General features: G+C 34.3%; 88 protein-coding genes and 2 tRNA genes (1 of these 90 only partly in view). 44 read left to right on the top strand and 46 right to left on the bottom strand.

The features are described 5' to 3' along the window. Window positions 1–38: 38 nt before the first annotated feature. The 12 genes from HNP99_RS13120 (at window position 39) to HNP99_RS13065 (ending at window position 16,420) form a co-directional block, all read left to right on the top strand. Window positions 39–845 (top strand): glycogen/starch synthase, encoded by an 807-nt coding sequence (locus HNP99_RS13120; RefSeq protein WP_173853835.1) that lies wholly within the window; start codon window positions 39–41, stop codon window positions 843–845. Between the two features lie 21 nt (window positions 846–866). Continuing rightward, window positions 867–2,477 (top strand): DUF4270 domain-containing protein, encoded by a 1,611-nt coding sequence (locus HNP99_RS13115; RefSeq protein WP_173853834.1) that lies wholly within the window; start codon window positions 867–869, stop codon window positions 2,475–2,477. Between the two features lie 6 nt (window positions 2,478–2,483). Then, window positions 2,484–4,334 carry a glutamine--fructose-6-phosphate transaminase (isomerizing) gene (glmS, locus tag HNP99_RS13110; protein ID WP_173853833.1) on the top strand — a complete coding sequence of 617 codons (1,851 nt, stop codon included), beginning with the start codon at window positions 2,484–2,486 and terminating at the stop codon, window positions 4,332–4,334. A 291-nt stretch (window positions 4,335–4,625) separates the two neighbouring features. Continuing rightward, a complete protein-coding gene (locus HNP99_RS13105) occupies window positions 4,626–7,487 on the top strand; it encodes a TonB-dependent receptor domain-containing protein (RefSeq protein ID WP_173853832.1) in 2,862 nt (953 codons plus the stop codon). Between the two features lie 37 nt (window positions 7,488–7,524). Continuing rightward, window positions 7,525–9,090 (top strand): SGNH/GDSL hydrolase family protein, encoded by a 1,566-nt coding sequence (locus HNP99_RS13100; RefSeq protein ID WP_173853831.1) that lies wholly within the window; start codon window positions 7,525–7,527, stop codon window positions 9,088–9,090. 258 nt (window positions 9,091–9,348) lie between these two features. After that, window positions 9,349–10,860, top strand: coding sequence for a F0F1 ATP synthase subunit beta (gene atpD / locus HNP99_RS13095; protein WP_173838900.1), 1,512 nt, complete (start codon window positions 9,349–9,351; stop codon window positions 10,858–10,860). A 78-nt stretch (window positions 10,861–10,938) separates the two neighbouring features. Continuing rightward, entirely contained in the window at window positions 10,939–11,220 is a 282-nt protein-coding gene (locus HNP99_RS13090; protein ID WP_173838899.1) for a FoF1 ATP synthase subunit delta/epsilon, read from the top strand. Window positions 11,221–11,405: 185 nt separating this feature from the next. Continuing rightward, window positions 11,406–12,554: an aminotransferase class I/II-fold pyridoxal phosphate-dependent enzyme gene (locus HNP99_RS13085; RefSeq protein ID WP_173853830.1), complete on the top strand. Its 1,149-nt coding sequence runs from the start codon at window positions 11,406–11,408 to the stop codon at window positions 12,552–12,554. A 30-nt stretch (window positions 12,555–12,584) separates the two neighbouring features. Continuing rightward, entirely contained in the window at window positions 12,585–12,986 is a 402-nt protein-coding gene (locus HNP99_RS13080; RefSeq protein WP_173853829.1) for a GxxExxY protein, read from the top strand. A gap of 38 nt (window positions 12,987–13,024) precedes the next feature. Beyond that, window positions 13,025–13,642 (top strand): dethiobiotin synthase, encoded by a 618-nt coding sequence (bioD, locus tag HNP99_RS13075; protein ID WP_173853828.1) that lies wholly within the window; start codon window positions 13,025–13,027, stop codon window positions 13,640–13,642. A 2-nt stretch (window positions 13,643–13,644) separates the two neighbouring features. Further along, window positions 13,645–14,949 carry an adenosylmethionine--8-amino-7-oxononanoate transaminase gene (gene bioA / locus HNP99_RS13070; protein ID WP_173853827.1) on the top strand — a complete coding sequence of 435 codons (1,305 nt, stop codon included), beginning with the start codon at window positions 13,645–13,647 and terminating at the stop codon, window positions 14,947–14,949. 316 nt (window positions 14,950–15,265) lie between these two features. Further along, the gene (locus HNP99_RS13065; RefSeq protein ID WP_173853826.1) at window positions 15,266–16,420 is read left to right on the top strand and encodes a beta-ketoacyl synthase N-terminal-like domain-containing protein; all 1,155 of its coding nucleotides are present in this window, start codon (window positions 15,266–15,268) and stop codon (window positions 16,418–16,420) included. Between the two features lie 1,056 nt (window positions 16,421–17,476). On the opposite strand, the gene HNP99_RS13060 is transcribed toward HNP99_RS13065, so the two are convergent. Further along, entirely contained in the window at window positions 17,477–17,950 is a 474-nt protein-coding gene (locus tag HNP99_RS13060) for a regulatory protein RecX (protein ID WP_173853825.1), read from the bottom strand. A gap of 305 nt (window positions 17,951–18,255) precedes the next feature. On the opposite strand from HNP99_RS13060, the gene HNP99_RS13055 reads away from it, so the two are divergent. From HNP99_RS13055 to HNP99_RS13035, 4 genes are all read left to right on the top strand, one after another. Continuing rightward, window positions 18,256–22,821 carry a LamG-like jellyroll fold domain-containing protein gene (locus HNP99_RS13055; RefSeq protein WP_173853824.1) on the top strand — a complete coding sequence of 1,522 codons (4,566 nt, stop codon included), beginning with the start codon at window positions 18,256–18,258 and terminating at the stop codon, window positions 22,819–22,821. A 799-nt stretch (window positions 22,822–23,620) separates the two neighbouring features. Further along, entirely contained in the window at window positions 23,621–26,818 is a 3,198-nt protein-coding gene (locus HNP99_RS13045) for a DUF7507 domain-containing protein (RefSeq protein ID WP_254596861.1), read from the top strand. Window positions 26,819–27,497: 679 nt separating this feature from the next. Beyond that, window positions 27,498–29,684 (top strand): T9SS sorting signal type C domain-containing protein, encoded by a 2,187-nt coding sequence (locus HNP99_RS13040; RefSeq protein ID WP_173853823.1) that lies wholly within the window; start codon window positions 27,498–27,500, stop codon window positions 29,682–29,684. Window positions 29,685–29,969: 285 nt separating this feature from the next. After that, window positions 29,970–33,803 (top strand): T9SS sorting signal type C domain-containing protein, encoded by a 3,834-nt coding sequence (locus HNP99_RS13035; protein ID WP_254596860.1) that lies wholly within the window; start codon window positions 29,970–29,972, stop codon window positions 33,801–33,803. Window positions 33,804–33,874: 71 nt separating this feature from the next. Here the strand turns inward: HNP99_RS13035 and bioB are convergent, their stop codons facing one another. The 3 genes from bioB to HNP99_RS13020 form a co-directional block, all read right to left on the bottom strand. After that, on the bottom strand, window positions 33,875–34,960 hold the full coding sequence (gene bioB / locus HNP99_RS13030) for a biotin synthase BioB (protein ID WP_173853821.1): 1,086 nt from the start codon (window positions 34,958–34,960) through the stop codon (window positions 33,875–33,877). Between the two features lie 160 nt (window positions 34,961–35,120). Then, window positions 35,121–35,558, bottom strand: coding sequence for a hypothetical protein (locus HNP99_RS13025; protein ID WP_173853820.1), 438 nt, complete (start codon window positions 35,556–35,558; stop codon window positions 35,121–35,123). Between the two features lie 102 nt (window positions 35,559–35,660). After that, on the bottom strand, window positions 35,661–36,590 hold the full coding sequence (locus HNP99_RS13020) for a bifunctional riboflavin kinase/FAD synthetase (protein WP_173853819.1): 930 nt from the start codon (window positions 36,588–36,590) through the stop codon (window positions 35,661–35,663). Between the two features lie 205 nt (window positions 36,591–36,795). Between HNP99_RS13020 and HNP99_RS13015 the strand changes: the two genes are divergently transcribed. Then, window positions 36,796–39,468, top strand: coding sequence for a reprolysin-like metallopeptidase (locus HNP99_RS13015; RefSeq protein ID WP_173853818.1), 2,673 nt, complete (start codon window positions 36,796–36,798; stop codon window positions 39,466–39,468). Window positions 39,469–39,660: 192 nt separating this feature from the next. Here the strand turns inward: HNP99_RS13015 and pth are convergent, their stop codons facing one another. The 3 genes from pth to HNP99_RS13000 form a co-directional block, all read right to left on the bottom strand. Beyond that, window positions 39,661–40,287, bottom strand: a complete 627-nt coding sequence (pth, locus tag HNP99_RS13010; protein WP_173853817.1) for an aminoacyl-tRNA hydrolase — start codon at window positions 40,285–40,287, stop codon at window positions 39,661–39,663. 417 nt (window positions 40,288–40,704) lie between these two features. After that, entirely contained in the window at window positions 40,705–41,319 is a 615-nt protein-coding gene (locus HNP99_RS13005; protein WP_173853816.1) for a 50S ribosomal protein L25/general stress protein Ctc, read from the bottom strand. A 36-nt stretch (window positions 41,320–41,355) separates the two neighbouring features. Then, window positions 41,356–42,297: a ribose-phosphate pyrophosphokinase gene (locus HNP99_RS13000; RefSeq protein WP_173853815.1), complete on the bottom strand. Its 942-nt coding sequence runs from the start codon at window positions 42,295–42,297 to the stop codon at window positions 41,356–41,358. Window positions 42,298–42,587: 290 nt separating this feature from the next. Here HNP99_RS13000 and HNP99_RS12995 point away from each other — a divergent pair. Continuing rightward, window positions 42,588–42,667: transfer RNA gene (locus HNP99_RS12995), tRNA-Leu, on the top strand. A gap of 217 nt (window positions 42,668–42,884) precedes the next feature. On the opposite strand, the gene HNP99_RS12990 is transcribed toward HNP99_RS12995, so the two are convergent. From HNP99_RS12990 to HNP99_RS12965, 6 genes are all read right to left on the bottom strand, one after another. Then, the gene (locus HNP99_RS12990; RefSeq protein WP_173853814.1) at window positions 42,885–43,772 is read right to left on the bottom strand and encodes a hypothetical protein; all 888 of its coding nucleotides are present in this window, start codon (window positions 43,770–43,772) and stop codon (window positions 42,885–42,887) included. After that, entirely contained in the window at window positions 43,769–44,611 is an 843-nt protein-coding gene (locus HNP99_RS12985; RefSeq protein WP_173853813.1) for a HipA family kinase, read from the bottom strand. The genes HNP99_RS12990 and HNP99_RS12985 overlap by 4 nt, the downstream gene beginning before the upstream one ends. A gap of 123 nt (window positions 44,612–44,734) precedes the next feature. Beyond that, the gene (gene rhuM, locus HNP99_RS17850; RefSeq protein ID WP_173853852.1) at window positions 44,735–44,893 is read right to left on the bottom strand and encodes a RhuM family protein; all 159 of its coding nucleotides are present in this window, start codon (window positions 44,891–44,893) and stop codon (window positions 44,735–44,737) included. A gap of 417 nt (window positions 44,894–45,310) precedes the next feature. Further along, window positions 45,311–45,742, bottom strand: coding sequence for a LexA family protein (locus HNP99_RS12975; protein ID WP_173853812.1), 432 nt, complete (start codon window positions 45,740–45,742; stop codon window positions 45,311–45,313). After that, on the bottom strand, window positions 45,742–47,016 hold the full coding sequence (locus tag HNP99_RS12970) for a Y-family DNA polymerase (RefSeq protein ID WP_173853811.1): 1,275 nt from the start codon (window positions 47,014–47,016) through the stop codon (window positions 45,742–45,744). The genes HNP99_RS12975 and HNP99_RS12970 overlap by 1 nt, the downstream gene beginning before the upstream one ends. 135 nt (window positions 47,017–47,151) lie before the next feature. Then, complete coding sequence (locus HNP99_RS12965) at window positions 47,152–48,024, bottom strand: AraC family transcriptional regulator (RefSeq protein WP_173853810.1); 873 nt, start codon at window positions 48,022–48,024, stop codon at window positions 47,152–47,154. Between the two features lie 186 nt (window positions 48,025–48,210). Between HNP99_RS12965 and HNP99_RS12960 the strand changes: the two genes are divergently transcribed. Beyond that, the gene (locus HNP99_RS12960; protein WP_173853809.1) at window positions 48,211–48,807 is read left to right on the top strand and encodes a hypothetical protein; all 597 of its coding nucleotides are present in this window, start codon (window positions 48,211–48,213) and stop codon (window positions 48,805–48,807) included. Between the two features lie 82 nt (window positions 48,808–48,889). Here HNP99_RS12960 and HNP99_RS12955 read toward each other — a convergent pair whose 3' ends face one another. The 20 genes from HNP99_RS12955 to aspS all read right to left on the bottom strand — a co-directional run bounded on the left by HNP99_RS12955 (window position 48,890) and on the right by aspS (window position 67,487). Continuing rightward, window positions 48,890–49,606, bottom strand: coding sequence for a DsbA family oxidoreductase (locus HNP99_RS12955; protein WP_173853808.1), 717 nt, complete (start codon window positions 49,604–49,606; stop codon window positions 48,890–48,892). 120 nt (window positions 49,607–49,726) lie between these two features. Continuing rightward, entirely contained in the window at window positions 49,727–50,101 is a 375-nt protein-coding gene (locus tag HNP99_RS12950; protein ID WP_173853807.1) for a hypothetical protein, read from the bottom strand. Between the two features lie 178 nt (window positions 50,102–50,279). Further along, window positions 50,280–51,650, bottom strand: a complete 1,371-nt coding sequence (locus tag HNP99_RS12945) for an NADH-quinone oxidoreductase subunit N (protein WP_173853806.1) — start codon at window positions 51,648–51,650, stop codon at window positions 50,280–50,282. A 13-nt stretch (window positions 51,651–51,663) separates the two neighbouring features. Next, the gene (locus HNP99_RS12940) at window positions 51,664–53,106 is read right to left on the bottom strand and encodes a complex I subunit 4 family protein (protein WP_173853805.1); all 1,443 of its coding nucleotides are present in this window, start codon (window positions 53,104–53,106) and stop codon (window positions 51,664–51,666) included. Between the two features lie 9 nt (window positions 53,107–53,115). After that, window positions 53,116–54,999 (bottom strand): NADH-quinone oxidoreductase subunit L, encoded by a 1,884-nt coding sequence (gene nuoL / locus HNP99_RS12935; RefSeq protein WP_173853804.1) that lies wholly within the window; start codon window positions 54,997–54,999, stop codon window positions 53,116–53,118. Window positions 55,000–55,005: 6 nt separating this feature from the next. Beyond that, window positions 55,006–55,326, bottom strand: a complete 321-nt coding sequence (gene nuoK, locus HNP99_RS12930) for an NADH-quinone oxidoreductase subunit NuoK (RefSeq protein WP_173853803.1) — start codon at window positions 55,324–55,326, stop codon at window positions 55,006–55,008. Window position 55,327: 1 nt separating this feature from the next. After that, on the bottom strand, window positions 55,328–55,840 hold the full coding sequence (locus HNP99_RS12925; protein ID WP_173853802.1) for an NADH-quinone oxidoreductase subunit J family protein: 513 nt from the start codon (window positions 55,838–55,840) through the stop codon (window positions 55,328–55,330). Then, entirely contained in the window at window positions 55,840–56,385 is a 546-nt protein-coding gene (locus HNP99_RS12920) for a NuoI/complex I 23 kDa subunit family protein (protein ID WP_173853801.1), read from the bottom strand. The genes HNP99_RS12925 and HNP99_RS12920 overlap by 1 nt, the downstream gene beginning before the upstream one ends. Window positions 56,386–56,520: 135 nt before the next feature. Further along, on the bottom strand, window positions 56,521–57,573 hold the full coding sequence (nuoH, locus tag HNP99_RS12915) for an NADH-quinone oxidoreductase subunit NuoH (protein WP_173853800.1): 1,053 nt from the start codon (window positions 57,571–57,573) through the stop codon (window positions 56,521–56,523). Between the two features lie 3 nt (window positions 57,574–57,576). Continuing rightward, window positions 57,577–58,626, bottom strand: coding sequence for an NADH-quinone oxidoreductase subunit G (locus HNP99_RS12910; protein ID WP_173853799.1), 1,050 nt, complete (start codon window positions 58,624–58,626; stop codon window positions 57,577–57,579). 87 nt (window positions 58,627–58,713) lie between these two features. Beyond that, entirely contained in the window at window positions 58,714–60,081 is a 1,368-nt protein-coding gene (nuoF, locus tag HNP99_RS12905) for an NADH-quinone oxidoreductase subunit NuoF (protein WP_173853798.1), read from the bottom strand. 1 nt (window position 60,082) lies between these two features. Then, entirely contained in the window at window positions 60,083–60,700 is a 618-nt protein-coding gene (locus HNP99_RS12900) for a DUF3226 domain-containing protein (protein ID WP_173853797.1), read from the bottom strand. Further along, on the bottom strand, window positions 60,700–61,869 hold the full coding sequence (locus HNP99_RS12895; RefSeq protein ID WP_173853796.1) for an AAA family ATPase: 1,170 nt from the start codon (window positions 61,867–61,869) through the stop codon (window positions 60,700–60,702). Before HNP99_RS12895 ends, HNP99_RS12900 begins: the two co-directional genes overlap by 1 nt. Before the next feature lie 2 nt (window positions 61,870–61,871). After that, window positions 61,872–62,402, bottom strand: a complete 531-nt coding sequence (locus HNP99_RS12890; protein WP_173853795.1) for an NADH-quinone oxidoreductase subunit NuoE family protein — start codon at window positions 62,400–62,402, stop codon at window positions 61,872–61,874. A 5-nt stretch (window positions 62,403–62,407) separates the two neighbouring features. Continuing rightward, window positions 62,408–63,646: an NADH-quinone oxidoreductase subunit D gene (locus HNP99_RS12885; RefSeq protein ID WP_173853794.1), complete on the bottom strand. Its 1,239-nt coding sequence runs from the start codon at window positions 63,644–63,646 to the stop codon at window positions 62,408–62,410. A 32-nt stretch (window positions 63,647–63,678) separates the two neighbouring features. Then, window positions 63,679–64,200 carry an NADH-quinone oxidoreductase subunit C gene (locus HNP99_RS12880; RefSeq protein ID WP_173853793.1) on the bottom strand — a complete coding sequence of 174 codons (522 nt, stop codon included), beginning with the start codon at window positions 64,198–64,200 and terminating at the stop codon, window positions 63,679–63,681. Window positions 64,201–64,205: 5 nt separating this feature from the next. Beyond that, window positions 64,206–64,754, bottom strand: coding sequence for an NADH-quinone oxidoreductase subunit B (locus HNP99_RS12875; RefSeq protein ID WP_173853792.1), 549 nt, complete (start codon window positions 64,752–64,754; stop codon window positions 64,206–64,208). 75 nt (window positions 64,755–64,829) lie between these two features. Beyond that, a complete protein-coding gene (locus HNP99_RS12870; protein ID WP_173853791.1) occupies window positions 64,830–65,195 on the bottom strand; it encodes an NADH-quinone oxidoreductase subunit A in 366 nt (121 codons plus the stop codon). Window positions 65,196–65,429: 234 nt separating this feature from the next. Then, window positions 65,430–65,624: a cold-shock protein gene (locus HNP99_RS12865; protein WP_007137066.1), complete on the bottom strand. Its 195-nt coding sequence runs from the start codon at window positions 65,622–65,624 to the stop codon at window positions 65,430–65,432. A gap of 108 nt (window positions 65,625–65,732) precedes the next feature. After that, window positions 65,733–67,487, bottom strand: a complete 1,755-nt coding sequence (aspS, locus tag HNP99_RS12860; protein WP_173853790.1) for an aspartate--tRNA ligase — start codon at window positions 67,485–67,487, stop codon at window positions 65,733–65,735. 234 nt (window positions 67,488–67,721) lie between these two features. Here aspS and HNP99_RS12855 point away from each other — a divergent pair, with 234 nt between their 5' ends. After that, a complete protein-coding gene (locus HNP99_RS12855) occupies window positions 67,722–68,072 on the top strand; it encodes a toxin-antitoxin system YwqK family antitoxin (RefSeq protein WP_173853789.1) in 351 nt (116 codons plus the stop codon). A 392-nt stretch (window positions 68,073–68,464) separates the two neighbouring features. Here HNP99_RS12855 and HNP99_RS12850 read toward each other — a convergent pair whose 3' ends face one another. The 5 genes from HNP99_RS12850 to HNP99_RS12830 form a co-directional block, all read right to left on the bottom strand. Beyond that, on the bottom strand, window positions 68,465–71,638 hold the full coding sequence (locus HNP99_RS12850; protein ID WP_173853788.1) for an efflux RND transporter permease subunit: 3,174 nt from the start codon (window positions 71,636–71,638) through the stop codon (window positions 68,465–68,467). Window positions 71,639–71,702: 64 nt separating this feature from the next. Beyond that, window positions 71,703–72,767, bottom strand: coding sequence for an efflux RND transporter periplasmic adaptor subunit (locus HNP99_RS12845; protein ID WP_173853787.1), 1,065 nt, complete (start codon window positions 72,765–72,767; stop codon window positions 71,703–71,705). A 1-nt stretch (window position 72,768) separates the two neighbouring features. Continuing rightward, window positions 72,769–74,109: a TolC family protein gene (locus tag HNP99_RS12840; RefSeq protein ID WP_173853786.1), complete on the bottom strand. Its 1,341-nt coding sequence runs from the start codon at window positions 74,107–74,109 to the stop codon at window positions 72,769–72,771. Beyond that, window positions 74,109–74,708: a TetR/AcrR family transcriptional regulator gene (locus HNP99_RS12835; protein WP_173853785.1), complete on the bottom strand. Its 600-nt coding sequence runs from the start codon at window positions 74,706–74,708 to the stop codon at window positions 74,109–74,111. The genes HNP99_RS12840 and HNP99_RS12835 overlap by 1 nt, the downstream gene beginning before the upstream one ends. A gap of 189 nt (window positions 74,709–74,897) precedes the next feature. After that, window positions 74,898–75,440, bottom strand: a complete 543-nt coding sequence (locus HNP99_RS12830; RefSeq protein WP_173853784.1) for a YceI family protein — start codon at window positions 75,438–75,440, stop codon at window positions 74,898–74,900. 160 nt (window positions 75,441–75,600) lie between these two features. Between HNP99_RS12830 and HNP99_RS12825 the strand changes: the two genes are divergently transcribed. Both HNP99_RS12825 and HNP99_RS12820 read left to right on the top strand, forming a co-directional pair. Next, entirely contained in the window at window positions 75,601–76,575 is a 975-nt protein-coding gene (locus tag HNP99_RS12825) for a polyprenyl synthetase family protein (RefSeq protein ID WP_173853783.1), read from the top strand. A gap of 79 nt (window positions 76,576–76,654) precedes the next feature. After that, on the top strand, window positions 76,655–77,008 hold the full coding sequence (locus tag HNP99_RS12820) for a hypothetical protein (protein WP_173853782.1): 354 nt from the start codon (window positions 76,655–76,657) through the stop codon (window positions 77,006–77,008). A gap of 76 nt (window positions 77,009–77,084) precedes the next feature. On the opposite strand, the gene HNP99_RS12815 is transcribed toward HNP99_RS12820, so the two are convergent. Then, entirely contained in the window at window positions 77,085–77,630 is a 546-nt protein-coding gene (locus HNP99_RS12815) for a hypothetical protein (RefSeq protein WP_173853781.1), read from the bottom strand. 117 nt (window positions 77,631–77,747) lie between these two features. Between HNP99_RS12815 and HNP99_RS12810 the strand changes: the two genes are divergently transcribed. Further along, window positions 77,748–80,525: a 2-oxoglutarate dehydrogenase E1 component gene (locus HNP99_RS12810; protein ID WP_173853780.1), complete on the top strand. Its 2,778-nt coding sequence runs from the start codon at window positions 77,748–77,750 to the stop codon at window positions 80,523–80,525. Window positions 80,526–80,632: 107 nt separating this feature from the next. Continuing rightward, window positions 80,633–81,850 (top strand): 2-oxoglutarate dehydrogenase complex dihydrolipoyllysine-residue succinyltransferase, encoded by a 1,218-nt coding sequence (gene odhB, locus HNP99_RS12805; RefSeq protein ID WP_173853779.1) that lies wholly within the window; start codon window positions 80,633–80,635, stop codon window positions 81,848–81,850. Between the two features lie 114 nt (window positions 81,851–81,964). Here odhB and HNP99_RS12800 read toward each other — a convergent pair whose 3' ends face one another. From HNP99_RS12800 to HNP99_RS12785, 4 genes are all read right to left on the bottom strand, one after another. Next, window positions 81,965–82,402, bottom strand: a complete 438-nt coding sequence (locus HNP99_RS12800; RefSeq protein WP_173853778.1) for a retropepsin-like aspartic protease — start codon at window positions 82,400–82,402, stop codon at window positions 81,965–81,967. Continuing rightward, window positions 82,399–85,008 carry a CHAT domain-containing protein gene (locus tag HNP99_RS12795; protein ID WP_173853777.1) on the bottom strand — a complete coding sequence of 870 codons (2,610 nt, stop codon included), beginning with the start codon at window positions 85,006–85,008 and terminating at the stop codon, window positions 82,399–82,401. Before HNP99_RS12795 ends, HNP99_RS12800 begins: the two co-directional genes overlap by 4 nt. Window positions 85,009–85,088: 80 nt before the next feature. After that, window positions 85,089–87,044, bottom strand: coding sequence for a PKD domain-containing protein (locus tag HNP99_RS12790; RefSeq protein ID WP_173853776.1), 1,956 nt, complete (start codon window positions 87,042–87,044; stop codon window positions 85,089–85,091). An 87-nt stretch (window positions 87,045–87,131) separates the two neighbouring features. Further along, a complete protein-coding gene (locus HNP99_RS12785; protein ID WP_173853775.1) occupies window positions 87,132–89,006 on the bottom strand; it encodes an OmpA family protein in 1,875 nt (624 codons plus the stop codon). Between the two features lie 279 nt (window positions 89,007–89,285). Here HNP99_RS12785 and HNP99_RS12780 point away from each other — a divergent pair, with 279 nt between their 5' ends. The 5 genes from HNP99_RS12780 (at window position 89,286) to HNP99_RS12760 (ending at window position 93,762) form a co-directional block, all read left to right on the top strand. Then, a complete protein-coding gene (locus HNP99_RS12780) occupies window positions 89,286–89,870 on the top strand; it encodes an RNA polymerase sigma factor (RefSeq protein ID WP_173853774.1) in 585 nt (194 codons plus the stop codon). A gap of 2 nt (window positions 89,871–89,872) precedes the next feature. Continuing rightward, entirely contained in the window at window positions 89,873–90,598 is a 726-nt protein-coding gene (locus tag HNP99_RS12775) for a tetratricopeptide repeat protein (protein WP_173853773.1), read from the top strand. A gap of 178 nt (window positions 90,599–90,776) precedes the next feature. Further along, window positions 90,777–91,544, top strand: coding sequence for a TatD family hydrolase (locus HNP99_RS12770; RefSeq protein ID WP_173853772.1), 768 nt, complete (start codon window positions 90,777–90,779; stop codon window positions 91,542–91,544). Between the two features lie 60 nt (window positions 91,545–91,604). Then, window positions 91,605–92,747 (top strand): 1-acyl-sn-glycerol-3-phosphate acyltransferase, encoded by a 1,143-nt coding sequence (locus HNP99_RS12765; RefSeq protein ID WP_173853771.1) that lies wholly within the window; start codon window positions 91,605–91,607, stop codon window positions 92,745–92,747. Beyond that, window positions 92,731–93,762 (top strand): asparaginase, encoded by a 1,032-nt coding sequence (locus tag HNP99_RS12760; RefSeq protein WP_173853770.1) that lies wholly within the window; start codon window positions 92,731–92,733, stop codon window positions 93,760–93,762. Before HNP99_RS12765 ends, HNP99_RS12760 begins: the two co-directional genes overlap by 17 nt. A 29-nt stretch (window positions 93,763–93,791) precedes the next feature. Here HNP99_RS12760 and HNP99_RS12755 read toward each other — a convergent pair whose 3' ends face one another. Beyond that, complete coding sequence (locus HNP99_RS12755; RefSeq protein WP_173853769.1) at window positions 93,792–95,018, bottom strand: MFS transporter; 1,227 nt, start codon at window positions 95,016–95,018, stop codon at window positions 93,792–93,794. 90 nt (window positions 95,019–95,108) lie between these two features. Between HNP99_RS12755 and HNP99_RS12750 the strand changes: the two genes are divergently transcribed. From HNP99_RS12750 to HNP99_RS12740, 3 genes are all read left to right on the top strand, one after another. Next, on the top strand, window positions 95,109–95,981 hold the full coding sequence (locus HNP99_RS12750) for a LysR substrate-binding domain-containing protein (RefSeq protein WP_173853768.1): 873 nt from the start codon (window positions 95,109–95,111) through the stop codon (window positions 95,979–95,981). A gap of 96 nt (window positions 95,982–96,077) precedes the next feature. Continuing rightward, window positions 96,078–96,164: transfer RNA gene (locus HNP99_RS12745), tRNA-Ser, on the top strand. Between the two features lie 120 nt (window positions 96,165–96,284). Beyond that, window positions 96,285–97,010: a porin family protein gene (locus HNP99_RS12740; protein ID WP_173853767.1), complete on the top strand. Its 726-nt coding sequence runs from the start codon at window positions 96,285–96,287 to the stop codon at window positions 97,008–97,010. Here the strand turns inward: HNP99_RS12740 and HNP99_RS12735 are convergent. Next, on the bottom strand, window positions 97,005–97,610 hold the full coding sequence (locus HNP99_RS12735; RefSeq protein WP_173853766.1) for a hypothetical protein: 606 nt from the start codon (window positions 97,608–97,610) through the stop codon (window positions 97,005–97,007). The two genes, HNP99_RS12740 and HNP99_RS12735, sit on opposite strands and share 6 nt — an antisense overlap. 235 nt (window positions 97,611–97,845) lie before the next feature. On the opposite strand from HNP99_RS12735, the gene HNP99_RS12730 reads away from it, so the two are divergent. The 12 genes from HNP99_RS12730 (at window position 97,846) to HNP99_RS12675 (ending at window position 114,010) form a co-directional block, all read left to right on the top strand. Further along, window positions 97,846–100,290, top strand: a complete 2,445-nt coding sequence (locus HNP99_RS12730; RefSeq protein ID WP_173853765.1) for a bifunctional UDP-N-acetylmuramoyl-tripeptide:D-alanyl-D-alanine ligase/alanine racemase — start codon at window positions 97,846–97,848, stop codon at window positions 100,288–100,290. A gap of 95 nt (window positions 100,291–100,385) precedes the next feature. After that, complete coding sequence (gene mscL, locus HNP99_RS12725) at window positions 100,386–100,802, top strand: large conductance mechanosensitive channel protein MscL (protein ID WP_173853764.1); 417 nt, start codon at window positions 100,386–100,388, stop codon at window positions 100,800–100,802. Window positions 100,803–100,962: 160 nt separating this feature from the next. Then, window positions 100,963–101,958, top strand: a complete 996-nt coding sequence (locus tag HNP99_RS12720; protein ID WP_173853763.1) for an aspartate-semialdehyde dehydrogenase — start codon at window positions 100,963–100,965, stop codon at window positions 101,956–101,958. Window positions 101,959–102,058: 100 nt separating this feature from the next. Next, the gene (locus HNP99_RS12715; RefSeq protein WP_173853762.1) at window positions 102,059–102,409 is read left to right on the top strand and encodes a hypothetical protein; all 351 of its coding nucleotides are present in this window, start codon (window positions 102,059–102,061) and stop codon (window positions 102,407–102,409) included. A gap of 205 nt (window positions 102,410–102,614) precedes the next feature. Next, window positions 102,615–104,825, top strand: coding sequence for a TonB-dependent receptor (locus tag HNP99_RS12710; RefSeq protein ID WP_173853761.1), 2,211 nt, complete (start codon window positions 102,615–102,617; stop codon window positions 104,823–104,825). Between the two features lie 501 nt (window positions 104,826–105,326). Continuing rightward, window positions 105,327–106,817 (top strand): cryptochrome/deoxyribodipyrimidine photo-lyase family protein, encoded by a 1,491-nt coding sequence (locus HNP99_RS12705; RefSeq protein WP_173853760.1) that lies wholly within the window; start codon window positions 105,327–105,329, stop codon window positions 106,815–106,817. Further along, on the top strand, window positions 106,817–107,551 hold the full coding sequence (locus HNP99_RS12700) for a YqjF family protein (RefSeq protein ID WP_173853759.1): 735 nt from the start codon (window positions 106,817–106,819) through the stop codon (window positions 107,549–107,551). Before HNP99_RS12705 ends, HNP99_RS12700 begins: the two co-directional genes overlap by 1 nt. Beyond that, a complete protein-coding gene (locus HNP99_RS12695; RefSeq protein ID WP_173853758.1) occupies window positions 107,538–107,675 on the top strand; it encodes a DUF2256 domain-containing protein in 138 nt (45 codons plus the stop codon). The genes HNP99_RS12700 and HNP99_RS12695 overlap by 14 nt, the downstream gene beginning before the upstream one ends. Before the next feature lies 1 nt (window position 107,676). Beyond that, on the top strand, window positions 107,677–109,212 hold the full coding sequence (locus HNP99_RS12690; RefSeq protein ID WP_173853757.1) for a cryptochrome/photolyase family protein: 1,536 nt from the start codon (window positions 107,677–107,679) through the stop codon (window positions 109,210–109,212). Then, on the top strand, window positions 109,212–110,498 hold the full coding sequence (locus tag HNP99_RS12685) for a DASH family cryptochrome (RefSeq protein ID WP_173853756.1): 1,287 nt from the start codon (window positions 109,212–109,214) through the stop codon (window positions 110,496–110,498). Before HNP99_RS12690 ends, HNP99_RS12685 begins: the two co-directional genes overlap by 1 nt. A 787-nt stretch (window positions 110,499–111,285) precedes the next feature. Next, window positions 111,286–113,382 carry a prolyl oligopeptidase family serine peptidase gene (locus HNP99_RS12680; protein ID WP_371810472.1) on the top strand — a complete coding sequence of 699 codons (2,097 nt, stop codon included), beginning with the start codon at window positions 111,286–111,288 and terminating at the stop codon, window positions 113,380–113,382. A gap of 313 nt (window positions 113,383–113,695) precedes the next feature. Next, window positions 113,696–114,010 (top strand): HPF/RaiA family ribosome-associated protein, encoded by a 315-nt coding sequence (locus HNP99_RS12675; RefSeq protein ID WP_173853754.1) that lies wholly within the window; start codon window positions 113,696–113,698, stop codon window positions 114,008–114,010. Between the two features lie 240 nt (window positions 114,011–114,250). Here HNP99_RS12675 and HNP99_RS12670 read toward each other — a convergent pair whose 3' ends face one another. Continuing rightward, window positions 114,251–115,343 carry the 3' portion of a L,D-transpeptidase family protein gene (locus HNP99_RS12670; RefSeq protein WP_173853753.1) on the bottom strand. Its footprint extends 494 nt past the window's final position, so only the last 1,093 of its 1,587 coding nucleotides appear in the window; its start codon lies off the right edge, out of view; its stop codon occupies window positions 114,251–114,253.

Raw genomic sequence — 115,343 nt, 5'->3', positions numbered from 1 at the left:
CGTGGTTTTTATTACCAATAAACTAAGCAAATTACAATATGAAAGATAAGAGGATATTATACGTATCATCTGAAGTGGTGCCTTATTTAGCTGAAAATGAAGTTTCTTTAATGTCTTATGATGTACCCAAGATGGTTAATGATCAGGGAGGACAAATAAGGATTTTCATGCCAAGATATGGAAATATAAATGAGAGAAGACATCAATTACATGAAGTGATTAGGCTTTCAGGTATGAATTTGGTAGTGAACGATTTGGATATGCCTTTAATTATTAAAGTGGCATCAATCCCAAAAGAGCGCATTCAAGTTTACTTTATCGATAATGATGAATATTTTAAGCGTAAAGCAACTTTTGCTGATGAAGAAGGGGTGATGTATGCTGATAATGATGAGCGTGCGATCTTTTTTGCTAAAGGAGTGGTTGAAACAGTTAAGAAACTGAATTGGGTTCCTGATATTATTCATGTTCATGGTTGGATGGCTGCGATGTTGCCTATTTACATGAAGCATTATTATAAAAATGAAGCTTTATTTTCCGATACAAAAATCATAACATCAGTTTATAGTCAATCTTTTGAAGGTACTTTAGATGCTGAAATGATTAATAAAATACAACTTGACGGTGTGCCATTAGACGCTATTGAAGGATTGAAAAATCCAGATTATGAGAGTATAATAAAAGCAACCATAGACCATTCTGATGGGGTAATTATTGCTTCAGAAGGGCTTTCTCCAAGTTTAACAAAATATATAGAATCTTCAGGAAAACCTTTTTTACCTTTCGTCGCTAAAGATGCTTTCGCAGAAGCGTATAGCAATTTTTATAATAACGAAGCGTTGTAAAATTTAAATATTTATTATTATATGTTCAATAATTCTTTTTTTAAGAAAATTCTTCTAGCAGTTTTAGTCGTGTTTTCATATTCTTGTGATAAAGATTATAATTCTATTGGTGACGGATTGATAGGTGATAATCATTTTGGTTTTGATAAGTATACCGCAAGTGTGGTTGCTTATAATCAAAAAGTGAGCCCAGTAGAGTCTCAAAACCTTGCTGTAAATGCTTTAGGTATTTATGAAACAGAAGCTTTTGGTACTAATATTGCAAATTTTGCTACGCAAATTTCTTTAGCTAGTCCAAATCCTACGCTAGGCGTCAATCCTGTTATTGAGAGTGTGGTATTAACGATTCCTTATACAAGTACTTTAGTTTCAACTGATGCATCTAGTGGTGATGGAACTTATGAGCTATCTTCTATCTATGGGCCAAGTGATGGTAAAATAAAACTAAGTGTTTATGAATCTGGTTATTTTATGAGAACCTTAGATCCTACGACAAGTCTTAGTGAAGTACAAAAATATTATACGAACGAAAATGCTGCTTTTGATGTTGCTAAAGTTGGGACAAGGTTGAATGATTCCGGAATCACAAGTGAAAATGATGAGTTCGTATTTAGTGCTGCTCAATATAAAAAATCAGAAACTAAAGATGGTGTAGAAGTTGTTACAAGAGAAGCTCCTGGAATGCGTTTAAATCTTAATACTACTTTCTTTAAAACAAAAATAATGGATGCTATCGCTAGCGGTAAATTAGCTACTAATGATGTTTTTAGAGAATATTTTAGAGGTTTGTATTTTAAAGTAGAAAAATCAGGATCGAGTCCTTCAAGTTTAGCTGTTCTTGATTTTACAAAAGGTAAAATTACGGTTAATTATAAAGAAAACACCTCTGCGACTGATGAGACTAGGGTAGATAAATCTATTGTGCTTAATCTTACCGGTAATACGGTGAGTTTATTGCAGGAAAGTAACAGTAAGGCTAGTTATACTAATGCTACATCAGTTAGTAATATTAATAAAACAGTTGGTGATGACAAGTTGTATTTAAAAGGAGGAGAAGGTTCAATGGCTGTTATAGAACTTTTTGGTAAAGATCTTTATGGAGTTGATGGTAAGACTGGAGCTCCTAATGGTGTTGCAGATGAAATAGATTTAATTAGAGCTAATGGTTGGTTGATTAATGAAGCAAATCTAGTTTTCCATGTTGATGATGCTATTGCAAATGAAAATAAAGTAAACAGAGTTTATCTTTATGATTTAAATAATAGTAGCGCAATTGTAGATTATGGTTTTGACCCTACTACAGGTACAACGTCTCAAAATGGAAAGTTGATATATGACGGTATTTTGAATACAGAATCAGCGACTGATAATTATTATAAAATAAGAATTACAAATCAAATACGAAACCTTGTTAAGAACTCTGATTCAACTAATGTTAAATTAGGTTTGGTGGTAACTCAAGATATTAATGTTATTACATCAAGTAGTTTGAAAACAGCTAATACTACTATTTCAAAGGTAGCTAAAGCATCAGTAATGAGTCCGCAAGGGGTTGTTTTATATGGTTCTTCTCCTGTTGTTGACGACAAGAAAAGGTTGAAGATTGAAATTTATTATACAAAATCTAATTAAAAAAATATGTGCGGAATTGTTGGATATATTGGTTATAGAGAAGCTTATCCTATTGTTATAAAAGGCTTAAAAAGACTAGAATATAGAGGTTATGATAGTGCTGGAGTAATGATTTACGATGGTGAGGCTATTAAACTTTGTAAGACTAAGGGTAAAGTAGTTGATCTAGAGCAAAAAGCGGCTACAGAAATAACAACGAATGGTACAGTAGGTATAGGTCATACAAGATGGGCTACGCATGGTGTTCCTAATGATGTAAATTCACACCCTCATGAATCTAATTCTGGTGATTTAGTGATTATTCATAATGGGATAATTGAAAATTATGCACCATTGAAAGAAGAATTAATAAAAAGAGGCTATGTTTTTCATTCTGATACCGATACTGAGGTTTTAGTAAATCTTATTGAAGAGGTTCAAAGAAAAGAAAAGCTTAAGTTAGGAAAAGCAGTACAAGTAGCATTAAATCAAGTTGTTGGAGCTTATGCAATAGCTGTTTTCGATAAAAAAAATCCAAACGAAATTGTTGCGGCTCGATTAGGAAGTCCATTAGCAATTGGTATAGGTGAAGGGGAGTATTTTATTGCTTCTGATGCCTCTCCGTTTATTGAATACACTTCAAATGCAGTGTATTTAGAGGATGGTGAAATGGCTAATATTAGACTTCATAAGCAAATGAAAGTTAGGAAAATTAAAGATGATTCTTTAGTTGATCCCTACATTCAGGAACTAAAAATGAATTTAGAGCAAATTGAAAAAGGTGGTTACGATCACTTTATGCTTAAAGAAATTTATGAACAACCAAGCGTAATTAAAGATACTTACAGAGGGAGATTACATGCTAATGAAGGTATTATTAGAATGGCAGGTATTGAAGATAATCTTGAGAAATTTTTAAATGCTGATAGGATAATTATTGTAGCATGTGGTACATCATGGCATGCTGGTTTAGTAGCTGAGTATATTTTTGAAGAATTTGCTCGGGTTCCTGTTGAAGTAGAATATGCGTCTGAGTTTAGATACAGAAATCCAATTATAGGACGTAAGGATGTGGTTATTGCAATTTCTCAATCTGGAGAAACTGCTGATACTATGGCAGCTATTAAATTAGCTAAAGAAAAAGGTGCCTTTGTTTTTGGTGTTTGTAATGTGGTAGGTTCTTCTATTTCTAGAGAAACTCATGCGGGAGCTTATACACATGCAGGTCCTGAGATTGGAGTAGCTTCAACAAAAGCTTTTACAACTCAAATCACTGTTTTAACAATGATTGCTTTGCGTTTGGCTAAGGCCAAAGGGACGCTATCTCACTCAGATTATCACATGTATTTGCAGGAGTTAGAGTTAATTCCTGAGAAAGTTAAAGAAGCTTTAGAAACTACTAATGATATTGCTAAGGAAATTGCTGCAACATTTATTGATGCACCAAACTGTCTTTATTTAGGTAGAGGTTATAATTTTCCGGTAGCTTTAGAGGGTGCTTTAAAATTAAAAGAAATTTCATATATTCATGCTGAAGGATATCCTGCAGCCGAAATGAAACATGGTCCTATTGCTTTGATTGATGAACATATGCCGGTAGTGGTTATTGCTCCAAAGCAGGGTCATTATGATAAAATTGTAAGTAATGTTCAAGAGATAAAATCCAGAAGTGGAAGGATTATTGCAATCGTAACCAAAGGAGATACTGAGGTGCGTAAATTAGCTGATTTTGTTATCGAAATTCCAGAAACGTCTGATGCACTTTCGCCTCTAATTACTACAATACCTTTGCAATTGTTGTCTTATCACATCGCTGTCATGAGAGAATGTAATGTGGATCAACCCCGTAATTTGGCAAAATCAGTAACTGTTGAATAAACAGTATTTTATTATAAATTTGAAAAGCGAGATATTTATCTCGCTTTTTTTATGGAATGAAGTCAAATGATGCATTTTTATGATTAATTCAATATTTAGTTCATTTTCTTATGCGTGCATAGTTTATTGTAATTTTTTAACATAATAACTAATTATAATATAAAAACAATATTTATAGTTTAGTGTTAAAAAAGTCTATATTTATTGTAATATGTTTATTTAATTTACTGTTTTACTGATAATATGAATATTATTTGTATTTTGGCTGTACTAATCATTAAAAACAACCAAATGAAAATTAATTTACTTTTGTTAGCATTATTTTTCTGCAGCCTCAGTTTTGCTCAGAATTCAATATCAGGTTCTGTGTTAGAGAGTGGGGGTCAAGCTATTGTTGGAGCGAATGTTAAAATTGTTGGTGCTTCAGATGGAGCAGTGACTGATTTTGACGGTAAGTTTGTTTTAAAAACTACAAAAATTTTCCCTTTTACTATTGAAGTTTCGAGTATAGGATTCGTTGCTAAAAAAGTAAACATTACTAGTAACAATCAAAAAGTGAATGTTGTCTTAAGTGAAGAGGACAACCTGCTTAATGAAATTGTTGTTTCGGCGTCTAGAACTCCTGAACGTGTTTTAGAGTCTCCTGTGACGATTGAAAGAATGAGTGTTGCTGATATAAAGAAATCAGCTTCTGCATCTTTTTATGATGGTCTGGAGAATATGAAAGAAGTTCAAATGAATACGAGTAGTTTGTCTTTTAAATCAATAAACACTCGTGGATTTGCTACAGTAGCCAATACTCGTTTTATGCAATTAGTTGATGGGATGGATAATGCTTCTCCACTATTGAACTTTGTATTGGGGAATATGATTGGTATTTCTGAAATTGATGTTCAGAGTGTGGAGCTTTTGCCGGGTGCTTCATCTGCATTGTATGGTGCAAATGCTTTTAATGGTATTTTATTCATGACAAGCAAAAGTCCGTTTACTAGCCAAGGGATTACTGCTTATGCAAAATTTGGGCAAACTTCTCAAAAAGCAGCTGGAAATAATGAATATGTAGATTACGGAATACGCATGGCACATGCTTTTAGTCCGAAATTAGCAGCTAAAGCTAATTTTACTTACATGCGTGGTACGGACTGGTATGCCACGAATACTAACGATAAAACAGTTGCAGGAAGAGATAGAAGTCATTATGGTTACGATGGTATTAATGTATATGGAGATGAGGTTGCTACTATAATTTCTGCTCCAACATTACCAACTGAGAAAATTTCAAGAACAGGATATAATGAAACGGATCTTACCGATAACAAGGCTAGTAATACCAAAATTGATTTTTCTTTACATTATAGACCTTTTGGAAATGAGAATCTCGAAGTGATTTGGCAAAGTAAATTTGGTTATGGTAACGCAGTTTATCAAGGGGCTAATAGGTATTACTTGAATAATTTTTTTATGCAACAACATAAGTTGGAAATAAAAGGAAAAAACTTCTTCGTGAGAGGGTATACTACCACTGAGGATGGAGGTGATTCGTATGATATGTTGTTTACAGGTATAAATGTGAATAGAGAATGGAAGTCAGATAAAAACTGGTTTACTGATTACGGTAATGCATTTGCAAATGCTAGACTCGCTGGTCAAGTGGCTGCAGAAGCGCATGCTGGTGCTAGAAATTTTGCTGATTATAATATTAGTCCAACAGGTTTAATAGGGGGATTGGTGTTGACGCCTAATGTAAATGGAAATGATCCAAGAGGGACTAGATTGATGCCGGGAACACAAGCTTTTAAGAATGCCTTTAATAAAGTAATTGCTGGGGAAAGTGTTCTTAATGGTTCTAAATTGGTTGATAATTCTAAAATCTACCATTCTGATGCTAATTATAATTTTAAAGATTTAATAAAATTTGCAGAGGTGCAAGTTGGTGGGTCTTACCGTCAATATGAACTGAATTCTTTTGGTAGAATCTATACTGATGCTGATGGACCAATTTATTATAATGAGTACGGTGCTTATACACAATTATCTAAAAAGCTATTAGATGATCGTTTAAAATTTACAGGATCAGTACGTTACGATAAATCAAAGAATTTTGATGGTAATGTTTCACCTAGGGTTTCGTTTGTGTATTCGGGAGGTGAAAGTAGAAAGCACAATTTTAGAGCTTCGTTTCAAACGGGTTTTAGAAATCCATCTACACAAGATCAATACATTGGTTTTAACGTAGGTAGCGCGGTTTTGTTAGGGTCAGCTCCAGATAATTTAACTAGATTTTCTGAAGTTAGAGGTGACGATATTGATGGAAGTGGAAAAATATCTGATTTCGGGCAGTTGATTTTAGGATCAAATACTGTAACTTTAACGGGTCTTAATGCGTATAACAATTCGTACACCGCAGCTTCTGTTGGCGCTTTTTCTGCAACAGGAAATGCTAGTTTGTTGCAAATAACAAATGTAAATTATGTTAAACCAGAGCAGGTAAAAGCATTTGAGTTAGGTTACCGCTCGTATATAAGTGATGTTTCAGTGGATATTAATGGGTACTACAATGTGTATAATGATTTTATTGGTAATTTAAATGTTGTAGCTCCTTATTACGGAATCGTGCAAGATAATCCCAGTACTGTAGTTAATCCAGCTGATACAGGTTTTCAAACTGTTGCAGCTCTTAAAGGTGGTGATTATAGAGCGTATCAATTATATACAAATACAGATGTAGAAATTAAATCTTTAGGTTTTGGTTTAGGTTTATCTAAAAAAGTCTATAAAGATTTCGAAGTAAGTGTAAATTATAATTATGCTGAATTTAATTTCGATCAATCTCAAGATGCCAGTTTTGAAGCAGGATTTAACACGCCTAAACATAGAGCTAAAGCATCTTTTGGTAATGAAAAATTATTTGATAACTTTGGGTTTAATATTAGTGGAAGATGGAGTAGCTCATATTTATGGCAGTCTTCAATGGTGGATGGTATGATTGATGCAGCAACAGTTATTGATGCTCAAGTGAATTATAGTTTTCCTAAATTAAAGTCTACTTTAAAAATTGGTGCTGCAAACATAGGTGGTAAGGAATATGCTCAGGTATTGGGCGCTGGTTTAATTGGTCAGCAATATTTTGCGTCATGGACCATTACTCCATAAACAAGTAGTAATAATTAATAAAATAAAAACTTTTAAAATGAAAAAAAATTTAAAATTGCTCTTATTGGTTTCTTTAACCGTTGTGGCATGTAGTAGTGATGACAATGTTGCTGCTGAGGCTAATGTGCCTGCAACTTCGGGTTCGGCAAACTTTACAAAATATGTAGCATTAGGGGATTCCTTTGCAGCTGGGTATAGTGACGGTTCCGTTTTTATTAAAGGGCAACAAGGTGCGTATACCAATCTTTTAGCGGGGCAATTTGTAGAAGCTGGAGGAGGAGAATTTAAGACTCCTTTGGCGTCTGATAATATTGGAGGATTGTTGTATGGTGGTAATCAAATAGCGGCAGTTCGTTTGTATTTTAATGGGACAGGTCCGGCTTCTGTTGATGGAGTGCCTACTACAGAAGTAACAAATCGTATTACGGGGCCTTTTAATAATTTAGGAGTTCCGGGTGCAAAGAGTTATCATTTAGTAACTCCTGGGTATGGGAGTATAACAGGTGTAGCTACTGGAAAAGCAAATCCTTATTATGCAAGATTTGCTACTTCAAATACTTCAACTGTAATAGAAGATGCTTTAGTACAAGCGCCTACTTTTTTTACTTTATGGATTGGTGGTAATGATGTGTTAGGTTATGCTACCTCTGGAGGGGTTGGCGTAAATCAAACCGGTAATGCAAATCCAGCAACTTATGGGGGGAATGATATAACTGACCCTACAGCTTTTGCAAATATATATTCAAGTTTAGTAACTAACCTAACTGCTAAGGGAGCTAAAGGTGTTGTGGCTAATTTACCTTATGTTAATACCTTGCCTTATTTTAAAACCGTTCCTTATAATCCTTTAACTGCTTCAGTGCTTGGTGCTGGGAATCTTGCTACTGGACAAGCAACTGTTGGACAACTTAATTCATTGCTATATGGTCCTTTAAAAGAAGCTTTGACTGCATTTGGTGCTGGTGATCGTATCAACTTATTGTCTGCTACTGCTGCGAATCCATTATTAATTAAAGATGAGTCCTTGCCTAATTTATCGGCTCAATTAACTGCTGCTTTTACGGCTAAATTAGGTGCGCCAACAGCCGCTTTTTACGGTGCTGTTTTTGGTCAAGCGCGTCAAGCTACCGCTACTGATTTAGTTTTATTGCCAACACAATCAGTTATTGGAACAGCTCCAACAGCTGCTAATTCTGGTGTAGGTATGGCGCCGCCTTCTCCTTTAAATAAGTTTGGAATTACATTTCCTTTACAAGATGCTCATGTTTTGATCCCTACTGAGATCAATGAGATCAAGGTGGCTACAGATGCTTATAATGTCACTATTAAAGCGGCTGCAGATGCAAAAGGATTGGCTTTTGTTGACACTAAGGCAATTATGACTCAATTGTCAACAGGTGGTTTTGCGTCTAATGGTTTTACAATAACTTCAACTTATGTAACAGGAGGTGGTTTTTCATTAGATGGAATACATCCAAGTCCTATGGGTTATGCTTTAATCGCAAATGAATTTAGTACAGCAATTAATGAAAAATATGGATCTACATTGAAAAAAATAGATTTAAGTCTTTTTCCTATACTATATCCAAAAGTAATTAAATAAATTTTGATCAAAAGATAAAAATAAAGCCACCCGTTTTTTTGACGTGGTGGTTTTTTATTTGTACTGAAATGCAGGGATTTGGCTATTTTAAATGTGATTTTTAGAGATTCATTTAATAGTTGCTGATTTTTATCAAAAAAATAATTGATTTTTTATTTTAAAAAATTATCTTTGCACTTTGAAAAAAGGGTCTAAACGATAAGTTTCGGTTAGGCATATTTCATAAACCTAAATAGCTATTTAATAAATACATAAGTAATGTCAAAAGTAATAGGAAAAGTTGCGCAAATCATTGGTCCAGTAGTTGATGTAGTTTTCAACGGTAAAGATGTTGAACTTCCAAAAATTTATGATTCATTAGAAATCACAAAAAAAGATGGTACTCTATTGGTACTTGAAGTACAATCTCATATCGGAGAGAACACTGTTCGTACCATTTCAATGGACTCAACAGATGGTTTGAGTAGAGGTTATGAAGTAGTGGGTACAGGAAATCCGATTCAAATGCCAATTGGAGCTGACGTTTACGGACGTTTGTTCAATGTAATTGGTGATGCAATTGATGGTTTACCTGAATTGCCTAAGACTGGTGTAAACGGAATGTCAATTCACCGTCAAGCTCCTAAATTTGAAGATTTATCAACTTCGTCAGAAGTTTTATTCACAGGTATTAAAGTAATCGATTTAATTGAGCCTTATTCAAAAGGGGGTAAAATTGGATTGTTTGGTGGAGCCGGTGTTGGTAAAACAGTATTGATTCAAGAGTTGATCAACAATATCGCAAAAGGTCATGGTGGACTTTCAGTATTCGCAGGAGTAGGAGAAAGAACACGTGAAGGAAATGACTTACTTCGTGAGATGTTAGAGTCAGGTATTATAAAATACGGTGATGATTTCATGCACTCTATGGAAAATGGAGGATGGGATTTATCTAAAGTAGATTTACCAGGAATGAGAGAGTCAAAAGCTACTTTCGTTTTCGGACAAATGAATGAGCCACCAGGAGCTCGTGCTCGTGTAGCACTTTCTGGATTATCTATCGCTGAATATTTCCGTGATGGTGCAGGAACTGATCAAGGTAAAGATGTATTATTCTTCGTTGATAATATCTTCCGTTTTACTCAAGCAGGTTCAGAGGTATCGGCTCTTTTAGGTCGTATGCCATCTGCAGTAGGATACCAACCAACATTAGCTACAGAAATGGGAGCGATGCAAGAGCGTATCACATCTACAAACAAAGGATCTATTACATCTGTACAAGCGGTATACGTACCTGCGGATGATTTAACTGACCCGGCACCAGCAACAACGTTTGCTCACCTTGACGCAACAACTGTATTGTCTCGTAAGATTGCTGAGCTAGGTATTTATCCAGCGGTTGACCCGTTAGATTCTACTTCTCGTATCTTAACACCACAAATTCTTGGTGATGAGCATTATGACTGCGCACAAAGAGTGAAAGAAATTCTTCAAAAGTACAAGCAATTGCAAGATATTATTGCGATCTTAGGTATGGAAGAATTATCTGAAGAAGATAAATTAGCAGTTTCTAGAGCACGTCGTGTACAACGTTTCTTATCTCAACCTTTCCACGTAGCGGAGCAGTTTACAGGATTAAAAGGAGTTTTAGTAGATATCAAAGATACTATCAAAGGATTTAATATGATTATTGACGGTGAATTAGATCACTTACCAGAATCAGCTTTTAACCTTAAAGGTACTATCGAAGAAGCTATCGAAGCTGGAGAAAAAATGTTAGCAGAAGCTTAAAAAATAGTTTAAGGTTTAAAGTTTAAGGTTCACAAGCAACTTTAAACTTTAAGCTTTTAAACCTTTAACTACAAAAATATGTTATTAGAAATAGTATCACCAGAGGCATCTTTATTTAAAGCAGAAGTTACTTCAGTAGCTGTACCAGGTGTTGATGGTAGCTTCCAAATATTAAATAATCACGCGCCCATAGTTTCAATACTTGAAAAAGGAATCGTGAGTATATCTGCTCCATCTTTTCAGTTAAGTAAAGAAGCATCAGCGATCTTCACAAAGATTAATGATCAAAATTATACACTAGCGATTTCTTCTGGAACGTTAGAAATGAAAGACAATAAAGTGATTATTTTAGCTGACTAAAACGTTTCACAATATTATATATTTAAAGCCAAGCATTTATGTTTGGCTTTTTTATTTAGGAGCTATTCCAGCTATTCATTACAATCTTTTACATTTTTTAAAGAAAAAAAGTAAAAGGATTTTCATTGCTATCTGGGCTAGAGGATAACTGCTTATTTTGCACAATAATTCATAACTTTGATGGCATGAAATTACCTGAAAATCTTCTCAAAAAACTTCATGTTCGCAACAGCGAAAATGCACTTAGAAAATTACCTAATGTAAGTGATCTAATAGATTTTACATCAAATGATTATTTAGGACTCTCTCAATCAGAAGTTATTTTTAATCGAACGCATCAATTTTTAATCGACAATAAGTATTTTCAAAATGGGGCGACAGGCTCGCGATTAATTTCTGGAAATCATCCGTTGTATCAAGTAACAGAGGATTACATTGCCCGATTCCATCAGGCAGAAGCGGCATTGATTTTTAATTCAGGTTATGATGCAAATGTTGGTTTTTTCAGTAGTGTGCCTCAAAAAGGAGATTTAATTCTATACGACGAACTCTGTCATGCCTCGATTAGAGACGGAATCAAGTTATCTAATGCAAAAGCATATAAGTTTGCCCATAACGATTTTGAAGAGCTAGAGACGCTTCTTAGGCGTCATAGCACAGAGAATATCTATGTCGTTACCGAAAGTGTTTTCTCAATGGATGGCGATACGCCCAATCTCGAGGAGTTGGTAGGTATTTGTAAAAAGTACAAATCCTATTTGGTTGTAGATGAAGCGCATGCTTTGGGTGTTTTTGGTGATAAAGGGGAAGGCTTGGTCCAAATGTTGGGATTGCAGGAAGAAGTTTTTGCCCGAATCATGACTTTTGGTAAGGGTTTGGGTTGCCACGGTGCAGCTATCCTAGGTTCAAATGAGTTAAAACAATATTTAGTGAATTTTGCTCGTAGCTTTATTTACACAACAGGAATGTCACCACATGCTGTAGCTACAATTTTGCACGCATATCAATTTCTAGATACCAATAATAATAGCTTAGTTGACTTGAGATCCAATATCGTTTATTTCAACCAACAAAAAATGCTATTGGGTTTAAAACCAATGTTTGTGCAATCTAAATCTGCAATTCAATCAGCAATAATTCCTGGCAATCAAAAAGTGAAAGCAATAGCGCAAAAGTTTCAAGATAGTGGCCTCAATGTTAAAGCAATACTATCTCCTACAGTTCCAGAAGGACAAGAGCGACTCCGTTTTTGTTTACATAGTTATAATTCCAAGGAAGAAATCTCAAAAGTCTTGAGTTTGTTGAGTACTTTTGTTTTTTCGCCCACAGATTAAACTGATCCCACGGATTATAACAGATTTATTATGAGTGAGTTGTTACATAAAAAAAATACGGAGGATATAATTAAGATATATTTTGACATCTATAACCAGTTAGGATACGGGTTTTTGGAGAAGATTTATCAAAATGCGATGTTTTTCGAATTAAAAAATAAAGGATACAATGGTAAGGCTCAAAGTCCTATAAAAGTATATTTAAAGGGGCAATTATTGGGAGAGTATTATAGTGACTTACTAGTTGAAGATAAGGTAATAGTTGAGCTTAAGGCATGTGAAGTCCTCAAGAGTGCTCATGTAGCGCAATTGATGAATTATTTAAAAGCAACTAAAATAGAAGTAGGTCTCTTGTTGAATTTTGGAGAAGAGGCAGAATTTAAGCGTATAATATATACCAACGATAGAAAAAAGAATTTAAAAAATCAGTGATAATCTGTTAAATCAGTATTATCCGTGGTCTAGTAATTATGAAAATATTTGTAACAGGAATAGGAACTGATGTAGGTAAAACAATTGCCTCATCAATTATAACAGAATCACTACAAGCCGACTATTGGAAACCCATTCAAGCGGGTGACCTTGATAATTCGGACAGTCATAAAATTGAACGCTACATTAGTAACGATAAAACGGTTATTCATTCTAATAGCTATAAGTTAAACACGCCAGCTAGTCCACATCTAGCCGCTGAAATTGACGGTTTAACAATTGATTTAGCTAAGATTGTCGCACCAGAAACCGAAAATCATTTGGTTATAGAAGGAGCAGGAGGCTTATTTGTACCATTAAATAATCAAGATACTATTGTCGATTTAATTGCTGCAGATTATAAAGTAGTAGTTGTTTCAAGACATTATTTGGGGAGTATCAACCATACCCTGTTAACGATTGAAGCATTGCAAAACCGCAAGATCAATATTGCTGGAATTATTTTCAGTGGTGAAAAAAATCAAGCTACTGAGTCCATAATTTTATCCAAAACTGGAATTAATTGTATCGGTCGCATCGAACAAGAACCTTACTTTGATCAAAATGTAATTAAGGATTACGCCGATCAATTTAGAGAAAACCTTTTGAAATTATAAATATGAGTACTACAACTATTCCCACTTCGGGGGTTAGGGGGCTTTCTGAAAGGGATCAAGAATACCTTTGGCACCCTTATACACAACATAAAACAGCTGCGCTTCCTATCGCTATTAAAAGAGGAGAAGGCGCTTTGCTTTGGGACGAAAACAACAAAGAATATATTGATGCTATCGCTTCGTGGTGGGTGAATCCCTACGGGCACAGTAATAAATACATTGCCGATGCGATTTACAAGCAGCTAACGACACTAGAACACGTTCTTTTTGGTGGATTTACGCACGAGCCAGCAATCGAACTTGGTGAAAAGCTAATCGAAATATTGCCTGATAACCAAAGAAAAATATTCTTTTCTGATAATGGTTCAACGGCTGTAGAAGTAGCGATCAAAGTTGCTTTGCAATTCTTTTTTAACAAAGGCGAAAAACGAACCACAATTATAGCTTTCGAAAATGCCTTTCACGGAGACACATTTGCTGCTATGGCGGCAAGCGGAATTTCCTTTTATACGCAGGCATTCGAAGGGATGTTTATTGACGTGGTGCGCATTCCCGCTCCTGTCAAAGGGCAAGAGCAAGAGAGTTATGATGCTTTGAGGTCACAAATTAAAAACAACAATTGCGCTGGTTTTATCTTTGAACCTTTAGTGCAAGGTGCTGCCGGAATGGTCATGCACGAACCGGAAGCTTTGGCACAGTTGATTGTCATTTGCAAAGAGAATAATGTCTTGACCATTGCTGACGAAGTAATGACTGGTTTTGGAAAAACAGGCAAGACGTTTGCAATGAATTACGTCAATGAAACTGCTGACATGATGTGCTTGTCTAAGGCATTGACTGGTGGAACTATCCCTATGGCGATTACCACTTTTACGCAAGAGATTTTTGATGCTTTCTATGACGAAGATATTAATAAAGCCCTTTTTCACGGACATACTTTTACAGCTAATCCTACGGGTTGTGCCGCTGCATTAGCGAGTTTAGAGTTGTTAAAAACTCCCGAAATGCAAGCTAATTTAGTTCGTGTCAACGCCAATCACTTGGCCTTTCAAGCAAAAATTAAGGAGCATGCTAAGGTCAAAACCACTCGTGTTCTGGGAACTATTTTTGCTTTAGAAATAAAAACAGAAGGAGCAGCAAGTTACTATGGAAGCTTGCGGAACAAACTCTATGATTTCTTCATCGAGAATGGCGTAATCTTACGACCAGTGGGGAATATCGTGTATATTTTACCACCGTATATCATTAGTGATGTACAATTAGAAAAAATATATCAAGTAGTCGAACAAGCACTTGATATAGTTTAATTTGGAGCTAATCCTGCTATCCGTTGCAATCTTTACCGCCTTAAGAACGGCGATAAAGGATTTCCACTGCTATCAGGGCTAAAAAGCAATAAGTAGAAAGTCAACTAATGATTTGAATTCTAAAAACGCATTATTTGGTCGCATTCGTTATGCAGTTTGCGAAAAACTTTGCGACCTTTGCGGTTAAATAAAAAAAATTGCACAAAATAAAACTAGGAGAAAATGTCAAGTTTAGCCAGGCTGATTTCTCTATTTTGAATTTTGTGAATCTCTGCGAAAATTCTCTGCGAATCTTCGTGTAATAAATTAATACACCTTGTCACAAATAATATCCATTACCGCTCTCTCGTCTATGTCTCCATTGGGTAATGACCCAAAATTAATTTGGGAGCACTACCTGAACGACCAGCATTGTTTTACCCAGAAAAACATTGATAAAGCCCCAACGTTTGTAGCGCCTTTAAATGAAGATTCAATTGCTAAAATTGAATTATTAAAACATTCGGATCCTAAATATAAGTTTCTAGACAATTCGGTGCTATATGCCATGGAAGCGTCTCGCAAAGCGGTTGAGCAAGCAGCTTGGACAACTGATGATGTATTCGGAATCAATATTGGTTCGTCACGTGGAGCCACTGAATTATTCGAAAAACACCATCAAGAATATCTAGAAACGGGAAAAGCGCAAACATTGGCTTCGCCTACCACTACTCTGGGGAATATTTCCTCTTGGATTGCACATGATTTGCAAAGCTCAGGTCCCGAAATTTCGCATTCTATTACTTGTTCTACAGCATTGCATGCTGTTTTAAACGGTGTGGCTTGGTTAAAATCAGGTATGGTCAATAAGTTTTTGGTTGGTGGTAGTGAAGCCCCTTTAACCGATTTTACAATCGCGCAAATGCGTGCTTTAAAAATCTATTCAAGGTCAGACGAGGAATATCCCAATCGTGCATTAGATTTAAAGAAAACACAAAATACCATGATTCTTGGTGAAGGCGCAGCAGTTTGTTGTTTAGAAATAGGGAAAAAAGAAAACGCATTGGCTTTTATCGAAGGAATTGGTTACGCCACAGAGGTTCTGGAACACAACATATCCATTTCTGCAGAAGCCACTTGTTTTCAAAAATCCATGAAAATGGCCTTAAAAGATACTGAATTATCAGATGTAGATGCCGTTGTTATGCATGCTCCAGGAACCATCAAGGGTGATTTAACAGAGTATAGAGCAATCCAAAAAGTCTTTGGCGAAAGCCTGCCATTACTGACCACAAATAAATGGAAAATCGGACATACTTTTGGCGCTTCAGGGTTACTAAGCTTAGAGTTGGCTATCATGATGATGCAACACAATACCTTCATCAGCGTCCCTTTTGCAAAAGCGCAAAAACAAACCAAGCCCATTAAAAAAGTGTTAGTAAACGCAGTAGGTTTTGGCGGTAATGCTGTGAGTGTACTGCTTTCGGTTTAGCGAAGAGGAAATTGATATTCTAATTACTCTTCAGTAAAACAACAGTTTTCTTAAAATTGAAGTGCTAAACGAATTTTGGTTAAGATTTAGTAATTATAATAATTGTAGCGTATATCGTCTATCGATAGAGAGCTGTTTGCTAATACGGTTCTCGACTCCGCTCGAACTGACAGAAATGAAACGATTTTAGTTCAATGTCATTTACAATTTTCTTAGAAGTAAATCCACTTAAATCTGTGGAATCCGCATGCCATTATTAAAAAGGAAGAATAATAAATATATCAACTGCAATCCCTTTCATAAACAAGAAAAATCCGTTAAATCTGCGTGCCAATAGCCAAAGACGAGGATCAAAAAAGGGGTAAACTTATTCTATTTTAAAAGAAAAAAAATCTGTTTTATCTGCTAAATCCGTGTCATCCGCGTTCCATTACAGCTAAATATAGTAAATTTCAATTTGAAAAATCTGCGTCCCATTAGGCGCGACCGAGAATCAGAAAAGCGGTAAACTCATTCCATTTTAAAGAAAAAAATCCGTTTTAATCCGCTAAATCCGTGTCATCCGCGTTCCATTACAGCTAAAGCTAGTAACTTTTAATCTGCAAAATCTGCGTCCCATTAAGCGCGACCGAGAATCAGAAAAGCGGTAAACTCATTCCATTTTAAAGAAAAAAATCCGTTTTAATCCGTTAAATCCGAGTCATCCGCGTTCCATTACAACCAAAGCTAGTAACTTTCAATTTGAAAATTATTCCTTTCCTAACAAATGAATCCATTTTCAATCTGCTAAATCTGCTTGCCATTATCCAAAGACGAGAATTACAAAAGCAGCAAACTTATTCTATTTTAAAAGAAAAAAAATCTGTTTTATCTGCTAAATCCGTGTCATCCGCGTTCCATTACAGCTAAAGTTGAGAGTTTTAAAGGCTGCAGACTTATCCCATTTAAAAAAAAATAAAAATCCGTTTTAATCCGCTAAATCCGTGTCATCTGCGTTCCAATAGCTAACGCCAGGAACAGTTGGTCCATAAGTAACGGCCATTTACAAAACAGAAATCAATCTTTGTCTTCTAATTCCTTCACTTTTTCATAAACCAAATTACTTTCAAAACCCTTTCGCAATAAACTATCACAAACTTTCTTTCTTTTCTTCATAGTGTTTGTTTCCCTAGTATTTTCCCAAGTTCGCAACGCTATTTTCTCGAAAGTTTCATAATATTCTTCGGGAGTAATTTCTTTTAGTGCCGTGCTAATTAAGCGCTGATTTATTTTTCGGAATTTCAGTTCATTCGTAATTCGGATGTTTCCCCAATATTTAATGCGGTGTTTACCACGAGCAAAACTGCGAGCAAAACGCTCTTCATTCAAGAAATTATCCTTAATTAATTGAGCGATGATCTGGTCAATTTCATGTGAGTCCATTTTCATTGCACGAAGTTTAGACTCTACTTCTTCATGACAACGCTCTTGATAAGCACAGTAATGTTCTATTTTTTTAAGCGCATCTTTTATGGTGTAGGTAGGATTCATTTTTGCTGTTGTGACAAGGTTTTAATAATCGGGAGATACAGCTCAAAGTTAGGATTATTTTTCAAAACTAAAATTGGACTGATTTCGTATATAAAGAAGAGCTTTTTAGTAATAAATTATAATGCTGTGTTATATTATAAGTTTAATTAAAACACATTGTAAAATATGCTTATCGTCGTTTTTTAATGCTTTTAATCGAGTATTTTTCATTTTGATATTTACAAACATCGTTATTGTAATGTTATCTATATGTTTGTAAGAATAACCTGCTATTTAATATTTAGATTCACCCCAAATACCATACTATGAAAAAAATTTTTCTATTCTTATTATTAATTCCTTTTTTTGGTATTGCTCAATTATCCGGCTCATTTACGATCAATACTGCGAATCCTGATAGTAATTTCAAAACTTTAGCTGCCGCTGTGGCTCGTATAAATTCAGTGGGAATTTCTGGCCCTGTGGTTTTTTTAGTAGATGAAGATCAGGTAGTTAATTCTCAAATAGTTATTGGTCAAATTGCTGGTTCTAGCGTGACTAATACGCTAACAATTAAGCCTAACATAGGAAAGACAGTTTCTGTAACAGCTGATATGTTAAACTCTTCTACTGGGGTAGCAGCAGTTTTTATGTTTAATGGAGCAAAAAATGTAGTAATAGATGGGAGTAGTTCTGCAGCAGGTGGAAAAGATTTAACGTTGGTAAATAATGATGGTTTAAGTTACACTGATAGATCTATCATTTGGATCGCTAGTAACGGATCAATTAGCTCCTCGAATATTACTGTTACAAATTGTAACTTAAAATTTACAAATCGAAATCAGCAGCTAACTTTATGTACTGGCGTTTATTCGGGAAATAATGGATTTGGAGGGAATAATAGAATTAATGTTGAGGCCGCTACTGCTGCAAACTCCTCTGTTTTAGTTTTGAATAATTTAATGATTAACGTAAAGGATGCTGTTTATATTAATGGAAGCGGTACCGCATCTCTTTCTCCATCAAATTGGAAAATATCAGGAAATAGTGTTGGAAGTACTATTTCAATTGAAAAGCCTATTAGGGCATTCTATTTATTGAATGCTTTAAATTACGAAGTGTCTGGTAATAAAATCTCAGGCATCAATAATACGGCTAATAATGGTAATGATACTGCGGGAATTGTGCTATTGGGTTCTAGCGCAGGTTTGATATCTGCTAATTATATCGATGATATTGTAAATTCAATTTATAAAAATGGCTTGTTTACTGCAGGTATTTTAGTTAAAAGTACAGGCGTAACAAATATATTTAATAATATTATTTCCAACGTTAACGTAAGCACTGCTGATCCTAATAATTATAATTATTACAATAAGGGTAATGGTATTTTTGTGACTTCAGGTAGTATGACAAATATCTTTTTTAATACTATTGTAATGAAAGGCGCCCCAGCCAGCACAGCTTACGCTTCTGGTGTTTATATTACTGGAGGCTCTAATATTAATTTACGAAGTAACATCTTTGTAAACACGTTAACTAATAGACAATATGCAGTTTTTAATAATGGAGGGACATTTGGGGCTGTAAACTATAACGATTATTATGTGTCTAACGCTACAAATAATTTTTCAAATAGAATTAATTCAATAGAGTATATTGGAACAGCAGGGTTTACCTCCTGGAACCAAGCGGTTACCGACTCTAATTCCAAAAGTATAAATCCATTATTTACGTCAATTACTGATTTTCATTTGCAAAGTACTGGAAATGATAATTTGCAAGGGGTTCTTATCACTGAAATTACAACCGATATAGATGGTCAAAATCGTGCAAAGCCCTATATGGGAGCTGATGAAATCTGTACTGCTCCAAGCATCACAACACAACCCGTTGCTCCAACTGCCACTTGTCCCGGTAATGGTACCCAAACAATAACTGTGGTCGCAACGAATGCTACATCTTTTCAATGGCGAAAAGACGGTGTAAATTTGTCTAATGGAGGAGTAGTCTCAGGAGCTACGAGTGCTACTTTAACTCTAAGTAACCCTACTAGTGCAAATGAAGGTGCTTATGACGTGGTGGTAAGTAATTCTTGTCCAGCTGCGATTAACTCTAACTCCATAACTATTTCAATTATACCAGACCCAATAGTTAGTGCAACCATAGTTGATGCTAGTTGTTCAAATACCAGTGGAGGTTCAATAAACTTAATAAATCCAGAAAGTGCAATAGAATTTAGAAATGCAGATAATGATTATATTGATTTAGGGAATAGTTTTTCTTTGTCTAATAGAAATGCTTTTACTTTAGAAGGTTGGGTGAAATTTAATAAGGCAGACATAGGAAGTAGGTACAGTTTGTTTGGTCAAAACGATGTAATTGAATTTGGCTTTACTAATACAAATACCATTTTGCTTTGGACTGCTGGTGGAGGAAGTATCACAACAACGCTCACAACTACTTTTGGAAATAATGCTTGGCATCACATAGCAGCAGTAGGAACTGGAAGTAATCTAAGAATATATATAGACGGTGTCTTAATAGCTTCCGGTGGGTCTACTACAACTAATTATGGTTCTAATACTACATTTACTCCTAAAATTGGTGCGGGTGTAATAGATGCTTCGGGTGGAGGATTTACAGGGCAAATTAAGAAAGTTGGAATGTATTCATCAGCTTTGTCAGCTGCCGCAATAGCAACATTAGCTAGTTCAACAACTCAATATACAGGCACAGAGTCTGGATTGTTGGCAGGTTACAATTTTTCCGAAGGTGTTGGAACATCGTTGACTAAACTACCGGTAGGAGTGAATGGGACTTTTCAAAATTCTCCTGAGTGGAATTATAAATATTCTTGGACGAAAGTAGGAACACCATCTTTCACCGCTACAAATAGAAATATTAATGCACTTTCAGCAGGCACATACAATCTTACACTTACTCCGCTCGGAGTTGGCTGCGTAGTTACTAAAAGTTTTACTGTTGGTGGAGGCTCTGCTGTAGATATCCCTACTATTGGCATTATTACTCAGCCCACTTGCGCTGCACCGACAGGTAGTGTTGTTTTAAGTGGTTTGCCAGCAACTGGAAACTGGACCATTAATCCAGGTGCTATTACTGGAACAGGAGCCACAACTACTGTTTCTGGATTAACAGCAGGAACAACCTATACATTTACAGTTTCAAATGGAAGTTGCACATCTGGATCTTCAAGTAATGCAGTTGTAAACACTGTTCAAACTGTTAATTACAATGGTTCAACCTGGAGCGGAATACCAGATTTAAATAAAATAGGAGTCATTACAGGAACGGGCACAATTAGTAGCGATGTTGATTTGTGTTCATGTACAGTGAATGCGGGTGTTCAAGCTACAGTTGCTTCAGGTAAAACACTTAAACTTCAAAACCAGTTAACTGTTAATGGTACAATGATTTTTAATGACTTATCTAGTTTAGTACAAATTAATGATGCAGCAGTTAACACTGGTAATATCACTTATAAGCGTCAGACACCAATAGTTACTAATTTTGATTATACCTACTGGTCGTCACCTGTGAAAAATCAAAAGTTAATAGATTTCTCTCCTACTACTTTAGGAGATAAATTCTTGTCTTTTGACTCAACTATCAATAACTGGAAATATGAAGATGCTTACAATACAACAATGGTTGCTGGTAAGGGGTATATAATAAGGGGGCCACAAGAGAATTACGCACCTGGCCCAATAAATTTGTATGAACCATCGTTTATAGGTGAGCCTATTAATGGAGTAGTTTCTGTGGCTATAGGAGGTACGCGAGTTTCTAATTTAATTGGAAATCCGTATCCATCAGCACTAAATGCCGATGCGTTTTTAACAGCTAATAATAGTGTTTTAAGCGGGACATTGTATTTTTGGACGCACAATACTTCTATTCAATTAGCTTCTAATATTACAAATGGTACCGCAGGTTCAGGTTCTTATGCGTATACTTCAGATGATTATGCTTCATATAATTTAACAGGAGGTACTGGAACGAGGGCTTCAATAAGCAGCGGACCTAACACCTCAATTCCAGACGGACAAATTGCGGCAGGGCAAGGTTTCTTTGGGACTAGTATTGCGCCAGGAACAGCTATGTTTAATAATGCTATGCGTTTAAAAGCAGGTGCTATTATTGATAATAGCAAGTTTTTTAGACTAGCATCAACTTCAAAAACTACTGTTGATGTTGAGAAAAACAGGTTGTGGCTGAATCTAGTAAATGATCAAGGGGCTTTTAAACAAACATTGGTGGGGTATATTACAGGTGCTACAAATGAGTATGAAAGTGCTTATGATGGATCTAGTTTTAATGCCAATGCCTATATTAATTTCTATAGTTTGCTAAGTACTTCTGCCATGGCGATACAAGGAAGGGCTTTGCCATTTGATGAAAATGACACTGTTCCTTTAGGATATAAAAGTAATATTGCAGGGGATTTTAAAATTGCAATTGATCAAGTAGACGGTTTGTTTACTAGTCAAGTGGTTTATTTAGAAGATAAATTGTTAAACGTTATTCATAATCTAAAAGAATCACCTTACGCTTTTACAACTGAAATAGGGGTTTTTAATGAGCGTTTTGCTATTTTGTATGCTAATAAAACACTTGGAACTGATGATTTTGATACTTTAAACAACACTGTTTTTGTAGCTACTAATAACAAAGAAATTACCATCACAGCTTCTGTCGAATTGATAGATAAAGTATTTGTTTATGATTTTTCAGGAAGACAACTTTATAGTAAAATAGCAATCGATTCTAATGAAGTAGTTGTAAAAAATCTTACTCATGCCAACGGTGCTTTAATAGTAAAGGTAGTTCTAAATAATGGCAAGATGATTACTCGAAAAATAGTTTACTAATATAAAAACATATATATTCTTTAGATTATAGAAATAGAATTGATAGTCTTTAAATAGTTGTAGAAGAAAAAGAGCCATCTTGAAAATTTTCAAGATGGCTCTTTTTGTAAAGCTGATTAAGTTTTTTAAGGCGTTTATTTTGTGATTTTTTTTAAATTCGATCTTGATTTGACAATCGACAATCTGATTGTGTTGTTAAAAACAAGACAATAGCGTATATCGAGATTCTGAAAAACTAGAGAAGATTTGTATTTATGATTTACTTGGAAGGGAGCTTTATATAGCCTATGATGTGAACACGAATGCATATTCTGTTACTAAAAAGATTAGGTATTTGTCTTTAGATTTTTTTTCAACACTAATACCTTAGATTTATTTAAGGAAAAACATATATTTTAAGTAATTGGAGTGTTTGTTGTGCATAAGCCTCAGTCGTTTTTATTTTTTTTGTGTTTATCCTTTTGTAAAATAGAATGCACATGGGTAGTTGTATTTATGTGTTTAAAGTTATCTTACTAAAATTAAAATTAGATGAAATGTCAGATCATCAGTATGCCTAATTTTTTTGATTCTGCAGTATTGAAAATCTGTTATATTGCTAAAGAAACTAACCTTTTTTAATGTTTAGATAGTGTTGATGCTGTCATTATTATCATAAATTCAAGTATAGCTTGGCTTAAGTTAGTACGGAAAAATGTATTTGAACGACGATTTAATTAGTTTGTCGATTAAATGTGTTTAACAAATAGGAATTATATACTTTCGCGAAAATCACCAAATTTTATTTAATAGTATCTATATGATAATAAATTACTTTATATTAATCTACAATACTTGTTATACTATAATTCGAACAATTTTTTTAAATACCGTTTATCCATTCACAAAGTATTTATTATTTATTTCTTTTCTAGCTGGGTCTAGTATATATAGTCAAACAGCGGTCAATGAAATTTACACGGATTGGAATGGGTACTGGGCTTCTAATACAGCTACAGCTAGTGGTAATCAACCTAATACAGAGAATAATTTATTAGCTTTTAAATGGAATAATGTTATTTATTCTACAGGCGTAAATAACGCGATACTTACAACAAAAGGAGTTGGTTACAATACACAGGTTTTTAGAGCTCTAAAAATACAATCTTTAGGGTATACATCAAACACTTATTTTTTGCAAGGTGCTATGATGGATGGTTCGTTGACAGCTAGGACGTTAATCCCTGCAATTTCAGGTAGTGTTTCCACTCCAGCAGAGTTAGCATATAGACTTACCGATGGACTTAATGGATTATCATTAGGAACAGGAATTGCAAATATAGCGAGTAATACAGTCTCTTTTAAAATAGGTACTGATAATATAAACTTAACAGGTATAGGTGATAACGTGCCTGATATTGTAGTTAGTCAGGTAGCTCAACCGAGTTCAGTAACAGATACATTTAAATTTGTAGATGCAACAGGTGCTACAGTAGGGACCGCTATAAATGTTGCATTTAATGGTATTCAAGTAGTTGGAACTTATAGATTGGATTTGTTTAATGCTAATAATGGTTTGGCAGCTTCTAGTTTTTCAGCCAATGATACTCGAGATATTCGGTTGCTTGCTATGGATTTAAGTGCTTTTGGTATTACTTCTGCTAACGCAGCTTCTGTTGATCGTTTTGTCGTTAATTTTTCAGGAAGTTCTGATTGTGCCTTTATTGCTGTTAATAAAGCTTCTCTTAAAACTGCAGAATTGAGTTTGGTAAAAAAAGCATCTATGTCTGGATGCGGTGTATTGGGAGATAAAATTAATTATTCTTTTGAAGTAACGAATACTGGTGAGACTGCTATTACAGATATTGTTCTTAGTGATCCTTTGCCAGGTTTAGTATTGGCCACTAATGTTATAGCTAGTTTAGCAGCTGGAGAAACAAAAATACTTACTGCTGTATATACGATTACTGCAACTGATGTGACAGCAGGTAAAGTAATTAATTCTGCCAGTGTTTCAGGAATAGATCCTTCGTTGAATACTGTTTCTGATGTTTCAGGACAAACCACTGCCGATGATATTAGTACAGTTGTTTATTTGTCTACTGTCCCATCGGTACCTACAATAGGAACAATTACGCAGCCCAATTGTATTACGTCTACAGGGAGTGTTGCTTTGAGAGGTTTGCCGTCGTCTGGATCGTGGAAAGTAACTGCAAGTCCAACAACTGCAAGTTTAACTGGTTTAACTGGAACAGGAGCCACAACTACTGTTTCTGGATTAACAGCAGGAACAACCTATACATTTACAGTTTCAAATGGAAGTTGCACATCTGGATCTTCAAGTAATGCAGTTGTAAACACTGTTCAAACTGTTAATTACAATGGTTCAACCTGGAGCGGAATACCAGATTTAAATAAAATAGGAGTCATTACAGGAACGGGCACAATTAGTAGCGATGTTGATTTGTGTTCATGCACAGTGAATGCGGGTGTTGAAGCTACAGTTGCTTCAGGTAAAACACTTAAACTTCAAAACCAGTTAACTGTTAATGGTACAATGATTTTTAATGACTTATCTAGTTTAGTACAAATTAATGATGCGGCAATTAACTTAGGTAATATCACTTATATGCGTCAGACGTCAGCAGTAAGTAATTTTGATTATACGTATTGGTCGGCACCAGTGAAAAATCAAAAGTTAATAGATGTCTCTCCTACCACTTTGGGAGATAAATTCTTGTCTTTTGACTCAACTGTCAATAACTGGAAATATGAAGATGCTTACAATACAACAATGGTTGCTGGTAAGGGATATATAATAAGGGGCCCACAAGGAAATTATGCACCTAATCCAGTAGTTTTTCATAAAGCGCCGTTTAAAGGTGAGCCTATTAATGGAGTAGTTTCTGTTGCTATAGCAGGTACGCGAGTATCTAATTTAATTGGAAATCCGTATCCATCAGCACTAAATGCCGATGCGTTTTTAACAGCTAATAATAGTGTTTTAAGCGGGACATTATATTTTTGGACGCACAATACATCTATTCAATTAGCTTCTAATATTACAAATGGTACCGCAGGTTCAGGTTCTTATGCGTATACTTCAGATGATTATGCTTCATATAATTTAACAGGAGGTACTGGAACGAGGGCTTCAATAAGCAGCGGACCTAACACCTCAATTCCAGACGGACAAATTGCGGCAGGGCAAGGTTTCTTTGGGACTAGTATTGCGCCAGGAACAGCTATGTTTAATAATTCTATGCGTTTAAAAGCAGGTGCTATTATTGATAATAGCAAGTTTTTTAGACCAGCATCAACTTCTAAAACTACTGTTGATGTTGAGAAAAACAGGTTATGGCTGAATCTAGTAAATGATCAAGGGGCTTTTAAACAAACATTGGTGGGGTATATTACAGGTGCTACAAATGAGTATGAAAGTGCTTATGATGGATCTAGTTTTAATGCCAATGCCTATATTAATTTCTATAGTTTGCTAAGTACTTCTGCCATGGCGATACAAGGAAGGGCTTTGCCATTTGATGAAAATGACACTGTTCCTTTAGGATATAAAAGTAATATTGCAGGGGATTTTAAAATTGCAATTGATCAAGTAGACGGTTTCTTTACTAGTCAAGTGGTTTATCTAGAAGATAAATTGTTAAACGTTATTCATAATCTAAAAGAGTCACCTTACGCTTTTACAACTGAAATAGGGGTTTTTAATGAGCGTTTTGCTATTTTGTATGCTAATAAAACACTTGGAACTGATGATTTTGATACTTTAAACAACACTGTTTTTGTAGCTACTAAAAATAAAGAAATTATCATCACAGCTTCTGTCGAATTGATAGATAAAGTATTTGTTTATGATTTTTCAGGAAGACAACTCTATTTAAAAACAAAAGTGGCTAGTGAACAATTACTTATTACTAATATAATTGCTGGAGATCAAGCTTTAATTGTAAAAGTGATTCTTCAAAACGGAAATGTTATTACTAAGAAAATTAATTATTAAGAGAAACGTTTTTTCTTTAAAAAGCCCGCTGTGAAAGATTCCAGCGGGCTTTTTTTATATAAAGTTTAAAGTGATGATTTAAAATACTTCTTTTAGCAAATAGACAAACGATGATCTTTGGCAATTTCAATAGTTTTAAGAGTACTCGAATTTCTAAATTTGCTCGTTTGAATGTTGACGGTTAGTCTTAATACTATTTTTAATACAGTGAAATCAGGTGCAAATAACAAGATGCGTACTGCTGTTTTGCAAGATGATGGTTAAATTATAATTGGTCAGTCTTTTTTTACTACAAGTTTAACTTCTGATATCGCTGCTTATAAAAATCAGATGAGAACTACAGCAGCTGTATTTTAAAAATAAAATTGATAATGATCAATTGGATTTAAATAATTTACCAGCAGTTGATCAAGCGTTAATCGTTAAGGTGCTACTGAAAAAAGGAAAAACGCTATATAAGAATTAATATTAGTCTAGATTAAAAATAAAAAAAAACTCAATGAATTTGTTTGTAATAAGTTTTTTAATTTCTGATATTGTATGAAAAATTAAATCTCGCTTCCTATTTTGTTGTTATTTTATAAGTTTTAATGATTTTAGCATATGTTATTAAAGAAGTTAAATAAACAGAGGGATAATTTTGTTTTGTATGTTAATGTATTTTTTTTAAATAAATGTTATGAAGATTAAAGTAATTATTATACTGATATTGCTATCATTTACTGGTTGGTCACAAACTATTGTTTTTAGTGAAAACATGGGTAGTCCTTCTGGAAATACTGCAATTAGTTTAAATACATTCCAAAATACTGCACCAATAGTTTTTTCAGGGACATCTGAAGTTCGATTTACAAGCAGCTCTTCTGGATATACAGGGGCTTCCGGTGGAGGTAATGTTTTTTTTACATCAACAGCAAATAGTTTTTTTGAAATTTCAGGGATAAACACGCTGAGTTATTCTAGTTTAAATTTGACTTTTGCTCACTATAAAGCAACTAATACAGCAAGCAATGAATTAATTGTAGAGGTGAGCTCAGACGGGCTTACTTATGTGCCATTGATATATAGTAGAGCCACTGGGTCAGGAACTACAGGATGGGTTCTTGTTACCCCTTCAGGGTCAATTCCTTCGGCTTCTAATTTAAGGCTTCGATTTAGACAATTGGCAATAACTAGTGATTATTTTAGAATTGATGATGTGGTCTTGTTTGGAACTCCTATTTGTAGTTCAACCTCTACTTGGAACGGGACTTCATGGTCGTCAGGTGCGCCTACAACTAGTACTAGTGCGATTATTAACGGTAATTATAATACAAGTTTGTCAGGTAATATTAATGCATGTAGTTTGACAGTAAATAGTCCTGCTAGTTTATCTGTTGCTAATGGTCAATATATAAAGTTAGAATATAACTTGACTGTTGCGTCTGGTGCTAATGTTGTTTTTGATAATAATTCAAGTTTAGTTCAAGTGAATCCTGTTGCTATTAATTCAGGTAATATAACATATCTACGAAATACAAACCCTATAGATAAATTTGATTACACTTATTGGTCAAGCCCTGTAAAAAACCAACGATTAATAGATGTTTCTCCTAATACTTCAGGGGATAAGTTTCTGTCTTTTAACGCTAGTATCAATGATTGGAATTATGAGACTAATACTAATGTTATGACTGCAGGTAAAGGATATATCATTCGCGGACCACAAGGTTATTATACTTCAATTCCACCCTCGGTTTACTCAGCTTCATTTATAGGTGAGCCTATAACCGGAAATGTTTCCATACCCATAATGGGAGCTGGAGTTTCTAATTTAATAGGGAATCCATATCCTTCCGCATTAAATGCCAATACATTTTTAACTGCAAATAGTGGTGTTATAGATGGAACTATATATTTCTGGACACATACTACAGATATTGGTACAAATGTCTCTAACCCAGGTTCAGGGGCTTATGCTTATTCATCAGATGATTATGCCTCTTATAATTTAACAGGGGGTACGGGAACTCAAGCAACAGCAGGTGGTAATATACCTAATGGGGAAATAGCTGCTGGGCAATCTTTTTTCACAAGAAGTATAGCGTCAGGTAATGCTGTTTTTACTAATGCAATGCGCTTAAAATCAGGTGCTGTAATTGCTAATTCACAATTTTTTAAACAATCAAATTCAAGTAAGACAGCAGAATTTGAACAAAATAGAGTTTGGTTGAGCTTATGGAATGACGGAGGAGCTTTTAAACAAACATTACTAGGATATGTTATAGGCGCTACTAATGAATATGAGAATGCCTATGATGGTGCTAGCTTTAATGCTAATGCCTTTATTAACTTCTATAGCTTGCTGAATACTTCTGCCATGGCAATACAAGGAAGGGCTTTACCATTTGATGAAAATGACACTGTTCTTTTAGGATATAAAAGTAATATTGCAGGAGATTTTAAAATTGCAATTGATCAAGTAGACGGTTTGTTTACTAGTCAAGTGGTTTATCTAGAAGATAAATTGTTAAACGTTATTCATAATCTAAAAGAGTCACCTTACGCTTTTACAACTGAAATAGGGGTTTTTAATGAGCGTTTTGCTATTTTGTATGCTAATAAAACACTTGGAACTGATGATTTTGATACTTTAAACAACACTGTTTTTGTAGCTACTAAAAATAAAGAAATTATCATCACAGCTTCTGTCGAATTAATAGATAAAGTATTTGTTTATGATTTCTCAGGTCGACAAATTTATTTAAAAACAAAGGTGGCTAGTGAACAATTACTTATTCCTAATATAATTGCTGGAGATCAAGCTTTAATTGTAAAAGTGATTCTTCAAAACGGAAATGTTATTACTAAGAAAATTAATTATTAAGAGAAACGTTTTTTCTTTAAAAAGCCCGCTGTGAAAGATCCCAGCGGGTTTTTTTTATTTTATATAAAGTTTAATGTGACGATTTAAAGTACGTTTTGTAGTATTAATAAAAAAGCACTACATTTGTAATCAATTGTTTTTCAGATTGTTGATTGCTTTCTAAAAACCCCTTCTCCCCAAATAAGGTTTAAATGTATTTCTTTAGCATGTTTTAAAAGTAACTTTTTAACGTGCATCTATTAATTTAAAACCCTTATTGTTTTGGTTAAAAAAACTACTTATTTTTTGATTTTACTATCTTTTCTAAATTTTGTTAATGCCGCCGCACAACAAGGCTTAATTGATAAAACATTCAATACTACTGATGATGGTGTAAACGGAGATGGCTTTGATAAAGTGGTTCGTACAATAGCATTACAAAAAGATGGAAAGTTACTTGTAGGAGGTGATTATTTAAATTTTAACGGGAACTCTTTGCCTTTTATTAGTAGACTTAATCAAGATGGATCAGTAGACGATAGTTTTGAGTTAAATGATGGATTCAATAGAAAAATTGAACAAATAATTATCCAAAATGATGGTAAAATTATCGCAGTGGGTTCTTTTAATGATTTTAATGGCAATAGCATAGGAAGATTAGTTCGGTTGAACAATGACGGCTCTTTAGATGCTACATTTGATACTAGTTTAGGGGCTCAAAATAATATTGTTTATGGTGTGACACAACAAGGTGATGGTAAAATAATCATAGTAGGTAGTTTTACAAAATTTGGTGATGTTGCAATGAATAGAATTGCTCGTGTTTTATCTGATGGGAGTGTAGATACCTCATTTAATATTGGTACAGGTGCGAGTGGATTAGTTAGGGAAGTATGTGTTCAAGCGGATGGTAAAATTGTTGTTGCTGGTTCCTTTGCTAGTTTTAACGGCGTTGCGTCTAATAAGATTGCTCGGTTAAATCAAGATGGAAGCATTGATGCGACATTTATGACAGGAACTGGATTTGATGATAATGTCACAGCTTTAGACGTGCAAGCTGATGGAAAAATTCTAGTAGGAGGAACTTTTACGCTTTATGACGGGGCTATGGCTAATAAAATTATACGTTTAAATACAGATGGTTCTATTGATGCCACTTTTCTTTCGGGAACGGGTTTTAGTAATAGTAGTGTGGCTGTAATAAAGGCTATAGATAATGGTAATATTATGGTTGGTGGTGGCTTTACTAAAGATTATAATGGTATTCCAGTACTTAAAATGGTTATGCTTAAAGCAAATGGTACGATTAATACATTATTTGATATTGGTTCGGGACCTGCAACAGCTACTGTGTATGCTTTTACTTCTGCAGCTGATGGCTCTTGGTTTGTAGGTGGTTCTTTTTCTGTTTTTAATTCTCAAAATAGGGGTAGATTAGCTAAACTCGATGCTAATGGTGTTCTGGATGTAGATTTTCTAAGTTCAAATGTTGGTTTTGATAATAGTGTCTATAAAACACTGCCTTTGGCTAATAGCCAAACGATGATCTTTGGTAATTTCAACAGTTTTAATGGTATTCCAATTTCTAAAGCTGCTCGTTTAAATGTTGATGGTAGTCTTGATACTACTTTTAATACTGGGAAATCAGGAGCAAACAACACGGTGCGTACTGCTGTTTTGCAAGATGATGGTAAAATTATTATGGCTGGAGGTTTTACTAGTTATAACGGAAATGCAACAAGTAAATTAGTTCGTTTATTAGCTGATGGTTCAATTGATACTTCTTTTTTAAATGGGATTGCGATTAACAACCAGATTTATGCAATGGTGCTTCAGCCAGATGGTAAGATTGTTATTGCAGGAAGTTTTACAAAGTATAATGATGCTCCAGTAAATAAAATTGTAAGGTTATTAGCAGATGGCTCACTAGATGCTAGTTTTAATATTGGTTCTGGCGCTGATGGTACGATTGACGCTGTTGTTTTACAAAATGATGGAAAAATGATTATTGCAGGACGTTTCCTAAGCTTCAACGGAACTAATTATAATAGGTTACTTCGGTTAAATACTGATGGAAGTATTGACACTAGTTTTGATACAGGAACGGGTTTTGATAAAAATGTCTATACTCTAGCGCTTCAGTCAGATGGTAAAATTATTGTGGGTGGAATATTTCAAAACTTTAATGGTGTCCTTATTAAAAGGCTATTGCGACTAACAACTAATGGTAGTTTAGATACTTCATTCATTTCAGGTACTGGTTTGAGTAATGGTACAGTGCGTTCTTTATTGGTTCAACCAGATGATAGAATCTTAATAGGCGGAACGTTTACAGGTAAATATGATGGATATCCAGTTAAGCGATTGGCTCGTTTATTAGCTAATGGTACTTATGACTCTTCTTTTTTTGTTGACTTAAATAATACACTTTATTCCACTAGTTTTACCGCTAAAGGAATGCTAATGATTGGAGGGAACTTCAATTCGGTTTCGGGAATTGCTAAACACCGTGTAGCTCGTATTAAATTATGTACTGATAATACTGTGTGGGAGAATCAAAAATGGAGTAACGGCTTGCCTACAATTTATAAAAGTGCTTTATTTAATAGTGATTATATAGCTAGCGCCTCTATTGATGCCTGTTCTTGTAGTATTGCTTTAGATAAAAGTGTGACCATTACAAGTGATGAAACATTTTCATTACGATTTGACTATTCAGGCTTAGGTACTTTAATTTTAGAGAATAATGCTTCGCTTTATCAAGATGAGGATGAAATAGAAAATACTGCTACGGCTTTCGTAGTAAGGAAAACGACTCCTATTTTAAAATTTGATTATACTTATTGGTCTTCTCCTGTTGCTGATCATACCTTGCTGGCTACCTCTCCTGAAACCGCTATGGACAAGTTCTTCTCGTTTTCACCAATATCAAATTCGTGGTTAGGGGCTGATCCAGCTGCAATTATGAAAGTAGCAAAAGGATATATTATTAGAGGGCCACAGAGTTTTTCAGACAATTTAAAAGAAATTCACGAAGCTAATTTTATTGGAGTTCCGCATAATGGTAAAAAGACGATTGCTTTAGGAACGGCTCTAAGTCATAATTTAATTGGAAACCCTTATCCTTCTGCAATTGACGCCGATGTATTCTTGCAGAAGAATGCCAGCGTCATGAACGGCACAATTTATTTATGGTCGCATAATACGCCTATCACAAATAATAATTACACATCTGATGATTATGCGGTTTACAATTTATTGGGTGGTGTAGGAACAGCACCCTCTATAAGTGCTGCTGCAAATACGTCTAAGCCTAATGGTAAAATAGCTTCAGGTCAGTCATTTTTTGTTTCTTCAACTACTGATAGTGGAGTGGTTGAATTTGATAATTCGATGCGTGTGACAGCTGAGAATAGTCAGTTTTTTAGAATGATAGCTTCGCAAAATAAAGGCAAGCTTAGTGCATTAGAAAAGCACCGAATATGGTTGAATATGTATACTGATGAGGGTTTTTTTAAGCAAATGCTTGTTGGTTTTATTGATGGCGGAACCGCTTCTTATGATCATGCTTTAGATGGAGAAAGTTTCAATGGAAATAAAGATATTAATTTTTATAGTATTAGTGGTGAAAAACAACTTGCCATACAAGCGAAGGGATTGCCATTTGAGAATACTGAAGAAATAGTTTTGGGGTATGAAACTAAAATTGGAGGGAATTACAAAATTGATATTGATGAGGTTGATGGTTTGTTCGTCGATCAACAAGTATACTTAAAAGATAACATGAATAATAAAACACACGATTTAAAACAAGGGTTTTATAGTTTCGAAAGTGATACAGGAGTATTCAATAACCGTTTTGTACTTGTTTTTAAAAATCAGACATTAAATACTGATGATTTTGAAGAATCGCAATCCGGAACTATTGTATCAGTTTCTAATAAGTATCTCAATGTAACCTCTGATGTGTTGATTAAAGCAATTAAAATATATGATATTTCAGGAAGAAGTGTATATGAGCAAAAAGCAGTTAATGATAACTTTATTACTCTAGAAGATTTCTTGTCAACTAACAATGTTCTTTTAATTAAGATTTTATTGGATAATAATAAAACGGTAATCAGGAAAGTTATTTATTAGTAACGGAATAATAAACGAAAAACGCCCTATTTTGAATTTCAAAACAGGGCGTTTTTTTAATAAATAAAATTTTATTTTCCTTTACCTGAGGCTTCAAGATTACGGTCAATTGTATGACCTGGTCTTGACCATTTTGGTTTTTCACCAAGTGTGTTGTACTGTGAATCTTGTGCTTCAACAGTTGCTGGTTGCGAAACTTTAGTAAATGGTTTTTGAGGATTTAGACCTAACATTTCAAACATTTTCATGTCTTCGTTAACATCTGGGTTTGGAGTTGTAAGTAGTTTGTCACCGGCAAAAATAGAATTTGCACCAGCAAAAAAGCACATTGCTTGACCTTCTCTGCTCATATTCATTCTACCTGCTGATAAACGAACTTGAGTTTCTGGCATGATGATACGTGTGGTAGCAACCATGCGAATCATTTCCCAAATTTCAACTGGTTTTTCTTCTTCCATTGGAGTTCCTTCAACAGCTACAAGCGCATTGATGGGTACCGATTCTGGTTGTGGGTTTAATGTAGAAAGAGCAACAAGCATTCCTGCTCTGTCTTCAATGCTTTCTCCCATTCCTATAATTCCACCGCTACAAACTGTTACATTTGTCTTGCGAACGTTTTCAATAGTCTTTAAACGGTCTTCAAAGCCACGAGTCGAAATAACTTCTTTATAATATTCTTCAGAGGTGTCTAAGTTGTGATTGTAAGCATATAAACCAGCTTCAGCAAGGCGTTGTGCTTGGTTTTCAGTAATCATACCTAAAGTACAACACACTTCCATGTCTAACTTATTAATGGTACGCACCATTTCTAACACTTGGTCAAATTCTGGTCCGTCTTTAACGTTTCTCCATGCAGCTCCCATGCACACTCTTGAAGAACCACTTTCTTTAGCTCTTAAAGCTTGCGCTTTTACCTGATTTACTGACATTAGATCATTTCCTTCTACTGAAGTATGGTATCTAGCTGCTTGTGGGCAGTAACCACAATCCTCTGGACAACCACCTGTTTTTATAGACAGCAATGTTGAAACTTGAACCACATTAGGGTCGTGGTGTTCTCTATGAGTAGATGCTGCTTCAAAAAGCAGGTCCATCATAGGTTTATTATATATTGCAATAATCTCTTCTTTTGTCCAATTATGTTTTGTAATGCTCATTGATACGTTTTTTAAAGCCCCAAAAGTAATCAAATAGTTCTAAAGAATCAATGCAATGCCTTTAAAACCTAATTTTGAATGAAGTTAATACGTTATGTATTGGTTCAGAGATTTATTATCGACTCGGAATTTTTATTTAAAATCGATAAGCTTTGTTTTGCTAGTCAGATGGATAGCGTTTTTTCCAAAATAACATTAAAGTAAATGTTACAATTACTGCAGATACGATGCCTTCAAAAAGCAAAGAAATACCATAAGTTATAACGGTAGGGTCTCCGCCAAATAAAAACGAAGCTGAAAGCGATTCAATATACTTGTCGCCTCCTTGAATATAGCTGTAAGTGACTAATCCTGCAATACTAATAAATACACCTATAAGACCGGTTATCAGGGCCGAGGTTGCATTTGCGGGTAAACTATTTTTTCCTTCTTTGTAATTGCTTTTCAAAACGCTATTTACACCGTAATAAATAAAAAGGATGTTTAGTGCTCGTAGATAAAATAAATCTGCAAGGTTTAACGCTTTCATAATTAGGAAATAGATGCTAATTCCTACCCAAATAATAATCCCATAATATAGTTCTTTAGTTAGTTTCATGCGTTTAGTTTTAAATTATTAAAAGTTAACTATTTGAAAATAAGTGCTTCACTATCAAAGCTACGGAAATTATTGAAATATATTGAGGTCAGTGTTCTAATATTAACGTTTGTTGAAGTATGCTATGGCTGTTGCTTTGTCTATTTCTAATTGTTTTATCAATAGTTCTAAAGAATCGAACTTTTGCTCTGGACGTAAATATTCTAAAAGTGAAACAGATAAATTTTGATCGTATAAATCTCCTTCAAAATTTAAGAAATGAATTTCTAGCGACAAGCTTTCTCCTTTAACGGTAGGGTTGAAGCCAATGTTCATTATCCCCGAAACAAGCTTTTTATTAATAATGGCTTCAACGATGTACGCCCCTTTTTTTGGGATTAACTTGTAGTCTTCTTTAATATTGATATTTGCAGTAGGAAAACCTATTGTTCGCCCGAGTTGCTTTCCTTTAAAAACGGTACCAGTTAAAAAGTAGTCGTACCCTAAATATTTGTTAGCAAGACTCATATCTCCATCAGAAAGTGCTGCTCTAATTTTAGTCGAACTAACCGAGATTGCATTTATTTCTTGAACAGATATTTGTTCTACTTCAAAGCCGTATTTTTTTCCAAAATCAATTAAATCATCAATATTTGCGGTTCTGTTTCTGCCAAAGCGGTGATCATGACCAATGATGATTTTATGAATATTTAATTTTTTAACTAAAACTGTTTCCACAAAATCCTCAGCTGAAAGGCGAGAGAAAGTTTCGTCAAACGGATGAATAACTAAATTTTCAATTCCGATTTTTTCTAATAATTCAATTTTTTCAGAAATAGTGTTGAGTAATTTAATATCAGACTGTTCTTGCAGCACCATTCTAGGATGTGGAAAAAAAGTTAGTACAAGACTCTCGTATTTTCCTTCCTGAGTATTTTGGTTGACTTTTTCAAGAATTTTTTTATGACCTATATGAACGCCGTCAAAGGTACCTAATGTGAGAATCGTTTTTTTAGAACTGCTGAAATCGTTTATAGAATGAAAAATCTTCAATGGAACTGTTTTATAGTTATGCAAATTTATACTATCTATTTTAATTGAGAGAATATCCAGAATTGATTTTGATGTTTTTTTAATGTTTTCTTAGTAAAAATGACTGCTGTTGTAACTATGGATTCTGTTTGTATTAATTGATTTATAAAATAGCACCTTTATTTACACTTAAATGTTTTATTTTTGGAGCTATATATATTTAAATATGAAAAAAAATATCCTGTTATTGCTAATCATTGGTTGGTGTTTCTCTTTGAACGCGCAAAACCAATCTCCTTGGAGTGTTGTTAATCAATCTAAGGTTGTAACAACTAGTAAAAATAGCACAACAAATTCCTCATCTGATAAAATGCTATTGCAATTAAATCAGCAACTTTTAAATGAATCGCTTGAAGGTATTAAAGATAATAAAGGAAGTTCTGTTGTGTTGACGATGCCAAATAGTGAAGGTGTGATCGAAAAATTCATGGTTTGGGAATCTTCTAATTTTGCACCTGAATTACAAGCCAAATATCCTGATATCCGTGGGTATGCAGGAGTTGGAATTACAGATCCTACAGCATCTTTGCATTTTAGTGTTTCTTCTAAGGGGATTCAAACAATGGTTTTAAGAGGAGATAGCGGTTCAGAGTTTATTGAAGCGTATCCAGATAATAAAAAATTATACACATTGATCACCTCTAGAAATAGAGAAAAAGGAAGTCTACCTATGGTTTGTAAGACGACTGATGTTGCGGTAAATAAAAAATTATTAGCAAGTACTGCTCGTGTTGCGGCAAATAATAAAGTTTTTAAAACCATGCGATTGGCATTGTCTTGTACAGCCGAATATACTACGTATTTTGGAGGTACGGTTGCAGGTTCTTTAGCGGCTATGAATGCGACTATGAGTAGGGTAAATGGGATTTTTAATAGAGATTTAGCGTTGCAATTAAATATCATTGCCGACAACGAAAAATTAATATACACTAATGCTGCAACTGATCCTTATTCAGATGCTGTTGCCGGAGCAGACGGTAATTGGAGCCTTGAGTTGCAAGAAAATTTAACATCAGTGATTGGGAATAGTGGCTATGATATTGGGCATCTTTTTGGAGCATCTGGTGGTGGTGGAAATGCAGGTTGTATTGGTTGTGTTTGTGATGCCCCTACAGCTGGTGATCCTTTTGGTAAAGGAAGTGCTTTTACTTCTCCTTCTGACAGTAAGCCTGAGGGAGATGATTTTGATGTTGATTTTGTTAGTCATGAAATGGGGCATCAGTTGGGTGCAAATCATACTTTTTCTTATGATATAGAAGAAACAGGAGTGAGTGTTGAACCTGGAAGTGGTTCTACAATTATGGCTTATGCTGGAATTACTACTGATTACGATATTCAGCCTAAATCAGATGATTATTTTACGCATGCAAGTATTTTGCAAATTCAACAAAATCTTGCTAGAAAATCTTGTCCTGTAAATGTTGCGATTGCTACAAATGCACCAGTAGTAAGTGCAGGGACTGATTATGTGATTCCTAACGGTACTGCTTTTATTTTAAAGGGAACAGGTTCAACGACAAACGGAAGCAATTTAACCTATACTTGGGAACAGGACGATAGTGCTGTAACTGCTAGTAATGAGAATAGTTTTGCTATATCTACTAAAAAAGACGGTCCCTTGTTTCGGTCTTTTTTACCAGTAAGCTCAAGTACACGATACATGCCTTCTTATGCTAATGTGCTTTCTAATAAGTTAACTAGTAAGTGGGAGTCTGTGGCTACTGTAGCTAGAACATTGCACTTTGTATTAACAGCAAGAGATAATGGTTCAGTAGGAACGGCTCAAACTAATTATGATGAAATGACAGTAAATGTTAGTGCAACTGCGGGTCCGTTTGAAATTACCTCTCAAAATACAGCCGATGTAAGTTGGCTTCAGGGTCAAGCCAAAAAAATAACTTGGGCTGTTAATAATACTAGTATGTTAGCGGGATCTGCAAATGTGAATATTAAATTATCTACAGATGGCGGTTTGACGTTCCCAACAGTTTTAGCTTCAAATACTCCTAATGATGGTAGTGAAGATATTATTGCTCCAAGTGTTGTTGCTAAAGATTGTAGGATTTTAATTGAGCCTACTGATAATATTTATTATGCGGTCAATGAGACTTCTTTCTCGATAGGTTATACGGTAACTACTGGTTGTGCGAGTTATACATTTGCTACACCATTTACTATTCCTGAATCAGCTTCTTATAAAACGGTTAAGGTTACTGTTCCGGCTACTACAGCTACGATTTCGGATGTTAATTTTAATGTAGGTTTCAATCACGCTTATTTATCTGATGTAGATATGGAAGTTGTAAGTCCGAGTGGTACTACTGTGAAATTATTTAATAGAAGTTGTAGTGATAAAGAGGGTAGCTTATTGTTGACTTATGATGATGCTGGAGGGGATCTTGTTTGCGGTACGATAACATTACAAACCATCACTGCTGATGGATCATTAGCCGCGTTTAATGGTGAGAATGCAGGTGGAGATTGGACTTTTAGAATTCGTGATGCGTATGATGGAGATACGGGAACATTGACTTCAGCTTCTATTGCTATTTGTACCAAAGATTTTGTGCTTGATACTACAGATTTTTCTAAAGACGATGTTGTTATTTATCAGGATCCCATTAAAGAAAATATCACAGTTGAATTTGTTTCTTCTGGAGCAAGTCAAATTAAGATTTTTGTACATAATATTGCGGGAAGAAAAATATTTGAAAAAGAATATAGTATGCAAAATACTTTTAGAGAAGACATAGAACTTGGTAGTGTAGCTACAGGTCTTTATATAATGACCGTAATTGATGGCGGTAAAAAAACGGTTAGAAAGTTACTGATTAAATAGTTCGCACTATTTTATAATGGATATATGAAAAAGGGAAAACTTTACAGTTTTCCCTTTTTTATTTTATGTTGTGCTAATACTATTTATAAAACAGTTCAATTATCAATCAGTTCGAGCGCAGTCGAGAACCGCTATTGCATCGCGACTGCGCTCGATTTTATAAAAGTAGGTGGCTCTTATTGTATTTTGGTGTTATTTACCGTTATAGGTTGTCATGGTGTTTTCTAAACCTGCTGTACCAAAAGCTTTAATGATTTCTGAAGCTGTTTCTAAACGTTCAGGCAGTTTTTCTTTTTCTATTTCATCCCAGTCTCCTAGTACATAGTCTACTTGTTGCCCTTTTTTAAACTCATCACTGATCCCGAATCTAAATCGAGTATACTCATTTGAGTTTAGTACTAGGTTGATGTTTTTAAGTCCGTTGTGTCCTCCGTCGCTGCCTTTTGGTTTGATGCGGATGGTTCCAAAAGAAAGGTTTAAATCATCAGTGATGACAAAGATGTTTTCTTTAGGAATGTTTTCTTTATCCATCCAGTATTTTACCGCTTTACCACTAAGGTTCATGTAGGTATTGGGCTTCAATAGCAAGAATGTTCTTCCTTTGAATTTGTATTCGGCAAGTGCGCCTAGTTTTACGGTTTCAAAAGAAAGACTCTCTTTTTTTGCAAGGTGGTCTAGTACTTTAAAGCCTATGTTGTGTCTGGTGTTTACATATTCAGCACCTATATTTCCAAGTCCTACTATTAGAAATTTCTTCATATAATCTGTATTTTCTACTGTTTTGGTTGATGAAAACAGTTTGTTGATCCATTTTATCATGTTGCAAAAGTAAACTTAATTAGATAAATAGTCAATTAGATAATTGGTAAAATTTTGAAGTGGTTTGGTTTTATGATTGGTGATGAGTCACGAATGAAACGGATTTATACTGGTTTCTGAAATGATTTTGTGATGGGTGATTCAAACTTTAATTGTGAATAGTGTTTGTTTGAGTGTTTTCTTAAAAGGGATGAACGGTGTAAAATAGCCGCGATAGGAGTGGAAATCCTTTTTGTGCGCCTTTTTTGGCGTGCTAAAAGATTGAAGCGAATAGCGGGACAACCGTTGTGGAGAAGTGAATGGTTGTGCTCCTGATAGAATAGAGAAGGAAAATAGATTGTAAGCGTATGAATTGAAATCCAAAAAAAAAGCACCAGTAATAAAACTGATGCTTTTGATATGTTGTAGAGAAAAATATTATTTTTTCTTTCCTTTTACTGGTCCTGCTTTTGCAGCTTTTGCAGCTTCTTGAGCCGCTTTCATAGCAGCACGAGAAATCTTCACTTGACAGATAACAGTGTTGTCTGGGTGCATGATTTTAAAGTCTGGAGTAGGAACTTGAGTAACGTATAATTTGTTACCCATGTTAAGTGGAGTAATGTCAGCCTCAACAAAATCAGGAAGATTTTTAGGTAACGCTTTTACTTTTAATTTACGGTTGTTTAAACGTAAATCTCCACCTGCCATAACTCCTTTAGAGTTACCAATAACTTTTACAGGAACTTCAATAGTGATTTCTTTATCTTCAAAGATTTGAAAGAAGTCAAGGTGAAGGATTTTGTCAGAAACTGGGTGAACTTGGATGTCTTGCATGATTGCAGTAAAAGACTTTCCGTTTGCCAATTCAATCACAACTGTGTGAGCGTTTGGAGTGTAAACCAAGCTTTTGAATGCTTTTTCTTCTGCTGAAAAATGTACTGGTTGATCTCCTCCGTATAACACGCAAGGAACCGCTCCAGCATTACGTAAGGCTTTAGTTGCAACTTTTCCTACGCTTTCTCTTTCTGATCCTTTAATTGTAATCGATTTCATTGTAATATATATAATTGTTAATAATACTTGTTTTTGTTACATGATAAACTTTCCACTAATGGAATTGTTATGATGTACCATGTGCATAACTTCAGCAAAAAGTGGGGCACAACTCAACACTCTTATTTTTTTAGATTCTCTCTTTAACGGAATAGAATCAGTTACGATTAATTCTAATAATTTAGAATTCTCTATTTTTTCGTAAGCATCACCTGATAAAATGGCGTGGGTACAAATTGCTCTAACGCTTAATGCTCCTTTGTCCATCATTAAATCAGCGGCTTTCGCCAAAGTGCCTCCGGTATCAATCATGTCATCTACTAAGATCACATTTTTACCTTTTACATCACCTATTAGCTCCATGGTGTCAATGATGTTCGCTTCTTTTCTTTGTTTGTAGCAAATAACCACATCTGATTCTAAGAATTTAGAATAAGCATAAGCTCTTTTTGAACCTCCCATATCTGGAGAGGCAATAGTCAAGTTGTCTAATGCTAAGCTTTTTACGTAAGGTAAAAAGATAGTGGAAGCGAACAGGTGGTCTACTGGTTTTTCAAAAAATCCTTGAATTTGATCTGCGTGCAAATCCATGGTCATTACTCTTGTTGCTCCGGCTGTTTCTAACAGTTTTGCTGTTAGTTTAGCTCCTATCGGAACTCTAGGTTTGTCTTTTCTATCTTGTCTTGCCCAACCAAAGTAAGGTATTACCGCAGTAATATGTCTTGCAGAGGCACGTTTTGCAGCATCAATCATCAGTAATAATTCCATCAGATTATCTGAATTTGGAAAAGTAGAACAAACAATAAATACACGTAACCCTCTAATAGACTCTTCGTAAGAAGGTTGAAACTCTCCGTCACTGTAATGTGACATGGTAACTTTTCCTAATGGAATTCCGTATTGAGCGGAAATTTTTTCGGCTAGATAGACACTTTGTGAACAAGCAAAAATTTTAGCTTCTGGCTCTAGGTGTGACATTTAATTTGTTGTTTTTTATTCCGTTGCGCTATATAGAATTGGGCTATATCATTTGATGGTAGCTTAATGTCTGTATTTGCCTCGGGTGTAGTTAGTTAGTGTGTCTCGCTTTAACGAGCTGCAAATTTAGAAAAATTATTCCACTCTTGAAGTAAAAAATTAAGTATTTTTATTAGAATTTTTAATTTTATTTTTTACATTTGCACCGTGTTAAAGGAACAACTGTTTGGCTACCACCAAATAGTTCTTTATTGCGTTGAAATGACTGTCGTCATTTCATGTCTGCTAAAGCCCGGATGGCGGAATTGGTAGACGCGCTGGTCTCAAACACCTGTGGGAAACCGTGCCGGTTCGACTCCGGCTCCGGGTACTTAAAAACCTCTTAATCGTGTGATTAAGAGGTTTTTTATTTTTAAGGGGTTAGTTAAGCTATACTAGATCTTTTTAAGATTGATAAATTTGTCTTATTTTCAATTGAATATTTTTACCTCTAAAGGATAAAAAAAACTCTCTTAAAGTTGTAACTTTAAGAGAGTTTTTTTAAAATTTCTAAGAATGGTTGGCTAAAAAACTTAATTCAAAGTTTATTATAGAGAGTTTTTTTCAATTAATTCAGAGAATTTATGTGCATTGTTTTTTTTGATTTCACTTGTCACATCTTTTAAATCATTTGAATTTATTAATTTATAATTACAATCAGATGATTTTTGACCACTTAAAATCTCATACAATTCTTTATAGCTAGCTTTTTGACCTTCGTATTTATCTATAACCAAATAATGCTTGTTTTTATTTGGAGGAAAGTTATTTGATTCTCCAAATAAATCAATTCTTGGATTCAAACTTTCAAATTCAGAAATGTCTTTTCTTATCTGGTCTATAGGTTTGTCAGAGTTTAAGTCAATTGATTTAACAGTGTATATAATGCCATTATAGCCAATGCCGTCAAGATTGTAGTCAAAGAATAAATTTGGGATAGTAGCTTTTTTTACCTTGTAGTTTATATTTATAATATCTTTTAAAGGTTCTTGAAATGTGTCTTTAATTATTCTTGAAAAAGTATTGTCTACTATTTTTTTATCAGCGGGTTTAATTACCAAATCAATATATTTGTGAAAGAATCCATTAAACTTAACTTCGTCAAAATCAATATTTATTATTGATGGATTATCAAATTGGAGGAAGCCGTTGTTATAAATTGAAAGCCTCTTTAAGTATTCAAAATTTACTTTATTATCGTCTGAAAATAAAGAAACTTCTTTCTCTAGTTCATTTTTAATAAAATTATTTATTTTGTCAATTGTATATTCTAAAAGTTTGAAATTTAAAGGATTAATTTTGCTGACTAGCTGAATTTTATCGTTAGAAAATTTATAATAAACTTTATTATTTGAAATCATTATTAATCCAATAGCTAGGTTCTCCTTGCTTAAAGGATTGTTAACAAATCGGATTATACTGTAAAAAGATTTCATTTTGAATAATTTAAATAACTAGCTGAAACAATATTGTTTCTAGGTTTGTCTGATAAAATTTCTTTAATTTTATTTTTCCCTGGTCTACTTAACCCAAATTCAGAGGGGATATTCTCAAAAACTGATTCAATTAAATCTATTGATTTTTCAATATTACTATTGATCTCTTTAGCTAAATTACTGTAACTATTTGAGTTTGCAAATTTACAAATACTTTTTGTAATTTGAGAATTTAAAATTGATTTATTACCTACCGTATCCATAATGCTTAATTTTAAATTTTTATAATTATTTTGATTGGCAAAAGATTGGGTATTGTCTATAGGTATAAATCTGTATTTCACATTTGAACTATCAATTAGTATGTTAGGGTTGTCTTTACGCCTATCCATATTTGCGATCCATTTATCAAACACCCCTATTTTAATTAGATCTAAGGGATTTTGATATTTTTTATAATCGTGTTTATCTTTCAGAGTAAGGTTATATAAGTCAATTTCTGTTGTATTTGGTAAAAATTTAGAGCCATAGAAAAAATGATTTTCAAACTTGAAATCTGTATATTTTTTATCGATTGCACTATTTTCAAGTAAATATTGCTCAATTAATATATCGTCAAAGAGTACTAAAGCTTGTCCTGGAACAGGAATGTTCCAACATTGAAAAAAATAATTACATAATATTTCGTTGATTAAATCCTCAATAGGAGGATGTTTTTTAAACATTGTTTTTATGATGTAAATTTCATTGTCATCACATAATACTTGCAATGGAATACTATTAGTACGTTTACAATCTAAAATTTGTACTGCTCTTACTATTTGGATTTTATCTATCAAGTTTTATGATTTTTTAAAAACAAATATACATTTTTGTTCGTTGTTGTTGTCGTTGTTTTACAAATATGCGATAGGAAATTGATGGCTCTTTTTAATTGCTGTTAAGTTTGAAATTCTGCAGTCTTATGCATTTTTGAATGTTGTCAATCCCATTTGTGTTTTTGCTATCCACTTTTTATAAATGATTTCGGTCGCTGTTTTGATTGTAATAGCAAAGTAAAATTTGTTTTGAAAGGTATCGTAAAAGTTTTGGTTAGCTTCTGCTTTTAGATTGTAATCAATATTATATTCGCAAGTATATCTGTGATTTGTTGATGTATCCTACATTCTCTTGTACGGATAGGAATAACTCTATGTAGTTGCTTTGTGAAATAACCCTTTTCGAAAATAGTTGTTATTTTTGTTTGGTAAGCTAAATAGTTTCATCTTGAATATAAGCTTCAATCTTTGCAGATCCGTCAAGTATGGTATATGGATGAAATCATTCTTATTTGTTCTTAATTCACTCTCGATTGTTTGTTTTAAACTTATTGTTTTTAAAGAGTACTAGATTAAAGTTTCTAATCTTCTAGTTTAGATAGATAGGCAATTATAATTGAAATTGTGTTTATTTCAAGAAAGGATACTATGAATGTAAATTAACAAATACATTATAGTTCTTACAATACCCGTTTTTAGTGATATTTCAGCTAATTTAGGTTACATTTTTTTGATCACATAAGTAACGATTCCCCATATAATTAATTCATTTTCTTCGGTGACTTTGATCGGGGCGTAGTTTTCGTTTTCGGGCATGAGATACAAACAGTCTTTTTCGAGTAAAATGCGTTTTACGGTAAACTCTCCATCAATAAAACAAATCGCTATTTTATTGTTTTGAGGTTCTAAACTCCGATCTACTACGAGGACGTCTTTATCATTTATACCAGCATCAATCATGGAATTTCCTTTTACTTTTATGTAAAATGTAGCCAACGGATTTTCGGTTAACTCTTTGTTAAGGTCAATGTTGTTTTCCATGAAATCAGCTGCCGGCGAAGGAAACCCTGCCGAAACGCCATCAGGAATAAAAGGAATTTTTAGTTCGCTGTCAAAATCAGGACGAAAAAAAGTAAGTTTTTGTTCTTTCATTACTGGCAGTTTATTTCTAGAATATCTTTAAAGTTGGTTGTATATTTAGGTGACAAATGATTTTGTCTCATGTTCCAGGTTAAATTTAAATTTTGTGAAGCAAGTTTTACTTTAGTATCTCCAGCCTTTTTATTGATTTTGTCCATTGCTTTCATGATAGCAAGGTGTTTTGGATTTTCATCCTCAAATAACTGAAACTGTTTTTTATCTTCATCAATAATTCCAGTTACAATAACGCCTGCTTTTTTAAATTTCATTTGTTCGTTACCTTGATGTAGCTTTTTTAAAATTGCAATTGCTGTATTTGCAATTGTTAATGTGGAGTTAGTTGCAAAGGGCAAAGTAACGGCCATATTGAAATAATATTTAGAAGTTTCTATGCTGTGTTTGTCAATTACGAGCATTACAATTATAGTTTGACAGCAGGATTTTTGATTGCGTAATTTCTCTGCACACACTGCTGCAAAAGTAGCTACACGTTCTCGGAGTAAATCATAATCGGCTATTTGTTTAGGAAAACTACGTGTTGTAGAAATACTTTTTTTCTGCTCCGTATCTGGTTCTAAATCCATGACTGATTTGCCTTCAAGTTCATATTTAAGTCGCATGCCTACAATACCTAATTCTTTTTTTATCCAAGCTTCGTGCTGTGGTAATGTAAAATCTAATGCAGTGTTTATTTTGCGAAGCTTCGCTTTTTTGGCAGTTTGGTAGCCAATGCCCCAAACATCTTCAATTTGGGTCCATTTGAGTGCTTTAAGTCGTTTTTCATTGGTATCTATAACGTAAGCTCCGCAAGTTCTATCCTGGAATTTTTTGGCTATTCTATTAGCTAGTTTAGCTAATACTTTCGTTTCAGCAAAGCCAACGCAAACTGGGATGCCTACCCATTTTTGAATCTTTTTCTTGATTTGGATTCCGTACTGCTGGTAGTTGCTAATTTGCATTCCGTCAAAATTCAGGAAAGCTTCATCAATGCTGTAAATTTCTACGTTAGGGGTGAAGTGGGCTAGAATCCCCATCACGCGATTGCTGAGATCGCCATAAAGAGGGTAATTCGAGGAAAATAATTTTACATTTTGCTCTCTAACTAAATCTTTGATTTGAAACGCAGGTGCTCCCATTGCGATTCCCGCAGCTTTTGCTTCATTGCTTCTAGAAATTACGCAACCGTCATTGTTTGATAATATGGCGACAGCTTTGCCGTTGTATTCCGGTTGGAAAACACGTTCACAGGAAGCATAAAAATTGTTACAATCGACTAAAGCATACATACTGCAAAATTACACAATACTCGATAATAGGTGATGGGCTGAATTGTTAATTTTAGGGATTGTTGATAAGTAGTTTTTAGAATTGGTTTTTGTTTGGGATGTTATATTGTTTATTTAGAGTTTAAAAGTATTGTTTTACCCTAAATAGGAACGGAGTTCTTGTCTATATTGGGAAGCACTTTTTCCCGTAAAATCTTTAAACGATTTATTAAAGTGGCCAAAATTATTGAAACCACTCTCAAAAGATATTTCAGAGATACTAACTTGTTTTTCGGCTAATAGTTTTGATGCGTGAACCAACCGATAATCATTAACGAATTTTGTAAATGTTTTATTGGTTATCTTTTTAAAATACCTACAGAAAGAAGGTACTGTCATTGCGACTAGTTGTGCTATTTCTTCAAGGGTTATGTTTTCTTGAAAATGATCTTTTACATAATTATACACGACGTTCATTCGGTCGTTGTCTTGCATTTGCATTTCCATGGAATGACCTTCTGCGTTTAAGATCGTACTGTCTTTAGATAATTCTAATTCGTTTAAAATAGACAACATGCTCAATAGGCGTTCTAGTTGTGTTTGCTCACTTAATGCTTCAATTCGTTTTCCTAGTATTTTTTTAGTTTCTCCTGTGAATGAAATTCCTTGTTTGGCTTGACTGAACAGGTTTTTAATATTGTTCATCTCTGATAAGTCAAAAAAAGTATTTCCTAAAAAGTCTGGTTTCATTTGTATCACGGTTTCTTTTTTGTTTCCAGTAGCTTCATCGGTAAATCCACAATGCGGTAAATTGCTACCTATAAGTATTAAATCACCATCATTATAATAGGAGACATGACTACCTACTTGTCGCTTGCCTGAACCTCCATTAATGTAAACTAATTCTATTTCAGGATGGTAATGCCAATGTTTTGTGTGTGCGTTAGTTTTCTCTTCATGATTAGAGATAGAAAATGAGCTTCCAAATGAGGGAATTATGATTTCTAAGTTGGGTACTAAAGGTCTCATATTCTAAGTTGTTTTTTATTTATGCAAATTTAATGTTTATTGCGAATTTATCACGTTTTTTAACCTTTATCGATTTCGTAAAAGGTAAAATAACGTATAATCATGAAAACTCTGCATTATATTCAATGAAATTGATGCCGTAGATTTGTAATAGTTAAAAGGATTATAAATCTAAAAACTCAAATTATGAAAAAGATTTTAAAATTTAGTTTGGTATTAGTAGCGCTGTTAGCAGCTTTGAACGTAAGTGCATTAGAAAATGAGTTTTCTTTAGATGTAAAAAAAGGACAGGGAAAAACAGTTAATTTTGCTCTTTATGAAGCAAATAAAGTGGTGTTGTCTATTTATGATTTAGACCATAAATTGATTCATAAGGAAAATGTGATTTCAACGGGAAGTATTAATAGAACTTATGATTTAAAAGCATTGCCAGAGGGTACTTACTTTTTATTTGCAGAATCAGATGCGAAAATTGCTAAATATGAAATTTCGGTTGTTGGAGAAACAGCAGTTCTTGCTGCAAAACCAGTTACAGAAGTTTATAAACCAGTTTTAATTAATAAAGAAGGTGTTGTTTGTTTTAGTATTTCTAATGCGAGTAAAGCTCCTGTAAGTGTTGAGATTTATAACGAATCTGAGGATTTAGTGTATTCAAGTTCTTTTGTAGACAAGCAAAATATTCAACAATATTATGATATTAAAAGTTTGCCTTTTGAGAACTATACATTCATCATGAGTTACGATAATGATAAGGTTTTTGAAAAAACGGTTTCGGCTAAATAATCAATTATAAGTAACTAAAAACAGCTCTATTCAATAGAGCTGTTTTTTTATATAACATTTTGTAAAATAATACTATTACATATTAATTGCAGCCATCTATACCGCAGCTATCACCTTCTCCAGTATTTAGGACCGTTAATTTTGGTCCAAAGTCACCTTCTTCCCATACTTTTTCTAATGTTTTTACAAAAGTCTCTACGTGTTGTGCGCCTGATACGGCGTATTTATTATCGAATACAAAAAATGGAACACCTTGCACACCTATTTTTTGTGCCATTTCAATGTCGGCATGGACCTCTTTTGCGTAAGCATCAGATTCTAGTACAGCGTCAATTTCATCAGCTTTTAAACCAACTTCAAGACCAAGGGCTTTTAATGTAGCGGTATCGTTTACGTTTTTACCATCAGTGAGATAAGCTTTAAACAATAATTCTTCCATATCGTTAGATAAATTATTCTTTTTAGCTAGGTGCAATAAACGGTGTGCATTAAATGAGTTGGCCATTATCGCTTTGTCAAAATGAAAGTCTAGACCAGCATTTTTAGCATTTTGAGTCATACTGTCCATCATTTCCTGCGCCCAGTTAACATCTTTCCTGTATTTTTCAGCTAAATGTTCTGCCATGTTATCATCATCAGAGGCAACGAAATTTGAATCTAATTGAAAACTTTTCCATTCAATTTCTACTTGATCTTTGTGATTGAATTCGGCAAGTGCTCCTTCAATTCTTCTTTTTCCTATATAGCAATAAGGACACATAATGTCCGACCAGATTTGTATTTTAAGTGTATTTTCCATCTTCATGTAGTTTTAATTAATTACTTCAAAAATTTGTATATACAAATGTATTCAAAATAATTTAAACCAAAAATACCTTTAAGTTTTTATTGGCATACGCCAAATGAAGTGTGGATTAGGCTAAGACTTAGAAAAGTAAGCTTTTATAAATTTGTGCTGTTCAGTAGGAGTCATTTTATCGGTGTTTTTGATTTCTACTTTTACTTTTAAAAAATGCTCGTCTTCACTTAATACATCAAATAATTCCACTTTTGCATTAGTCGGACCAAAGAGTATGATTTTATTATAGCTCCTTATCTCATTTGCTATTTGGTTGTAATAAGTAAATAACAGCTTTTTTTTTGTCGCCATCATTGCCTCGAATGTTGTTGCGCTATTTATTTTTTCTTCGGCATCTGATTCAACGGTTATTATTTCGAAAGGATTAGTCGTAAATTCCATTAGATAAGCCATAGAATGATCCATCCATATTCCTAGTTTTCTTGAAGTTTTCATTTTGTGTTTTTTAGTAATAGAGCTTAAAGATCAGTATTTTACGAATGTTTTTTAGATAATAAAAGTTGATTTAAGGTTTTGTGAAGACGGATGGTTAGAATTGATCGATGAATGATCTTAAACAAAAAACCCATCAAATAGTTTGATGGGTTTTATGTAATATAAGTTTTAATCTTTTTTAGGAAAGTAAATCCATTACTAAGGATGGAAACAAACCTAAAGCAATGTTTAAAACGATAGCAATTACTGCAACGGCATAAATAACTGCTGGCGTTGCTGTTCTAGTCTCGTTAGGCTCTTTAGTATACATGGCTACAATTAGTTTGAAGTAGTACCCAACACTGATGATTGAGTTGATTACAGCTACTATTACGAGTGTTAAATAACCTGCTTGTATTGTTTGTGTAAATAAGAATAATTTTGCAAAGAATCCTGAGAAAATAGGAATGCCTGCCATAGATAATAATGCTGCTGTAAGTATAGCAGCTAATAGCGGGTTTGTTTTTCCTAATCCATGGAAATTGGTCATGTCTTCATTTTCGTTATTCTTACATACATATAAAATAACACTGAAGGCTGCAATACCTGCTAGAGCATAAGCAGATGTGTAATATAATAAAGTTCCTGCTGAATTTGCAGTACTTAATAAAGTCATTAACATGAATCCAGCGTGTGAAATCCCTGAGTAGGCAAGCATGCGTTTTACATTTACTTGGCGCAAAGCCATTATGTTTCCTACTGTCATAGAAGCCATAGAAACGATTACAATTACTAATTGAAACCCTTCAGATAAATCAGCGTTCATGATAGTAACTAGTTTGTATAATGTTGCAATTGCAGTAACTTTTGCTAATGTACTCATTAAGGCCGTAGTCAATGCAGGCGAACCTTCATAAACATCTGGTGCCCAAAAATGGAATGGTACAGCAGCGATTTTAAATAACATTCCAATGAATATTAATACAATTCCTATTGGAAACCAAATTGGTAATTCGGCTGAGCGTGATAATTCACTGATTTCAAGAACATCAAAACTTCCCATTGCTCCATATATTAAGCAAATTCCAAAAAGGATAATTCCAGAGGCAAATGACCCCATAAGGAAATACTTTAATCCTGCTTCGTTACTTTTTATACTTAAACGGTTGCTTGACGCCAAAACGTAAAGTGCGATAGATAAAACCTCAATCCCTAAAAAGAACATGGCTAAGTTTCCAAAAGAAACCATCGCTACAGCTCCTGCAAGTAGAAAGATTTTGATGGCAATAAAGTCGGATATTTTAGATTGAATATTTTGATAAAATTTATGACCAAGAGTTACTAAAAAAATAGTCAAGATGATAAATAACCCAGAGAAAGCAGCCGAAAACTTGCTCACAACAATCATGTTGTTGTAATACGCTTGCGGTGAATTAAATTCAGTTATATCAAGTCCAAGTATTGCCAGTAAACCAATTACAGTTACTGGAATAATCGCTTTTCTTAAGTCGAAGATTTCAAATAAAAGGCATAAAACACCTAATCCTATTATAGCTATTAATGTATTCATTTTTTTTATTTGACTAGTTAATTCTATTAATTTGAGTAATGATATTTTCTAAACTTGGTGTAATCAAGTCGGTAATAGGTTTTGGATACATCCCAAAAAAGAATAATACTGCAACGATAATCACTAAGGTTGCTCCTTCATTGAAAGTAACATCAGCGAATGGTTTTGCATTTGTTTCACCTAGCATCACGTGTTGGTACATTTTCAACATATAGTAAGCTCCTAGGATGATTGTTGTTCCTCCTAATAAGGCAAACCAAATGTTTATTTGAGAAAGGCTATATAAAACCGTGAATTCTCCAACAAAGTTAAAAGTAGTTGGCAATGCTACAGAAGCTAATACTAATATCATAAATAGAGAAGCAAATTTAATTGCTTGTGAACGTATTCCGCCCATTTCTGCAATTACTCTCGTTTCATATCTTCTATAAATAATTTCTGCAATAAAGAACAATCCAACAACTACAAATCCGTGCGCAATCATTTGTAGAACAGCGCCTCTTAAGCCATCAATTGTCAATGTATATGTTCCAGCGGCAATTAACCCAACGTGAGCTAATGAAGAATACGCTAATAATTTTTTCAAGTCCTTTTGTCTCAATGCAACGATAGATCCGTAGATAACACCTGCAATCCCTAAGGCAATAAAAATATCCATATATTCTTTTGCTGCTAGTGGAGCAATAGGCAACTGCCAACGAATGATACTGTATAATCCCATTTTCAACATAATTCCAGACAGTAGCATTGTTCCTACTGTAGGTGATTTTTGGTAAACGTTTGCTTGCCAAGTATGGAAAGGGATAATTGGAATTTTAATTGCGTATGCTAAGAAAAAGGCTAAGAATATCCACAGCTGTTCTGTTGCTGATAAGTCTAATTTATATAAATCTTGAATCAAGAAGCTTCCTGCTTTTTGGTACAAATAAATAAATGCAACAAGCATAAATAAGGAGCCTGCTAAAGTGAAGATAAAGAATTTTATAACTGCTTTTTTACGTTCTTCTAGGTCTCCATTACCCCAAATTAAAGCGATAAAGTAGATTGGGATTAATGCCAATTCCCAGAATATGTAGTATAAAAGTCCATCTGCAGCTAAGAAAGTACCGCACATTGCAAAAGCCATAAATAGGATCAAAGCATAAAAAGCTTTGGCATTTTTATAATCATTTGTAAATGAAGAATAAATAATGACTGGAGTCAATGCTGTTGTCAATAATAGCATAGCAATTGCTAAACCATCTGCTTGTAAAGCAAACGAAATATTAGGTTGATTAATCCATTGGCTTATAAAGCTAATGTCTTGATTAAGGTTGAAATGATTTAACAATACAATAGAACATCCTAAAGATGCAACACTGAAGAGCAATGCTACTTTTGAAGCTAATTTATCACCAGCTAAATAAGTTGCAAATGCGCCAACTAAAAGTATAATTAATATTAGAGATACATTCATGGTATAAAATTATTGAGCTAAAAATAAATAAGTTATTATGGCGCAAAGACCAATTACAAAAGCAAACAGGTAAAACCCAATACTACCACTTTGTAATTTTTTTCCTTGGTAACCTAATTCATTGGTTACTTTTTCTAAACCAAAAAACACGGAAGATAAAGTAGTTTCTACATAATCTCTGAAGAATTTTGATAACCCATTAATAGAGTTTACAAATACTACATTGTAAATTTCGTCTACGTAATATTTATTGTAAAGTACTTTAGAGAATCCTGTTATTTCAGCATCTTCTGCAGGAACTTGATTCTGTTTAATGTATTTGGCGTAAGCAACCCCTATTCCTACAAATCCTGCGATAACAGCAATCGCCATTAAAGAATATTCTGTAGTTCCAAAATGGTGTGCTTCGTGTTCTGCTTTCGAAAATAAAGGAGATAAATACCCATTTAACCAGCTATTTGTTGGTAAACTAATTAAACCACCTACTGTTGCTAAAATTGCTAAAACAATTAATGGGAAGGTAATCAAGGCTGGACTTTCATGCAAATGACTTTTTTGTTCAGCAGTACCTCTAAATTCTTTGAAGAAGGTAAGGTATAATAAACGGAACATGTAAAAAGCAGTTAACAATGAAGCTAATGAGGCTATAAACCATAATACTTTGTTGTGCTCAAATGCTACCATTAATATTTCATCTTTAGAGAAAAACCCTGAAAAAGGAGGGATCCCTGATATCGCTAATGAAGAAAGTAAGAAAGCAACAAAGGTTATTCCCATTACTTTTTTCAAACCACCCATTTTACGCATGTCCTGTTCTCCGTGTAGTGCGTGAATAACTGATCCTGATCCTAAGAACAAACAAGCTTTAAAGAAAGCATGTGTAATTACATGAAAAACGGCTACTTCATAAGCACCTAGACCCAATGCTAAAAACATTAATCCTAATTGCGAAACAGTAGAGTAGGCCAGTACTTTTTTAATGTCAGTTTGAACCAAGGCAATTGTTGCGGCTACAAGTGAAGTAACAGCACCCACAATAGCAATAATATTTTGAACGTCTGGAGCTAAATCAAAAACAAAATTTAATCTAGTAATCATAAAAATACCTGCAGTTACCATTGTCGCAGCATGTATTAATGCTGATACTGGTGTAGGTCCTGCCATTGCATCCGGTAACCATGTGTACAACGGAATCTGTGCTGATTTACCACAGGCTCCTATAAATAAACAGAAAGCCGCAAGTGATAGTAAACTAATGTCTAAGTTAGCTGATCCTGCGATTGCTGTTTTTAATGTTGCGTAATCTAAAGTAGAGAACATAGAACCCAAGATGAAAATCCCGATTAACAATCCTAAATCCCCAATACGGTTCATGATAAAAGCTTTTTTAGCCGCATCATTAAAATCTTGGTTTTTATGCCAAAACCCAATAAGTAAGTAAGAGCAAAGTCCAACACCTTCCCAACCAATGAACAATACTAATAAGTTACTACCTATTACAAGCGTTACCATAAAAAAGATAAACAAGTTGAGGTAAGCAAAAAACTTAGCCATATTCTCGTCATCATGCATGTAGCTAATCGAGTAGATATGAATTAAAGAACCAATTCCAGTTACAAAAAGCAACCAAAGAATTGATAATTGATCTAATAGAAATCCAAAGTCGACCTTGAAATTACTAATTTGTATCCAATCAAATAACTGAATTTGGATGGGCTCTTTAGAAGTAGATATTTGTCCAAAAAAGTATAAAGTAACAGCAAAGGAAACCACAACAGTAAGTGTTCCAATAACTCCTGAAGCTGTCTTTCCGATACTTTTTCCAAAGAAGATATTAAATAGAAACCCTAAAAAAGGAGCTAATAATAAGAGTAAAGCTAAATTCGTATTCATTATAGTTTATCCTTTTAAGTTTTTTAAATTATTGATATCAATCGAACCTAAGTTTCTAAATATCGAAACGAGTATTGCAAGACCTACAGCAACCTCGGCGGCGGCAACAGCCATGGAGAAAAACACAAAAACTTGTCCTTGTGCATCTTGATGGTATGTTGAGAAAGCCACAAATAAAAGATTGACTGCATTCAACATGATCTCGATTGACATAAATACGATGATAGCATTTCGTCTGTATAGCACTCCAAAAACTCCAATACAAAAAAGTATTACAGATAGGAAAATGTAGTTCTCGATGCCTATTTCATTTAAAATATTATTCATTTTATTTCTCTGTTTTTTCTTTTTTAGACAATAGAACAGTTCCAATCATTGCAACTAATAATAATATAGAAGCAAATTCAAACGGAACCATATATTCATTCAGTAGTACCTTTCCTAAAACTTTGATTGATTGGTAATCCTCACCTGTAGTGATATATTCTCCTACGATAGGTTTTGAATTAATGAATACCAATATCAAAACTACACAAATTAATCCAAAAGAAACAATCGCTCCTAAACGGGTAATTCTAGGTTTATGTACCTCGTTCTCTTTATTTAAATTCATTAACATGATGGTAAATAAGAACAAAATCATAATCGCTCCCGAGTATACTATCACATGCACAAGCGCTAAAAATTGCGCATTTAATAACAAATAATGTCCTGCAATCGAGAAAAAACAAATCACTAGCCATAAAGCACTGTGTATTGGATTTCTACTAAAAATAGCTAAAAATGCCGTTGCTAATGTAATAGCAGCTAAAACTGAAAATATAATAAGTACTGTAGACATTAGTTCGCGTTTTTAAGTTGTGCATTTTTCATTGCGATATCCAAAGGCATTACCAACCTGTCTTTTCCAAAAATAAAATCTTCTCTTTCATAACTAGAAGGAACCAATACTTTTGACGTTGTCAAGTAAACTGCATCTTTAGGACAAGCTTCTTCACACAATCCGCAAAAAATACAACGCAACATATTAATTTCATATATAGAAGCATATTTCTCTTCTCTATAAAGGTGTTTCTCATCAGGTTTGCGTTCTTCAGCTTTCATAGTAATCGCTTCAGCAGGGCAAGACAAAGCACAAAGTCCACAAGCCGTGCAGTTTTCTCTACCTTGCTCATCACGTTTTAACTGGTGTTGGCCACGATAAACCGGACTCATTTCACGAACCTGTTCTGGGTACTGAATCGTTACTTTTCTACTAAATAAATGTTTTATTGTAATCATCAAACCCTTGACAATTGCAATAAGATACATGCGCTCCCAAAAAGTCATCTCTTTATTAGAGACTAATTTTTTTCTTCCCGATAAGGATATGGTTTCTATTGACATTTTTTTATTTTTATTTGAAGCTTATTCCTGCTATCCGTTACAATCTTTTAGTTTTTAAAGAAAAAACTAAAAGGATTTTCACTGCTATCAGGGCTAGTACGTTTTTAACTATTGATTAAACTATTTTTTATAAGATTAAAGTCCTAAGTAAACAGCTATTTCAGCTCTCAAAATTACAATTCCAGTAATGATAATATTGATAATTGATAACGGAATCAAAATACGCCATCCCAAGTGCATTAATTGATCATATCTAAATCTTGGAATAGTCCATCTTACCCACATGTAGAAAAATATAAATCCACATATTTTAGCAAATAAAACTGCAATCCCAATTACATTAGCAATGTTTACGCCCCAGTTTTCTACAGCCCAAGCCATTCCAGGATAGTTATAACCACCAAAGAATAATACAGCAAGAATTGTTGATGATATAAACATATTTGCATATTCAGCAAATAAGTAAAAACCCATTTTCATCGAAGAATATTCTGTATGATATCCTCCAATAAGTTCGGTTTCACATTCCGCTAAATCAAATGGTGTTCTGTTTGTTTCTGCAAAAGCACAAATCAAGAAAATTAAGAAGGAAAGCGGTTGGTAAAAAACATTCCAATGCATTCCCGGTTGTTGTGCTGATATTTCTCTTAAACTTAAAGTACCCGTCATCATTAACAAAGCAATTAATGACAATCCCATTGCTACCTCATAAGATACCATTTGTGATGCGGCACGAATAGCACCTATCAAAGAAAATTTATTATTAGAAGCCCATCCACCAATCATGATACCGTAAACTCCTATCGAGATAACTCCTATAACGTATAACAAAGCCACATCGATATCGGTAGCTTGTAGTATGATGTCTCTTCCAAAAAGGTGAAAATGATCTCCCCAAGGAATAACTGCACTGGTCATTAAAGCCGTACTCATGGCTACTGCTGGTCCTACGAAAAATAAAAATCGGTTAGGAGTGTCTGGTTCGAATTCCTCTTTCGAGAATAATTTTAAACCATCTGCAAGCGGTTGTAGTATTCCACCTTTACCTGCTCTGTTAGGACCTATACGGTCTTGTAACCAAGCAGCAACTTTACGCTCAGCAAGCGTAGAGTACATGGCCATTACCATCGTAATTGCAAAAACAACTAAGATGATGATACTTTTTTCGATTATAATTGTACTATCCATGGTCTAAAGATTACCTTTTTTAAAAACTTCTTCTTGCTCTTCATCCAATGGGATAGCCGGCATGCTTATTTTTTTACGGTCTTGCTCTCTACCTTTAAGAATTCCTTCTTCGGTTGCAATATGTACAGTATCTAATTTTTGTGTGTAGTTGTTTTGATTGATAACCGAATCTTTATCAAATTCTCTTGGTCCTTCAATAACCCAGTCAGCTGGGTCTTTGTGGTCAAAACGACATTCGTTACAAATGAACTCTTCTACTTCGTGATAGACATCTTTGCGACCTGTAACTCTTTGAATTTCGTCTCCAAACATCCATACTGTTGTTTTACCGCAACATCCTGGAGTAGTACATTCTCTATGTGCATTGTACGGTTTGTTGAACCAAACTCTTGATTTAAAACGGAAGGTTTTATCAGTTAATGCTCCTACTGGACATACGTCAATCATATTTCCTGAAAACTCATTGTCTACCGCTTTAGAAATACAAGTAGAAATATTAGAATGATCTCCTCTATCCATTACTCCGTGTACGCGCTCATCAGTTAATTGATCAGCAACCATTACACAGCGGTAACATAAAATACAACGGTTCATGTGCAATTGAATATTTGGACCTATATTTTCGGGTTCAAATGTTCGTTTTTCTTCAATAAAACGTGTTTTGGATTTTCCGTGTTCAAAACTTAAATCTTGCAAGTCACATTCTCCTGCTTGGTCACAAACCGGGCAGTCTAATGGGTGATTGATTAATAAAAATTCAGTTACAGATTGTCTTGCTTCTCTTACTCTTTCAGAAGATTTGCTATTCACTTCCATACCGTCCATGCATCCTGTTACACAAGAAGCCATTAATTTTGGCATTGGTCTAGGATCAGCCTCACTACCTTTAGCTACTTCAACAAGGCAACAACGACATTTACCACCACTACCTTTTAATTTAGAGTAATAACACATTGCTGGTGGAACTGATTCACCACCTATCATACGTGCTGCTTGCAGGATAGTTGTTCCTGGTTCTACTTCTATGCTTTGACCGTCTATTGTTACTTTCATTTATCTTTTTGTTTAAATGCTTGTTGCTTATCGTCTAATTTATTAGAACTGTTCGATAAAACTTTAAACATTGAACTTTAAACTATATTAAACTGTTTGTTTTGTTACTAAGTGCTTTACGTTTGCAAATGGTTCTTCAACAAAGTGATTTCTGTTTTTTATTTTTTCGGGGAAACGAACATGGTACTCAAATTCATCTCTAAAGTGACGAATAGCTGCTGCTACTGGCCATGAAGCCGCATCTCCAAGTGGGCAAATCGTGTTTCCTTCAATTTTACTTTGAATACTCCAAAGTAAATCAATGTCTTCTTCACGACCTTGACCGTTTTCAATACGCCACAATACTTTTTCTAACCAGCCTGTTCCCTCACGACATGGTGAGCATTGTCCACAACTTTCATGGTGGTAAAAACGGGAGAAATTCCATGTATTTCTAACAATACACGAAGTGTCATTGTAAACGATGAATCCTCCAGATCCTAACATAGATCCAGTTGCAAATCCACCATCACTTAAAGATTCATAAGTCATTAAACGATCTTCACCATTTGCTGTTTTGTAAATCAAATCCGCAGGTAAAATAGGTACAGATGAACCTCCAGGTACTAAAGCTTTCAAAGGTCTGTCAGAACTCATTCCGCCAAGATACTCGTCAGAATTCATGAATTCGTATACAGATAATCCCAATTCAATTTCGTATACACCGGGATTTTTAACATGGCCTGAAGCCGAAATTAATTTGGTTCCTGTAGATCTTCCAATTCCTATTTTGGCATAGTCATCACCTGAATTGTTTACAATCCAAGGCACCGAAGCGATAGTTTCAACATTATTTACCACAGTTGGGTTAGCCCACAATCCAGATACTGCTGGAAATGGTGGCTTAATACGAGGGTTTCCTCTTTTTCCTTCTAATGATTCAATCAATGCAGTCTCTTCACCACAAATGTAAGCACCAGCACCACAGTGAACATAAAGTTCTAAGTCGTAACCTGTACCTAATATATTTTTTCCTAACCAACCAGCAGCTTTCGCTTCGGCAATGGCTCTTTCTAATATTTTATAAACCCACATGTACTCTCCACGAATGTAGATGTACGATAGGTTAGCACCCAATGCAAAACTGGAAGTAATCATTCCTTCGATCAATAAATGAGGAATAAATTCCATCAAATAACGGTCTTTGAAAGTTCCAGGTTCAGACTCATCGGCATTACAAACTAAATGTCTTGGTTTTCCTGATTTTTTATCAATAAAACTCCATTTCATTCCAGCAGGGAAACCAGCACCACCACGACCGCGAAGTCCTGATTTTTTTACTTCTTCAACAACTTCGTCAGGAGTCATTATTTTCATTGCTTTTACTACAGAATCGTATCCACCTTCTTTACGATATACTTCGTAAGATCTTATTCCGGGTACGTTTATTTTGTCTAATAATATTTTTTTTGACATATTATATTAAATGTTTGTCTAAAAATGTTTTTAATTTTAAAATGTAAGGATTCTCTAAATCCCTAATATCCCATAAATCTTCGTCTTGAAAATCTCTATTTCTGTCCGAACAGTTATCTTTCTGATTCAAACATTCTAAATAACTATATATTTTAGATTTTTTGGCTGGAATAGTTAATGTATTGTCTTTTGATAAACAATTTTCAAAATCATTCCAACATTCAAAAATCTGAGAATGTTTTTTATTAATTACATTTTCTAATAAATTTTCTATTGTACCTGTATCTTGATGATTGGGCAATACAAAAATATCATATTTTGTCCAATTCCAGGCTGTCATTAAATCTTTTACAAATTTAATTGTCGCTTCAAAACCTGGTTTTTCTATTACTTTGTCATCATCTGCATCTAAAAAAATCAAAGACGTAAATTCTGATAAAATCTCTGTTATTTGTGGTTTTTGAATTTTTAATTTATTCCAAGAACCTAAATTGTGTATCGGTTTGTTGTCGTTTAATTCTTTATCCGAAATGGCAATGTCGTAATGAACTTTTAAAAAATCTCTCAAAAACCGCTGATCGGAAACACCTTCGCAAAATATTCTAATAGGTAAATCCATTAGCGTTCTTCGGTATTTGATTCAACCATATACTCAATATATTCTTCCTTTAAACAGATTGCTTTAATGCTTTTGTCTTTGTTTTCTTGTAAACGAATCAATCTAATGTCCCTTTCGTTTAATTCTTTTGATGCTTCCGAATAAGCTTCAATACATTCTTGCGAATGTGTCGTTGCAAATAATTGAACATCCAACTCTTTGCAAACCTTCATTATATTTACCCAGAAATCTTTCATTTTAGAATGATGAATTCCGATTTCAAATTCATCAATCAAGATTCTTTTTCCTTTTAAGGATAATGCTTTTAACACGATGTAAAATATTCTTTTGAAACCGTCACCAAGAAAATTCAAAGGAACAAATTCGTCTTTGTCTTCAAAACTGATTAAAAACACTGATTTTAAATCATTGTAATTCTCTCTCAATTCAATATCAACAATATTTGAATTAACTACTTTTAAAACATCAATTAAAATTTTTTTCTCTCTTTTCGTTTTTAAATTTTCATATATCCCTCTTGATTCTTCTTCTAAGGGCGTGTCGTTAAAACTTATTAATGGAAAATTTAATATATTTTCATCGTAATCATAAATGGAGAAAAAATGCCCCTTCCTATTAGCAGAAATAAACACACCATATTTTGCATATTCAGATAATGAAAAATTAAAACCTTTTATATTGTACGAATCTTTTATATCTTCTTTTTCAGACTTTAAACCTACTTTGTTTTCTGTGGGTTTAACATTGTTATAATCTGGAAGATTTTTAGGTCTAGTTAAAAAAGAGGCTAATTCGAAATCATCAATAATTGAAATTTCTGTAAATTGATTTTTTCTATCAAAAATTTTGACTTTATTTTCAAATTTGCCAAAAACATATTCTTTAAAATAATTTTCTTTTGGATATACTGTTTCAGTTGTTAATATACCATTAATTTCTCTTGTGATTTTTTCAATTTGAAATTTCAATCCTCTTTTTGTTAATGCTAAATAAAAATTATTCAATAATTGTTGACTATCTTCATCAAACAACAACGCCTCCAACAAACAGGTTTTACCAACATTATTATCACCAACAATCAAATTAAATTGTCCAATATCATTTACCTCAAGAGAGTCAAACTTCTTAAAATTTTCGATTTTGAAATATGTTAAATGATTGTTTTTCACTTTTATTTATCGTGTAATATTATTTTATCATCTCTACAATCAGTGATTAATTGATCAATTTTATCTTCAGTAAGGTTTTCTTTGTAAAAATCACCCAACTGTAACATTGGTGCATATCCACAAGCTCCTAAACATTCTACTCCGCGAACTTCAAAAAGTCCATCTGCAGTTGTTTCGCCTATTTTAACGCCAAGTTTTTCACAAGTGTAATCCATTAAATCTTCGGTACCTTTTAAGCAACATGGTGAAGTTTGACAAAACTCAAACATGTATTTCCCAATAGGTCTTTGATTAAACATGGTATAAAAAGAAACTACTTCATATACTTCAACAGGTAAAATATGTAAAATCTCAGCTACTTTGTCCATTAATTCAAAACTCAACCAATTCTCGTGGGCATCTTGAACTTCATGCAATACAGGAAGTAAAGCCGATTTTCTTTTGTCTTCTGGGTAATGACTGATTAATTCATTGATGCGAGTCATCAATGCTTCAGTCATGTTTATTTCTTGTTTGTAATGTGTACGTTCCATAATTTTTATGCGTCTAATTCTCCAGCAATTACATTTAAACTTGATAAAATAACAATCGCATCAGATAATAATGCGCCTTTTATCATTTCTGGGTAAGCTTGGTAATATATAAAGCAAGGTCTTCTAAAGTGAAGTCTATACGGGGTACGACTTCCATCAGTAACTAAGTAAAAACCTAATTCTCCGTTTCCACCTTCTACAGGATGGTATATCTCTGCAACAGGTACAGGAACTTCTCCCATAACAATTTTGAAATGGTAGATTAACGATTCCATATTGGTGTAAACATCCTCTTTTGGAGGTAAGTAATAATCAGGAACATCAGCGTGAAATTCATTTCCTTCAGGCATTTTAGCTAATGCTTGACGAATGATGCTTAGGCTTTCCCAAACTTCAGCATTACGAACGCAAAAACGGTCGTAAGTGTCTCCAGATTTTCCAACAGGAACTATAAAATCAAAATCTTCGTAAGAACTGTATGGTTGTGCAACACGAACATCATAGTCAACTCCTGCAGCACGCAAGTTAGGACCTGTGAAACCGTAAGACATTGCTTTTTCGGCAGTTATTGCGCCTACATTTACTGTTCTGTCAATAAAAATTCTATTTCTTTCGAATAAGTTTTCAAATTCTTTCCAAGCAGCTGGGAAATCTTGTAAAAACACATCTAATTTTCTAAATGCTTCTGGAGACCAGTCTCTTTCAAAACCACCAATTCTTCCCATATTAGTGGTTAAACGAGCACCACAAATTTCTTCGTAGATTTCGTATACCTTTTCTCTAAATTGGAAAACGTATAAAAACCCTGTGTAAGCTCCAGTATCAACACCTAAGATTGAATTACAAATAATATGATCTGTAATTCTCGCTAACTCCATGACAATAACTCTTAAATACTGAGCACGTTTAGGTACTTCTATATTTAATAATTTCTCTAAAGTCATCCACCATCCCATATTGTTAATAGGAGAGGAGCAGTAGTTCATACGGTCAGTAAGCGGTGTGATTTGGTAGAAAGGGCGGTTTTCAGCGATTTTTTCAAAAGCGCGATGAATGTAACCAATGGTTGGTTCAGCCTCTAAAATGCGTTCCCCATCCATCAACAAGATATTTTGAAAAATACCATGGGTAGCTGGGTGAGTAGGACCTAAATTCAAGATTGAAAGCTCGCTTCCATCTTCATTTAGCTTCTCTTTCATTATTTTAGCATAGCGATGCTCTGGTGGTAATAATAGTTCTGACATTTATAGAATGTGAAAAATTATATATTCTGTTTTTAGCAATTGTCTATTGTTCTTCCAAAGAATCGGTCGTCTTTATCAGTACGTCCGCCATCTTCAAGAGGAAACTCCTTTCGCATAGGAAAAGAAATCATTTCGTCCATATTTAAAATACGTTTTAACTGTGGATGACCAATGAAGTTTACACCGTAAAAATCATAAGTTTCTCTTTCCATCCAGTTGGAACTTAAAAATATGTTAGATATTGTTTTTATCTCAGGTGTAGTACCATTGATGAATGCTTTTATTTTAATACGCTTGTTGTCATACCAGTTGTGTAGGTGATAAACAATCGCAAATTGTCTGTTTACTTCATTTTCTGGATAGTGTACGCCACATAAATCAGTTAGAAAATGAAAGCGTAAACTAGGGTCGTTTTTCAAAAATAAAATAACTGCAGTATTAATATCTGCATTTATTTCTAGAGAAAAAATATCCCTATCTTGGTGAAAATTAAAAACATTTGAATCAAATGTAGCTATTAATTTTTCTTGAATGTCGGTGTTTTCTACTGCCATCTCAATTATTTGATATTATAGGAAGCTAGTAACTCTTGGTACTCAGGAGAACTTCTTCTTCGTACAGATTCCGTTTTTACTAATTCTTGTAATTTCATTACTCCGTCAACAATTTGTTCAGGTCTTGGAGGACATCCAGGAACATAAACATCTACTGGAATAACTTTGTCTATACCCTGAAGTACAGAGTAAGTATCGAATATTCCACCTGATGAAGCACAAGCTCCTACTGCAATTACCCAGCGTGGCTCAGACATTTGTTCGTAAACTTGACGTAAAATAGGTGCCATTTTTTTAGAAATAGTTCCCATAACCATTAACATATCTGCTTGACGAGGAGAGAAACTCACTCGCTCAGAGCCAAATCGTGCTAAATCGTAATGAGAAGCCATTGTAGCCATAAATTCAATTCCGCAACAAGAAGTTGCAAATGGCAAAGGCCATAATGAATTAGCTCTTGCTAAACCTACTACATCATTAAGCTTTGTAGCGAAGAAACCCTCTCCAACAACGCCATCTGGTGCGGCAACCATATTTGTATTTGAATCACTCATTTTCTTTAATTTTGAATTGTAATTTTTAAACTTTGGCTTTAAGCCGAATCTAAAATTTAACCTATAAAGTATTTATTATTCCCATTCTAGTGCTTTCTTCTTGATGATGTAGAAAAACCCTACCAAAAGTAACATCATGAATATGACCATTTTTACCATTCCTTCCATTCCTAATTCCTTGAAATTAATAGCCCATGGGTAAAGGAAGATCACTTCAACATCAAATAAGACAAATAAGATGGCAACTAAGAAGTATTTTACTGAAAAGGGAATACGTGCATTACCTACAGATTCGATACCACATTCAAAGTTTTTATCTTTTGTTTCTGACTTTCTTTTTGGGCCTAGTTTTCCAGACACAAGGATAGTTCCTACAACAAATCCTACAGCGAGTAAACACTGCATTAAAATTGGGATGTAACTTAATTGATCAGATTGCATAATGAATGTTTTTTATACTAAAATAAGCAACAAAGATAGGTTTCAAGGATTTAAAACACAAGCCAAAACTTTAATTAAGTTGCACTGTGATTCTGGTAAACCACTAATTTTTAATGATTATAAATAGGTAAATGTTTTTTTGAATTTTGTTTGAGATTTTGAGTTTTAAGCAAAAAAAAACGTTCCGAAATAAATCGAAACGTTTAAACATTCGTAAACAAAAAAATATTTTGCTTAGATAACTGCTACTTTCGCAGCAACTTTTCCTTTTCTTCCTTCTTCTTCTTCATAGCTAACTCTGTCACCTTCACGTAATTCTTCCGCGTTGATTCCTGAAGCGTGAACAAAAATGTCTTTTCCTGTTTCTTCGTCTGTAATGAATCCGTAACCTTTTGATTCATTGAAAAATTTAACTGTACCTGTACGCATTGTAATAGTAATAATAATTTATAATAAGGCAAATGTAATATTTAATATCATACGAATGCCATTAATGTGTATTTTTTTATAAAAATAATTGATTTCCAGCGTTTTCGCTTAACTTTTTAAGTTTAAATCAATGTGGAGCTCTTTTAATTGTACTGGGTCAATACTTGATGGGGCATCAATCATTACGTCTCTTCCTGAGTTGTTTTTTGGAAAAGCAATAAAATCTCTTATGGTTTCTTGCCCACCTAAAATTGCAACTAAACGATCTAGTCCAAAAGCCAATCCTCCGTGTGGTGGAGCTCCAAATTGGAATGCATCCATCAAGAATCCAAATTGTGCTTTGGCTTCCTCATCAGTGAATCCTAAATGTTTAAACATCATTTTTTGAGTTTCTTTGTCGTGAATACGTATAGATCCTCCTCCAATTTCGTTTCCGTTCAAAACCATATCGTAAGCATTAGCTCTTACTTTTCCTGGATCAGTATCAAGTAAGTGCATGTCCTCTGGTTTAGGAGATGTAAACGGGTGGTGCATAGCATGGTAGCGACCACTTTCCTCGTCAAATTCTAATAATGGGAAGTCAACTACCCATAATGGAGCAAATTCAGCTGGGTTTCTTAATCCCAATCGCGTTGCTAACTCCATACGTAAAGCACTTAATTGTGCTCTAGTTTTATCTGCAGGTCCTGAAAGTACAAAGATCATGTCCCCTGGTTTTGCTCCCGTAGTTTTAGCCCAATTGCCTAAGTCTTCTTGGTCGTAAAATTTGTCAACAGATGATTTGAATGATCCATCCTCGTTGCATTTTGCATAAACCATTCCTGAAGCTCCTACTTGTGGGCGTTTTACCCATTCGATCAAAGCATCGATTTCTTTACGAGTGTAATTTCCTGCTCCTGGAACTGCAATTCCTACTACTAATTCAGCTGCGTTAAATACAGGGAATTCTTTGTGTTGTGCAAATTCGTTTAGTTCTCCAAATTCCATCCCAAAACGGATGTCTGGTTTGTCATTTCCGTAGGTTTTCATCGCGTAATCGTAAGTAATACGAGGAAATTTAGCTACGTCAATTCCTTTTATTTCTTTTAGCAAATGGCGTGTAAGTCCTTCAAAAATATTCAAAATATCTTCTTGCTCTACAAATGCCATTTCGCAATCGATTTGTGTAAATTCAGGTTGTCTGTCTGCACGTAAATCTTCATCACGGAAGCACTTTACGATTTGGAAATATTTGTCCATTCCACCTACCATCAACAATTGTTTGAACGTTTGTGGTGATTGGGGTAATGCGTAGAATTGTCCTGCATTCATTCGAGAAGGAACAACAAAATCTCTTGCTCCCTCGGGAGTAGATTTTATTAAGTAAGGTGTTTCTACTTCACAGAAATCTAAATCAGATAAATATTTACGAACCTCCATGGCTACTTTGTGACGGAAGAGTAAACTGTTTTTTACTGGATTACGTCTAATGTCTAGGTAGCGGTATTTCATTCGAATATCTTCTCCACCATCAGTTTCATCTTCGATAGTAAATGGCGGAGTCAAGGCTGCGTTTAAAATAGTTAGTTCAGTAACTAGAATTTCTATTTCTCCGGTAGCAATATTTTTGTTTTTAGCTTCACGCTCAATAACAGTCCCTTTCACTTGAATTACAAATTCGCGACCTAAAGTTTTTGCTTGTTCAAATACGTTTTTGTCAGTACGACCTTCGTCAAAAATTAATTGTGTAATACCATAGCGGTCTCTTAAATCAACCCAATTCATAAATCCTTTATCACGAGATTTTTGAACCCAACCTGCTAAGGTTACTTCAGTATTTATATGTGAGGCATTTAATTCGCCACAATTATGACTTCTATACATTATTAAAATATTTTAGATTGTTCCATCTTTTCGCAGATGAGCTTGGGTGCAAATTTAGGACTATTTATGAAGAATGGATTGTCTAATTTGTTTTTTTTAGGAAGAAACTCGTGGGGTTTTTAAATTTTCCAATGTTAAGCTTTTGTCCAATGTTACCAAATTGTTACCAAATAGTTTTTTAATTGTAAATACTTCGTTATATTTGATATCAATAACATTAAAAAACATTAAGCCATGAAAAAATATATAATGATCGCTGCAGTGCTTATTTCTGGAATGATATTCGCACAAAACAAAGAACCAAAGTTAGAAGCGCAAGGAAACTTAGTAAAAGTGACTTACCTACACGATAATGGACAAGTGCAACAACAAGGATTTTATGAAAACGGAAAGTTGCAAGGTAAATGGATTTCATTTGATGCAAATGGAAATAAAACAGCTGTAGCAGAATACAACAAAGGAGAAAAAGTAGGAAAATGGTTTTTCTGGAATAATGCAGCATTGACCGAAGTTGATTACTCAGATAATAGAGTTGCTGCGGTTAAAAACTGGAAACACGAATCAGGATTAGTAAATGTAGAATAAACTCTTTTTACTTTTAAAATATATAAAGACTTTCTTGAAATATCAAGAAAGTCTTTTTTTTGTTCTTTAGCAAAATAAGGAATTACTTGGCTAAGTAAAATGTTTTCTAGTTGCTTTATGCTAAAAAAGAGTACAACATGGTCTAATCCTAATTTTTAGTATATCAAATGCAGTAGAGCTGTAATAGTGGTTCTCGACTTATTTGGAACTTACAATTAGACTGTTTTGTAAATCAGAGTACTATTGATTTTAATAAAAAGAACATAATTGTCATTAAATAAATAGTAATTTTAATGTGGTTTATTGTTGGAATAATAGTTTAGCACATAAGAAAGCCTGTCTAAATCAATAGACAGGCTTTACTTTATAAATAATTTATGTAAAATTGAATATTAAACGTGGTTAGGATTAACCCCGTCTTCACTCAATTCTTTATGTACATAATCAGCAACCATTTCTGCGTCATAATCTAATTTTTCTCCTTTAGAGAACTTCTTGATTATTTTCTCCATGATTTCATAGATTACAGGCACAATGATTAAGGTTAAGAATAACGAACTTATTAATCCACCAATAATTACCCATGCCAATCCATTTTTCCATTCTGCTCCAGCACCAGAGGCTAATGCAATAGGAAACATACCAAAAACCATTGCAATTGTAGTCATCAAAATAGGGCGTAAACGAGCGTGATTTGCTTGAATCAATGCGGTTCTGATACTTTCACCTGCTGCTCTACGTTGATTGGTATAATCAACAAGCATGATGGCGTTTTTACACACCAGACCAATTAACATAATGATCCCTAATATGGTAAATATATTTAAAGTGTTGTTAGTCAACGCTAACGCTAATAATGCTCCAATAAACGAAAGCGGAATGGAGAACAATACCACAAACGGGTGAACAAAACTATCATAAAGACCTACCATTACTAGGTATACTAAAACAATTGCAGCCAATAAAGCAATACCAAGTGTACCAAAACCTTCACTTTGATTTTCTTGATCTCCACCCCAAATGTAATTTACACCAGTTGGTTTTTCTAATTTATCCAATTTTTCTTGCCATTGTGTTACAATCGTTCCAGAGGCAACCCCAACATTTTGACCTTGTACCGTTACCGATGCTGTTTTGTCTCTTCGTTCTAATTGACTAGGTCCTGATCCTTCAGTAATTGCAGCAAATTGAGATAACTTAATTTGTTGTCCTAGATTATTAATGAAAATTAAGTTGCTTACATCGTTAATGCTTTTTCTATCAAATGCATTGTATTTAATGTTGATGTCATACTCATATTCCCCAGCTCTAAATTTTCCATCTGTGTTCCCACTATAAGCAGTTTGCATTGTCATACCTACAGTTTGAAGCGTCAAACCTAAGGCTGCCATTTTATCACGATCTACTTGAACATTGATTTCTGGATTTCCGTCTTCAACAGTTAATTTAATCTCAGTTGTTCCTGGGATAGTTCTTAATTCGGCTTCAGCCAATTTAGCAAATTTCATTGCGCTTTCTACTGAAGGTCCTGTTACGATTAATCCTAAAGTCGCATTTTCTGCAGTTCCTAAAATACCTACGGGAACAGTTTTTACTTTAGCACCTACTAAAACTTTTTCTAGCTTGCGTTTAATTTTTGCTGCATAAACCGATGCTGCATCGCTACGTTCGCTTTGTTCAATCATTTTCACATCAATTTCTGCTTTGTAAGCCGTTGCTTGAGAAGCTCCAAAACCTTCAGATGTTTGTCCAACTGTTGTAATTTGACTGTGAACATATGCCTCTTTTTTCAAGAAGGCTTCTGCTTTTTGTGTCATGAAGTTCGTTTGTTCTATCGAAGCGTCTTTCGGCATTTCGATTTGAACTAAAAATTCCCCACTATCAGAAGCAGCAAAGAACTCTCCTCCAATGAAACCACCACCTAATAATCCTATTGTAGATCCAAAAAACAAAACTAATACAACAGCAATTGTCTTGAAATAATGGTCTAAACACCAGTTTAATAATCCTGAAATCCAGTTTGTGAAACGTGTTAAGTAGCTTTCGAAACCTAAAATAACTCTTCCAAAAAGGTTTTTACCTTCAATATGTTCTAGTTTTCCAAAACGTGAAGACAACCACGGAATAATGGTAAACGAAGCTAGAAGTGAGAATAATGTCGAGATAATTACTGTTACACAAAATTGTGTAATAATATTAGATACTAATCCTGAACTCATTGCTATAGGTAAAAATACCACCACAATTACTAAGGTAATCGATGTTACTGTTCCACCAATTTCGGCAGTACCTTCATAAGCTGCACGTACACGGTTTTTACCCATTTCCATATGCCTGTAGATATTTTCTAATACTACAATGGCATCATCGACCAAAATTCCTACTACGAGAGATAGTCCTAGCAAACTCATTAAGTTAAGGGTATATCCTAAAAGATAAATACCGATAAAAGTAGCAATTAATGATGCTGGAATCGAAACCATTACGATTAATGAGTTACGAATACTGTGTAAGAAAAACAACATTACAAGTGCAACTAATACAACAGCAATCAATAAATCGTGTAATACAGAGTCCGCTGCTTCAAGTGTATATACTGTACTGTCTTTTGCAATTTCTAATTTTAATGCGTTTGTTTTGTAATCAGCTTCAAGTTCTTTAATGCTTTTAACTAACTCCTCACTTACGGCAACAGCATTTGCATCAGACTGTTTTATGATCTGTAAAATGATCGCGCTTTTTTGATCTACACGAGAAATTTTCTCAGCTATTTTTTGATCATCTTGAACGTCAGCAATATCTTTTAAGCGGATTTCGATTCCATCTTTAGAAGAAATAACTAAATTCCTTAATTCATCAACACTTTTATATTTACCCGCTAAACGAATCAATATTTTTTGATCACGAGTTTGTATGTTTCCAGTAGGGAAATCTAGATTTGAAGTTAAAATAACTTGTTGAACTGCAGGAATAGAAAGGTTGTACCCTTGCATTTTATTCGCGTCTAAGTTTACCTGAATTTCACGTTCTTGACCACCAATGATGTTTACTTGTGCAACACCTTCAACACGAGATAGTACAGGTGTTATTTTCTTGTCAATTAAGTCATAAAAAGCGGCTTCATCCATCTTTCCGTTTGCACCAATAGTCATAATTGGCAAATCGCTTAATGAGAATTTAGTTAATGAAGGCGTTTCGGCGTCATCAGGTAAATCACTAATTAATTGATTGATCTTTCGTTGTGCGTCATTCATAGATACATCAATTTTAGCATTTGATGTTAAGGTAATGGACACAATAGACAAACTTTCGTAAGACTTAGAGTCAATTTTCTTGATGTTTTCAAGAGAGGCAATTCCGTCTTCGATCTTCTTTGTAACTGTATTTTCTATTTCACTAGGAGAAGCTCCTGGGTAAATAGTCGAGATTGTAATTACATTCTGCTCGAATTTAGGGATCAATTCATAGCCTAGCTGGCTATAACTGAATAGTCCACCAAGTATTAGAATTGTAAACAATACAATCACTAACGACGGACGTTTTATGGATATTTCTGCTAATTTCATATATTTTTATTTAGTTTAACCCTTGGGGTTAGGAACAATTAGGATTAGTTTCTTTATCAAAAAATTATTTGATAATTTCTACTGAGCTACCATCTTGTAAGTTGATTTGTCCTGTAGTAATCACCGCTTCTCCGTCAGCTAATCCATCAACTATTTCTACTTGTTCTCCTAAAATTCTTCCCGCAACTACTTTTTTCAATTTTGCTTTTCTGTTTTCAACAACAAAAACTTGGTTGCTGCTTACGCTTCCTACAAATGCATTTCTTGGAACTACTTTTAATTCTTGTTTTTGTTTAGAAGCAAAGTTAGCGGTACCGTACATTCCCGCTTTTAGGTTGTTATCACTGCTATTAGCAATTTCGATTTCAACAGCAAAGTTCAAACTCTCATCAGCTTTTGCAGCAATAAAAGTGATTTTACCAGTAAATGTTTTATCAGGAAAAACACTTGCAGTAACATTAACAGGGTTTCCTATTTTTAGGCTAGCAACTTGGCTTTCGTTAGCAGTAACTTTTAATTTAAGTTTAGAAACATTTACAATGTCAAACATTGGGCTTGCTGGCATTCCAGTCAATATAGAACCTGGTTCAATATATTTTTTATTGATGAACCCTTTTATAGGTGCTTTAACTCTAGTGTCTCCTACATTAATATTTGCTTGAGTCAAGTTAGATCCTGCATTAGTTAAGGCTAATTTAGCTTGGTCTAATTGTTGTTTTGTAACTCCACCAGTTTTAAAAGCATTTTCATATCTAGCATAATCTGCTTTTGCATTGTCATAAGATGCTTTAGCTGTTTGTGCATTTACATTTACAACATCGCTTCTTACGATTACTAAAGTTTGACCTACGTTTACATAGTCTCCTTCTTTTACTAAAACACTAATTACTTTTCCAGATTTCTCTGCAGAAAAAGTCAATTCTTGTATTGGTTCAAAGTTTCCATTAGCTAAAAAGTCTAAAGAAACAGCTTCTGTTTTTACCTGTGTTGTTTTAACGGATACAGCAGCATTTTTTGTTGCAACGATATCTGTTTTAGCTTTGTTCTCTTCTTTGTTTTTTGTTAAAACATACCCTATCACTGCTAAGACAGCAACTATTACCAGTACTATTGTAAAATTCTTTTTCATATTAGTTATTTATAAGTGTTTTAAGTTCTCCTTTTGATTTGATTAATTGAATTTCGGCTAATTTATAGTCTAATACTGCTGCCGTATAGTTGTTTTGTGCTTCAGTAAATGCATTTTCAGCATCTAGCAAGTCGGTTAATGAGGTTAATCCTTGTATGTAATTATTTTTAGTATTGTCTAATACTTCTTGAGCTAACTGTGCGTTACTTTTTTGATTTTTGATCGTAACAAGACTATTGTCGATTTGAGTTTTAGCATTGGCGAAAGCCAAATCAAGTGATAACTTAGTATCAATCAAATCCTCTTTAATAGAACGCAAGTCAACATCAGCTTGTCTAATTTTTGAACGCGTAGCAAATCCTGAGAAGATAGGTACTCTTAAATTTAAACCTATAGCAGAATAATCAGACCAGTAAACGCCATCAACTGGTTTTGCTCCCCAAGGCATATTTGGGCCTTGTCCTATATAGTTGTAGCCTGCAGTTAATGATAACGTAGGGTAGTAAGCTGCTGTTACGGCTTTCTTTTGAAATTCTAATAACTGTTCTTGTTTTCTTACTAGTAAATACTCGGTTCTCGTTTCAGTATTTGGCTCTTCGGCAAATGCTTGAGGAGTTACTTCAAACTCAGTTTGCGGAATTTCAATAATAGTTGCAATAGGCATTCCCATGTAAAATTTTAAAGCATTCTCTTGCAATTGAACCGCATTTAAAACTTGTTGACGTTGGGTGTCGATGTTTGAGATTTTTACTAAAATTCGGTCTAAGTCAATTTTTTTAGCTAATCCATTATCATATTGTCCTTTGATGATGTTTTTAACCTTAGTGGTATTTTTATAAGTACTATCTAAAACAGTTAAATTTTGTCTTTGTACATATACTGCGTAGTAGTTATTTGCGACTCTTTCTATAACTTGCTCTTCAGTAAGTATTTCATTAATTTGATAAAACTCTCTTGTAGTTTTTGCTGCTTTCAAACCTGTGAAAACTGACTGGTCAAACAAATTTTGTGTTAGTGATAATCCTGCTGTAGAAGACCATTTTTGTCCAAAAGTAGCTTGAATACTAGTTCCCGGTTGCCCAAACGAGCTTCCATCAATGACACTTGTTTGTAAAATAGGATTGTAATTCAAACTCCCATTTGCAGCAATTTGTGGTAGAGCTCTAGAGCGCACTTCTTGAATTTGGTATTCACTATTTTCTACTTTTAGTTTTGCTTTTTTGGCATCGGCTTTGTTTTCTAGCGCGTAGTTAATCGCATCTTTGAGCGTTAACCTCTTTATTTCTTGTGATTGGGCTGTAAGTGCCAATGTTAAGAATGTTAGTACTAATAGTTTTTTCATTAGATGTCTGGGTTTAGTAAGTTTTTTTCTAGTTCTATAATTCCTTTAGGCGTTGCCATTGCTCTTATATGGTATTCTAATGCTTCGAGTTCAAGTAATCGCGCTTCTTTTTCTGATTTTGTGTTGCCATTAATGTTGAATATGAGTATGTAATAAAAATTAACATAATTAGTAATATTTAGGTTGGTTCTATAAAAACCGCTTTCAATTCCTTTTTGAATATTATGTCTAAACCACATTGAACATTCGTCAATTTCTTTAAGCATTACCTTTTCGTAAATTTCAGGATAGTGCTTTTTTAATTGAAAAACAGGAGAGGTATCTGCCGTTGATTGGAACATTTCCCCAAACATTTCCCGAATTTTAAAATTCTCTTTAATTGCATTATAATTCAACTTAATGATTGAGTCAATGGTTTCGTGTATCTCCTTGTGTAGTAGCGCGGTGCTTTCTTCAACTAAGATTTCTTTATTGCAAAAGTATTTGTAAATTGTTTTTTTAGAAATACACATCTCGCCTGCAATGTCGTCCATGGTAATGCTTTTAAAGCCTAGCTTAATAAACATCTCGCTTGCTTTAGCTATAATTTTTTCTTTCATCTTTTCTCTTTCGCAAAGAAACACTTAAATTAAGGATTTCTTTGTTAGTTTAGTTGTCAATAGTTATAAAATTTTAAGGTATGTAACTTGTTAATAGGGTTTTATGGCAAATGTATTACAGGGTATTTAAACATATTGTTAGTTCTAATAGTAAAAGTGTATTTAATGATTTCTTATAATTCAAATTGTTTAGATAACAAATTCTAAATTGGCTATTAACTTAATATCTGGACCTAAAGCAATTCCGCCAGCCTCTGTGTAAGAGTTTGCTGCTAGTAGAAAATCCTTGCTTTTTATTTGACCGGTAACTTCAAAAATCGCCTTTTTGATTCCGTTTTGGGTATCGATATTCACTAATTCGGCATCAAGCTCTACTACTTTCGTAATATCCTTAACAGTAAGGTATCCTTTTAAAAAGTTAATATTGTGATTAATCTTTTGAAAGGAAATCGATTTAAAGCTTATATATGGAAACTCGTTATTATCAATATAGTCACTTATTATTACAGGACTGTCTATTTTTTCAAGATCATATTGGGTGTTTTTAAGGTCTAAAACAAATTCTATCGAAGCGTCTTCTACTTCATTATCTTGGATGTCAATCGATCCTTTGAATTTGTTTGATGATCCCGCTATATAAGCAATTATAGAGTGTCTTGCTTTTATTAAAACATCTGACTGACTAGAGTCAATTGTCCATTTTGTGGTATTTATGGGTAAAGTTGTTGTCATTAGGATACATTTCTAAATGTTAAATTCTGCTGCAAATGTAATACGGAAACTTTGAACACCAAAATAGTTTCCGTTGTTTTTCCTTTTTTTTAACATTTACTTAAGGTTACAAGTTTGTAATCAGGTGTGAATGCTGTAAATTAGCCGAAAAATAATTTTTATGCATGCCATTAATCAATACCAAGAATTCTTTGTTACTTACCTAAATACACAATCTATAGCGCGTGAGCCTCGAAATTTATATAATCCTATAACCTATATTTTGGGCTTAGGAGGTAAAAGAATGCGTCCCGTATTAACCTTGATGGCTGTAGAGGTTTTTGATGTTGATTATAATAAAGCACTTCCGGCGGCTATGGCTGTGGAGGTTTTTCATAATTTCTCTTTAGTTCATGATGATATTATGGACGAAGCTCCTTTACGAAGAGGTCAAGTAACGGTTCATGAAAAGTGGGATCTTAATACAGGAATTTTATCTGGAGACGCAATGTTGATATTGGCCTACCAGTATTTTGAACAATACGAGCCAGCTGTTTTCATGCAATTAGCTAAATTGTTTAGTAAAACAGCACTTGAAGTTTGTGAAGGGCAACAATGGGATGTAGATTTTGAAACTCGCAATGATGTTACGATCGAGGAGTACCTTAAAATGATCGAATATAAAACAGCTGTTCTTGTTGCTGCCGCCATGAAAATGGGAGCAATAGTTGCAGGTACATCTGAGGAAAATGCGAATTTTATTTACGAATTTGGTTTGAATCTCGGAATAGCTTTTCAATTGCAAGATGATTATTTAGATGCTTTTGGTAATCCGGAAACCTTTGGTAAACAAGTAGGAGGTGATATTATCGAAAATAAAAAAACCTATTTGTATTTAAAAGCAATGGAGTTTTCTTCAAATGAAGTACAAACGGAGTTGCAGGATTTATTTGCTTCTAATCCAGAAGATAACACAGATAAAATTGAAGCTGTAAAGGCATTATTTAATTCTTCGGGAGCCTCAAAAATTACTCAAGATGCCATGCAAGAATATACTTTTAAAGCTTTTGATACTTTAGATAAAATGAATATTAGTAAAGATAAGAAAGAAATATTAAGAGCATTTGGTGAAAACCTAATGGGAAGAAAAGTATAGTTTTAGAATAATATAACAATAGCGAAATTTAATTTCGATTATTGAATACCACTGGTTTTAGAATCGAAATTAAAATTATATGTTTATAGCGCCATTAAATACCGACTTGTTACTGCTTGAAGCAGAAGGGGAGTCTTTGTATTTGAAATTAATCGAACAAATCAATAAAGATTTCAATTTAGCTAACGAAGGGATTGATTTTCCAATGAGTATAACTGCAAAAGAACTTAAAATTCAGTTGCACGAAAAAGTCTATCGCATGATTCAGTATAAATTTGCTGAATATTTAAACCTACTTTATATTATTGATGTTGCTGAGGAAGAAGTTAAAAAACTTGATGGCTCAGATTTAGTTATTCTGTCAGAACAAGTTGCCTTCCTAATTCTAAAAAGAGAATGGCAAAAAGTGTGGTTTAAAAATAAATACCGCTAAAAAAGATTCTATTGTCTAATGTGATTTATTTAAATAAGTATAGCATTTTACCATTGGTACATAAAACTCTTAATAATTAAAAGTATACTCGTACAAAAGGCATGAATGCATCATTGTAAACACGATTATTGTCGTCATGTAATACATTATAGCGTGCGCCAATAGTTACATTGTTAGTGCGGTATCCTGCTCCTAGAAATAAACCAGTATTCCAGAAATCATCTGTTCGACCATCAATTCCGTCGTATGTTGTGTTTACTCTAAGTTCCTCTAATTCTGCTGAAAGTTGGATTTCTCTGATTGGGTTAAATAGCGCAATGATGCTACCGCCGTATAAATTAGAGCTGTAGTTGTTTTTTAGACTCACATAACTATATTGTACACCGGCTCCAAGAGCAACATAATCATTGAAATTATAGATTGCGCTAGGGGAAATGGAAATATCAGTGTATCCAGATCCAAATCCTAGACCTAAACCACCTCCAATTTGGACTTTATCCCAAAAATCACTTCCGTATTTTGAGCTATTAGGCTGTTGTTGAGCTATTGAATTGTTAGAAATGACTAGAATTAGAACAAGTAAAACGTGTTTTAAAAGGCTGTTAATGGGCTTTTTTCTCATAAGTACTTAATTTTTTAACATTTTAACATATAAATGTAACTTTATATAAATGTAAATTTAGTGGATTATTGTACTTTTGTCAAACTATTTTAACAAAAAGTATATTCACTAAATATTATGGATAGGTTTTCATTTTTAAACGCAGCACATACAGAATTTTTCGCACAATTATACGACCAGTACTTAGAGAACCCAGATAGCGTTGAGCCAAGCTGGAGAAGTTTTTTTCAAGGTTTCGACTTTGGAATGGAGACTTATAATGGTGAAAATCCTGTACAGCATATAGTCAATGAGACTTCAGGTTCTATTGACTACTCTCAAATTTCAGAAAAACTTCAAAAGGAGTTCAATGTTTTAAAACTAGTAGAAGGATACCGTTCTCGCGGGCATTTATTTACTAAAACAAACCCAGTAAGAGACAGAAGGACTTTTGAGCCCAATCTTGATATTACAAATTTTGGACTTACATCAGCAGATTTAAACACTGTTTTTGATGCAGCCAAAATTATTGGGATTGCACCATGTACGCTAACAGATATTATCAAACACCTAGATACAATTTACTGCCAGCACATAGGGGTGGAGTACATGTATATCAGAAAGCCAGAAATTGTAAAATGGATTCAAGATAAAATAGGGGTTAATGATAACCAACCTAACTTTTCGGCAGATGAAAAGAAAGGAATCTTGAATAAACTGAATCAAGCAGTTTCATTTGAAAATTTCTTGCATACTAAATATGTAGGTCAAAAACGTTTTTCATTAGAAGGAGGAGAATCAATCATTCCTGCTCTTGATACTTTAATCGAAAGAGCTGCAGAAAAAGGAGTTGAGCAATTTGTAATGGGAATGGCACACCGTGGTCGTTTGAATATTCTTGCTAACATCTTTGGTAAATCGACTCAAGATATTTTTGGCGAGTTTGATGGTAAAGATTACGATAAAGAATATTTTGACGGAGATGTAAAGTACCACTTGGGTCTTACAGCTGACAAAATTACAAGTACAGGTAAAAAAATCAATATCAATCTTGCTCCTAATCCTTCTCACCTTGAAACAGTAGGTGCGGTTATTGAAGGAATTACAAGAGCGAAACAAGATAAATATTTTCCTAATGATTTTTCTAAAGTTTTACCTATCGCTGTTCACGGTGATGCCGCAATTGCAGGACAAGGAATTCTTTATGAAATTATCCAAATGGCTCAACTTGATGGATATAAAACGGGAGGAACAATCCATATTGTAATTAACAATCAAGTTGGTTTTACTACAAATTATTTAGATGCTCGTTCTTCTACCTATTGTACAGATGTGGCTAAGGTTACTTTGTCTCCAGTATTACATGTTAATGCAGATGATGCTGAAGCAGTAGTTCACGCAATGAACTTTGCATTGGATTTCAGAATGCAGTTTGGTCGTGATGTATTCATTGACTTATTAGGATATAGAAAATACGGTCATAATGAAGGTGATGAACCTCGTTTTACACAGCCGGTATTGTATAAAATCATTGCAAAACATAAGAATCCAAGAGATCTTTATGCTGAAAAATTACTTTCAGATGGAGTAATCGATGCAACTTATGTAAATGCACTTGAGAAAGAATACAAATCTAACATGGAAGCTAATTTAGAAGCTTCACGTAAAAAAGATTTGACCATTATTACCCCATTTATGAAAAATGAATGGTTGGGATTTGAACAAGTTACTGATAAACAAATGTTACTAAAAGTAGATACTTCTTTCTCAAGAGAGGGATTAACTCAAGTAGCTAACGCAGTAAGTAACTTGCCATCAGACAAGAAGTTCATGAACAAAATCCAAAAACTAGTTAACGACCGAAAAACAATGTTTTTTGAGACTAACAAGTTAGATTGGGGAATGGCTGAACACTTAGCTTATGGTTCATTATTGCAGGAAGGGTACGATGTTCGTATTTCTGGACAAGATGTTGAGCGTGGTACGTTCTCTCACCGTCACGCAGTAATTAAAGTAGAAGATTCAGAAGAAGAAGTTGTTTTAATTAACAACCTTGAAGGTAAAAAAGGGAACTTTAATATTTTTAATTCCTTCTTGTCTGAATATGGTGTTCTAGGATTTGATTATGGTTATGCTTTGGCAAACCCAAACACATTGACAATTTGGGAAGCACAATTTGGAGATTTCTCTAATGGTGCTCAAATTATGATTGACCAGTACATCTCTTGTGGAGAAGACAAATGGAACAATCAAAACGGAATTGTATTGTTATTGCCTCATGGATACGAAGGTCAAGGTGCTGAGCACTCTTCGGCTAGAATGGAGCGTTACTTGCAATTGTGTGCAAGACAAAATATGTTTGTGGCAGATTGTACAACACCAGCCAATTTCTTTCACTTGTTGAGAAGACAAATGAAAACAAAATTCCGTAAACCATTAATTGTGTTTACACCAAAGAGTTTGTTGCGTGACCCTAGATGTGTTTCTACAATTGAAGAATTAGAAAACGGAAGTTTTCAAGAAACAATTGATGACTCAACAGTAAATAAAGCTGATGTGAAATCATTAGTTTTCTGTACAGGAAAATTCTATTACGACATCACTGCAGAGAGAGAAAAAAACGGTCGCAACGATGTGGCTGTAGTAAGAATCGAACAATTGTTTCCATTACCAGTGGAGCAATTAAAAGCGATTATTGCACAATATCCTAATGCTGATGACTATGTTTGGGCACAAGAAGAGCCTAAAAACATGGGGGCTTACAGTTTTATGTTAATGAATTTCAACTTGGTAAAATGGAGATTAGCGTCGTTAAAAGCGTATTCTGCATCAGCGTCAGGAAGTTCAACAAGAGCAAAACGCCGTCATGCTGACGCAATCAGAATGGTTTTTGATAAAGATTTATTTAATTCTTAGAAACTATTTCCTGTTTCATCAGGGCAAAATAATAAAACACAAAATAAACAGTAGTTGTTTAAAAAATAACTCTACTAATAAAATTCATAATTTAAAAAATTATAAAGATGATTTTAGAAATGAAAGTCCCATCACCAGGGGAATCTATCAAAGAAGTTGAAATAGCAACTTGGTTAGTACAAGATGGAGATTATGTAGAAAAAGACCAAGCTATTGCTGAGGTTGATTCTGACAAAGCAACCCTTGAATTACCAGCTGAAGCAAGCGGAATAATTACATTAAAAGCCGAAGAAGGTGATGCAGTAGCGGTAGGTGCAGTTGTTTGTCTTATTGATACAGCAGCAGCTAAGCCAGAAGGTGCAGCTCCTGTAGCGGCAGCAACTCCAGCAGCTGAAGCGCCAAAAGCAGCTCCGGCTCCAGTAGCAGCAGTTCCAGCAGCAACCTATGCTTCAGGAACTCCGTCACCAGCAGCAAGAAAAATATTAGACGAAAAAAATATCGCTCCAGCAGCTGTAACAGGAACTGGTAAAGACGGTAGAATTACTAAAGATGATGCTGTAAATGCAGTACCATCAATGGGAACTCCTACAGGTGGAAGCCGTGGTCAAGAGCGTACAAAACTATCAATGTTGCGTCGTAAGGTAGCTGAACGTCTAGTTGCTGCGAAAAACGAAACGGCAATGTTAACTACGTTCAACGAAGTAAATATGACGCCTATCAACACGATCCGTAATCAATATAAAGATGAGTTCAAAGCAAAACACGGTGGTGTAGGTCTTGGATACATGTCTTTCTTTACAAAAGCGGTAACAAGAGCGTTAAAAATGTATCCAGATGTTAACTCGATGATGGATGGTGATTATAAGATTGCTTACGATTTCTGTGATATTTCAATCGCAGTGTCTGGACCAAAAGGATTAATGGTTCCTGTTGTTCGTAACGCAGAGAATTTAACTTTCCGTGGTGTAGAAGCAGATATCAAAAGATTAGCGATTAGAGCACGTGATGGTCAAATTACAGTTGATGATATGACTGGTGGAACTTTTACAATCACTAACGGTGGTGTGTTTGGTTCTATGTTATCAACTCCTATTATCAACCCTCCACAATCAGGAATCTTAGGTATGCATAATATTATTGAGCGTCCAATTGCCGTAAACGGTAAAGTGGAAATTCACCCAATGATGTATGTAGCTTTATCTTATGATCACAGAATTATTGATGGTAAAGAATCTGTTGGTTTCTTAGTAGCAATTAAAGAAGCTTTAGAAAACCCAATGGAATTACTATTGGATAACAATCCTAAAAGAGCATTTGAATTGTAATATTTGAATCTATTATAAAAAAGAAAACCTCAAACATGAATTTGTTTGAGGTTTTCTTTTTTACAAATATGCAGTTGGTAATTTTAGCCTTGGCTTTAATCCCAAAAAAAACACTTATTGTAAGTACAAGTACTTGTTGCAATAATCTATAATCGCCTTTCCCTTTAGTAAAACATCAGCGCCTATAATTCCATGAACCGGTTTTGATTTGTGCTGTATTAGCGCTTCATTAACATGTGACAAATCAAAAATAACCAAATCAAAATCAATGTCTTTCCAAGACCCCAATTGAAGGGTGTTGTTTGAAGCGGTTTGGGTTTGCATTCCTGTTGCTCCCGCACCTGATGCTAATGTTTTGGAATCCTCGGCTTGGACCAGAAATAATGCTACGCTTTCAAAACCAATACAGCTGTTTGAAGCTCCTGTATCTAGAATAAAATCTCCTTTTATGCCATTAATTGTCGCTCTTATCAGCAAATGCTGCGTTTTGGAAATCTTGAATTTTATTTTTTTGTATTTCTCCTTTTTTAGGAAATCGGGTAGGGTTTTCATTTTCTATTTCGAATATAAATCAAAAATAGGCTAATTAGAATAAATAAACCAATAATGTAATAGCTATAATAGGTTGTAGGTTCTTCTGTTTTTAAAGCGCCATAATACACAAAGGCACTCCAATAATAGGGTGATTTTTTGGCGTTCGGAATACTTTTATCTGCCAAAAAATCAAGTTTTGCTTGATGATTGGCTTCTACAAATGAGTTCCCTTTTTTTAGATAATTATAAAATTTATCCATAAAAGTAGCAGTCGTAAAATCGTTTACACGCCATAGAGAAAACAACAAGTTTTGGGCGCCAGCAAACTGAAAACCTCTGGCAATACTCATCGCACCTTCGGATTTAAAGATTTTACCAATACCTGTTTCGCAAGCACTCAAAACGACTAAATCGGGATTGATATTTAAATTGTATAATTCAGTGTAAACGATTTCCTGGTCGTAAAATTTTATGCTGGCGGGCGTTACAATATCACCTGCAGCTGCGTGAGTGGATAAATGTAAAATGGAATAATCAGTTGCGTTTTTCTTGAAATTTTCGAATGTGGCACTAGAGTTTTCGAAAAAAGTTCCATCAAAATTCTTTTTTATCGATTGCAATTCGTCTTTAGAAAAAGCTAACTCGTAAGCTGTTTTTTCAAAAACGGGAAAAATACCTAAAACTTGTTTTTTATGTTCTTCAGCCTGCTTATTGTTGAGGTAAAAAGCAATAGAGTTATTATAACCAACCGTATATTGGTTGAGTAAATAATTCATTTTGGCAAAATTTGTAGTGGCCGATTCTTGGGTAATTAGTGTCTCAAAAGGTAAAAAATTTAAAATTCCGTCAGGGATAATAAGTAAGTTTTTATAGGCTGGATTGACGGGTATTTTTAATAATTGATAAGCTATATTCCCATAATGATTAAATCCATCAATATCATTTGTAATGGTATTGGCATCATTGAAATAATCTATAAATTGAAATAATTTTACAGAAGTGTGCGCCTCGTTGCTAAAAGAGTGTAAGGAAATTTGTTTGTCAACGATAGTAAAAAAAAACATTTTATGAGTTCCCGAAAAATATTCAATCAGTATAGCATTGTCATTTTCTAGCTTAGTATATAAAGATTGCAAATCGATATCTGCTGCGGTTGTCTTGTTTTCTTTCGTTTGCTTTTCTTTCGAAAGTAACATAACCTCATTCTGTTTTTTTATCGCTTGATTTATTTTCGAAATATCAGCCAAACTTCCTTTTTGTTGTTCTTTTGTAATAATAGTATTCCAATTTTGAAGTTGTTCCGATAGTTTTTTCTGCTCTTTAGATTGGGAACTGTTTTTATTTAGTGTTGTTTTTAAAACGACAGACTTTGTTTTTTCGGCTAGTAGGAATGCTTTTTCGATATAAGTTATTTGGTGTTCTTTTTCAAAAAGGGATTGATAAATGGCAATGCATTTTTCGGTTCGATTTCGATTTCTAATTTGGGTAATAATTTTTGAGTTTTCATACACCAAAAGGCTTTGAAATAAGGCTTCAATTTGAAATGAAAGGGCGTAACTTTTTAATGCCTTTTTAGGTTGGCTTTGCGCCAAAAACAAGTCCGCTTGCAGGTCCAAAGCATCAAGTAGAATCGTTTCGGCATAAAGTGAATTGGGATCTGGTAGGACGCTTTTTTGGCTGGAATAATTTGGAATTAATATTTTATAAATATATTGGACAACTAGAGTTGATTCTTTTATTTTACCTTGCTTAAAAAGTAGGTTGGCTTCATCATAGGTGAATTGTGCTTTCTTTCTTTGGTTTGGATTTGGAACTTTTGCGAAAGCGATTTTGGCTTTTTTAAAGTAAGATAAAGCCATTGAAATAGCACCTCTTTCCAGTTTTAATTTGGATAAATTATTATAGGCATTCGCTAATGCCTCGTATTGTAATGGTTCTTTTTCTAATAAAAAGGCGGCTTTTAAAAACGCTTTTTCTGCATTTTCAAAAGCATTAGGTTTCATTATATTTGATTTGGTGTTTAATAAATAATTGGAGCCTAAATTATTGTATAAAAGTCCTTTTTGGTTGGCATTTAAGTGGTTTTCATGAATGGTTTTTTCCAGTAAGTTTATGGCTTGATCTATTCTACCCGTATTTTGATAAACGTTGGACAAATTGAGAATAGCAGCTTGTTTTTGTTGATCGTTTTTTTCTTGGCTCGCAACATAATAATATTGTTTTATGGTATTTTCGGCATTACTGTAATCACCTATTTGGGTATATAAATTCCCCAGTGGTTTCAAACAGTATTCGGTTATATCATAATTGGAGAGTTTGTTTTTCTGGTACATTTTCCAAGCATTTTCATAACTTGAAATGGCTTGTGTTGTTTGACCAAAATTATTCTCATAATGTGCCTTATTACAATTTAATATTACAATGGCGAGCAGCTCATCTTTGTTTTTTGAAGTGGTTGATGAAATACTTTTGCTAAAGGATTCTAGTTTTTTTAAATTTTCTTCGGTTGGATGCGCTGTAAAATGATCTAGTGCGTTATAAATTTTCTCTTCTTGAGTTGAGTAGGATTGTCCAAACGTCATCAGAGAGAAAAAAAGAAAAAGTATGTATAATAATTTAGTCATAATTGGTTATCTCGCAAAGAGATACAAATATTTTTAGGAGCACAACTTAGTTAATTTCTAGACTTTAAATGAAATAATCTCTAAAATTTCCAGATCCCATAAAATTGAAAATAATTAAAGTTTTCTTTGAAATTCAGAACATAGCGTGCACCAAAACTGGGGCCAATTCTCGCTGCTCCGATAGTAAGGTCAAAAAGTAAACCTGTTTTTAAACTAGTAAAACTATTGCTTGTTATCACAGAATCCTCTTTGCTACTAGTTACAAATATAGGTTTGTCATTTTCGTATAAGTCCGTTTTGGTGGATTGTTCTTGTTTTTCGGATGCATTAATATTGGCTTGAATACCAGCTCCAATGCCTATAAAATTATTTATATTGTAGCGTATCAACAACGGAATCTCATTGTTAATATTGGTGTTTTTTGTTGTGTTTGTAGTTCGTTGCAAGCGGTTTACTCCAGTGGCATCTTTAATAAGAACGTCGGTAATTGTTGTTGCAGTATTGTAATTGTTGAAACTATTCAATAATTCTGCCTGCCAATAAAAGCGGTACGATTTGAATGGTGAAATAGTTGCGCCTACAAAATAGCTTGTTGATTTGTCCAAGCTAGGATAGTAATTGTAGCCTGCCTTAACTCCAATTGAGACTCCAGGTAAGAATCGAGTAGTAGCGTAATTGGTTATTATAGGTTCGTTTTTGTCAAATATAATTGCGGTGCGACTTTTTGTACTCACTTTATGAAAGTCTTTATTGAATTTCATGGAGTACTTCACGAAGCCTTTGGTGCTGTCTTTTTCTTTTACGTTTTTTTGCTCGCTCCCGGGCAAATAAATGTTTTTGAAGGTAAAAAAGATTTGGTCCTTTTTTATAATTGTATCCAAACAGCTTATAGTAGGTTCTTGTCCTTTTGGGCATATGGGGCATTTAGGATACATGTCCTCGATTTGAAAAGTTTTCTTATCGAGCATGTCCGAAACATCGGTTTCTAAACGAATCATTCTGGCAGGACCTTCGCCGTTATTTTGAAAACGGGTTTTAAAATTCACTCTTTTAAAACGGACTAATCTATAATTCAAAAAACTTCCGTTTGAACCCATTTTGTTTGGATCGTGAGACGTTACGATTTGCATTTCTAAATTGACTACTTTATGGTTTTTAAAACTTCGATTTGGAACAAAAATACCGCGCATAGTAACGGTTGCACTGGTGTCTTTGATCATTTCAGGAGTTGTTTTTAAAGTGTAAAATACATTCCGTGTTTCTTTTGGATTGGCACCATCAAACTCTAAAATAGAGACATTTTTATACCATTTATTGGCTTCGAGTAAACTTGCGTCCAAATCGGTTTGTGTAGTGGTTTTTTGATATTTTTTGGCTGTAGCCAATGAATGATTCTCGGAAGATGCCCAATAGGAATTGGAATCTTCGATAGCATCCACAAAAGCAAAGTTGTTTTCTTTTACTTCTCTTTCGCCGGCATAAGTTCGAGTGCTAGCCAATTCAAAATTATTGTTTTTAAATTGTTTTTCGTTGTAAAAAAGGTAGAGTTTTCCATCGGCGACATAGTTTTCTAGATTTTGATAACTCAGTATAACAATCATTTCTTGGTCAGGGATGGGGTCGCAATTTTTTTGGATTGCAAAGCCATTTTGGTCTTCGATAGAAGCTATTTCATTGTATTTTTCATTGGATATTTCATTTACAACTACTTTTTTGGGACGTGTAGCGGGCGGTTTTCCGTTGTCGTAATTATTGGTTACTGCAAGTTGAGTGGTATAAGTACCCTTGTTTTTATAGACATGTTTGGGTTCGGCTTCTTTGCTGTAATGGCCATCTCCCATTTCCCATAAATAGGAGTAGCTTGGTTTTGGTGCGCCAGAAATTGGGATTAGTGGCGGCGTTGTTGGTTTAAACGAAACCAAATTTCCTTTTTGATCGTATCCAATATTCGCTCTTCGGGTGATAGTGTCTTTTACTTTAGTTTGTGAAAAAGAAATTAGTGTGAATAACAAAAATAAGGGATATAATTTATTCATAATCAATTGGTTTGTCTGGTTAGGATTTATAAAAATAGGAAAAAGCGGTGAATTTCTCACCGCTTTTAAATTATAAAAAGAACATTTTTATTGTGGACAAATTACTTTTACCTCTGTTCTTCTGTTACTTTGGTGTTCTGCTTCAGAACATTCTACTCCGTCTGCACAACGATTAAGAAGTTTTGATTCACCATATCCTTTACCTGTCAATCTCGCTCTTGCTATCCCTTGAGAGGTAATATAATCTACAGCTGCATTGGCTCTGTTTTGAGATAAGGTTTGGTTGTAAGCATTTGAAGCTCTAGAATCGGTATGAGATGACAACTCAACTTTTACACCTGGATTGTCGTTCATAAATTGAACCAATCTGTTTAATTCTGGTTTTGCATCTTCTCTAATGAAGTATTTACCCAAGTCATAATGAATGTTTTTTAGAGCAATTGCAGTTCCACAATCTGCGGCATCCATACATATTTCTAGTTGTATAAAAAGTGATTTGTTTCTATCGTAATCTTTAGTAAAAATGGTCATTGTTTGTGATAAATAATTCTCTTTTTTACCATAAATGCTATAATTTGTATTTTGTAAGGCTTGAAAAGTAAATTCTCCTTTTTGATTTGTATTTGTATTTTTTTGACTTGCTAATTGATTGTTTTTTAGAACAATAGTTACACCATCTATTGCAATGCTCGTGTTGCATATTACTGCTTTTCCTTTGATAATGAAGTTGCTGTCTGCATATAATATATCTTTTATTATAGTTTGATCATTTTTAAATTCTGATTTCTTCGCTGTATTTCCTTCAAGTGCAATGTCGTTGTACATCCCTTCGATAGTATAATCATCTGGTAAAAGATCACAAAACTTAACTACTCCAAAAGCATCTGTTTTTGCTGTTTCAACAACTACTCCTTTTGAATCTTTGATCGATACATCTGTATTTGGCAAAATTTCGTTTGTAAATTTGTCTTTTGCAGTAGTTTGTACACAATATTTTTTCTCTACTGGAGCTGTTTTTGTTACTTCTACAATTTCCTTCGGAGCTTTCTTTGATGGACTAAAACGGTATGTCAATCCTGCAAATACACCTACCGATGATAAATCTATTTTACGTCTAAGATCTGCTGTTCCTGAATTTCCACCCAGATTGTCACGTACAATTTGGTCACTATTAAAAGCATTGATTGTAGTCGATCCACCATCAACATCTTGTCGGATTGCGGTTGTACCTGCTTCATAATAATATACTTGTTGTGGGCTACCCGCTGTCATATAACCGTTACTTACAAGTAGGTCATTTTTAGTCGATTCTTGTGCTCCACCAAAATAATTCATGTAGTAGGCACCTGCATTTACTCCCCAATGTTGGTTGAAAAAGTACGTAAATCTAGCTTGAACTTTTCCGGCAAATAAATTTTGTTTGTCCCAGCCTGAATGATAGGTTAACGGATCCTTTGAGTCGTCTTTTCTAACACCTTCCACTAGTATTTCTCCTCCATCAATTGTCCCTAAACCGGCTAGTAAAGACAATTCGGCTTGAAATTTATTGTTTTTACTCAAGTGTCTAAAAGAAGGTCCTGCTCCTACAAACATTCTAGTAATATCGTTTTTGGTTACTGTTACATCAGTATAAGCAATTGCTGTTGGAATTGGTCCGTTGTTTTCATAAAAGGGGTTGTTGATATTGCTTTTTGGACTGTTTTTGATGTAGTCAAAATCGGCTTGCAATCCAAACCAGCTCCAGTAATGATTGATGGATATTCCGCCCATAAAGCCTCCTTTATAATCGATGTACTTGAAGTCTTCTTTGTAATTTGGGAAATCATATCCTGCTCGGGTTGAAAATTGCCATTCTGTTTTTTTGGCTGTTTTCTCAATTGCGTTTGAAACTTGCGCTCTACTGTTTTGGAATCCCATTCCAATCAAAAGCATTGCTAAAATAATTTTGAAATTTGTTTTCATGATATTGGTTTTAATTTAGTTTAAGATTTATACTGTTATATCAACTTGGGTTTTGAATTGTTACCCCTTCAATCTGATTTTTTTTTATCTCGTTATAATTTTCCAAAGTGTTCGAGTAAAATACCGTCTGATTTTTTTAATAAATTTTTCCATAATGTAAATTTTTGATGAACTGATTGTTGGTTTATATCCTTATATCAATCTCGGTTTAAAATTGTTACCCCTTTAATTCGAATTTATTTCAGATTCTTTTTTACATTAGCATATAATTCTTTTTCTATGGCTAATTCTACACTTCATCCCGATCAATCCTATATTGAAGGACTTGCCAATAATGATTCGGTAGTTATTCAATCTATTTACAAGAAGTTTATTCCCAAAGTGATTTCTTATATAAGGAACAATTCTGGCGATGAAGATCAGGCTCAAGATGTAGTTCAGGAAATTATGATTTTACTGTTTAATCAGGCCAAAGCGGGAAAGTTGCAGCTTAGCTGTCCTTTTGATGCCTACTTTTTTTTGTTGTGTAAAAGAAAATGGCTCAATGAATTAAAAAAAGTATCGAATAAAGGGGTAACAATTGATGAAGATTTTACATCTAATAATGAGCCTACTGAGGATATGGTTGCACAAACCGAAGTATTCGAAGAAAAACAACAACTTTTTGACGCCATGTTTCAAAAGTTGGGCGTTAAGTGCCAAGAGTTATTGAAGTTAAGTTTTACCATTAAATCAATGGAAGAAGTAGCCGAAAAACTTAATGTAACTTATGGTTATGTTCGAAAGAAAAAATCATTGTGCACCGGACAATTGACGCAGTGGATTCAAGAAAATAGTCGTTTTAAATCTTTAAAAATCACCTAGCCATGAATGAGCTAAACTATATAGTATTCGATCAATACCTTCAAGAGGAAATGTCTGTTGAAGAAAAATTGAATTTCGAAAAACAATTGGCTGAAGATCAGGAAATGGCTTCGGCATTTGAAGTTTTTAAGGACATGCAAAGCCAGTTGGAAGTTAAATTTGGATTTGAAGAAGAAAGAAACGTGTTTAAGGACAATTTAAAATCGATCTCCGACCAACAGTTTGTTGGTAAAAAATCAAAAGTGATTACGCTAAAATCAGTCTCTTATTTAGTTGCAGCTTCGGTTGTTTTGTTTTTGGGGTTGTTTCTTTTTAATTCCAATTCTAATCCTAATTTTGAAGACTTTAACCAACATGAAAATGCTTATTTTACAGAAAGGGGTGTGGCTGTTGCCAATTTGAAACAGGCAGAAACGGCCTTTAATGCCAAAAAATATGAAGTTGCGATCCCATTATTTGAATCTATTTTAAAAGAAAAGAAAACACCCGAAATTCAATATTTTTATGGTATTTCATTATTAGAAACAAATAAAATCAAAGAAGCCGATTCAATTTTCAATGAATTAAAATCAGGACATTCCGTTTATAAAAACAAAGCGGTTTGGAATCTCGCTTTATCAAAATTGAAACAGAAAGAGTATAAGGCATGCAAAAAGATCTTGCTAACCATTCCATCAGATTATGAAAATTATGAGGAAGTTCAAAAATTATTAAAGAAGCTGGATTAATGTTTTAAAGTCGAAAGAATCAAAAGGAAATAGAAGATACAAAGCAAGCAAACGAATTTTACTGGTTTTGTGTCTTTTGCTTTTTGAAAAATTAACATAAAACTTTTAAGTCTTTTGCGGTTAATTTTTAAAAATCTTTGCAATTTTGTATATTCAAACCTTACCATTAGAAATAAAAATGATATTAACCGATACGCATACCCATTTATACTCAGAAGAATTTGATCAAGATCGTACCGAAATGATTCAAAGAGCACTTGATGCAGGTGTGAGCCGCTTTTTTATTCCAGCGATTGACTCTTCCTACACTAAGGCAATGTATGATTTAGAAGCCAATAATCCTGAGCACGTATTTTTAATGATGGGTTTACATCCTACGTATGTAAAAGAGAATTATATTGAGGAGTTAAATCATGTAAAAGAGGCATTGTCTAATCGTAAATTCTATGCAATAGGAGAAATTGGGATTGATTTGTACTGGGATAAAACGCATTTAAAAGAGCAACAAATTGTTTTTAGAGAACAAATCAAGTTAGCAAAACAATATAAATTGCCAATTGTTATTCATTGTCGGGATGCTTTTGATGAAGTTTTTGAAATTTTAGAAGAAGAAAAAGGACCTGATTTATTTGGTATTTTTCATTGCTTCACTGGAACTTATGAGCAAGCGCTTCAAGCCATTTCGTATAATATGAAATTGGGAATAGGAGGCGTAGTTACTTTTAAAAATGGAAAAATAGATCAGTTTCTCAGTACGATAGCGTTGAAACATATTGTTTTAGAAACTGATTCTCCTTACTTAGCACCAATTCCTTTTAGAGGAAAAAGAAACGAAAGTAGTTACTTGAAAAATATTGTTGCAAAACTAGCCGCGGTATATGAAGTTTCAGAAGAAGAAATTGCGAATGTTACTACGGAAAATTCCAAAGTAATTTTTGGTATTTAAATATGCATTTCATTATAAATTGATATTTTTTTTGTTCATTTGCCACCTAAAATAACCAAAATGCAAAAATTTGACGCTATTAGGCCATTTTATGATTCTGAGATTAATCAGGCCATTTTAAATGTGATCAATCATCCCATGATGAAGGCGATGATGAACTTTACATTTCCTGATACTGCTGATGAGGTTTGGAAAGAGCAGCTTAGAAAAACGCATTCTATTCGTGATTTTCAATGTAATTTTATCTATTATACAATTCAGAGAGTTCTAGAAAAAAGTTCTGAAGGGTTAACGACTTCTGGTTTTGAAAAACTAGAGAAAAACGAAGCCTACCTATTTGTCTCTAACCATAGAGATATTGTACTCGATACTACATTATTAAATGTTTGTCTTTTCGAAAAAGGATTGATAATGACGGCTTCCGCAATTGGAGATAACCTAGTGAAAAAGGATTTCTTGAATACATTAGCTAAAATGAACCGAAATTTCTTGGTTCAAAGAGGCTTATCGCCAAGAGAAATGTTAGGGAGTTCAAAATTATTGTCAGAATATATTGGACATCTAATCCAGCATGAAACGCGTTCTGTATGGATTGCGCAGCGTGAAGGAAGAACTAAAGATGGTGATGATGCAACCAATCCAGGTGTTTTAAAAATGCTTGCTATGGGTTCTGATGAAGCTAATTTGATGGATTATTTTAAAAAAATCAAAGTTGTTCCCGTTTCGATTTCTTACGAATATGATCCAACAGATGTTTTGAAGATTCCGCAATTAATGGCTGAGTCTAAAAATGAAGTGTACGTTAAAGAGAAAAATGAAGATTTCATGACGCTGTTGAGCGGAATTTTAGGTCAAAAGAAAAAAATTCACATTCACGTAGGTGATGTTTTAGATAAAGAATTAGACGAAATTAAAGGGGAGTTTGATAATGCTAACAAGCAAATACAAGCTTTGGCACAAGTAATTGATCATTCTATTTTGAAAAATTACAAGCTGTGGCCTACAAATTATATCGCATACGATATTGTAAATAAAACAAATGAATTTGCTCATTTATACACTGAAAACGAAAAATCACTTTTTGAGCGCAGACTTGAAATGCGAATAGATGCAGAGAATCCAGTTGCCTTACAAGGAATATTGGATATGTACGCTAATCCCGTTTTTAATAAATTGAAATATAAAGATGAGTCAAAAAGCTAGAATCCTTTTAATATATACTGGTGGAACCATCGGGATGAGCAAGGATTTTGAAACAGGCGCTTTAAAAGCGTTTAATTTTAATAAGCTTTTGCAAAAAATTCCCGAATTGAAGCAACTAGATTGCGCAATTGAAACCTATTCTTTTGAGGATCCTATTGATTCGTCTAACATGAATCCTGAGCAATGGTACAATATTGCTGCTGTTATTGAGGATAATTACACTTCCTTTGATGGGTTTGTGGTTTTACATGGCTCAGATACTATGTCGTACTCGGCATCAGCATTGAGTTTCATGTTAGAGAATTTAGCAAAACCAGTTGTTTTTACAGGTTCACAGTTGCCAATAGGTGATTTGCGTACTGATGCTAAAGAAAATTTAATAACTGCCATTCAAATTGCTTCTTTGTTAGAAGTCGGTCGTCCCGTGATATCTGAAGTTTGTTTGTATTTTGAATATAAATTATACCGAGGGAACCGTACAACTAAAATAAATGCAGAACATTTTAGAGCATTTACTTCTCCCAATTATCCTGAATTAGTAGAGTCAGGTGTGCATTTAAAACTGAATCCTGTATTGTTCTTGCCGCTTGTAGGTAATGCCGCTTTCAAGGTTCATAAAAAAATGGATACTAATGTAGCTATTATCAAGATGTTTCCAGGAATGAGTGAAGCGGTGTTGTCAGCAATACTTTCGATAAAAAACCTAAAAGGAATTGTTCTTGAAACTTATGGTTCAGGAAATGCGCCTACTGAGGATTGGTTTTTAACGCTGATGCGAAAAGCAATTTTAGACGGTTTACATATCATTAATGTAACGCAATGCTCTGGCGGAAGTGTGAACATGGGACAATATGAAACCAGTACGGTATTGAAAGAAATAGGGGTAATTTCAGGTAAAGACATTACTACCGAAGCTGCAATTACTAAATTAATGTATCTCTTGGGTCATGATATTGCACCAACGAATTTTAAAGCTGTTTTTGAAACGTCACTACGTGGCGAAATTTCTCTTTAATAATCTAAAATGTTTTTTAGGGATTAACTTTATAATGAACCGGACATGTATTTTGCTTGCTGGTTTTTTTTTTGGTTTTCATAATAAAGATAAACTACAACTGATATCAAACAAATTATTCCTTGAATAGCCACCGTATTTCTTGTTCCTATACGATGGGATAAATACCCTATTATTAGACTTCCCACTGGAATCATTCCCTGAAAAGCCATCATGTAGTAACTAATGCTTCGGGAACGCATTTTTGAGCTGCTTTTAGTCTGTATGTAAATGTTTATTGAGGATGTTTGCCCCATCATCCCAATGCCACTTAAAATCATGCACAGCAAAGTAATTATGATATTGCTCGATATGGCAATTACTAAAATACTAAAACCTAGTATTACACTGGCGCCAATCATTACTTTATTGATGTTCTCTACTGATTTTATATTAGCAAGATAGATAGCTGAGATTATGGCTCCAATTCCTGCTGCACTTTCAAACCAACTAAATGTTTGTGCATTTCCATTAAAAATGTCTTTTGCAAAAACAGGCATCAATGTGTTGAAAGAAATTACAAACAAACTACTGCAGGTGAGCATCAATAACATCTTTGCCATTTCTCCTTCTTTTTTAACGTAGTCTAATCCTTCTATGAAATCATCCAGCAGTTGGAGTTTATTAGTTGCTTTTGCTTCCTTTTTAATTTTCATTAAAGATAACGATATTAAAACAGGAATGTAGCTTAAAAAATTACCTATAAAGCAAATGTCTTCGCCGTAATTATGTAGAATGATACCGGCTAATGCAGGTCCAGAAATTCTGGCAAAATTTGTCAAGGTAGAGTTTAAGGCTACAGCATTTGGTAAGTCATCTTTATTATCTACGATATCGACCATCATTGTCTGGCGGCACGTCATGTCAAAAGCATTGATAACTCCCTGAATAAAACTTAATCCTAGAATAAAAGTAATGTTGTAGACTTTAAAATAGATCAATAAAGCGAGTGCTCCCGCTTGCAACATAGCTAATGATTGCAAGATCATCATACTGCGATGTCTATTATAGCGACCAATTATACTCCCGGCTATTGGAGCCAAAAATAAAGAAGGAATCATGCTTAAAAATGTTGCTAAGCCTAATAAAAATACTGATCCTGTAATGCTATATACCATCCAACTTACGGCTGTTTTTTGCAACCAAGTTCCAATAACCGAAACGGATTGTCCGTAAAAGAACAGTTTGAAATTTCGTGATTTGAGTGCTTTAAACATAACTGATTTTATTTACTACAAATTTCGGTATTTTGAATTCATTAGAAAAATTAATAATTTTACTGATAACAAGTAGTTAAACTTATTATTATGGAAATCCAGCAACTCAATTATTTTATAAAAACTGCCGAAGTTTTGCATTTTACTAAAGCAGCCGAACTATGTTTTGTTACGCAATCAGCGCTTTCGCAACAAATAAAAAAACTAGAGGAAGAGCTAGGAATGCCTTTGTTTCTTAGGACTGGAAAAAAAATACAACTTACCGAGGCAGGAACTCTTTTCCTAAAACACGCGCAACAGATCGTAGGAGATGTACAATCAGGAAAACAAGCTATAGAAGATTTAAACGCATTAATAGGCGGAGAACTGCGAATAGGAGTAACCTATATTTTTGGTCTATTAGTGTTGCCAGTAGTGCAAACTTTTGCTAAAAGCTATCCTAAATTAAAAATAATAGTAGAATATGGCGCTACTGAACCGTTGGAGCAAAAATTAATCAGCAATGAGTTGGATTTAGTATTGGTAATTTCAGCCAATGAAATTGATTCGAGGATTAGAAAAATTCCGTTGTTTACCTCTGAGTTGGTTATGGCTGTAGCCAAAACAAATCCGTTAGCCGCGTTAACGCAAATTCCGTTCAAAAAGTTAGAAGATATTCCGCTGATTCTTCCTTCGCAAGGATTTAATTCTAGGGAGTTTCTTGACAATTTATTCGAGAAAAATAATATGAAACCTAAAATTCCGATTGAATTAAATGCTATTCATCCTTTGTTACAAATTATAGAAAACAGCGAATGGGCTACTGTAGTTACTGAAATGGCATTAAGCGGATGGCATAATATTAAAGCAGTTAAACTGGAGGGAGTTGCTACAGAGCGAATTTCTTATATTCTAACACTGAATAATGAATACCAAAAAAAAGCGATAAATTTATTTATTGCCGCTTTTAGAAAAATACTTTAAGTTATTGGTCTGAAAAATAAAATGGGAAGTGATAAAAAATATACTTAAATTTTGTTGCTATAACTCATTTTTTTAGTGTTATTTGCAATCCCAACTAGAGAGGTGTCTGAGTGGTTGAAAGAGCTAGCCTGGAAAGCTAGTATGTGGGTAACTGCATCGTGGGTTCGAATCCCATCCTCTCTGCAAAATAAACGAATGCTTCCTGCAAAGGGAGCATTTTTTTGTTTTACTATTTAATGTAACTTTGAAACTTAGTAATTGTCCTATCTTTGTAATGCCATAGCATTCAATTTATTCTATTCGATGAAAAAATCCATTACTACTTACTGTTTTACTAAATTAATAGTACTAAGCTTTTTGCTGCTTTCGGGTATCAAGATGTATTCACAAGAGCAAGAAACTATTAATGAAGCGACATTGATTAAAATTGACTCTTTATATAGAGAGGATCAATTCTTTTTTAGTTTTACCTATAATACTTTGCAATCAAAACCTTCAGGGTTTTCTCAGGATAAATTTTCTACAGGGTTTTCGATGGGTTTTTTGAGAGACATGCCTATTAAAAAAGACAGAACAATTGCCATTGCTACGGGACTTGGATTTACCTATAATAATTATATTCAAAATTTAGCTATAACAGGGACAAATCAAGATGCTGTTTACGCTATTATTGATTCGGACTATAACAAAAACAAATTCTCACAATTTTTAGTAGATGTTCCTATTGAGTTTAGATGGAGGACATCAACGTATGAGAGTCACAAGTTCTGGCGTATATATGGTGGTGTGAAATTTAGTTATTTGCTCAATGATAGATCGTTACTCAATGATAGTTCTGGAAAAAACATAATTAAAGGAAATAAGGATTTTAATAAATTTCTATACGGTGTTTATGCTTCGGTTGGGTACAATACGGTAAATGTTTATGCGTATTATGGTTTGAATTCGATGTTTAAATCGGCTAGTATAGCAGATAAAAACATTGATATGAAAGCCTTAAATATTGGACTAGTTTTCTATATTTTATAACCACAAATACAATAAAAGCATTTGAGGTATCGCACCTATTAAGGTACCCAAAATTAGCTCTTTTAGGTTATGTGCCTTCATTACTAATCGTGATGAGGCTACAACACCATTCATTAAAATAAGCGCTGCTATCAAATAGGTATATGGGTGTTGGTCGTGTAGACTTAGCCCTATTACAAAAATGGTAAGTCCGCTTATACCCATCATGTGTAAACTGGCTTTTGTTTTTACAAAAAGTAATAAAAGTGCAATCAAAGTACTCATTAATGCCCCTAAAAAGAAAAAGTGTAATTCAGGATAATGTTCTAGGGTGATTGTTCTACGAACTAATAAAATGATTAAAAAAACATGAATTACCAAGGGTATTTTTCGCTCTGATATTGACGGAATCATGTACGAGCTTATTTTGCCGGTAGAGCGCAATACAAACGAAAACAGTATGGGTACTAAGACCGTGATAATAGCAATTTGTAATAAAATAAATATCTTTTCTTGATTTATAAAATACGAATTATTCGAAAAAAGGTAAAATAGCGTCGCATACAAAGCAATAAATATCGGATGGAAAATATAAGAGATTAGCGGAAGAATTTTTTTCAAGATTTCATACATTGGTTACACAAACAAATATACTAAAATACTCTTTGCAATACTAAAACCTGCTAACAAGTAAGTAAATCCAACTTTACAATTGAGCAGTATCATAATAGAAATGGTATAATGTTAGGTTTTAAAAAAGAAGTAGTATTTTTGAAAATGATTGGGGGTAATGCACTTTGCTTGTTCCTTATTAAATTTAAAATTCTTAATAGTAAAGTAATTACGTCTTCTTACAATGAGTATAGCCTTAAAAAGTATTGTTCCTGTGGTTCAAGCAAAATGGTTAGGAACCCAGTTAAATTTAGAAATTGAAACCATATCGATTGATAGTCGCTCCTTACAAAATAGTTCACACACCTTGTTTTTTGCCTTGGTAGGTCCCAATAATGATGCGCACAGTTATATAAGTGACTTAATTAGCACCGGTGTTCAAAACTTTGTGGTGACTTATATTCCGGAAGGTTATGAGGACAAAGCTAATTTTTTAGTAGTAAAAAATACGCTTACCGCACTTCAAGAATTTGCTGGTTATTACCGCAGTCAGTTTCATTTTCCTGTAATAGGATTAACAGGTAGCAACGGAAAAACAATTGTAAAAGAATGGTTAAATTTTTTATTAAGCCCTGATTTTAATGTTATTCGCAGTCCTAAAAGTTACAATTCACAAGTAGGTGTACCGCTATCGGTGGTGGCTATTAATGAAAAGCACAACTTAGGGATCTTTGAAGCTGGAATTTCGACCGTTAGTGAAATGACTCGCTTAGAGCAAGTGATCCAGCCCACAATTGGTCTTTTGACAAACATTGGTTCTTCTCACGATGAAGGCTTTGAAAATTTGGAACAAAAAATTCAAGAAAAATTACTTTTTTTTAAAAATGCTGAGGTATTAATTTATCAAAAAAATAAAGTAGTAGATCCTTTTATCAATCCCAATATAAAAGTATTTTCATGGAGTTTTAAAGAAGAAACTGCAGCTGTTTTTGTATTTAAAAAAGAAACCGAAGACCAAAATACGCTACTTCATTACCGTTATAATGGCAAAGAATATCAATTTAAGATTCCGTTTCAAGACAAAGCTTCAATAGAAAATGCTATTTCCTGCTTGATGGTTTTATTGTATTTGAAATATGATAATGCTGTTATTCAGTCTAGAATGTTACTGCTTTTTCCTGTAGAAATGCGATTGAAAGTTAAAGATGGTATTAATAATTGTACGATCATTGATGATAGTTATAGTTCGGACTTTCAATCTTTAAAAATTGCTTTGGATTTTTTAGAAAGTCAAAAGCAATTCCAGCAGAAAACGGTTATTCTATCGGATATTTTTCAAAGTGGTTTGTCTAATGAGGAGTTGTACTCTAGAGTGGCACGATTGATTATTTCGAACAATATCAACAGAGTAATTGGTATTGGAGAAACAATTTCGGATTTTAAAGATAAGTTCGAAAATTGCATTACTTTCAAGGATACGGCTGATTTTATTGCTAATTTCGAAAGTTTAGATTTTGCTAACGAGACTATTTTGGTTAAAGGAGCCCGTTCTTTTCAATTTGAAGAAATTGTTTACCTGCTAGAAGAGAAAACCCATGAAACGGTATTAGAAATAAATTTGAATGCCATAAGTTACAACTTGAATTTCTTTAAATCTAAACTGAAACCTGACGTGAAAATTATGGTTATGGTCAAAGCTTTTGGTTACGGGAATGGCGGACTCGAAATTGCAAATTTGCTTGAGCATCATAAAGTAGATTATTTAGGTGTGGCTTTCGCCGATGAAGGTATTTCGTTAAAAAATGGCGGTATACATTTACCTATTATGGTATTGAATCCAGAGAATACTAGTTTTGCAGCGATTATTCAGCACCAGTTAGAGCCAGAAATATATTGCTTAAAAGGATTACACGCCTTTTTGAAAATTGCAAAACAGAAGAACTTAAAATCTTTTCCTATACATATAAAGTTAGATACAGGAATGCACCGTTTGGGTTTTGAGGAAGAGGCTTTGGATGAACTTATTGCTACTTTAAAAGGTAATGAGACTGTAAAAGTGCAAAGTATTCTTTCCCATTTAGCAACTAGTGATGATTTAGTTCACCGTGAATTCACGATTTCTCAAATAAGTATTTTCGAAAAACTATCTTCTAAGATTGTCGCCGCTTTAAATATCAACCCTATTAGACACATTTTGAACACCTCTGGAATAAGCAATTATCCAGATGCGCAATACAATATGGTACGATTAGGGATTGGGTTGTATGGAGTGTCAAATGATCCGTCAGAGCAAAAGTTTCTGGAAAATGTAGGAACATTGAAGTCGGTTATTTCTCAAATAAGAACCATAGGAGCCGGAGAAAGCGTAGGTTATGGTCGAAGATTCATGGCTGATAAACTAACCCGCGTAGCAACTATTCCTATAGGATACGCTGACGGAATATCGAGAGGCTGGGGTAATGGAGTAGGTTTTGTAAATATTAAAGACAAAAAGGCTAAAATTTTAGGGAGTATTTGCATGGATATGTTAATGGTTGATGTAACGGAAATTGACTGCACAGAGGGAGATTCAGTGATTATTTTTGGCGAAAAGCCCACAGTATCTTACATTGCAAAAAAGCTTAATACTATACCGTATGAAATTTTAACGAGCATATCACAACGGGTAAAACGTGTTTTTTATCGTTAATTAGTGATTAACAACGGCAAAATTGGGTATTATGTTAAAAAAATCTTAATTTCGTTTAATAAGAAAATAATAATTAAACCTAAAAAATAAAAAGTATGGGATTTTTCAGTGATTTTAAAGCATCATTAATGAAAGGTGATGTGTTAAGTTTAGCAACTGCTGTAGTAATTGGTGGTGCCTTTAGTAAAGTGATCGGTTCAGCCGTTGATGATATTATTATGCCAGTTATTGGTTTATTAACAGGAGGAGTAGACTTTACGACTAAGTTTATCGCTTTAAACGGTGAGAGCTATGCTAACCTTGATGCAGCAAAAGAAGCTGGAGCAGCTGTGATGACATACGGTAACCTAGTGCAAGCGATTATTAATTTTGTAATTATTGCATTTTTTGTATTCGTAATTTTAAGAGCAGCTGAGAAAAGTAAAAAGAAAGAAGCAGCAGCTCCTGCAGCACCAGCTGGCCCTACGCAAGAAGAGCTATTGATACAAATTAGAGATTTATTGAAAAAATAAATTTGTATATAACTTTAAAAAGCCTTGTCATTGACGGGGCTTTTTATTGTCTTTGTTTTATTTGTAACATTTTGTTATTTTTTGTGAAGCATCTTGTTTTGATTTCTTTATTACTTACTTTTGTAATTCAAATTTAATATTCAATTATAAAAATATAGAAATGAAAATAGCAGTTGTAGGTGCAACCGGTATGGTTGGAGAGGTTATGTTACAAGTATTAGCAGAAAGGAATTTTGTGTCGGCTGCTGATGAATTGATTCTTGTTGCTTCAGAAAGATCCGTAGGTAAGGAAATTGCCTTTAATGGTAAAAACTATAGTGTGGTAGGTTTAGCTACAGCTGTTGCAATGCAACCAGATATTGCTTTATTTTCTGCAGGCGGTGATACTTCATTAGAGTGGGCTCCAAAGTTTGCTGCAGCTGGAACAACAGTGATAGACAACTCTTCTGCTTGGAGAATGGACCCTACAAAAAAACTAATCGTACCTGAAATTAATGCCTCTTCATTAACTAAAGAAGACAAAATTATTGCTAATCCCAACTGTTCTACTATCCAGATGGTATTGGTATTAGCACCTTTGCATAAAAAATACAATATTAAGCGTGTCATTGTTTCTACTTACCAATCAATTACTGGAACAGGAGTAAAAGCAGTCGAGCAATTAGAAAATGAATATGCTGGAAAGCAAGGCGAAATGGCGTATAAATACCCAATTCATAGAAATGCGATTCCTCAATGTGATTCATTTGAAGAAAACGGATACACTAAAGAAGAAATGAAATTAGTTCGCGAAACTCAAAAAATTCTTGATGACAAAACAATAGCTGTTACTGCTACTGCCGTGCGTGTGCCTATTGTAGGAGGTCATAGTGAAGCTGTAAATGTCGAATTTAAAAATGACTTTGTAGTTTCGGATATTAGAAATATTTTACACCATACTGATGGTGTGGTAGTTCAAGATAATAATGATACTTATACGTATCCTATGCCAATATATGCACAAGGTAAAGATGATGTATTTGTGGGTAGAATTCGTCGTGACGAGAGTCAACCCAATACATTAAACATGTGGATTGTTGCTGATAACTTGCGTAAAGGAGCGGCTACTAATACCATTCAAATTGCTGAATACTTAGTTGCAGCCAAGTTAGTATAATAGTATTTTATACTAAATATAAGAACCATCTAAAATAATAAAATCTAGGTTTTGTTATTTTAGATGGTTTTCTTTTGTCGTTTTGTTACCTTTGTCTCGTATGAAAAAGAAACAGCTCTTAATAAGTTTCTCTTTAGCGATGACCGTATTGTTCTCAATATTTTTTCAATCGCTTCATACCTATGTCCATTTTGTGGAGCAATTTGCACAAACAGAATGCCATCATAAATACAATGTTACCCATACTGAAATTACCCATCAGCATCATGCCTTTGAGCAATGTACGGTGTGTCATTTCTCCTTTGGAAGTTATGTTTCTCCTGAAGTTTTTACGTATAAAGTCTATACGAATTACAAACTAATTCCTTATTTTTTTTCTGCTTCTAAAAAAGATGTTTTATTTTCTGGAAGCTTATATTCTCATCGCGGACCTCCCAACTCTATTGCTTAATTAGCCTTTGGAATATAAATAAAACAATTTATAAATCAAGCACAGCATTAATTGAGTAATTACATCCGTGAAAAGGGTTGTAATTCTTTGTTATTGCATTGTTTGGAAGTTTATTCCTGTTTGTTTTTGTTTCACTTTTATTTTTTTAAAAAATTAAACAATCTCGCTTAGTAAATCGTTTAGCTAAGTAACAGAATCATTCCTGATGAAAAAATACATACTAATCCTGATTTTAGGATTTTCGGCTGTGCTCCAGGCACAAAATACAGTTACAGGTACCGTTTTAAATTTAGCAAACCAACCTATTAAAGGAGTGTCCGTCTATGCCTCTGAATTGCACAAAGGAACTACTACAGATGAAAACGGAAAATACACTCTTTCGAATTTGCCTAACGGTGATGTCAAAATAAGCTTCACATTTGTAGGTTTTGCAACTCAAAATAAAACCATTCAGAAAGTAAATAAAGAGAATACGCTCAATATAACATTAGAAGAGTCTGCTTTTCAAATGGATGAGGTGATTGTTTCTACTGCTTTCAATAAAATTCAATCGCAAAACGTGATGAAGGTAGAGCACGAAACCATCAAAGAATTGCAACAAAAAGGGACTTCGACACTTATTGAAGGTTTAGCCACGATTCCTGGAGTTTCGCAAGTTTCAACGGGAACATCAATTGGGAAACCCGTAATTCGTGGATTAAGCGGTAACCGCGTTTTGGTGTATTCACAAGGGGTTCGTATGGAAAACCAACAGTTTGGTGACGAACATGGTTTAGGCTTAAATGATGCCGGTGTAGAAAGCGTTGAGGTTATAAAAGGGCCAGCTTCGTTGCTGTACGGTTCTGATGCTCTTGGTGGAGTTTTATATTTCAACCCAGAGAAATTTGCTGACGCCAATACGTTTAAAGCTAATTTTAGCCAAAAGTTCTTCTCAAATACGCTAGGAAGCAATTCCTCACTTGGGTTAAAAACATCAACAGAAAATTGGAAATTCCTAGCGCGCGGGAGTTACAATACGCATTCTGATTATCGTATTTCTGGAGGAGATCGCGTAACGAATACTCGCTACAATGAAACCGATTTTAAAACAGGAATTGGCTACAGTAATGCCAAGTTTTCTTCGGTACTTCGATATAATTTTAACAAATTAGACTTGGGGCTTCCTGAAGATGGAATAGCGGAGCAATCGACTAGCAAAAATACTGGTTTTCCTAGACAAGGTGTTTTTAGTCATTTATTGAGTTTGAATTCCATTATATATTTAAAAAACTCCAAACTAGATGTTGATTTAGGGTATGTGACTAACGATCGATCTGAGTTTGAAGATAGCAATGTAGCAGGTTTACAAATGAAATTAAAAACCTTTAATTACGATGCCAAATACCATTTGCCTAAAATGGGGAAACTAGAATCGATTATTGGAATTCAAGGAATGCATCAAACAAATGCCAACTCTGGAGAAGAATATTTAATTCCAGATGCCACTACCAATGACTTTGGGGTTTTTGGAACGGCCAATTATGAATGGGGAAACAACAGTGCATTGCAAGCGGGTTTGCGTTTTGATAATCGTCAAGTATCGAGTATTGAGCACGGAACCTTAGGCGATGAAGGCTACTTTAAAGCTATTGATAAATCATATGATAGTTTTAATGCGTCGTTAGGATACAAAACTAATTTGGCTGATAATTTCACGATGCGATTGAATCTTGCGTCTGGTTTTAGAGCGCCAAACTTGGCCGAGCTGACCTCAAATGGTGTTCACGAAGGAACCAATCGTTATGAAATAGGAAATTCGGATCTGAAAACGGAGCAAAACGTACAAACCGATCTAAACTTAGAATACAAAGCAGATCATATTGAGTTTTTTGTTAATGGTTTTTACAATCACATCAACAATTATATTTACACATCGCCTACGGGAATTGTTTTAGACGATAACGATGTGTATAATTACATTCAAAGCAATGCTAAATTATATGGAGGGGAAATAGGACTGCATTTTCACCCACATCCATTGGATTGGTTGCATTACGAAACAGCTTTTGAAACGGTTACTGGTAAAAAAGACAACGGCGATTATTTGCCTTTAATCCCAGCAAACAATTGGAATAATACATTACGAGGTGAATTTAAAATTAAAGATTGGTTAGAATCTGGTTTTGCTACTTTTAATGTAAGCTCTACATTCAATCAAGCTAATGTAAGCGGTTTTGAAACCAAATCAAACGGATACACTTTGGTGAATTTAGGTCTTGGTGGAACTGTAAAATTGGGTAAAACAGCTTTTGACGTCAACCTTAACGGAAATAACATTTTTGATAAAAAATACATCGCCCATTTATCAAGACTAAAATCAGATGGAATCCAAAATATAGGACGAAATATAGTGCTAGGGGTAAACTTTAACTTATAGGGCTATAGCAAACAAGTCGTTTACTTTTTACAAACCATTAAGAAATTTAGATTCATTAAGTGTTGCGCTTACTATTCTGAATGACTTAATGGTTTTTTTGTGGTTATAGCTTACACAGAGTTTTACTAATTTTTTTCTAAATGTTTGTTCCGCAAAGAGTCACAAAGTAAAAGTAGAGAATCACTACTTTTTTTCTTAATTTCCCTAAATTTCTTAATGGTAAAAATATTTTTGCGATTGTCTTTGCAAGTTCCGCGTGTCTCTGTGTAATCTTTTGTTCCGCAAAGATTCACAAAGTTGCCCCAGAGATTCTCTAAGTTTTTTTCTTAATGTCCCTTAATTTCTTAATGGTTTAAAAAAATCTCTGCATAAACTCCGCACATCTCTGTAAAATAACTTTACTTAAGCTGTATCTGTTTACAATAACATTCTCTATTTAAATTAAGTTTTGTATATTTGTTTAACTTTAATTAATAAAGGTTAAACAAAAAAAACAAAACGGTGAGTAAACCAGCTGTAAATATTGTGTGGTTCAAACGTGATTTACGATTTGTAGATAACGAAGCCTTGTTTGCTGCGCAAAATTCGGGTTTGCCTTTGTTATTTGTTTATTGTTTTGAACCAACAGTTATGGATTATGATGATGCAGATGTGCGTCATTGGCGGTTTATTTATGAGTCGATTCAGGATCTGCAAACCAAATTAAATGAGATCAACGGAACCTTCTATTATTTTCATAATGAAGTACAAACTGTTTTTGAGGAACTACTAAAAAAGTACGATATAAAAACGGTATTCTCGCACCAAGAAATTGGGAACAAAGTGACTTTTGATCGGGACATAGCAATGCATGATTTTTTTATAAAAAATAAAATCGACTGGAAAGAATCGCAAATGCACGGTGTCATCCGGAAATTAAAATCAAGACAACATTGGGACAAACGATGGGAAGATGTCATGCGTGCCGAACCTAAAATGAGTGCCGTAAAAGATTTTAATTTAGTACAATTAGACGAGGTATTTTATAATTCTATAAAAGGACAACCATTATCAATAGATATTACAAACCCAAATAAAAATTTCCAAAAAGGAGGCGAAAATCTCGCTTGGCGCTACTTGGATAGTTTTGTAAAAGAGCGTTATGTTAATTACAGTAAGCATATTTCTAAGCCTGCTTTGAGCAGAAAAGGATGCAGTAGGTTGTCACCTTATCTGGCGTATGGAAACATTAGTATGCGAATGATCTATCAGTACACCAATCAGCATTACGAAGGATCCAAAAACAAGCGCGCCATCCTCAATTTTGTTTCAAGATTGCATTGGCATTGCCATTTTATACAAAAATTTGAAGACGAGTGCCGCATGGAGTTCGAAAATGTAAATCGAGCCTACGACACTTTGGTTAAACCAAAAAATGAAACCTACATCAAAGCATGGCAACAAGGACAAACGGGTGTGCCTATTGTTGATGCTTGCATGCGCTGTTTGGTAGCAACAGGTTATATCAATTTCAGGATGCGTGCAATGGTAGTGTCTTTTTTCACCTTTAATTTATGGCAAGATTGGCGGGAATTGCATTTTCTAGCCAGACAATTTTTAGATTATGAACCCGGAATTCATTATCCGCAAATCCAAATGCAATCAGGAACCACGGGCATTAACACCATCCGGATTTATAGTCCCATAAAAAACTCCGAAGATCATGATCCTGAAGCAGTTTTCATCAAACAATGGGTGCCTGAATTGGCCGAAATTCCAGTGAATTTAATACATGAACCTTGGAAACTAAATCCCATTGAACAACAATTTTACAATTGCGAAATAGGGAAGGATTATCCTGAGCCTGTTGTCAATATTGAAGAAACTAGAAAGTATGCCAGTGATGTGGTGTGGAGCTTTCGCAAAAAAGACGAAGTAAAAGAGGAAGGTAAACGCATCTTAAATAAACACGTTTCCAATCCGAATCGACGAACTAAAAAAACGAAATCATAATGACACTTTTTTTAAAAGCAAACTGGGAAAACATCATCATGGCTAATTATGAAATTGATCCTGCCATACTGCTTCCGTTTTTGCCCAAAGGAGTGGAACTGGATTTGTATGAAGGTAAAGCCTATGTGAGTTTGGTGGGTTTTATGTTCAAGAATACAAAGCTTTTCAATATTCCGATTCCGTATTTTGGGACTTTTGAAGAAATTAACCTGCGTTTTTATGTGATTCGAAAAGAGGGAAACACCTTAAAGCGAGGAGTTGTTTTTATCAATGAAACAATTCCGTATCCTATTGTGGCTTGGATGGCGAATAAATTATATAAGGAACATTATACCGTGGTGCCTACCAAACATGAAATTACGAGTGACGGCAATAGTAAAAAAGTACATTTCGGATGGCTTTTAAACAATAAGTGGAATAGTATTTATGTAGAAGCATCCACCGCATCCAAGCCGATGAAAAAGGATGGTCTAGAAAAATTCATTTTTGAACATTATTACGGTTATACCCAAGTGGATCAGAATAATACCGAAGAATACAAATTACAACATCCTTCCTGGTTGGCCAATCAAGTGTTGGATTATAAAATGGATTGCGATTTTACAGCAATGTACGGCGATGCTTTTTCGGTTTTAAATACAACAAAACCCGAAGCTGTTTTTATAGCCGAAGGATCTTCGGTAGGAATAGAATGGAAAAGAAACCGACTTAATTTTGAAAATGAAAAACGTTAAAAAACAAGATTTGCCCTCCAAAGTTTGTGTTATTTGTCAGCGGCCATTTAGCTGGCGTAAAAAATGGGAGAAAGTCTGGGATGAGGTAAAATATTGCAGTGATAAATGCCGAATGAATAAATAAAATGAAAAAAACATTACGATTGATTTTAGGAGATCAGCTCAATAGCAACCATTCTTGGTTTCAAACCAGCGATAGTTCGGTGACCTATGTGTTGATGGAAATCCGTACCGAAACCGATTATGCTACACATCACATCCAGAAGGTTATTGGTTTTTTTGCAGCAATGCAGGCTTTCGCCAAAGAATTACAAGCCAAAAATCACAACGTTATTTATTTTAAACTGAACGATCCAACTAACAAGCAAGCATTTGATAAAAACATAACTAGTTTGATTGACGAACAGCAGTTCACTCATTTTGAATACCAATTGCCAGATGAATTTCGAGTAGACCAGATGGTAAAGAGTTTGTATCAGTCGGTTTCCATTACGAGCGATGCAGTTGATTCTGAACATTTTTTTACTACAAGAACCGAATTAGCTGATTTTTTTGAAGGTAAAAAAACCTTTATCATGGAGAATTTTTACCGTTCCATGCGTAAAAAACACAACGTTTTGATGGAAGGGGCAAACCCCATTAACGGGCAGTGGAATTATGATGCAGAAAACCGTAAAAAATTGCCGAAAAATCACAAACCTACAGCGCCTTTGGTTTTTGATAATGATCTGACTCTAATTGCTAGCGAAATTGAGAAAGCTAGTATCAAAACTATTGGAAATGTAGATGCAGCGCATTTTGTTTGGCCCATCAATAGAACGCAGTCGTTAGAGTTAGTAGATTATTTTATGACGCATTGTTTGCCTTTATTTGGGAGTTACCAAGATGCGATGATGCCTAATGAATGGTCGTTGTATCACTCAAGGATTTCTTTTTCGATGAATATTAAAATGATTTCGCCACAAGAAGTAATTGACAAAGCTATCGCCGAGTGGCAGCGACGACCAGATGAAATTCAGTACAATCAATTAGAGGGTTTTGTGCGTCAGATTATTGGTTGGCGCGAGTACATGCGTGGGATTTATTGGTTAAAAATGCCTGAATATGCCAACTTAAATTTTCTAGACCATCAAGGAAAATTACCCGATTGGTATTGGACAGGAAACACCAAAATGAACTGCCTGAAAGACGCCATTCAACAAACTTTAAATTACGGTTATGCGCACCACATTCAGCGATTGATGATTACGGGCAACTTTGCGCTTTTGGCGGGCGTGCATCCAGACGAAGTGGGAGCCTGGTATTTGGGCGTGTACATGGACGCTATTGAATGGGTCGAAATCACCAATACCTTAGGCATGAGCCAGTTTGCCGATGGTGGAATTGTAGGCACAAAACCCTATGTAAGTTCGGCCAGTTATATTGATAAAATGAGCCATTATTGTGGTTCTTGTTATTACAAAAAAGCTGTAAAAACAGGCGATAAAGCGTGTCCTTTTAATAGTTTGTATTGGAATTTCTATGACAAACATGAAGATAAATTAGGTAAAAATCCGCGCATTGGGATGATGTACAATCTGTGGAAGAAAATGCAACCGGAGGCAAAAGTAGCGCTATTAGAACAAGCAGATTACTATTTAAAAAACATAAATAATTTATAATGAAAACGGCAATAGTTTGGTTTAAAACGGATTTACGGGTATTTGACAACGAAACATTGATCAAAGCAGTGGCGCAAAGCGAACAACTACTGCCTGTCTATTGTTTTGATGAGGCTCATTTTGAGACAACTAGTTTTGGCTTTGAAAAAACAGGGAGTTACAGGGCACAATTTTTATTGGAATCATTGCAGGATTTAGACGCCAACTTGAGAAAAATAGGTTCTGGCTTATTGATTCTTCGAGGAAAGCCCGAAGAGGAAATTCCCAAACTAGTCGCGCAATACAAAGCTCAAAAAGTGTTTGCCAAACGCGAAGTAGCCTATGAAGAAAAGCAAACCGAAAAAAAAGTACAAGAGGCATTGTTCAAATTGCGTTGTGAGCTCGAAACTTTTAGTACGAGTACGTTGTATCATGCCGAGGATTTGCCTTTTTCGATCAAAGATATTCCGGATGTATTTACTGTTTTTAGAAAAAAAACCGAGCAAGATGCGTCTATCAGACCTGTTTTTGAGGCGCCGCTTGCGATCACATCTCCTGAAATACCGCCATTACAATTGCCAACTTTAAAGGAGTTAGGTCTCAAATTGACCAAAATAGACAAGCGTGCAGCGATCCAGTTTAAAGGCGGAGAAACCGAAGCCTTAAACCGATTGAATTATTATTTTTTTGAAACCAAACAGTTATCGGTTTACAAAGAAACTAGAAACGGAATGGTAGGCGCCGATTATTCGTCCAAATTTTCTGCTTGGCTAGCAAATGGTTGTATTTCGCCAAGAGCGATTTATGATCAAATAAAAAAATATGAAACCATTAATGGCGCTAATGAATCGACTTATTGGTTGGTTTTTGAATTGCTGTGGCGTGATTTCTTCCGATTCATGTTCAAGAAATACCAGACCAAGTTTTTCTTATATTCAGGAATCAAACCAGACAAGCCGAATACCAAAGCAGCCAACGAAAAAGCACTCAAGCAATGGATCAATGGCACAACCGAATCGGATTTTATCAATGCCAATATGCTCGAATTAAAACAAACGGGTTTCATGAGCAACCGCGGACGCCAAAATGTCGCCAGCTATTTCTGCAATGAACTCCATATGGATTGGCGCATCGGAGCTGCTTATTTTGAGTCGCAATTAATCGATTATGATGTGTGTAGCAATTGGGGTAACTGGGCTTATCTGGCTGGAGTAGGTAACGACCCCAGAAAACACCGTTATTTTAACATAGAGAAACAAGCCAAGGATTATGATAAGGACAGTAGCTTTAGGAAATTGTGGGTGTAGTGATAAGTGATTTGAGCACTTAGCTTTTTGAAACATGTAAGTTTAAGTGCAGTTTTAGCTTATTTTTTTAACCATTAAGGAATTTAGATCCATTAAGGGTTGCTTTTTATATGCTTACTTTTTAATGCTAAAGACAGACTTTGCGCGTCTCTGAGTAACCTCCGCGTGTCTCTGCGAAATCTTTTGTTCCGCAAAGATTCACAAAGTTGCCCCAAAGATTCTCTAAGTTTTTTTTCTTAATTTCCCTTAATTCCTTAATGGTGAAAATATTTTTGCGCGTCTCTGCGTAATTTTTTGTTCCGCAAAGATTCACAAAGTTGCCCCAGAGATTCTCTAAGTTTTTTTTCTTAATTTCCCTTAATTTCTTAATGGTAAAAATATTTTTGCGATTCTCTGCGCAACCTCCGCGTGTCTCTGCGAAATTTTTTGTTCCGCAAAGATTCACAAAGTAAAAGCAGAGATTCTCTAAGTTTTTTTCTTAATTCCCCTTAATTCCTTAATGGTAAAAATATTTTTGCGCGTCTCTGCGTAATCTTTTGTTCCGCAAAGATTCACAAAGTAAAAGCAGAGGTTCGCTAAGTTTTCTTTCTTAATTTCCCTTAGTTCCTTAATGGTAAAAATATTTTTGCGATTCTCTGTGTAACATTTTTCACCATCACCAAGTAACAAAAAACAACTTTTAGCGTCCAATCCTACTAACGCTTTTCTTTTATCAAGGAAGCCAATGCTTTTCCTTATTTTTGTACTAACCAATAAAAAGAGACTAATGAAAAAATTAATTCTGATAATGGCAATACTCCCAACAATAGTTGCAACTGCACAAAACCAAGAACCCATAAAATATCCCGTAACGAACAAAGGAACGGTAGTCGACACCTATTTTGATACCGCGGTCTCTGATCCGTATCGCTGGCTAGAGGACGATCGATCTGATGAAACCGCCACTTGGGTAAAAGCCGAAAACGAAGTAACTTACGGTTACCTAGATAAAATTCCTTTTCGCGATGCACTAAAAGCCCGCATGGAAAAACTGTGGAACTACGAAAAAATAGGTTCACCATCCAAAGAAGGAAACTTTACCTATTTTTCAAAAAACAACGGACTACAAAATCAATCCGTCGTTTATAGAAAAGACGCTTCAGGCAAAGAAGAAGTGTTCTTAGATCCAAATACATTCTCCAAAGATGGAACCACATCACTAGGAGGTTTAGATTTCTCCAAAGACGGTTCCAAAGTGGCTTACGCCATTTCCGAAGGAGGAAGCGACTGGCGAAAAGTAATTATCATGGACGCAGTTTCCAAAAAGATTATAGAAGACACGATTGTCGATGTAAAATTCAGTGGACTGTCTTGGAGAGGAAACGAAGGATTTTACTATTCTAGTTACGAAAAACCAAAAGGAAGTGAACTTTCTGCCAAAACCGATCAACATAAACTGTATTTTCACAAATTGGGAACAGCCCAAAAAGAAGACCAAGTTATCTTTGGCGCAGACCAAAAACGCCGTTATGTGGGCGGCTACGTAACCGAAGACGATGCTTATTTAGTGATCTCGGCAGCCAATTCTACCTACGGAAACGAATTGTACATCAAAAGCCTAAAAACGCCAGACAGTCCCATTGTAACCATTGTCGATAATTTCAATAGTGACAACAGCGTTATGGAAACGCAAGGCAGTACATTATTCATAAATACCGATTTAAATGCGCCCAACAAACGCATCGTAACTGTTGATTTTAGTAATCCTTCGCCAGCCAATTGGGTCGATTTTATTCCAGAAACTCAAAATGTGTTGACACCTTCCACGGGAGGCGGTTATTTCTTTGCAAATTATATGAAAGACGCCGTTTCGGTCGTGCAGCAATACGATTACTCTGGTAAAATGATTCGTGAGATTCAGTTGCCAGCGGTAGGAAGTGCTGGTGGTTTTGGCGGAAAGCTAAATGACAAAACCCTGTATTATTCGTTTACCAATTACACCACACCGGGAACAATTTATAGTTTTGACCCAAAAGCAGGGAAGTCAGCGGTATACTCAAAACCAAATGTCGATTTCAAAAGCGAGGAGTACGAGTCCAAACAAGTGTTTTATACCTCAAAGGATGGAACCAAAATCCCAATGATCATCACCTATAAAAAAGGATTAAAACTAAACGGAAAAAACCCAACTATGCTTTACGGTTACGGTGGTTTTAATGTAAGTTTGACGCCAAGTTTCAGTATTGCCAATGCCGTTTGGATGGAAAACGGAGGTGTTTATGCCGTTCCTAACTTACGTGGCGGAGGAGAATACGGTAAAAAATGGCACGATGCCGGAACCAAAATGCAAAAACAAAACGTATTTGATGACTTCATCGCTGCAGCCGAATATCTAATTGCTCAAAAATACACATCGACCAATTTTCTAGCCATCCGCGGTGGGTCCAACGGAGGTTTGCTAGTAGGCGCCACCATGACGCAACGTCCCGATTTGATGAAAGTAGCCTTGCCAGCCGTGGGCGTGATGGACATGTTGCGTTACCACACTTTTACCGCAGGAGCAGGTTGGGCGTACGATTACGGAACAGCGCAGGACAGTAAAGAAATGTTTGAATACATCAAAGGCTATTCGCCAGTTCAAAACGTAAAAGCAGGCACGCATTATCCCGCGACAATGGTCACCACGGGCGATCATGATGATCGAGTAGTGCCGGCACACAGTTTCAAGTTTGCAGCCGAATTGCAAGAAAAACAAACCGGAACAAACCCAACGTTGATTCGTATCGATGTCAAAGCCGGTCACGGCGCAGGAAAATCGGTAGCGGCAAGCATTCAAGAAAACGTCGACATTCAGGCTTTTACCTTATACAACATGGGATTCAAAGCCTTACCAAAACTAAAATAAAAGTACAATAATTAGGATTAGGAGCTATTTCCTGCTGTACGCTCTATCTCTAGTGGCGAACCCCGCCACTAGAGGATGCCGCTTCCATCAGGGCTAGGGCAGTTGTATCCCAAATAAAATAAATAATCCAAAAACGCTATTCGAAAGAGTAGCGTTTTTTGTTTCTAATAAAGAGGTGCTGAATAAGTTAGTTGTTTAAAACACCATAAATACTGTTGATAAGCTTCTTTTATTTCATAATTTTTTACTAATTCATTCGTTTTTTGGATTGTTGTTCGTTAACTTTGAGAGACAATCATAAATACATTATAATATGAAAATACAATTTAACACAGACAAAAATGTAGAAGGACACGAAAGAGCAGAAGCTTACTTTTCTGCTGAATTAGAAACTGCTTTAGCGCGTTTTGAAGATAAAATTACACGTATAGAAGTTCATGTAGGAGATGAGAATAGTGCTAAACCTGGAATCAATGATAAACGTTGTTTAATTGAAGTTCGTCCAGCAAAATTACAACCTATTGTAGTTACTGAGCATGCTGATACAGTCGAGAAAGCTTTTAGAGGAGCACTTGATAAAATGAAGAAAACATTAAGCACGACTTTTGAAAAACAAAAAGCACACTAAATATATTCCGAACTAAGGAAACAGCATAAAAAAAAGGGCAATTACTATTAATAGTAATTGCCCTTTTTTATTAGAATAGAATCTAATGTCAATCAGGTGAAATTAAGATTATACCTATACCATTTATAAAACAGTCTATTGTCAGTTGGAGTGGAGTTGAGAACCGCGATTATGTTTTACGGCGCTCGATCTGATAAAAATTAGATGGACTGTGTTGGACTGTGTTTTGGAAGCACAAGATTATTTTTCAAATAATAAAGCAGCTAGAGGTTCGTCTCTTTTATAAACATCGTCATAAAAAGCTACATTACCATCAGTATCTACCCAAGCCGTAAAATAACCTATGTAAACCGGGATTTTATTTTTTAACGTGTACCATTTTTCTTTTCCAGCATGCATTGCTTCGTAAATTTTTTCGGCATCCCAGCTTTTGTCTTCTTCCATTATTTTTTCAGCAAGTTCCGCAGGATTTTCTACTCTTATACAACCATGGCTAAAAGCTCTCTTTTCTCTACTAAAAAGATATTTAGAAGGCGTATCATGCAAGTAAATAGCATTCGAATTTGGAAATAAAAATTTAACTAACCCTAATGAGTTTTTAGGACCTGGCTTTTGACGTACTCTACCGTTGTTCCACTCCATGTTATGTTGTGCAAGATAATTGCTATTTCTTTCAATGGCAGGTTTTATTTCTTTATTGATGATACTACTTGGTAGGTTCCAATAAGGGCTAAAAACAATGTATTTCATTGGAGCGCTAAAAATAACAGTTTTATTAAGGGTCTTACCTACTACCACATTAGATTTCATTAAGACTTTGCCATTTTTAAAATAGGTCAATTCATAAGCAGGAATGTTTACTGCAATTAATTCTTTAGACTTTGCTATATCTTTAGAAACCCATCTACAGCGTTCCATATTTACTACAATTGTTTTTATAAGTGAAGTAACAGGCGTACTCATATAATTAACTGTAGAACCATAAAGCAGCTTGTCGCCATTTATACCGCGTGTTTTCTTGAATTTTACTACTGCATCAGCCAGATTTGAATCATAAATGCCGCTTTTTGAATCGTTTTTTAAAAATCCATCAAGAAACAATCTTTTGCGTACCTGAGCAATGGCTTGTACACTGTCACCAATTTTTAAGGTTTTAAATCCTGCAGGAATTGTGATGCTATCCCAGCCTCCTTTTTTTTCAATTTGGCGGTATTTTTTTAGTTGGTCTTTCAGTAAATAATATTGACTGAACAACGTTTTTTTGTCTTTTTTAATCAAAGAAGGATCAATTATCAAAGAATCTGTATAAGCAGCATACGACTGTTTATCACGA

The sequence above is a fragment of the Flavobacterium gelidicaeli genome, assembly GCF_013294005.1.
In the GTDB taxonomy this organism is placed as follows: Bacteria; Bacteroidota; Bacteroidia; order Flavobacteriales; family Flavobacteriaceae; genus Flavobacterium.
The sequence above is the reverse complement of the archived record's forward strand: the minus strand, read 5'-3'. Positions and strand labels throughout refer to the sequence as shown.

Excerpts from the sequence above, each read along its gene's own strand:
- HNP99_RS12970 (WP_173853811.1), bottom strand. The coding sequence starts at position 47,016 with ATGTATGCTTTAGTCGATTGTAACAATTTTTATGCTTCCTGTGAACGT.
- nuoF (WP_173853798.1), bottom strand. The coding sequence starts at position 60,081 with ATGTCAAAAAAAATATTATTAGACAAAATAAACGTACCCGGAATAAGA.
- HNP99_RS12750 (WP_173853768.1), top strand. The coding sequence starts at position 95,109 with ATGGAAATCCAGCAACTCAATTATTTTATAAAAACTGCCGAAGTTTTG.
- HNP99_RS12885 (WP_173853794.1), bottom strand. The coding sequence starts at position 63,646 with ATGTCAGAACTATTATTACCACCAGAGCATCGCTATGCTAAAATAATG.
- bioA (WP_173853827.1), top strand. The coding sequence starts at position 13,645 with ATGAGTACTACAACTATTCCCACTTCGGGGGTTAGGGGGCTTTCTGAA.
- HNP99_RS13085 (WP_173853830.1), top strand. The coding sequence starts at position 11,406 with ATGAAATTACCTGAAAATCTTCTCAAAAAACTTCATGTTCGCAACAGC.
- HNP99_RS13015 (WP_173853818.1), top strand. The coding sequence starts at position 36,796 with ATGAAAAAAAATATCCTGTTATTGCTAATCATTGGTTGGTGTTTCTCT.
- HNP99_RS12840 (WP_173853786.1), bottom strand. The coding sequence starts at position 74,109 with ATGAAAAAACTATTAGTACTAACATTCTTAACATTGGCACTTACAGCC.
- HNP99_RS12715 (WP_173853762.1), top strand. The coding sequence starts at position 102,059 with ATGAAAAAGAAACAGCTCTTAATAAGTTTCTCTTTAGCGATGACCGTA.
- HNP99_RS13025 (WP_173853820.1), bottom strand. The coding sequence starts at position 35,558 with ATGAAACTAACTAAAGAACTATATTATGGGATTATTATTTGGGTAGGA.
- HNP99_RS12780 (WP_173853774.1), top strand. The coding sequence starts at position 89,286 with ATGGCTAATTCTACACTTCATCCCGATCAATCCTATATTGAAGGACTT.
- HNP99_RS12685 (WP_173853756.1), top strand. The coding sequence starts at position 109,212 with ATGAAAACGGCAATAGTTTGGTTTAAAACGGATTTACGGGTATTTGAC.
- HNP99_RS13055 (WP_173853824.1), top strand. The coding sequence starts at position 18,256 with ATGAAAAAAATTTTTCTATTCTTATTATTAATTCCTTTTTTTGGTATT.
- glmS (WP_173853833.1), top strand. The coding sequence starts at position 2,484 with ATGTGCGGAATTGTTGGATATATTGGTTATAGAGAAGCTTATCCTATT.
- HNP99_RS12975 (WP_173853812.1), bottom strand. The coding sequence starts at position 45,742 with ATGAAAGAACAAAAACTTACTTTTTTTCGTCCTGATTTTGACAGCGAA.
- HNP99_RS12875 (WP_173853792.1), bottom strand. The coding sequence starts at position 64,754 with ATGAGTGATTCAAATACAAATATGGTTGCCGCACCAGATGGCGTTGTT.
- HNP99_RS12855 (WP_173853789.1), top strand. The coding sequence starts at position 67,722 with ATGAAAAAATATATAATGATCGCTGCAGTGCTTATTTCTGGAATGATA.
- HNP99_RS12810 (WP_173853780.1), top strand. The coding sequence starts at position 77,748 with ATGGATAGGTTTTCATTTTTAAACGCAGCACATACAGAATTTTTCGCA.
- HNP99_RS12755 (WP_173853769.1), bottom strand. The coding sequence starts at position 95,018 with ATGTTTAAAGCACTCAAATCACGAAATTTCAAACTGTTCTTTTACGGA.
- HNP99_RS12675 (WP_173853754.1), top strand. The coding sequence starts at position 113,696 with ATGAAAATACAATTTAACACAGACAAAAATGTAGAAGGACACGAAAGA.
- HNP99_RS13100 (WP_173853831.1), top strand. The coding sequence starts at position 7,525 with ATGAAAAAAAATTTAAAATTGCTCTTATTGGTTTCTTTAACCGTTGTG.
- HNP99_RS12835 (WP_173853785.1), bottom strand. The coding sequence starts at position 74,708 with ATGAAAGAAAAAATTATAGCTAAAGCAAGCGAGATGTTTATTAAGCTA.
- nuoK (WP_173853803.1), bottom strand. The coding sequence starts at position 55,326 with ATGAATAATATTTTAAATGAAATAGGCATCGAGAACTACATTTTCCTA.
- HNP99_RS13045 (WP_254596861.1), top strand. The coding sequence starts at position 23,621 with ATGATAATAAATTACTTTATATTAATCTACAATACTTGTTATACTATA.
- HNP99_RS12695 (WP_173853758.1), top strand. The coding sequence starts at position 107,538 with ATGAAAAACGTTAAAAAACAAGATTTGCCCTCCAAAGTTTGTGTTATT.
- HNP99_RS12680 (WP_371810472.1), top strand. The coding sequence starts at position 111,286 with ATGGCAATACTCCCAACAATAGTTGCAACTGCACAAAACCAAGAACCC.
- HNP99_RS12880 (WP_173853793.1), bottom strand. The coding sequence starts at position 64,200 with ATGGCAGTAGAAAACACCGACATTCAAGAAAAATTAATAGCTACATTT.
- HNP99_RS12710 (WP_173853761.1), top strand. The coding sequence starts at position 102,615 with ATGAAAAAATACATACTAATCCTGATTTTAGGATTTTCGGCTGTGCTC.
- HNP99_RS12815 (WP_173853781.1), bottom strand. The coding sequence starts at position 77,630 with ATGAGAAAAAAGCCCATTAACAGCCTTTTAAAACACGTTTTACTTGTT.
- HNP99_RS12845 (WP_173853787.1), bottom strand. The coding sequence starts at position 72,767 with ATGAAAAAGAATTTTACAATAGTACTGGTAATAGTTGCTGTCTTAGCA.
- HNP99_RS13005 (WP_173853816.1), bottom strand. The coding sequence starts at position 41,319 with ATGAAATCGATTACAATTAAAGGATCAGAAAGAGAAAGCGTAGGAAAA.
- HNP99_RS12920 (WP_173853801.1), bottom strand. The coding sequence starts at position 56,385 with ATGTCAATAGAAACCATATCCTTATCGGGAAGAAAAAAATTAGTCTCT.
- HNP99_RS13120 (WP_173853835.1), top strand. The coding sequence starts at position 39 with ATGAAAGATAAGAGGATATTATACGTATCATCTGAAGTGGTGCCTTAT.
- bioD (WP_173853828.1), top strand. The coding sequence starts at position 13,025 with ATGAAAATATTTGTAACAGGAATAGGAACTGATGTAGGTAAAACAATT.
- HNP99_RS12700 (WP_173853759.1), top strand. The coding sequence starts at position 106,817 with ATGACACTTTTTTTAAAAGCAAACTGGGAAAACATCATCATGGCTAAT.
- HNP99_RS12790 (WP_173853776.1), bottom strand. The coding sequence starts at position 87,044 with ATGAATAAATTATATCCCTTATTTTTGTTATTCACACTAATTTCTTTT.
- HNP99_RS12865 (WP_007137066.1), bottom strand. The coding sequence starts at position 65,624 with ATGCGTACAGGTACAGTTAAATTTTTCAATGAATCAAAAGGTTACGGA.
- HNP99_RS12730 (WP_173853765.1), top strand. The coding sequence starts at position 97,846 with ATGAGTATAGCCTTAAAAAGTATTGTTCCTGTGGTTCAAGCAAAATGG.
- HNP99_RS12830 (WP_173853784.1), bottom strand. The coding sequence starts at position 75,440 with ATGACAACAACTTTACCCATAAATACCACAAAATGGACAATTGACTCT.
- HNP99_RS13060 (WP_173853825.1), bottom strand. The coding sequence starts at position 17,950 with ATGAATCCTACCTACACCATAAAAGATGCGCTTAAAAAAATAGAACAT.
- HNP99_RS12760 (WP_173853770.1), top strand. The coding sequence starts at position 92,731 with ATGAGTCAAAAAGCTAGAATCCTTTTAATATATACTGGTGGAACCATC.
- HNP99_RS13115 (WP_173853834.1), top strand. The coding sequence starts at position 867 with ATGTTCAATAATTCTTTTTTTAAGAAAATTCTTCTAGCAGTTTTAGTC.
- HNP99_RS13040 (WP_173853823.1), top strand. The coding sequence starts at position 27,498 with ATGAAGATTAAAGTAATTATTATACTGATATTGCTATCATTTACTGGT.
- HNP99_RS12940 (WP_173853805.1), bottom strand. The coding sequence starts at position 53,106 with ATGAATGTATCTCTAATATTAATTATACTTTTAGTTGGCGCATTTGCA.
- mscL (WP_173853764.1), top strand. The coding sequence starts at position 100,386 with ATGGGATTTTTCAGTGATTTTAAAGCATCATTAATGAAAGGTGATGTG.
- HNP99_RS12890 (WP_173853795.1), bottom strand. The coding sequence starts at position 62,402 with ATGGAACGTACACATTACAAACAAGAAATAAACATGACTGAAGCATTG.
- HNP99_RS12950 (WP_173853807.1), bottom strand. The coding sequence starts at position 50,101 with ATGAAAACTTCAAGAAAACTAGGAATATGGATGGATCATTCTATGGCT.
- HNP99_RS12800 (WP_173853778.1), bottom strand. The coding sequence starts at position 82,402 with ATGAAAACCCTACCCGATTTCCTAAAAAAGGAGAAATACAAAAAAATA.
- HNP99_RS12910 (WP_173853799.1), bottom strand. The coding sequence starts at position 58,626 with ATGAAAGTAACAATAGACGGTCAAAGCATAGAAGTAGAACCAGGAACA.
- HNP99_RS12820 (WP_173853782.1), top strand. The coding sequence starts at position 76,655 with ATGTTTATAGCGCCATTAAATACCGACTTGTTACTGCTTGAAGCAGAA.
- HNP99_RS13000 (WP_173853815.1), bottom strand. The coding sequence starts at position 42,297 with ATGTCACACCTAGAGCCAGAAGCTAAAATTTTTGCTTGTTCACAAAGT.
- HNP99_RS12945 (WP_173853806.1), bottom strand. The coding sequence starts at position 51,650 with ATGAATACATTAATAGCTATAATAGGATTAGGTGTTTTATGCCTTTTA.
- aspS (WP_173853790.1), bottom strand. The coding sequence starts at position 67,487 with ATGTATAGAAGTCATAATTGTGGCGAATTAAATGCCTCACATATAAAT.
- HNP99_RS12960 (WP_173853809.1), top strand. The coding sequence starts at position 48,211 with ATGAAAAAGATTTTAAAATTTAGTTTGGTATTAGTAGCGCTGTTAGCA.
- odhB (WP_173853779.1), top strand. The coding sequence starts at position 80,633 with ATGATTTTAGAAATGAAAGTCCCATCACCAGGGGAATCTATCAAAGAA.
- HNP99_RS12795 (WP_173853777.1), bottom strand. The coding sequence starts at position 85,008 with ATGACTAAATTATTATACATACTTTTTCTTTTTTTCTCTCTGATGACG.
- nuoL (WP_173853804.1), bottom strand. The coding sequence starts at position 54,999 with ATGAATACGAATTTAGCTTTACTCTTATTATTAGCTCCTTTTTTAGGG.
- HNP99_RS13080 (WP_173853829.1), top strand. The coding sequence starts at position 12,585 with ATGAGTGAGTTGTTACATAAAAAAAATACGGAGGATATAATTAAGATA.
- HNP99_RS12925 (WP_173853802.1), bottom strand. The coding sequence starts at position 55,840 with ATGTCTACAGTACTTATTATATTTTCAGTTTTAGCTGCTATTACATTA.
- atpD (WP_173838900.1), top strand. The coding sequence starts at position 9,349 with ATGTCAAAAGTAATAGGAAAAGTTGCGCAAATCATTGGTCCAGTAGTT.
- bioB (WP_173853821.1), bottom strand. The coding sequence starts at position 34,960 with ATGAGCATTACAAAACATAATTGGACAAAAGAAGAGATTATTGCAATA.
- HNP99_RS12740 (WP_173853767.1), top strand. The coding sequence starts at position 96,285 with ATGAAAAAATCCATTACTACTTACTGTTTTACTAAATTAATAGTACTA.
- HNP99_RS12900 (WP_173853797.1), bottom strand. The coding sequence starts at position 60,700 with ATGGATTTACCTATTAGAATATTTTGCGAAGGTGTTTCCGATCAGCGG.
- HNP99_RS13090 (WP_173838899.1), top strand. The coding sequence starts at position 10,939 with ATGTTATTAGAAATAGTATCACCAGAGGCATCTTTATTTAAAGCAGAA.
- HNP99_RS12720 (WP_173853763.1), top strand. The coding sequence starts at position 100,963 with ATGAAAATAGCAGTTGTAGGTGCAACCGGTATGGTTGGAGAGGTTATG.
- HNP99_RS12770 (WP_173853772.1), top strand. The coding sequence starts at position 90,777 with ATGATATTAACCGATACGCATACCCATTTATACTCAGAAGAATTTGAT.
- HNP99_RS12955 (WP_173853808.1), bottom strand. The coding sequence starts at position 49,606 with ATGGAAAATACACTTAAAATACAAATCTGGTCGGACATTATGTGTCCT.
- pth (WP_173853817.1), bottom strand. The coding sequence starts at position 40,287 with ATGATAAAATGGATCAACAAACTGTTTTCATCAACCAAAACAGTAGAA.
- HNP99_RS12825 (WP_173853783.1), top strand. The coding sequence starts at position 75,601 with ATGCATGCCATTAATCAATACCAAGAATTCTTTGTTACTTACCTAAAT.
- HNP99_RS12965 (WP_173853810.1), bottom strand. The coding sequence starts at position 48,024 with ATGAGACCTTTAGTACCCAACTTAGAAATCATAATTCCCTCATTTGGA.
- HNP99_RS12775 (WP_173853773.1), top strand. The coding sequence starts at position 89,873 with ATGAATGAGCTAAACTATATAGTATTCGATCAATACCTTCAAGAGGAA.
- HNP99_RS12870 (WP_173853791.1), bottom strand. The coding sequence starts at position 65,195 with ATGCAATCTGATCAATTAAGTTACATCCCAATTTTAATGCAGTGTTTA.
- HNP99_RS12765 (WP_173853771.1), top strand. The coding sequence starts at position 91,605 with ATGCAAAAATTTGACGCTATTAGGCCATTTTATGATTCTGAGATTAAT.
- HNP99_RS12850 (WP_173853788.1), bottom strand. The coding sequence starts at position 71,638 with ATGAAATTAGCAGAAATATCCATAAAACGTCCGTCGTTAGTGATTGTA.
- HNP99_RS13105 (WP_173853832.1), top strand. The coding sequence starts at position 4,626 with ATGAAAATTAATTTACTTTTGTTAGCATTATTTTTCTGCAGCCTCAGT.
- nuoH (WP_173853800.1), bottom strand. The coding sequence starts at position 57,573 with ATGGATAGTACAATTATAATCGAAAAAAGTATCATCATCTTAGTTGTT.
- HNP99_RS12785 (WP_173853775.1), bottom strand. The coding sequence starts at position 89,006 with ATGAAAACAAATTTCAAAATTATTTTAGCAATGCTTTTGATTGGAATG.
- HNP99_RS12990 (WP_173853814.1), bottom strand. The coding sequence starts at position 43,772 with ATGAAATCTTTTTACAGTATAATCCGATTTGTTAACAATCCTTTAAGC.
- HNP99_RS12690 (WP_173853757.1), top strand. The coding sequence starts at position 107,677 with ATGAAAAAAACATTACGATTGATTTTAGGAGATCAGCTCAATAGCAAC.